The sequence below is a fragment of the Haloarchaeobius salinus genome (genome assembly GCF_024464185.1).
Taxonomy (GTDB): domain Archaea; phylum Halobacteriota; class Halobacteria; order Halobacteriales; family Natrialbaceae; genus Haloarchaeobius; species Haloarchaeobius salinus.
In genome coordinates this window covers 108866-219955 of the sequence record NZ_JANHAU010000002.1, presented here as the reverse complement: position 1 = coordinate 219955, position 111090 = coordinate 108866, and the positions used below count along the sequence as shown (strand labels likewise).

The 111090-nt window shown below is 69.4% G+C and carries 110 protein-coding genes and 3 tRNA genes (2 of these 113 only partly in view); 54 read left to right on the top strand and 59 right to left on the bottom strand.

Annotated elements, in window-relative coordinates; translation table 11 throughout:
* The 3 genes in view from NO345_RS07660 to NO345_RS07650 are tightly spaced (at most 43 nt apart) and all read right to left on the bottom strand, a layout consistent with a single transcriptional unit that may run on beyond the window.
* On the bottom strand, positions 1-309 hold the beginning of the coding sequence (locus tag NO345_RS07660) for a nicotinate phosphoribosyltransferase (RefSeq protein WP_256298018.1). Its footprint begins 837 nt before the window's first position; 309 of the gene's 1146 nt are visible here — the first part of the coding sequence; the start codon lies at positions 307-309; its stop codon lies beyond the left edge, outside the window.
* A 30-nt stretch (positions 310-339) separates the two neighbouring features.
* Positions 340-1782, bottom strand: coding sequence for an Hvo_1808 family surface protein (locus NO345_RS07655; protein ID WP_256298016.1), 1443 nt, complete (start codon positions 1780-1782; stop codon positions 340-342).
* Between the two features lie 43 nt (positions 1783-1825).
* Entirely contained in the window at positions 1826-3373 is a 1548-nt protein-coding gene (locus NO345_RS07650) for an Hvo_1808 family surface protein (RefSeq protein WP_256298014.1), read from the bottom strand.
* Positions 3374-3457: 84 nt separating this feature from the next.
* Between NO345_RS07650 and NO345_RS07645 the strand changes: the two genes are divergently transcribed.
* Positions 3458-4039 carry a cysteine hydrolase family protein gene (locus tag NO345_RS07645; RefSeq protein WP_256298012.1) on the top strand — a complete coding sequence of 194 codons (582 nt, stop codon included), beginning with the start codon at positions 3458-3460 and terminating at the stop codon, positions 4037-4039.
* 191 nt (positions 4040-4230) lie between these two features.
* On the opposite strand, the gene NO345_RS07640 is transcribed toward NO345_RS07645, so the two are convergent.
* Positions 4231-5130 carry a DUF8155 domain-containing protein gene (locus NO345_RS07640; protein WP_256298010.1) on the bottom strand — a complete coding sequence of 300 codons (900 nt, stop codon included), beginning with the start codon at positions 5128-5130 and terminating at the stop codon, positions 4231-4233.
* 54 nt (positions 5131-5184) lie between these two features.
* Between NO345_RS07640 and NO345_RS07635 the strand changes: the two genes are divergently transcribed.
* The 3 genes from NO345_RS07635 to NO345_RS07625 all read left to right on the top strand — a co-directional run bounded on the left by NO345_RS07635 (position 5185) and on the right by NO345_RS07625 (position 7749).
* Positions 5185-5865 (top strand): lipoate--protein ligase family protein, encoded by a 681-nt coding sequence (locus NO345_RS07635; protein ID WP_256298008.1) that lies wholly within the window; start codon positions 5185-5187, stop codon positions 5863-5865.
* Between the two features lie 69 nt (positions 5866-5934).
* Entirely contained in the window at positions 5935-7221 is a 1287-nt protein-coding gene (locus NO345_RS07630; protein WP_256298006.1) for a dihydroorotase, read from the top strand.
* A 48-nt stretch (positions 7222-7269) separates the two neighbouring features.
* The gene (locus tag NO345_RS07625; protein WP_256298004.1) at positions 7270-7749 is read left to right on the top strand and encodes a DUF7529 family protein; all 480 of its coding nucleotides are present in this window, start codon (positions 7270-7272) and stop codon (positions 7747-7749) included.
* Position 7750: 1 nt separating this feature from the next.
* On the opposite strand, the gene NO345_RS07620 is transcribed toward NO345_RS07625, so the two are convergent.
* Genes NO345_RS07620 through NO345_RS07595 form a run of 6 tightly spaced genes read right to left on the bottom strand, consistent with a single transcriptional unit; the run spans position 7751 to position 11846 of the window.
* On the bottom strand, positions 7751-8452 hold the full coding sequence (locus tag NO345_RS07620) for a DUF5806 family protein (protein ID WP_256298002.1): 702 nt from the start codon (positions 8450-8452) through the stop codon (positions 7751-7753).
* A gap of 50 nt (positions 8453-8502) precedes the next feature.
* On the bottom strand, positions 8503-9132 hold the full coding sequence (locus NO345_RS07615; RefSeq protein WP_256298000.1) for a DUF7546 family protein: 630 nt from the start codon (positions 9130-9132) through the stop codon (positions 8503-8505).
* A gap of 1 nt (position 9133) precedes the next feature.
* Positions 9134-9349, bottom strand: a complete 216-nt coding sequence (locus NO345_RS07610) for a hypothetical protein (RefSeq protein ID WP_256297998.1) — start codon at positions 9347-9349, stop codon at positions 9134-9136.
* A complete protein-coding gene (locus tag NO345_RS07605; protein WP_256297996.1) occupies positions 9346-11100 on the bottom strand; it encodes a b(o/a)3-type cytochrome-c oxidase subunit 1 in 1755 nt (584 codons plus the stop codon). The genes NO345_RS07610 and NO345_RS07605 overlap by 4 nt, the downstream gene beginning before the upstream one ends.
* Positions 11097-11606, bottom strand: a complete 510-nt coding sequence (locus NO345_RS07600) for a cytochrome c oxidase subunit II (RefSeq protein ID WP_256297994.1) — start codon at positions 11604-11606, stop codon at positions 11097-11099. Before NO345_RS07600 ends, NO345_RS07605 begins: the two co-directional genes overlap by 4 nt.
* Before the next feature lie 6 nt (positions 11607-11612).
* Entirely contained in the window at positions 11613-11846 is a 234-nt protein-coding gene (locus NO345_RS07595) for a hypothetical protein (protein ID WP_256297992.1), read from the bottom strand.
* Positions 11847-11947: 101 nt separating this feature from the next.
* Here NO345_RS07595 and NO345_RS07590 point away from each other — a divergent pair, with 101 nt between their 5' ends.
* From NO345_RS07590 to NO345_RS07555, 8 genes are all read left to right on the top strand, one after another.
* Positions 11948-12145 carry a DUF8131 family protein gene (locus NO345_RS07590; RefSeq protein ID WP_256297990.1) on the top strand — a complete coding sequence of 66 codons (198 nt, stop codon included), beginning with the start codon at positions 11948-11950 and terminating at the stop codon, positions 12143-12145.
* A gap of 3 nt (positions 12146-12148) precedes the next feature.
* Positions 12149-12973 carry a sulfite exporter TauE/SafE family protein gene (locus NO345_RS07585; RefSeq protein WP_256297988.1) on the top strand — a complete coding sequence of 275 codons (825 nt, stop codon included), beginning with the start codon at positions 12149-12151 and terminating at the stop codon, positions 12971-12973.
* A 7-nt stretch (positions 12974-12980) separates the two neighbouring features.
* Positions 12981-15395, top strand: a complete 2415-nt coding sequence (locus NO345_RS07580; RefSeq protein WP_256297986.1) for a heavy metal translocating P-type ATPase — start codon at positions 12981-12983, stop codon at positions 15393-15395.
* A 44-nt stretch (positions 15396-15439) separates the two neighbouring features.
* The gene (locus tag NO345_RS07575) at positions 15440-15676 is read left to right on the top strand and encodes a hypothetical protein (protein ID WP_256297984.1); all 237 of its coding nucleotides are present in this window, start codon (positions 15440-15442) and stop codon (positions 15674-15676) included.
* 59 nt (positions 15677-15735) lie between these two features.
* On the top strand, positions 15736-16227 hold the full coding sequence (locus tag NO345_RS07570) for a GNAT family N-acetyltransferase (RefSeq protein WP_256297982.1): 492 nt from the start codon (positions 15736-15738) through the stop codon (positions 16225-16227).
* Positions 16228-16340: 113 nt separating this feature from the next.
* On the top strand, positions 16341-17345 hold the full coding sequence (locus tag NO345_RS07565) for a ring-cleaving dioxygenase (RefSeq protein WP_256297980.1): 1005 nt from the start codon (positions 16341-16343) through the stop codon (positions 17343-17345).
* Positions 17346-17347: 2 nt separating this feature from the next.
* The gene (locus tag NO345_RS07560; protein ID WP_256297979.1) at positions 17348-18001 is read left to right on the top strand and encodes an alpha/beta hydrolase; all 654 of its coding nucleotides are present in this window, start codon (positions 17348-17350) and stop codon (positions 17999-18001) included.
* Positions 18002-18060: 59 nt separating this feature from the next.
* Positions 18061-18951, top strand: a complete 891-nt coding sequence (locus NO345_RS07555; protein WP_256297977.1) for a DUF7351 domain-containing protein — start codon at positions 18061-18063, stop codon at positions 18949-18951.
* A 24-nt stretch (positions 18952-18975) separates the two neighbouring features.
* Here the strand turns inward: NO345_RS07555 and NO345_RS07550 are convergent, their stop codons facing one another.
* From NO345_RS07550 to uvrA, 3 genes are all read right to left on the bottom strand, one after another.
* Positions 18976-19932, bottom strand: coding sequence for a WD40/YVTN/BNR-like repeat-containing protein (locus NO345_RS07550; RefSeq protein WP_256297975.1), 957 nt, complete (start codon positions 19930-19932; stop codon positions 18976-18978).
* A gap of 52 nt (positions 19933-19984) precedes the next feature.
* Complete coding sequence (locus NO345_RS07545; RefSeq protein WP_256297973.1) at positions 19985-21406, bottom strand: sulfatase; 1422 nt, start codon at positions 21404-21406, stop codon at positions 19985-19987.
* 235 nt (positions 21407-21641) lie between these two features.
* Positions 21642-24635 carry an excinuclease ABC subunit UvrA gene (gene uvrA / locus NO345_RS07540; protein ID WP_256297971.1) on the bottom strand — a complete coding sequence of 998 codons (2994 nt, stop codon included), beginning with the start codon at positions 24633-24635 and terminating at the stop codon, positions 21642-21644.
* Between the two features lie 114 nt (positions 24636-24749).
* Between uvrA and NO345_RS07535 the strand changes: the two genes are divergently transcribed.
* The gene (locus NO345_RS07535) at positions 24750-25331 is read left to right on the top strand and encodes an LURP-one-related/scramblase family protein (RefSeq protein ID WP_256297969.1); all 582 of its coding nucleotides are present in this window, start codon (positions 24750-24752) and stop codon (positions 25329-25331) included.
* Positions 25332-25370: 39 nt separating this feature from the next.
* Here the strand turns inward: NO345_RS07535 and NO345_RS07530 are convergent, their stop codons facing one another.
* On the bottom strand, positions 25371-27566 hold the full coding sequence (locus NO345_RS07530; protein ID WP_256297967.1) for a PAS domain S-box protein: 2196 nt from the start codon (positions 27564-27566) through the stop codon (positions 25371-25373).
* Positions 27567-27703: 137 nt separating this feature from the next.
* Here NO345_RS07530 and NO345_RS07525 point away from each other — a divergent pair, with 137 nt between their 5' ends.
* The 4 genes from NO345_RS07525 to NO345_RS07510 all read left to right on the top strand — a co-directional run bounded on the left by NO345_RS07525 (position 27704) and on the right by NO345_RS07510 (position 32484).
* Positions 27704-28681, top strand: coding sequence for an ROK family protein (locus tag NO345_RS07525; RefSeq protein WP_256297965.1), 978 nt, complete (start codon positions 27704-27706; stop codon positions 28679-28681).
* Positions 28682-28804: 123 nt separating this feature from the next.
* Complete coding sequence (locus NO345_RS07520; RefSeq protein WP_256297963.1) at positions 28805-30364, top strand: LVIVD repeat-containing protein; 1560 nt, start codon at positions 28805-28807, stop codon at positions 30362-30364.
* 116 nt (positions 30365-30480) lie between these two features.
* On the top strand, positions 30481-32010 hold the full coding sequence (locus tag NO345_RS07515) for an LVIVD repeat-containing protein (RefSeq protein ID WP_256297961.1): 1530 nt from the start codon (positions 30481-30483) through the stop codon (positions 32008-32010).
* 105 nt (positions 32011-32115) lie between these two features.
* Entirely contained in the window at positions 32116-32484 is a 369-nt protein-coding gene (locus tag NO345_RS07510) for a NifU family protein (protein WP_256297959.1), read from the top strand.
* A 148-nt stretch (positions 32485-32632) separates the two neighbouring features.
* On the opposite strand, the gene NO345_RS07505 is transcribed toward NO345_RS07510, so the two are convergent.
* The gene (locus NO345_RS07505) at positions 32633-32992 is read right to left on the bottom strand and encodes a cell division protein SepF (protein WP_256297957.1); all 360 of its coding nucleotides are present in this window, start codon (positions 32990-32992) and stop codon (positions 32633-32635) included.
* 200 nt (positions 32993-33192) lie between these two features.
* Here NO345_RS07505 and NO345_RS07500 point away from each other — a divergent pair, with 200 nt between their 5' ends.
* The gene (locus tag NO345_RS07500; RefSeq protein WP_256297955.1) at positions 33193-35007 is read left to right on the top strand and encodes a S8 family serine peptidase; all 1815 of its coding nucleotides are present in this window, start codon (positions 33193-33195) and stop codon (positions 35005-35007) included.
* 90 nt (positions 35008-35097) lie between these two features.
* Positions 35098-35826, top strand: a complete 729-nt coding sequence (locus NO345_RS07495) for a DUF1028 domain-containing protein (protein WP_256297953.1) — start codon at positions 35098-35100, stop codon at positions 35824-35826.
* On the opposite strand, the gene NO345_RS07490 is transcribed toward NO345_RS07495, so the two are convergent.
* Complete coding sequence (locus tag NO345_RS07490; RefSeq protein ID WP_256297951.1) at positions 35818-36297, bottom strand: RNA-binding protein; 480 nt, start codon at positions 36295-36297, stop codon at positions 35818-35820. The two genes, NO345_RS07495 and NO345_RS07490, sit on opposite strands and share 9 nt — an antisense overlap.
* A gap of 129 nt (positions 36298-36426) precedes the next feature.
* On the opposite strand from NO345_RS07490, the gene NO345_RS07485 reads away from it, so the two are divergent.
* The 3 genes from NO345_RS07485 (at position 36427) to NO345_RS07475 (ending at position 38334) form a co-directional block, all read left to right on the top strand.
* Positions 36427-36717 (top strand): DUF7562 family protein, encoded by a 291-nt coding sequence (locus tag NO345_RS07485; RefSeq protein ID WP_256297949.1) that lies wholly within the window; start codon positions 36427-36429, stop codon positions 36715-36717.
* A 63-nt stretch (positions 36718-36780) separates the two neighbouring features.
* Positions 36781-38079 (top strand): RNB domain-containing ribonuclease, encoded by a 1299-nt coding sequence (locus NO345_RS07480; protein WP_256297947.1) that lies wholly within the window; start codon positions 36781-36783, stop codon positions 38077-38079.
* A gap of 81 nt (positions 38080-38160) precedes the next feature.
* Positions 38161-38334: a hypothetical protein gene (locus NO345_RS07475; protein ID WP_256297945.1), complete on the top strand. Its 174-nt coding sequence runs from the start codon at positions 38161-38163 to the stop codon at positions 38332-38334.
* A gap of 12 nt (positions 38335-38346) precedes the next feature.
* On the opposite strand, the gene NO345_RS07470 is transcribed toward NO345_RS07475, so the two are convergent.
* Positions 38347-38775 carry a DUF8147 domain-containing protein gene (locus tag NO345_RS07470; protein WP_256297943.1) on the bottom strand — a complete coding sequence of 143 codons (429 nt, stop codon included), beginning with the start codon at positions 38773-38775 and terminating at the stop codon, positions 38347-38349.
* 106 nt (positions 38776-38881) lie between these two features.
* Between NO345_RS07470 and NO345_RS07465 the strand changes: the two genes are divergently transcribed.
* Complete coding sequence (locus tag NO345_RS07465) at positions 38882-39106, top strand: DUF2061 domain-containing protein (RefSeq protein ID WP_256297941.1); 225 nt, start codon at positions 38882-38884, stop codon at positions 39104-39106.
* A 370-nt stretch (positions 39107-39476) separates the two neighbouring features.
* Here NO345_RS07465 and NO345_RS07460 read toward each other — a convergent pair.
* The 6 genes from NO345_RS07460 to NO345_RS07435 form a co-directional block, all read right to left on the bottom strand.
* Positions 39477-39548: transfer RNA gene (locus NO345_RS07460), tRNA-Ala, on the bottom strand.
* Positions 39549-39581: 33 nt separating this feature from the next.
* Positions 39582-40199: a rhomboid family intramembrane serine protease gene (locus NO345_RS07455; RefSeq protein ID WP_256297939.1), complete on the bottom strand. Its 618-nt coding sequence runs from the start codon at positions 40197-40199 to the stop codon at positions 39582-39584.
* 95 nt (positions 40200-40294) lie between these two features.
* Positions 40295-40603 (bottom strand): 30S ribosomal protein S10, encoded by a 309-nt coding sequence (gene rpsJ, locus NO345_RS07450; RefSeq protein ID WP_089733751.1) that lies wholly within the window; start codon positions 40601-40603, stop codon positions 40295-40297.
* 4 nt (positions 40604-40607) lie between these two features.
* Positions 40608-41873 carry a translation elongation factor EF-1 subunit alpha gene (tuf, locus tag NO345_RS07445; RefSeq protein WP_256297936.1) on the bottom strand — a complete coding sequence of 422 codons (1266 nt, stop codon included), beginning with the start codon at positions 41871-41873 and terminating at the stop codon, positions 40608-40610.
* Between the two features lie 146 nt (positions 41874-42019).
* On the bottom strand, positions 42020-42964 hold the full coding sequence (locus NO345_RS07440) for a homoserine dehydrogenase (protein ID WP_256297934.1): 945 nt from the start codon (positions 42962-42964) through the stop codon (positions 42020-42022).
* Positions 42961-43491: an amino acid-binding protein gene (locus NO345_RS07435; protein WP_256297932.1), complete on the bottom strand. Its 531-nt coding sequence runs from the start codon at positions 43489-43491 to the stop codon at positions 42961-42963. Before NO345_RS07435 ends, NO345_RS07440 begins: the two co-directional genes overlap by 4 nt.
* A gap of 171 nt (positions 43492-43662) precedes the next feature.
* Here NO345_RS07435 and NO345_RS07430 point away from each other — a divergent pair, with 171 nt between their 5' ends.
* Entirely contained in the window at positions 43663-43884 is a 222-nt protein-coding gene (locus NO345_RS07430; protein ID WP_256297930.1) for a hypothetical protein, read from the top strand.
* Here NO345_RS07430 and NO345_RS07425 read toward each other — a convergent pair.
* Both NO345_RS07425 and NO345_RS07420 read right to left on the bottom strand, forming a co-directional pair.
* Complete coding sequence (locus NO345_RS07425) at positions 43860-44315, bottom strand: hypothetical protein (protein WP_256297928.1); 456 nt, start codon at positions 44313-44315, stop codon at positions 43860-43862. The two genes, NO345_RS07430 and NO345_RS07425, sit on opposite strands and share 25 nt — an antisense overlap.
* Positions 44316-44790: 475 nt before the next feature.
* A complete protein-coding gene (locus NO345_RS07420; RefSeq protein ID WP_256297926.1) occupies positions 44791-46980 on the bottom strand; it encodes an elongation factor EF-2 in 2190 nt (729 codons plus the stop codon).
* A 219-nt stretch (positions 46981-47199) separates the two neighbouring features.
* Here NO345_RS07420 and NO345_RS07415 point away from each other — a divergent pair, with 219 nt between their 5' ends.
* Positions 47200-47952: a DUF5781 family protein gene (locus NO345_RS07415; RefSeq protein ID WP_256297924.1), complete on the top strand. Its 753-nt coding sequence runs from the start codon at positions 47200-47202 to the stop codon at positions 47950-47952.
* A gap of 228 nt (positions 47953-48180) precedes the next feature.
* On the top strand, positions 48181-48822 hold the full coding sequence (fer, locus tag NO345_RS07410) for a ferredoxin Fer (protein ID WP_256297922.1): 642 nt from the start codon (positions 48181-48183) through the stop codon (positions 48820-48822).
* 8 nt (positions 48823-48830) lie between these two features.
* On the opposite strand, the gene NO345_RS07405 is transcribed toward fer, so the two are convergent.
* From NO345_RS07405 to NO345_RS07380, 6 genes are all read right to left on the bottom strand, one after another.
* Positions 48831-49556: an energy-coupling factor transporter transmembrane component T family protein gene (locus NO345_RS07405; protein ID WP_256297920.1), complete on the bottom strand. Its 726-nt coding sequence runs from the start codon at positions 49554-49556 to the stop codon at positions 48831-48833.
* On the bottom strand, positions 49553-50254 hold the full coding sequence (locus NO345_RS07400) for an energy-coupling factor ABC transporter ATP-binding protein (RefSeq protein ID WP_256297918.1): 702 nt from the start codon (positions 50252-50254) through the stop codon (positions 49553-49555). The genes NO345_RS07405 and NO345_RS07400 overlap by 4 nt, the downstream gene beginning before the upstream one ends.
* On the bottom strand, positions 50251-50904 hold the full coding sequence (locus NO345_RS07395) for a biotin transporter BioY (RefSeq protein ID WP_256297916.1): 654 nt from the start codon (positions 50902-50904) through the stop codon (positions 50251-50253). Before NO345_RS07395 ends, NO345_RS07400 begins: the two co-directional genes overlap by 4 nt.
* A 72-nt stretch (positions 50905-50976) precedes the next feature.
* Positions 50977-52302 carry a PQQ-dependent sugar dehydrogenase gene (locus NO345_RS07390; RefSeq protein WP_256297914.1) on the bottom strand — a complete coding sequence of 442 codons (1326 nt, stop codon included), beginning with the start codon at positions 52300-52302 and terminating at the stop codon, positions 50977-50979.
* Positions 52303-52398: 96 nt separating this feature from the next.
* Complete coding sequence (locus tag NO345_RS07385; protein ID WP_256297912.1) at positions 52399-53013, bottom strand: 30S ribosomal protein S7; 615 nt, start codon at positions 53011-53013, stop codon at positions 52399-52401.
* Between the two features lie 2 nt (positions 53014-53015).
* The gene (locus tag NO345_RS07380) at positions 53016-53444 is read right to left on the bottom strand and encodes a 30S ribosomal protein S12 (protein WP_089733776.1); all 429 of its coding nucleotides are present in this window, start codon (positions 53442-53444) and stop codon (positions 53016-53018) included.
* Between the two features lie 851 nt (positions 53445-54295).
* Here NO345_RS07380 and NO345_RS07375 point away from each other — a divergent pair.
* Genes NO345_RS07375 through NO345_RS07360 form a run of 4 tightly spaced genes read left to right on the top strand, consistent with a single transcriptional unit; the run spans position 54296 to position 57377 of the window.
* Positions 54296-54949: an HVO_0476 family zinc finger protein gene (locus tag NO345_RS07375; protein WP_256297909.1), complete on the top strand. Its 654-nt coding sequence runs from the start codon at positions 54296-54298 to the stop codon at positions 54947-54949.
* 1 nt (position 54950) lies between these two features.
* The gene (locus NO345_RS07370; RefSeq protein WP_256297908.1) at positions 54951-55577 is read left to right on the top strand and encodes a protein-L-isoaspartate(D-aspartate) O-methyltransferase; all 627 of its coding nucleotides are present in this window, start codon (positions 54951-54953) and stop codon (positions 55575-55577) included.
* A gap of 52 nt (positions 55578-55629) precedes the next feature.
* Positions 55630-56625 carry a methyltransferase domain-containing protein gene (locus tag NO345_RS07365; RefSeq protein ID WP_256297906.1) on the top strand — a complete coding sequence of 332 codons (996 nt, stop codon included), beginning with the start codon at positions 55630-55632 and terminating at the stop codon, positions 56623-56625.
* Between the two features lie 23 nt (positions 56626-56648).
* Positions 56649-57377 (top strand): protein-L-isoaspartate O-methyltransferase family protein, encoded by a 729-nt coding sequence (locus tag NO345_RS07360; protein ID WP_256297904.1) that lies wholly within the window; start codon positions 56649-56651, stop codon positions 57375-57377.
* On the opposite strand, the gene NO345_RS07355 is transcribed toward NO345_RS07360, so the two are convergent.
* The 3 genes from NO345_RS07355 to NO345_RS07345 form a co-directional block, all read right to left on the bottom strand.
* Positions 57374-57832, bottom strand: coding sequence for a hypothetical protein (locus NO345_RS07355; protein WP_256297902.1), 459 nt, complete (start codon positions 57830-57832; stop codon positions 57374-57376). The genes NO345_RS07360 and NO345_RS07355 overlap by 4 nt on opposite strands.
* Complete coding sequence (locus NO345_RS07350; protein WP_256297901.1) at positions 57832-59085, bottom strand: right-handed parallel beta-helix repeat-containing protein; 1254 nt, start codon at positions 59083-59085, stop codon at positions 57832-57834. The genes NO345_RS07355 and NO345_RS07350 overlap by 1 nt, the downstream gene beginning before the upstream one ends.
* Positions 59086-59211: 126 nt before the next feature.
* Positions 59212-59652 carry a halocyanin domain-containing protein gene (locus tag NO345_RS07345; RefSeq protein ID WP_256297899.1) on the bottom strand — a complete coding sequence of 147 codons (441 nt, stop codon included), beginning with the start codon at positions 59650-59652 and terminating at the stop codon, positions 59212-59214.
* Positions 59653-59740: 88 nt separating this feature from the next.
* Here NO345_RS07345 and NO345_RS07340 point away from each other — a divergent pair, with 88 nt between their 5' ends.
* Positions 59741-60838, top strand: a complete 1098-nt coding sequence (locus NO345_RS07340; RefSeq protein ID WP_256297898.1) for an iron transporter — start codon at positions 59741-59743, stop codon at positions 60836-60838.
* Here NO345_RS07340 and NO345_RS07335 read toward each other — a convergent pair whose 3' ends face one another.
* Positions 60839-61285: a DUF7382 domain-containing protein gene (locus tag NO345_RS07335; RefSeq protein ID WP_256297896.1), complete on the bottom strand. Its 447-nt coding sequence runs from the start codon at positions 61283-61285 to the stop codon at positions 60839-60841.
* Positions 61286-61369: 84 nt separating this feature from the next.
* Here NO345_RS07335 and NO345_RS07330 point away from each other — a divergent pair, with 84 nt between their 5' ends.
* Positions 61370-62404, top strand: a complete 1035-nt coding sequence (locus tag NO345_RS07330) for an ATP-binding protein (RefSeq protein WP_256297894.1) — start codon at positions 61370-61372, stop codon at positions 62402-62404.
* 287 nt (positions 62405-62691) lie between these two features.
* The gene (locus NO345_RS07325) at positions 62692-64566 is read left to right on the top strand and encodes an ABC transporter substrate-binding protein (RefSeq protein ID WP_256297893.1); all 1875 of its coding nucleotides are present in this window, start codon (positions 62692-62694) and stop codon (positions 64564-64566) included.
* A gap of 283 nt (positions 64567-64849) precedes the next feature.
* On the opposite strand, the gene NO345_RS07320 is transcribed toward NO345_RS07325, so the two are convergent.
* Complete coding sequence (locus NO345_RS07320) at positions 64850-67852, bottom strand: bacterio-opsin activator domain-containing protein (protein ID WP_256297891.1); 3003 nt, start codon at positions 67850-67852, stop codon at positions 64850-64852.
* A 133-nt stretch (positions 67853-67985) separates the two neighbouring features.
* Between NO345_RS07320 and NO345_RS07315 the strand changes: the two genes are divergently transcribed.
* Complete coding sequence (locus NO345_RS07315) at positions 67986-68399, top strand: hypothetical protein (protein WP_256297889.1); 414 nt, start codon at positions 67986-67988, stop codon at positions 68397-68399.
* Positions 68400-68676: 277 nt separating this feature from the next.
* On the opposite strand, the gene NO345_RS07310 is transcribed toward NO345_RS07315, so the two are convergent.
* The 3 genes from NO345_RS07310 to NO345_RS07300 all read right to left on the bottom strand — a co-directional run bounded on the left by NO345_RS07310 (position 68677) and on the right by NO345_RS07300 (position 69523).
* A tRNA-Asp gene (locus NO345_RS07310) sits at positions 68677-68749 on the bottom strand.
* 67 nt (positions 68750-68816) lie between these two features.
* Positions 68817-69236, bottom strand: coding sequence for a group I intron-associated PD-(D/E)XK endonuclease (locus tag NO345_RS07305; RefSeq protein ID WP_256297887.1), 420 nt, complete (start codon positions 69234-69236; stop codon positions 68817-68819).
* A 214-nt stretch (positions 69237-69450) separates the two neighbouring features.
* Positions 69451-69523: transfer RNA gene (locus NO345_RS07300), tRNA-Asp, on the bottom strand.
* 277 nt (positions 69524-69800) lie between these two features.
* On the opposite strand from NO345_RS07300, the gene NO345_RS07295 reads away from it, so the two are divergent.
* The 7 genes from NO345_RS07295 to NO345_RS07265 all read left to right on the top strand — a co-directional run bounded on the left by NO345_RS07295 (position 69801) and on the right by NO345_RS07265 (position 79325).
* Positions 69801-70028, top strand: a complete 228-nt coding sequence (locus NO345_RS07295) for a DNA-directed RNA polymerase subunit H (RefSeq protein WP_256297885.1) — start codon at positions 69801-69803, stop codon at positions 70026-70028.
* Between the two features lie 4 nt (positions 70029-70032).
* Positions 70033-71598, top strand: coding sequence for a DNA-directed RNA polymerase subunit B'' (locus NO345_RS07290; protein ID WP_256297883.1), 1566 nt, complete (start codon positions 70033-70035; stop codon positions 71596-71598).
* 3 nt (positions 71599-71601) lie between these two features.
* Positions 71602-73431 (top strand): DNA-directed RNA polymerase subunit B, encoded by a 1830-nt coding sequence (gene rpoB / locus NO345_RS07285; protein ID WP_256297881.1) that lies wholly within the window; start codon positions 71602-71604, stop codon positions 73429-73431.
* Between the two features lies 1 nt (position 73432).
* Positions 73433-76366 (top strand): DNA-directed RNA polymerase subunit A', encoded by a 2934-nt coding sequence (locus NO345_RS07280; protein WP_256297879.1) that lies wholly within the window; start codon positions 73433-73435, stop codon positions 76364-76366.
* Positions 76359-77561, top strand: a complete 1203-nt coding sequence (rpoA2, locus tag NO345_RS07275; protein WP_256297877.1) for a DNA-directed RNA polymerase subunit A'' — start codon at positions 76359-76361, stop codon at positions 77559-77561. The genes NO345_RS07280 and rpoA2 overlap by 8 nt, the downstream gene beginning before the upstream one ends.
* Entirely contained in the window at positions 77561-77980 is a 420-nt protein-coding gene (locus NO345_RS07270) for a NusA-like transcription termination signal-binding factor (RefSeq protein WP_256297875.1), read from the top strand. Before rpoA2 ends, NO345_RS07270 begins: the two co-directional genes overlap by 1 nt.
* 181 nt (positions 77981-78161) lie before the next feature.
* Positions 78162-79325 carry a tubulin/FtsZ family protein gene (locus NO345_RS07265; RefSeq protein ID WP_256297873.1) on the top strand — a complete coding sequence of 388 codons (1164 nt, stop codon included), beginning with the start codon at positions 78162-78164 and terminating at the stop codon, positions 79323-79325.
* Here NO345_RS07265 and NO345_RS07260 read toward each other — a convergent pair.
* The 7 genes from NO345_RS07260 to mutL all read right to left on the bottom strand — a co-directional run bounded on the left by NO345_RS07260 (position 79322) and on the right by mutL (position 85531).
* Positions 79322-79558 carry a hypothetical protein gene (locus tag NO345_RS07260; protein ID WP_256297871.1) on the bottom strand — a complete coding sequence of 79 codons (237 nt, stop codon included), beginning with the start codon at positions 79556-79558 and terminating at the stop codon, positions 79322-79324. The two genes, NO345_RS07265 and NO345_RS07260, sit on opposite strands and share 4 nt — an antisense overlap.
* Before the next feature lie 189 nt (positions 79559-79747).
* On the bottom strand, positions 79748-80194 hold the full coding sequence (locus NO345_RS07255) for an Hsp20/alpha crystallin family protein (protein ID WP_256297869.1): 447 nt from the start codon (positions 80192-80194) through the stop codon (positions 79748-79750).
* A 93-nt stretch (positions 80195-80287) separates the two neighbouring features.
* On the bottom strand, positions 80288-80584 hold the full coding sequence (locus NO345_RS07250) for a hypothetical protein (protein WP_256297868.1): 297 nt from the start codon (positions 80582-80584) through the stop codon (positions 80288-80290).
* A 100-nt stretch (positions 80585-80684) separates the two neighbouring features.
* Positions 80685-81167, bottom strand: a complete 483-nt coding sequence (locus tag NO345_RS07245; RefSeq protein WP_256297866.1) for a universal stress protein — start codon at positions 81165-81167, stop codon at positions 80685-80687.
* 72 nt (positions 81168-81239) lie between these two features.
* Positions 81240-82196 carry a bifunctional 2-dehydro-3-deoxygluconokinase/2-dehydro-3-deoxygalactonokinase gene (gene kdgK1, locus NO345_RS07240; RefSeq protein ID WP_256297864.1) on the bottom strand — a complete coding sequence of 319 codons (957 nt, stop codon included), beginning with the start codon at positions 82194-82196 and terminating at the stop codon, positions 81240-81242.
* A 129-nt stretch (positions 82197-82325) separates the two neighbouring features.
* Positions 82326-83336 carry an RNA 3'-terminal phosphate cyclase gene (gene rtcA, locus NO345_RS07235; RefSeq protein ID WP_256297862.1) on the bottom strand — a complete coding sequence of 337 codons (1011 nt, stop codon included), beginning with the start codon at positions 83334-83336 and terminating at the stop codon, positions 82326-82328.
* 2 nt (positions 83337-83338) lie between these two features.
* A complete protein-coding gene (mutL, locus tag NO345_RS07230) occupies positions 83339-85531 on the bottom strand; it encodes a DNA mismatch repair endonuclease MutL (protein WP_256297860.1) in 2193 nt (730 codons plus the stop codon).
* 80 nt (positions 85532-85611) lie between these two features.
* Between mutL and NO345_RS07225 the strand changes: the two genes are divergently transcribed.
* On the top strand, positions 85612-86862 hold the full coding sequence (locus tag NO345_RS07225) for an outer membrane protein assembly factor BamB family protein (RefSeq protein WP_256297859.1): 1251 nt from the start codon (positions 85612-85614) through the stop codon (positions 86860-86862).
* Between the two features lie 9 nt (positions 86863-86871).
* Here the strand turns inward: NO345_RS07225 and ubaA are convergent, their stop codons facing one another.
* Entirely contained in the window at positions 86872-87684 is an 813-nt protein-coding gene (gene ubaA, locus NO345_RS07220; protein WP_256297858.1) for an SAMP-activating enzyme E1, read from the bottom strand.
* Between the two features lie 137 nt (positions 87685-87821).
* Here ubaA and NO345_RS07215 point away from each other — a divergent pair, with 137 nt between their 5' ends.
* The 4 genes from NO345_RS07215 (at position 87822) to NO345_RS07200 (ending at position 91376) form a co-directional block, all read left to right on the top strand.
* Positions 87822-88007, top strand: coding sequence for an HVO_0416 family zinc finger protein (locus NO345_RS07215; protein ID WP_256297857.1), 186 nt, complete (start codon positions 87822-87824; stop codon positions 88005-88007).
* 153 nt (positions 88008-88160) lie between these two features.
* Complete coding sequence (locus NO345_RS07210) at positions 88161-88319, top strand: DUF7563 family protein (protein ID WP_256297856.1); 159 nt, start codon at positions 88161-88163, stop codon at positions 88317-88319.
* 117 nt (positions 88320-88436) lie between these two features.
* Complete coding sequence (locus tag NO345_RS07205; protein WP_256297855.1) at positions 88437-90278, top strand: UvrD-helicase domain-containing protein; 1842 nt, start codon at positions 88437-88439, stop codon at positions 90276-90278.
* A gap of 3 nt (positions 90279-90281) precedes the next feature.
* Positions 90282-91376, top strand: coding sequence for a M24 family metallopeptidase (locus tag NO345_RS07200; protein WP_256297854.1), 1095 nt, complete (start codon positions 90282-90284; stop codon positions 91374-91376).
* Between the two features lie 18 nt (positions 91377-91394).
* Here NO345_RS07200 and NO345_RS07195 read toward each other — a convergent pair whose 3' ends face one another.
* The 4 genes from NO345_RS07195 to NO345_RS07180 all read right to left on the bottom strand — a co-directional run bounded on the left by NO345_RS07195 (position 91395) and on the right by NO345_RS07180 (position 93538).
* A complete protein-coding gene (locus NO345_RS07195; RefSeq protein ID WP_256297853.1) occupies positions 91395-91649 on the bottom strand; it encodes a DUF7533 family protein in 255 nt (84 codons plus the stop codon).
* A 94-nt stretch (positions 91650-91743) separates the two neighbouring features.
* Entirely contained in the window at positions 91744-92151 is a 408-nt protein-coding gene (locus tag NO345_RS07190) for a hypothetical protein (RefSeq protein ID WP_256297852.1), read from the bottom strand.
* Between the two features lie 54 nt (positions 92152-92205).
* Positions 92206-93075 (bottom strand): TIGR01548 family HAD-type hydrolase, encoded by an 870-nt coding sequence (locus NO345_RS07185; protein ID WP_256297851.1) that lies wholly within the window; start codon positions 93073-93075, stop codon positions 92206-92208.
* Between the two features lie 58 nt (positions 93076-93133).
* Positions 93134-93538: a UPF0146 family protein gene (locus NO345_RS07180; RefSeq protein WP_256297850.1), complete on the bottom strand. Its 405-nt coding sequence runs from the start codon at positions 93536-93538 to the stop codon at positions 93134-93136.
* A gap of 39 nt (positions 93539-93577) precedes the next feature.
* Here NO345_RS07180 and NO345_RS07175 point away from each other — a divergent pair, with 39 nt between their 5' ends.
* Both NO345_RS07175 and NO345_RS07170 read left to right on the top strand, forming a co-directional pair.
* Complete coding sequence (locus NO345_RS07175; RefSeq protein ID WP_256297849.1) at positions 93578-94099, top strand: archaemetzincin family Zn-dependent metalloprotease; 522 nt, start codon at positions 93578-93580, stop codon at positions 94097-94099.
* The gene (locus NO345_RS07170; RefSeq protein WP_256297847.1) at positions 94100-94828 is read left to right on the top strand and encodes a hypothetical protein; all 729 of its coding nucleotides are present in this window, start codon (positions 94100-94102) and stop codon (positions 94826-94828) included.
* Here the strand turns inward: NO345_RS07170 and NO345_RS07165 are convergent.
* Positions 94786-96108: an NHL repeat-containing protein gene (locus NO345_RS07165; protein WP_256297845.1), complete on the bottom strand. Its 1323-nt coding sequence runs from the start codon at positions 96106-96108 to the stop codon at positions 94786-94788. The genes NO345_RS07170 and NO345_RS07165 overlap by 43 nt on opposite strands.
* Before the next feature lie 45 nt (positions 96109-96153).
* The gene (locus NO345_RS07160; protein WP_256297844.1) at positions 96154-97665 is read right to left on the bottom strand and encodes a carboxypeptidase M32; all 1512 of its coding nucleotides are present in this window, start codon (positions 97663-97665) and stop codon (positions 96154-96156) included.
* 84 nt (positions 97666-97749) lie between these two features.
* Between NO345_RS07160 and NO345_RS07155 the strand changes: the two genes are divergently transcribed.
* Positions 97750-98703 carry a CBS domain-containing protein gene (locus NO345_RS07155; RefSeq protein ID WP_256297842.1) on the top strand — a complete coding sequence of 318 codons (954 nt, stop codon included), beginning with the start codon at positions 97750-97752 and terminating at the stop codon, positions 98701-98703.
* 21 nt (positions 98704-98724) lie between these two features.
* Here the strand turns inward: NO345_RS07155 and NO345_RS07150 are convergent, their stop codons facing one another.
* Together NO345_RS07150 and NO345_RS07145 are read right to left on the bottom strand one after the other, a co-directional pair.
* On the bottom strand, positions 98725-99846 hold the full coding sequence (locus NO345_RS07150; protein WP_256297840.1) for a M20 family metallopeptidase: 1122 nt from the start codon (positions 99844-99846) through the stop codon (positions 98725-98727).
* A gap of 77 nt (positions 99847-99923) precedes the next feature.
* Positions 99924-101552: a globin-coupled sensor protein gene (locus NO345_RS07145; protein WP_256297838.1), complete on the bottom strand. Its 1629-nt coding sequence runs from the start codon at positions 101550-101552 to the stop codon at positions 99924-99926.
* A 155-nt stretch (positions 101553-101707) separates the two neighbouring features.
* On the opposite strand from NO345_RS07145, the gene NO345_RS07140 reads away from it, so the two are divergent.
* A complete protein-coding gene (locus tag NO345_RS07140; protein WP_256297836.1) occupies positions 101708-103588 on the top strand; it encodes a PINc/VapC family ATPase in 1881 nt (626 codons plus the stop codon).
* A gap of 198 nt (positions 103589-103786) precedes the next feature.
* Here NO345_RS07140 and thiD read toward each other — a convergent pair whose 3' ends face one another.
* Both thiD and NO345_RS07130 read right to left on the bottom strand, forming a co-directional pair.
* Entirely contained in the window at positions 103787-105151 is a 1365-nt protein-coding gene (gene thiD, locus NO345_RS07135; RefSeq protein WP_256297834.1) for a bifunctional hydroxymethylpyrimidine kinase/phosphomethylpyrimidine kinase, read from the bottom strand.
* Between the two features lie 96 nt (positions 105152-105247).
* Positions 105248-105631, bottom strand: a complete 384-nt coding sequence (locus NO345_RS07130) for a hypothetical protein (protein ID WP_256297832.1) — start codon at positions 105629-105631, stop codon at positions 105248-105250.
* Between the two features lie 113 nt (positions 105632-105744).
* On the opposite strand from NO345_RS07130, the gene NO345_RS07125 reads away from it, so the two are divergent.
* The gene (locus tag NO345_RS07125) at positions 105745-107088 is read left to right on the top strand and encodes an NRAMP family divalent metal transporter (RefSeq protein ID WP_256297831.1); all 1344 of its coding nucleotides are present in this window, start codon (positions 105745-105747) and stop codon (positions 107086-107088) included.
* On the top strand, positions 107088-107660 hold the full coding sequence (locus NO345_RS07120; protein WP_256297830.1) for a hypothetical protein: 573 nt from the start codon (positions 107088-107090) through the stop codon (positions 107658-107660). The genes NO345_RS07125 and NO345_RS07120 overlap by 1 nt, the downstream gene beginning before the upstream one ends.
* Before the next feature lie 20 nt (positions 107661-107680).
* Here the strand turns inward: NO345_RS07120 and NO345_RS07115 are convergent, their stop codons facing one another.
* The gene (locus NO345_RS07115) at positions 107681-108601 is read right to left on the bottom strand and encodes a thiamine-phosphate synthase family protein (RefSeq protein WP_256297828.1); all 921 of its coding nucleotides are present in this window, start codon (positions 108599-108601) and stop codon (positions 107681-107683) included.
* A 180-nt stretch (positions 108602-108781) separates the two neighbouring features.
* Here NO345_RS07115 and NO345_RS07110 point away from each other — a divergent pair, with 180 nt between their 5' ends.
* Positions 108782-109693: a mechanosensitive ion channel family protein gene (locus tag NO345_RS07110; protein WP_256297826.1), complete on the top strand. Its 912-nt coding sequence runs from the start codon at positions 108782-108784 to the stop codon at positions 109691-109693.
* Positions 109694-109770: 77 nt separating this feature from the next.
* Positions 109771-110808: an ATP-binding protein gene (locus NO345_RS07105; RefSeq protein WP_256297824.1), complete on the top strand. Its 1038-nt coding sequence runs from the start codon at positions 109771-109773 to the stop codon at positions 110806-110808.
* Between the two features lie 27 nt (positions 110809-110835).
* Here NO345_RS07105 and NO345_RS07100 read toward each other — a convergent pair whose 3' ends face one another.
* Positions 110836-111090, bottom strand: partial view of an AIR synthase family protein gene (locus NO345_RS07100; RefSeq protein ID WP_256297822.1) — the final stretch only. Its footprint extends 756 nt past the window's final position; 255 of the gene's 1011 nt are visible here — the last part of the coding sequence; the start codon falls outside the window, past its right edge; it ends in the stop codon at positions 110836-110838.

Here is a 111090-nt window from a genome sequence, read left to right as displayed (position 1 = left end):
GGAGGTCTCCAGTCTGGCGAACTCGAGGTACGTCCCCTCGATTCGCATCACCGGCCCGCCGTCGAACAGCCCCCCCTCCGGGACTGCATCGACGTCGACGGGGCGGTCCTCCAGCAGTCCGGCGACACTCCTGACGCCGGCCAGTAGCTCGAACTCGCCGGACGGGAACTGATCGGCGGTCACCTCCGCCACGACACGCGGGTTCACCCCGGCGTGCTCCATCGCCCCTTCCGTGCGCTCGAAGTAGGCGTCCGTCGCGGTACCGTCGCGGATCGCCTCGGCGGGAATCACGTCGAACGGGTCGTCCATACCCGGCGGTTCTCGCCCCCGGGCAAAAACCTAGGCGGCTCCGGTCCGGTTCGCCGTCGTCGTGCCGGGGAGTGGCGACGACGCCGTCGCTCCGGCGTCCGCCGCGACGACGTCGAGTGAACCGGGCGCGTGCACGTCGTCGAGTTCTGCCACCGTCGGCGCGTTCACGACGAGCACCGTGTCCCCGTCCCTGACCACGCGGAACGCGTCGGCGAACCCACCCTCCGGCACGACGTAAACCCCTCCACCGCGGGATTCGGCTCCGTTGGCTGCCAGCAGTTCGCGGTAGGCGTCGGCGAACTCGCGCGCCTCGTCGGCCGACTCCCACTCGGACTGCCAGACGTACGCACCCTGGTCGCCGTCGGTGTAGAACACCAGCCGGTCGCCCTCCCAGCCGGCCGAGTACGGGTGCTCGTACGTGTACCGGTTCACACCCTCGCCGCTGGTGTAGTGCTCGCGGGGGACGACCTCGCCGTACCAGAACATGGAGTACGCCTGGGCCTCGCCGACCGTCTCGCGGACCGACTCGCCGCCGACCGTGATCCGCCGCCAGTCGTCGTTCGACCGGTCCGGCACCGTCACCGTCGCCGGCTGCCCGTCGGGGTACGTCCCGGGGTGGATGAGCTGTTCGGTGCTGACCGGGCGGTTCTCGAAGGCAGCGTCGACGGCGTCCCAGCCGCCGCGTTCGTACAGTGCCGCGACGAACCGCTCGCCCGCCGCGTACGGCGTGTACGTCGCCACCGAGAGCCCGACGTTCACGTTGCTACTGCCGCCGCCACCGTCCTCCTGGGGAACCTCGACGCAGTCCCACGTCCCCGCCGCGCAGCGCTGCTCGTACAGCCCCTCGACGTAGTTCGCGTCGCCCTCGACGACCCCCGACGCGGCCAGCCGGCCGTCCCGCGTCGTCGTGCGCGCGGCGAGCCCGAACTGCTGGTCCTGCAGCGCGTGCTCGAGTTCGTGCACCAGTGTCGCGCGAGAGAGCCGGAGCTGGTCGGACCCGTCGCTCACGATGACGATGTCGCCCGCGGAGTAGTAGCCGAGCACCGACGAGCCGTACAGCTCGCCGAACGCCTCGTCCACCGTCGTGTCCTCGTCGACGACGAACAGCGCCTCCCAGAACTGCTCGCGCCACTCCGGCGAGGAGCCGCCACCCCCGCGCTGCTCACGGTACGTCTCCCGGGAGATTATCTCGACCGAGACCGACTCCTCGAACTCGTGGCCGCGGAGGCGCTCGATGCGGGCCATCGCTCGTGCGGTGACCGCCTCGAGCTCCTGCTTGCTCAGTCCGTCGCTGGCGTCGACCGGTACCGAGTCGTTCCACCAGTAGCCGTCCTCCCAGCCGCGCACGTCGGTGTCCGGGTCGGGCCGGTTCGACTCCGGCTCGGCGAGGCGCGTCTCGCCGAACCCGAGGTCCAGACAGCCCGACAGGAGGAGCAGGCCGACGAGACAGGCGACGGGGAGGATACGTCTCATGGCCGTGGGTTCGGCTCGGGCGGCAAAGGAGTTTGGCCTGCAGTCAGGCCCCGACGACGCTCGCGTTCGTCGTGCCGGCACCGCTGCGGACGCCGCTCAGGTCGTCGACCGTCGGCGCGTTGACGATGGTGACGGTCGTCCCCTGCTGGACGACGTAGTAGGCGTCGCCGTACTCCGCACCGTCGTCGATGCGGTACGTGTTCGGTCGGTCGCTCACTGCCTGCGCGTCGTGGTGGTCGAGCAGGTCGCGGTAGGCGTCGGCGAACTCGGCCGCGTCGCCCTCGCTGTCCCACTCGGTCTGCCAGACGTAGCCCGTCTCGTTCGTCTCCATCGAATCGTCGGTGACGTACGGCAGGAGCCGGTCACCCGCCCAGCCGTCGGTGATGGGGTGGTCGTAGTTGAACGGGTCCGTCTGGTCGAGCTGCTGGCCGTCGTAGTTCAGGTGGTCCTGGTACGGGATGACGACGTCCGTCAGCTGGCCGGTCGCCTGGGTCGTCTCGTACGACGGGTACCAGAACATCACGTACAGCCCGGCCTCGCCGAAGGATGCGTAGTCGACGCCACCCTCGAGGTCGAGCACCTGCCACTCGCCCGAGCTCCGGTCCTCGATGGTCGGGTAGTCCGGTTCCTCGTCGGGGTACCGGTCGGGGTGGATGGTCTGCTCCGTGCTCGCCGGCGGGTTCTCGTACACCGCGTTCACGGCGTCCCAGCCGCCCTGCTCGTACAGCTGCTGGACGAACAGGACGCCGTCGCTGTACGGCTGGAAGGTGACCTGGTACAGCCCGAGGTGGATGTCGCTCGCGCCACCGCCGCCCTGGCCCTGCTGGGGCATCAGGCAGTCCCAGTCGGACTCACAGCGCTCCTGGTACAGCTGGTCCACGAGGTTGCCGTCACCCTCGATGATGCCGTCCCGGGCGTTGTGGAGCTCCTGGGTCGACTGGTTGAACGAGCTGATGTCGAAGCGCTGGTCCTGCAGCCCGTGGAACAGCTCCTGGGAGAGCGTGATCTCGTTCATCTCCGGCGTCTCCGAGTCGGAGATGATGACGATCTGCTCCTGGCTCGGCGAGTAGTAGCCACCGACACCCCCTGCGAAGTTGCGGTTCTGGACTGCGATGGCGTCGGTCGACTCGTCGACCATCAGCATCGCCTCCCACTTCACGTTCTGGTGGAGTCGGTTCTCGGGCGTCGTGTTTCCGGACTCGACCTCCTCGCGGTACTCCTCGCGCGAGATGATCTCGACGGGGACACGCTCCTCGAACTCCAGACCGCGGACCTGCTCCACCCGAGCCATCGAGCGCGCGACGACCGCGTCGAGTTCGGAGTCGTTCAGGCCGTCGCTCCGGTCGACGTCGAGGCTCTCGTTGTACCAGTAGCCGTCCTCCCAGCCCAGGACGTCCTCCTCGGGGTCGGCGGGGGCGGACGACTCACTGGAGCCGTCGCTCGTGGTCGGTTCGTCGGTCGGTTCTGCCGTCGTCTGTATCTCCTCGGTCGGTGCCGTGGTCTCGGTCTCGGGTGCACTCGAACCGGTGAGTGCGCTACAGCCCGCGAGGACCACGAGCAGGGCGACGAGGACGCTCGCCGTTGCTCGCATACGTCGAGCGACGGACCACGCGGAAATAAACCGCCCGGTGCTGCCGGCACAACGGACTTTGTGCTACCGTCCGAAGGAACCGATATGGAGTTCGACTCGACCGACACCGCGCTGGTGGTCGTAGACATGCAGAACGGCTTCTGCAAGCCGGATGGAAGCCTCTACGCGCCCGGGAGCGAGGCGGTCGTCGATCCGGTCGCGTCGCTGGTCGACCGGGCCCACGACGCCGGTGCACGGGTGGTGTTCACCCGAGACGTCCACCCGCCGGGACAGTTCGACGACGCGCACTACTACGACGAGTTCGAGCAGTGGGGCGAGCACGTCGTCGAGGGGTCGTGGGAGGCACAGCTGGTCGCGGAGCTGGAGGTGCGCGAGGGCGACCACGTCGTCGAGAAGCACACCTACGACGCGTTCCACGAGACGGAGCTGGACGGCTGGCTCACGACCCGTGGCATCGACGACCTCGTCATCTGCGGGACGCTCGCGAACGTCTGCGTGCTCCACACCGCCGGGAGCGCCGGGCTGCGGGACTACAGACCGGTGCTCGTGGACGACTGTATCGGTGCAATCGAGGACGACCACCGGGAGTACGCGCTGGACCACGCGGACTGGCTGTTCGGCGAGGTGGCGCGGTCCGACGACGTGACGTTCGTCGGTGGGAAGTGACGACGCTGCGGGGCATCGACGTCGCAGCCGCTGGCGTGACCGGAGTGAGTGGCGAACAGGCGACGCGGCAGGGGACACACGACGGTGCGTCGCACACCGACCTCGGCCGTCGCGTGGCGGTTCGTCAGAACACGCCGCCGTTGGCCCCGGCATCGTACTTGAAGCCACGGTGCGGCTGCCCCGGGCCCGGGCTACGCCGGGTCGACGGTGACCGTGACCGGCTCACCGACCGCGAACTCGTGGTCCGGGCAGACGAGCTTCGCGCCGAAACCCGCGTCGCGGGCGAGGAACAGCGAGAGCCCGTGGACCGGTTGCCCGTTCGCGCGCACGGCCACGTCGTCCCAGCGGACGGTCCGTCCCTCGGCGACGCCGACCCGTTCGCCGAGGAACGTCACGGGGCCGTCGCCGTCGCGTCGGGAGCCGCGCTCGTCGAACAGACCGCCGCAGTCGTAGTGTCTGAACCCACCGTCGAGTACGACCTGCGCCCCCTCGCTATCGGTCGCTTCGAGGCCGACGAACCGACCCGGAGCTGGATGACCGGGTGCGTCGAGCATCGCCCACGTGTCCCCCGTCGCGACGACCTCGCCGACCCCGTCCCAGGGGACCGCCTCGACGGGCACGTCGGCGACGAGCGGGAGCGACCCCGACGCGCGGTGGAGGTGCTGTTCCGGCCGGCGGAAGCCGACGTGGAGGTGCGGATCGACCCACGGGCCGAAGAAGCCGGGGAAGACGAGGTCGCCGAGGTCGTCGCCGACCGCGATTCGGGTCCCTGGGTCGAGCGGGGAGTCCACGTGCATGATGCGGGCGACAAGCTCGGGGGCGGTGGATTCGCCGCCGCCGACGGACAGCGCCGGCGTCGCCTCGACGTCCACGTCCACGAGCAGGAGGTGGTCCTCCTCGTCGGCGTAGTCACGTGGCGGTGCTCTGACCGTGACCGTCCCGCGTACCGTCCCGGCGACGGGGCTCGGGGCGGTGTCGTCGCCGGGGTAGCAGTCGACGGCGTTGCCCGCATCGTGGGCGGGGTACGGCGAGTTGTACAGCGAGAGCCGGTCGTACTGCTCGAGGACGGCCGGGCCGAGCGTGACCTCCATCGGGGACGGCTTCGGACCCGATGGGTTTAGACGCGTCGCCCCCAACCCGGAGCCATGCGCGTGGTTCGCGGCCGCGGGGAGGACCCGACGGCCGACGGCAAGGTGACGGCACGACTGCTCGACGAGGTCGGCGACAGTGGCGAGCCGGCGGTCCGGGTGTGGGCTCCGCATCGCATCGTCGCGTTCGGTCGGCGCGACGCCAACGAGGCTGGGTACGAGACGGCAGCCAGCGCGGCCGGAGAACGGGGCTTCGAGCCGGTCACCCGGAGCGTCGGCGGCCGGGCGGTCGCCTACGACGGCGAGACGACGCTCGCGTTCGCCCGCATCACGCCCGTCGAGGACATCCGCGGTGGGCTCGACGCACGGTACGAGGCGCTCACGGTCGACGTCCAGCGCGCCCTCCGTCGACTCGGGGTGCCGGCCGAACGCGGCGAGCCCTCGGACTCGTTCTGTCCCGGCCAGCACTCGCTCCAGCGCGACGGCAAGCTCGTCGGCATCGCCCAGCGCGTCCGTACCGACGCCGCCATCACCTCCGGTGTCTGCATCGTCCGGAACCACGGGGAGCTCGCGGACGTGCTCTCCGCGGTCTACGGCGCGCTCGACGCGCCGTTCGACCCGGACTCGCTGGGGAGCATCGGGCGCGCCGACGGGACGAGCGATCCCGAGACGGTGCGGGCGACCATCGAGGCGGAGCTGGTCGGCGAGGCGGAGCCGACCGTCGAGCAGCTCGACTGAGTGTCGGTCGAGTCGCTCGGCGCGCCGGAGTTCGAGAGACTTAGGACGCCCGCCGCGGGAGAGGGAGGTATGCTCATCGGCAACGCGACGCTGCCGGACGGGACGACCGCCGACGTGCGGGTCGACGGCGAGGCCATCGACGCCGTCGGCGATCTCGGCGGCGAGGCCGACGTGGACGCGACCGGGAAGCTGCTCATGCCCGGTGCCATCGACGTCCACGTCCACTTCCGCCAGCCCGGCTTCTCGCACAAGGAGACGTGGGCGACCGGCTCGCGGAGCGCCGCCGCGGGTGGCGTGACGACCGTCGTCGACCAGCCCAACACCGACCCGCCGACGGTCTCCGGGGACGCGTTCGACGAGAAGGCCGCCCTCGCCGCCGACTCGCTCGTCGACTGGGGCATCAACGGCGGCGTCACGGAGTCGTGGGACCCCGACTCGCTGTTCGACCGGTCGCTATTCGCGCTCGGCGAGGTGTTCCTCGCGGACTCGACGGGCGACATGGGCATCGAGGCCGACCTGTTCGACGACGCCGTCGACCTGGCCGCCGCGAACGACGTGCCCGTCACCGTCCACGCCGAGGACGCAGGCCTGTTCGACGAGGACGCCCTCGCGAACGCGGGCGACGGCGTCGGTCGGGAGGCCGACGTCGACGCCTGGTCCGCCTACCGGACCCCCGAGGCCGAGGCCGCCGCGGTCGAGCGCGCCTGCGAGGTCGCCGCCGACTCCGGGACCAACCTCCACATCGCCCACACGTCGACGCCGGAGGGCATCGACGCCGCCGCCGAGGCGGGCGCGACCTGCGAGGTCACCCCGCACCACCTGTTCCTCTCGCGCCTCGACTCCGACGAACTCGGCACGTACGGGCGGATGAACCCACCGCTGCGCTCGGCGGAGCGCCGCGAGGCCGTCTTCGAGCGCGTCGCCGACGGCACCGTCGACGTGGTCGCGACCGACCACGCGCCCCACACCGTCGCCGAGAAGGAAGCCACGATCCGGGACGCGCCGTCGGGCGTCCCCGGCGTCGAGACGATGGTCCCGCTCCTGCTCGCCGAGGCCGCCCGCGACGACGGCGCGTTCGGCGTCGAGCGCGTCCGCGACCTCGTCGCATCGAACCCCGCCGACATCTTCGGGCTCGACGCGAAGGGCCAGGTCGCGGCGGGCTACGACGCCGACCTCGCGCTGTACGACCTCGACGACACCCGCGAGGTCCGCGGCGAGGCCCTCCACTCGAACTGCGGGTGGACGCCGTTCGAGGGCTGGCGGGGCATCTTCCCCGAGTGGACGACGGTCCGGGGAACGGTCGTCTGGGACGGGGACGGCTTCGGCGAGCACGCGGGGCAGAACGTCCGGCACTGACCGGACGAACGGGAACCCTTTTCACGGCTCCTGCTCCCACGTACGCCCATGAAACTGCCCGGTGTCAACGACGCAGCCGTCGAAGCCTGGGAGCGCGTCGTCGAGGACCTGGAGGCCACGGCCGCCGAGTACCGCGACGACGGCTGGGAGGTCGTCGAGCTCCACCCCGGCGACGTGACGCCGCTGCCCCCGGACCACGAGCGCTTCGGCCTCGATGTACTCGTCCCCGGCGACGAGTACGAGACCGTCAGCGCGATGGTCACCGACACGGGAGCCGCGTTCGACGAGTTCGAGGTGTTCCGTGCGGTCCACGCCGGCCACGTCTTCCTCGTCGTCGCCGTCGAGGACGGATCGCGCGAGCAGGTGCTCCTCGTGCCCGTCTACTACGGCATCAAGGACGCCAAGGAGACGACCGAGGGCGTGCTGGAGCGGGACACCTTCCCGGTGCACATCCGCCCGCTCACCATCGAGGACGTGGTGACGGTCGAGCCGTCGGAGCCCGAGCTGCTGCTGCCGCCGACGGAGTGAGCTACTCCGTCTCCTCCTCCTCGCGCAGCTCCGCGCTCGCCTCGCGCACCTCCCGCATGACCGAGGAGATGCGCTCCTCGGCCTCCAGCTCCTCCTCGACGGAGAGGTCGACGCCCTCGACCTCCAGCAGGAACTTCGCGACCTCCGTCGACTCGTACATCACGTCGTCCAGCTCCTCGGCGGTGAAGAAGTCGCACATCGCGCCGTAGAGGAACGTCGCGCCCGCGGTCCGTATCTTGTCCTCGAAGGCGGCACGGGCCTGGTTGACCGCCTGCGGCGTGTACGTGTCCGTCATGAACGGCACCAGCTCGGGCAGGTTCTCGCCGATCTTCGTCATCTCGACGCCGGTCTCGGTGCGGAAGTCCGAACAGAGCCGGGCGATGGCCCACTCGCGGGCCGTGATGTAGGTGCGGTCGCGCAGGAACTCGTTGACCCGCTCGTACTGCGCGCCGTCCATCTTCTTGAAGCGGTCGTAGGTGGCCACGTCCTCGGGCACGTCGAGCGTCTCCTCGTCGGGGACGCCCGGCGTGGGCTCGCCGGCGTCCGTCGGCTCGTCTCCCGACGACGCCGGGTCGTCCTCGGCTGGCGATTCGGCCGTGTCGTGCTCCGCCGGTGTCTCCGTCGACGGGGCGGTCTCCCGGCCCGTCTCGCTGGCCGGCGGCTCCGCGTCGTCCCCATCCGTCGCCGGCGACTGCTCGGTCATGCCCTGCTCTACCTCGCTCTCGGCTAAAAAGGTTCGGCGGCGGGACCGGCTCAGTCCGCGCTCCGGCGGAGGACGAAGACGAATCCCCCGACCGACAGCAGGAACGCCGCCGTCGCGACCGGGTACTGTGCGGTGCTGAGGGTGGCGGCCAGCGAGCCGGCCCCGAGCGAGCCGGCGACCGTCGCGACGAGCGGCGCGGTGCAGCTCACGCAGGCGAGGAGGCCGACCGCGCCCGGCATCGACGCGCCCCACGTCCGGTCGACGGCGACCGCCGCGAGCAGGCCGAGCGTCGCGTAGCCGGCGACGAGGAACGGGACGACCGTGAGCGCGACGACCGAGCCGACGTAGTGCACCGCCGGGCCCCAGCCCGGAATCGCCAGATGGACCGAGAGCTCGGGCGCGGACGCTGCCGGCACGAGCAGCCCCGCGGTCCACAGCAGCACGAGTACGTACGCGATGCCGACGACAGCGGGGAGTGGCGAGAGCGACCGCGCGCCTGCGTCGACGGCGACCGCGACCCCGACGGCGCTGACCGCCAGCCACAGCAGCGGGTAGGCGACCTGTGCGGGCGACCGGACGACGGGGTCGACCGCCAGCCAGTAGCCCAGCGTCACGCCGGCGACGACCGCGAGCCCGACCCACGACAGCGGGAGCCGGGGACGCCGTTCGACGACCGACATCTCAGGCCTCCTGCTGTGCCGACGCACGCTGGAAGTCAGCCAGCACGGCGAACAGGGTCAACACGACGGCCAGCGTGCCGAGGTACGGGACCGCCGGCACGTCGATACCCAGGAACAGCCCGAGCGCCGTCCGGAGCTCGAAGCCGAACACGAGCAGGAACGCCCAGGCGACGAGCAGGCCGCCGCGGGTCTGGACGATGGGACCGCGGTCGCTCATCGTCCCACCCCCAGGAGTTCGCGGACGGCGTCGAGTCCGACGCCGGGGTCGAACCGGCCGAGCACCGACACCGGGTAGGCGTCACCGCCGGTGCCGAACAGGCCGCCGTTCTGGACGATGGCCCCGAGCGGCAGCGCGTACGCGAGCAGGACGAGCACCAGCGCGATGCCCGCCCAGAGCTTCATGTTGTCGAGCACGCGCGGGCTGTCGTCCGGACCGGAGAGCGGCTCCGGGAGCGTCTGACCGAGTCCATCGACCTTCGGGTTCCCCAGCGAGAGCGCGAGGTTCCCGAGGAACAGCAGCGTCGAGACGAACAGCAGCGTGCCGCCGACGGCGAGCTGGACGTTCAGCTCCGCGATGCTCCCGAACGCGGTCTGGAAGTCGAAGCCGGCGTACTGGGGTTCGGCGGTCCGGCGCGGCACGCCGTACAGCCCGGCGACGTGCATCGAGTTCGACATCAGCGCCATGCCGCCGAACCACATGACGACCTGCAGCAGGCCGATGGGACGCGAGTAGAGCCGCCGGTTCGTGAGCTGTGGCCACAGCCAGTACGTCCCCGCCATCATCGTCAGCGCGACGGCCGTGCCGACGGTGAGGTGGAAGTGGCCGGGCACCCAGATGGTGTTGTGGACGAGGTAGTTGATGTTCATCCCGGCGTTGATCATGCCGGAGAAGCCACCCGCGGCGAACATCAGGCCGGCGAGCGCCATCCCGGTGAACGCGGGGTCGCGCCACGGGAGCGCGGTGAGCCACCGGAACAGCCCCTCGCCGCCACGCTGGCGCGCCCCGTGCTCCATACTGGCGACGACGGTGAACGCGGTCAGCAGGCTCGGCAGCAGCAGGAACATCGTGTTCGTCATCGCGATGAACTTGAACCCCTCCGCGATGCCGGGGTCGACGTACTGGTGGTGGATGCCGACCGGGGTCGACAGCAGCACGAACAGCACGAAGACGACCCGTGCGAGGGGATCGCTGAACAGCCGCCCGCCGGCGAGCTTCGGCAGCACGGTGTACCAGAGCATGTACGCCGGCAGCAGCCAGAAGTAGACGACCGGGTGACCGAAGAACCAGAACAGCGTCCGGGTCAGCAGCGGGTTCACCGTCTCGATGAGCCCGAGCGACCACGGCAGCAGGAAGAAGAGCACCGCGATGGCGACGCCGATGGTCGCGACGTACCACATGATCATCGTCGTCAGCACCATGAACGTCTGCAGCGGGATGCGCTCGTCCGGGTTGTCCTGCTTCCAGTGCAGCCAGGTGCGGAACCAGTCGACGCCCGCGAGCCACGTCCCGATGATGAACACGACGAGTCCCGTGTAGAACAGCGGGTGGGCCTGCAGTGGCGCGTAGAACGTAAAGAGCACGTCGGCACTGATGCCGATCTGGTCGACGAACCCGAGCAGGATGGTGAGGCCCGTGATGACCGAGCCGATGGTCATCAGGGTGAGCCACGCCCGGGTGAAGTTGATGTTCGTCGGCGACCGGTCCAGGCTGCGGGTGACCGCCCACTGGTACAGCCCCACCAGGTAGAAGATGGTGAAGACGATGACCAGCAGGACGCCGTGGGCCGTCAGCACCGTGTAGTAGTCAGTCGAGGGGATGAACCGCAGGACGTTCGTCCGGTGGAGCGCCTGGATGATACCGAACAGCGCACCGAGCCCGAGCGCGGTGAACGCGACCAGGAACGACCGCCGGACGAGCTCGGCCTCCTCGGGGTACCGGTCCGCGAACGTCTCGCGTTCGACGCTCATTGCTCACCCCCGTCGCTGCTGTTGTACTGGCCCTCCGGCACGACACGGAGGACCCCCTCCATGGTGTGGTGGCCGTCACCGCAGTACTCGTGGCAGACGATGCCGTACTCGCCGGCCTCGTTCACCTCGACGGTGATCTCGGCCACCTCTCCCGGGATGACCATCGTGTTGGCGTTCGTCCCCACGACGGCGAAGCCGTGGATGACGTCGGCGGAGGTCACGTAGAACGTCACCGTGCTGTTGGCGGGCACGACGATGGGGTCGGGCTGGAAGATGAACTGCCGCGCGACGACGTACGCCTCGTACTCGTCCTCACCGACCTGTTCGACACCGGGGTCGCTGAACTCGGGGTGTTCGTCCAGACTGTTCGGGTCCACGTTGCCGCCGCTGTCGTCGACCATCGACACGCCGACGCCGACCGCACCGTAGGTGATGGTCGCGATGAAGCCCACGATGAGCAGCAGCGACATCCCGAGCCAGAGCTTCTCGTACTGGTGGATGTGCACCCGTGCTCACCCCACCACGACGAGATCGTTGCCGAGGAACTCGATGAAGTACATGAACACCCACATGACGACCAGTATTGTGAAGTACATCAGTATCAGCGCAAGTGTTCCTTTCGGGTCGAACTCCTCGTGAGATAGCTCCCGTTCCGGCCCTTCCTGCATCGCCGGGGCCGAGACGCTCTGTTCCGGCCCTTCCGGTTCACCGTCCTCCTCCTCGACTGCTGGTACACCCCTGCTCATGCGAACGTGTTCCAACGGCCCACGACTTAACTCTCGGGTCGGCTACCACACCCCGGGAATCGGACGAGATTTTATACTCACGCGCGAGTACACCCCATAGCATGGACATCACACCGCGTGTGATCGGGCTCATCTCGCTGGCCGCGCTGGTGCCCGCGGTGGTCTTCGTGGCGCTCTCGGGCGAGACCATCGCCGCCGTCACGCTCCTCAACGTGCTCATCATCACCGGCTGTCTGGCGCTCGCGCTCTCGCCGCACGAGGGCGAGCACCACGACGACGCGAGCGCGAACGGGGTGTGATAGGTGGTCGGGTGGGTCGACCCCGTCGCGCAGGCGATGCACACCGGCACCGTCAGCGCGAACGCCGACCTGCTCCTGTTCCTCGTCATCGGCGTGCTCGGCGGCGCGCACTGCCTCGGGATGTGCGGGCCCCTGGTGTCGACGTACGCCGACCGCATCACCGCCAGCCGCGACGACCGCCGGGGCGACCAGCTCACGACGGCCGACGTCCGCCAGCACGGGCTCTTCAACCTCGGCCGCACCGCGGGCTACGCCGTCGTCGGCGCGCTGCTCGGACTCGCCGGGAGCATCGTCGTCGGGGGCGTGAGCACGGTCACGTCGCTCTCGACGGTCGTCCGGGGGAGCGTCGGCATCGTCGTCGGGCTGTTCATCATCGCCGCGGGCGTCGGCTACCTGTTCCGGGGAACCGCGGGCGGCGCGGCGGTCGGGAACTCGATCCCCGGGCTCTCGGCGGTGTCTCGACGCGTCAGTGGCGTGCTGACCGGCCACCTCGACCGCGCGACGAACTCGAGGGGTATCGTCGGCCTCGGCGCGGCCCACGCCGCGCTGCCCTGCCCCATCACCTACCCGGCGTACCTGTACGCGTTCGTCATCGGCGACCCGGTCCGCGGGGCGCTCGCGCTGTCGCTGCTCGGCATCGGTACCATCCCGACGCTGTTCGCGTACGGACTCGCCATCGGGTCGCTGTCCGTCCGGAACCGGACCCTGCTGCACCGGGTGATGGGCGTGGCGTTCCTCGGCCTGGGCTACCTGCCGTTCGCCCACGGCCTCATGCTGTTCGGGGTCCATCTGCCGCACCCACCCGTGCCGTACTACCAGCCGCTGTGAGGGAGCCATGACCGGCTGCACACTCTGTGACCTGGACCTGCCCGCCGACCCGGTGACCGACTCCGAGGTAGAGGGGAAGTTCTGCTGTCGTGGCTGTCTCGCCGTCGCCCGCTCGCTGGACGACGTCGACGATATCGACGAACGCTCGCCCGAGGAGCTGCTCGACGCGGGCGAGGACGACGCCGACGGCGAGGTCTGCTACCTGTCGGTCGACGGGATGCACTGTGCGACCTGCGAGCTGTTCCTCGAGGCGACCGCCACCGACCACCCCGGCGTCGAGGGCGCGTCTGCGAGCTACGCGACGGACACGATGAAGCTCGTCTACGACCCCGCCACCGTCGACGCGGGCGACCTGCCCGACGCTGTCTCGACGGCGGGCTACGAGGCGCGCGAGCGGGGGCTCGACGACGACCGCGAGCCCGACTCCCCGACCGCGACGTTCCTCGTCGGCGGCGGCTTCTTCGGCATGATGACGATGCTGTGGTACGTGCTGTTCATCTACCCGCAGCACTTCGGCTTCGCGCCGGTCGTCGACTTCGGCTCGTTCGGCCGGCTCTACCTGCTCGCACAGATCTGGCTGTTCACGAGCGTCGTGCTGTTCTACAGCGGCTTCACCCTCCTGCGCGGGGCGTACGTGAGCCTGCGGGCGGGCCAGCCGAACATGGACCTGCTCGTCTCGCTCGCGGCGACGAGCGCGTACGTCTACAGCACCGCCGTGATGCTCACCGGCGGCATCGACGTCTACTTCGACGTGACCGTCGCCATCGTGCTCGTCGTCAGCGCCGGCAACTACTACGAGGACCGCGTGAAGCGCTCGGTCGTCTCGCTGCTGTCTGACCTCACCGCGGCGTCGGTCGAGGAGGCCCGCCTCCGCGACGGCCGCACGCTCCCGGTCGAGGACGTGGCCCCCGGCTCCGAGCTACTCGTCCGGCCGGGCGAGCGCGTCCCGCTCGACGGCACCGTCGTCGAGGGCGTCGCCGCCGTCGACGAGGCGCTCGTCACTGGGGAGTCGCTCCCGGTGACGAAGCGCGAGGGCGACGCGGTCGTCGGCGGTTCGGTCGTCACGGACACGCCGCTCGTCGTGGCGGTGAGCGAGGACGCGACGAGCACGCTCGACCGCATCGTCGGCCTGCTCTGGGAGGTCCAGAGCGCCCGCCCGGGTGTCCAGCGACTCGCGGACCGGCTGGCGACGGTGTTCGTGCCGACGGTGACGGCCCTCGCGGTGCTGGTCGCCGCCGGCACGCTCGTCTTCGGCGGCACCCTCACGCGAGCCCTGCTCGTCGGACTGACCGTGCTCGTCGTCGCCTGTCCCTGTGCGCTCGGGCTCGCGACGCCGCTGGCCGTCGCCGCGGGCATCCAGCGCGCCGCCGAGTCGGGCGTCGTCGTCGCCTCGGAGACCGTCTTCGAGGTGCTCCCCGAGGTCGACGTGGTCGCGCTCGACAAGACGGGGACGCTGACCAGCGGCGAGATGACCGTCACCGGCGTCGAGGCCGACGACGACCCTGTCCTCGCCCGCGCCGCCGCGCTGGAGCGCTACTCGAACCACCCCGTCGCCGACGCCGTCGTCGCGTTCGCCGCCGGCGAGGGCGTGCGGTCGGAGCGCGCGGGCGACGACGTCGCGGCGGACGGCGGCGAGCCAGCACCCCCTGCACGGGGCGAGGCCACCGACGACTGGGACGACCCCGCCACGGCCGTCGACGTGCGTCCCACGGGCGTCGTCGGCGAGGTCGATGGCGAGCGGACCGTCGTCGGCAACCGCGACCTGCTGGAAACGGAGGGACTCACCGTCTCCGACCGGTTCCGCGAGCGCGCCGACGCGGTCGCGGCCGACGGCGGTGTCCCGGTGCTCGTCGGCTGGGACGGTCGCTGCCGTGGCGTCCTCGCCGTCACCGACCGGCCGCGCGACGACTGGGACGAGACGGTCCGTACGCTCGCCGCCGACGGCCGCTCCGTGGTGGTCCTGACTGGGGACGACGGTGCCGCCGCCGAACGGTTCCGCGACCACCCGGACGTCGACGAGGTGTTCGCCGGTGTCCCGCCGGACGGGAAGGTCGCCGCAGTCCAGCGACTCCGCTCCCGGGGCACCGTCGCGATGGTCGGCGACGGCGACAACGACGCACCCGCGCTCGCCGCGGCCGACGTCGGCGTCGCCATCGCGGGGAGCGGCGGACTGGCGGCCGAGGCGGCCGACGCGGTCGTGACCGATGGACGCCTCGACGCGGTCCCCGTGCTGTTCGACGTGGCCACCGCGACCAGACGACGCGTCCGCGAGAACCTAACCTGGGCCTTCGGCTACAACGCGGTCGCCATCCCGCTGGCCGCGACCGGACTCCTGAACCCGCTGTTCGCCGCGCTGGCGATGGGGTCCAGCAGCGCCCTCGTGGTGCTGAACTCGGCGCGGTCGCTCGTTCCCACGGAGTGAAAATCTCGGGACCGGGTTTATACGTGGACCGCGTATCTACTGGTATGACTCAGTACCCGAAGCAGACGAACGATGGACTCCCGACCGAAGAGCGCATCCTCTGGATCGCCGGCGCACTCGGGCTCCTCGTGGCGTTCCTGCTGACGGCCGCCGTCGTGTTCGCGACCGTCGGCACCGGCGCGCTCACGACCGGCTACGTCCCGGTCGCGCTGGTGTTCACGGCCCTGCTCGTGCTCGTCGTGGCCGCGATGCGCCACTACGGCAACCTGCGCCCGCGCTGACGGACAGCTGTTTCTGCGGAACCGGTAGGTAATCACATCGGACAGTTCTACGGACAGCCATGCACGTCAGACCGGCGTCGCCGGCCGACGCCGAGGCCGTCCTCTCGGTCCACCGGGCCGCAATCGCCGAGCGTGGCCCGCGTGCGTACGACGACGCGGTCGTCGACACCTGGCACGCCGGCCGGAGCGTCGACGACTACGAGTTCGACGGCGAGGACACGTTCCTCGTCGCGGAGACCGACCACGGCACCGTCGTCGGGTTCGGCACCGCCCTCCCGGAGCGCCGCGACCACCTCGTCGCCGACGTCGACGGCGAGGTGACCGCGCTGTACGTCGACCCGGACCGGGCGGGCGAGGGCGTCGGAACCGCCCTGCTCGACGCACTCCACGAGCGCCTCCGCGAGGCTGGCACGACTGCGGCGGCGTGCTGGGCCTCGGCGAACGCCGCCGGCTTCTACGAGCACCGGGGCTACGAGCGCGTGACCACCCACCGCCACGAGTTCGCCGACGGCGTCGAGGGCGACGTGGTCGAGATGCGGACCAGCCTGTGAGTCCGCCCACGCGCTACGGTCGTCCCGTCGCTCCAGCGCCCACGTGACACGGGTGTAACCTGCCGACGCAGTTGTCCACACGCTATTTCCCCGCCGGACGCCTACGGTTCGGTATGACCGACACGGACAGACTCCACGGCATCCACCACGTGACGGCCGTCGCGGCGGACCCCGCCGAGAACGTCGCGTTCTACACCGACACCCTCGGCCTCCGCATGGTCAAGCAGACGGTCAACTTCGACGACGTGACCACGTACCACCTCTACTACGGCGACGAGACTGGCACGCCGGGCACGGCGATGACGTTCTTCCCCTTCGGTGAGACACGACAGGGCCGCGTCGGGAAGGGCATGACGAGCGCGACGGCGTTCCGCGCCCCCGAGGGCTCGCTGTCGTACTGGCAGGGACGGCTCGCGGAGACCGACGCCGACGTGACCGAGCCCGTCGAACGCTTCGGCGAGACCGTCCTGCCGTTCCGCGACCCGGACGGCCAGCCGCTCGAACTCGTCTTCGGCGAGGACCCGCACGACGACGGCGCGGTCGAGCCGTGGGGCGACGGGCCAGTCCCCGCCGAGCACGCCCTGCGCGGTTTCGCCGGTGTGACGCTGCTCCCGACCGACCCCGAGGCGACCGCCGACGTGCTCGCGACGATGGGCTACGAGGCCACGGACACCGTCGGCGACCGCACCCGCTACGAGGTGCCCGACCGCGCGGGCGTCGTGGACGTGCTCGACCGGCCCGACGCGCCGGCCGCCCGTCCCGGTGCGGGCACCGTCCACCACGTCGCCTTCCGCACGCCCGACTCCGAGACCGAGCTCACGTGGCGGGAGACGCTGCAGGACGCCGGCCAGCGCGTCACCGAGCAGAAGGACCGCCAGTACTTCCAGTCCATCTACTACCGCGAGCCCGGTGGCATCCTGTTCGAGATCGCGACCGACGGCCCCGGCTTCACCGCCGACGAGGACGTCGAGACCCTCGGCAGCGAGCTGAAGCTCCCGCCGTGGCTCGCCGACGACCGCGAGCGCATCGAGGCGAGCCTCCCCCCACTGGACCTCGACGCGGCGACACAGCTGACCGACGGCGGTGTCGGTGGCGACCGAACCCCGGGTGAGCGGTGACGATGGTCGACGGCCCACACGCCGACCCGCAGGTGCTGACGACCGGCGCACCGCTCGAGGATGCCCGCGCCGCCGTCGTCGCGCTCCACGGCCGGGGCGCGATGGCCCGGAGCGTGCTCACCCTCGCGGACGAGCTCGACGTGTCCGACGTGGCGTGGCTCGGCCCGCAGGCCGCCGGCAACACCTGGTACCCGTACTCGTTCATGGCCGACATGGCGAACAACGAGCCACACCTCTCCTCGGCGCTCGAGCTCGTGGACGAGACGGTCGAGCGCGCCGTGGACGCCGGTGTCCCGCGCGAGCGGGTCGTCCTCCTCGGCTTCTCGCAGGGGGCCTGCCTCGCCAGCGAGTACGTCGCCCGGAACGCGACCCGGTTCGGCGGCCTCGTCGCCTTCAGCGGCGGCCTCATCGGACCCGAAGGGACCCCCCGAGACTACGACGGCGACCTCGACGGCACGCCCGTCTACCTCGGCTGTGACTCGAACGACCCGCACATCCCGAAGGAGCGCGTCCACGAGACCCGCGACGTGCTCTCCGACCTCGGCGCGGACGTGACCGAGCAGATCTTCGAGGGGATGGGCCACACCATCATCCCCGAGGAGATCGAGGGCGCACGGGACGTGCTCGCGAGTGCGGTCGGCGACGCCGACGAGTAGCCGTCTCTGAGGCCGGACAGCCACCAACTCTCTTTATCCGGGTCCGTGAACTGGCACACATGAGCGACTCCGACATCGTCGTCGAACGGCTCCCGCCGGACGAGGCGTTCGGGCTGGTGGCCCACGAGGCCAGGGTCCGCACGCTAGAGGCTCTGCTCGAGGCCGACGAACCGCTGTCGTTCAGCGAACTCAACGACCGCGTCGGAATGCGCGACACCGGCCAGTTCAACTACCACCTCGGCAAGCTCACCGACCGGTTCGTCACGGAGCGCGACGACGGCTACGCGCTCACCCGCGAGGGCGCACGGGTCGGCGGTGCCATCCTCTCCGGCGGCTACACGAAGGGCATCGACGCCGACCCGGTCGAGATGGACGCCACCTGCATCGACTGCGGCTCGACGATGACGGCGACGTTCGACGAGACACGGGTCGACATCACCTGCCCCGACTGCGGGGAGGACTTCGCGCAGGTCGAGGTCCCGCCGGGTGCACTCTACGACTGCACACCCGAGGAGGCCGTCGACGTCGCCCACCGCTGGGCGATACGGAACCACAGCACCGCCGAACTCGGCTTCTGTACGCGCTGCGACGGCCGGATGGACCGCTGGGTCATCGACGGCGAGAGCGACGACTCCCCGGACTGGCTCGTCGACGGGCCGTTCGAGGCGTTCGTCCGGTACGACTGCGAGCGCTGTGGCGCGGGCTGGTTCACCGACGTCGGACTCGCGCTCATGTCGCATCCGGCCGTCGTCGCCTTCCACTACGACCACGCCATCGACACGCGAGAGACGCCGCTGTGGGAGCTGGAGTGGGTGAGCGCCGAGGCTTCGACCGTCACCGGGCGCGACCCGCTCCGCGTCTCGGTCTCGGTCACGCTGGACGACGAGACGCTGACGCTCACCGTGGACGACGAACTGACCGTCCTCGACGAGGAGCGGACGACCGTCTGAGTCAGCCGCGCTGGGCGGCCGTGCTCACCGGACCGCGAGTCCGCGCACCGGTCCGGTCTCGTCCCACGATACCGCCTGCCTCCACGAGCGACCAGCGTCCGTACTGCGATAGAGCCCGTCGTCGGCCGCCGCGAGGAACGTCCCCGGACCTGCCGGCGCGAGCACCGGCCGCCGGAACCCCTCGGGCTCTGGCAGTCCGTCCATCGCCACCTCCCACGGGTCGTCGCCCTCCTTCCGGTAGACGTAGCTCTCGGCGGTCCCCGCGCGGTGAGCCTGCGACGCGCCGGTGGCCGCCGAGACCACCCGGAGGTCCGGTCGCTCCGGGTCGACCGCGACGCTCCAGCAGTACCGGTGGTCGAGGCCGGACTGGGGCTGTGTCCACGTCCGGCCGTGGTCGGTGCTCTCGGCGTAGCCGTCGCCGGCCGCGCTGTACACCCGTCCGGCTGCGTCGGGGTGTGTCGCGAGCTGGTGGTTGTCCCGACGACTGCCGCCCGGGCGTTCGGTCCACGTCTCGCCGCCGTCGTCGGTGACGACCAGCGCGCCCGCCTCGATGCCGACGTAGAGACGGTTCTCGCGGTGCGGGTCCGGTTCGAGCCAGCGGACGTGGTGTGTGTCGGGCCGCGGCGGGAAGTACCACTCGTCGGCGGACGGCAGGTCCGTGAGCCCGGGACGCTCGGTCCAGGAATCGCCGCCGTCGCCGGAGTGGAACACCCGGCTCGGCTCCGTGCCGACCCAGACGCCGTCGGGGTCGTGTGGGTCGAGGGCGACCGCCGTCACCGAGTCGGGGAGTGACTCGCCGACGCGATGCCAGCCGGCCTCGTTGTCCCCCACCTCGTGGCGGTACAGGCCGGCATCGAACGTCCCGGCGAAGACGCGGTCCGGGCCGGCGGCCACGCACTCGAACTCGTGGCCGGCGTACCGGGCGGTCACCGTCCCGTCGTCGACGGTCAGGAGCGCATCGTCCAGTGCGACGAACTGCATGGCTCGGGATACGCGCCCCCGGACAAAAACCTCGGGTGCCAGCGGCCGGGGACTAGCGGTACCCCAGCGCGCTGAGGCGGTCCTCCAGCTCCTCGGGGACGGCCTCGTCGTCCTCGGTGTCACGCTCGCCGGCGACGGTCGCCAGCGCGTCGAGCCGCCGCTCGGCGGCCCGGCAGAGCGCGGCGACACCGTCCTCGTCGGACGCCTCGGGCCATCGGTTCTCCTGCTCCTCGGGGTCGACGGTCCGGTCGTACAGCTCGCGCTCGTCGGCCGCCGGGCACTCGATGTACGTCCAGCGGTCGTCGCGGACACTCACGACGGTGTCGCCGTCGCCGAGGTTCCGCGGGATGGGCTGCTGGGTGACCGAGTCGCCACGAACCGTCACGGAGACGATCGGTGCGGCCCCGGGTTCCTCGCCGTCCCGAACGGTCGGGACGAGACTGTCGGCGGTGAACCCCTCGGGACGCTGGACGCCGTGGAGGTCACACAGCGTCGGCGGGATGGCGTCGAGCGCGACCGGCTCGTCGACCCGGCGGCCCGGCGTCTCCGGGGCGTCGACGATGAACGGCACGTGCGTCAGCTCGCGGTAGAGCTTCGGGTAGTGCGAGAGGTGGCCGTGCTCCAGGAACTCCTCGCCGTGGTCGCCCGCGACGACGACCGTCGTCTCGTCGCGGATGCCCTCGCGTTCGAGCGCGTCGAGCACCCGGCCGATGCTCCCGTCGACCTGGTGGGTGGCGGCGCGGTAGAGCGTCCGCAGGTCGGCGAGCGTCTCCGGACCGACCTCCCGACCGAGCCCCGTCCGGAGGTGCGGGCTGAGCATCCGGAGGGTGCCGTAGTCCTCGTCGGTGACCGCCCGGACGTTCACCGGCGCGGGGACGTACGGCGTGTGGGTGTCCATGTAGTGGATCCAGCAGAAGAACTCGCCGTCGGCCTCCTCGATGAACGAGATGGCGGCGTTCTCCACGTCGCGCATCCGGGAGGTGTTCTCGGCGGGATAGCTCTCCTGGCCCCGCAGTCGGCGGTAGGCCGCGCGGAACGGCTGGGTGGCGAACTGCGCCCACGCCTGCCAGGTCGGGTGCGCCGAGAGGAACTTGCTCGCCGGGTTGGACGCCTCCGCGTGGTACGTCTCGAACTCCTCGAAACCGCGGTCGTAGCCCCAGTACGCGGTGAGGAAGCCGTTCGAGGCGTTGAAGCCCCCCGTTGCGAGGCCGGACCGGCCGAGGGTCTCGGCGAGCGTCGGGCCGTTCCCGACGCCGATGCGTGGCCCGTCGGCGAACACCGGTGCGCCGCCGAGGATGCTCGGGAAGGAAAAGGGCGTCCAGTTCCCCTGCGCGAAGGCGTTCTCGAACACGGTCGCCCGTCCGGCGAGGTCCCGCAGTGCCGGGGTGTGCGACGAGTCGGATGTCAGGTCGAGTGCGTCCGCTCGCAGCGAATCGACGGTTATCAGAACGGTGGATCGTGTGTCCCCTGACATGCGTGGCTGGCCGGAACCCCGGCTATTCGCCTATCTGTAGCGGATGGGGTGCAAAATAGCTGTCGGGCCCGGTATATATAGGACGATGTAGCGCCCGCACGGCTCGGATGTGGCGAACAGGCGACACTCGGGGCTGCCCCCGACGACGTGTCGCACACTCGCTCCCCGTCGGAGGACGACGGTCAGGTCACGGCGGGTCTGGCCCCCGCTTCGTACTTGAACCGTCGGGCCGTGCTCAGTCGTCGTCGACCGGCGTCGCCATCTCGCGGGTCTCGGGTTCGACCCGCTGGCCGCGCGGGCCCTCGACGTCCACGCCGGGGAGCAGGTCGCGCAGGTAGCGGCCGGTGTGGGAGGCGTCGACCTGCGCGACCTCCTCGGGCGTGCCGGTGGCGACGACCTCGCCGCCGTGTTCGCCGCCCTCGGGGCCGAGGTCGAGGACGTGGTCGGCGTTCTTCACGAGGTCGAGTTCGTGCTCGATGACGACGACGGTGTTGTCGTTGTCGACGAGGCGGTGCAGCACGTCGATGAGCTTCTTCTCGTCCGCGGAATGCAGGCCGGTCGTGGGCTCGTCGAGCAGATAGAGCGTGTTGCCGGAGTCGCGCTTCCCGAGCTCCTCGGCGAGCTTGATGCGCTGGGCCTCGCCGCCCGAGAGCGTCGTCGACGGCTGGCCGAGTGTCATGTAGTCCAGTCCGACGTCCTTCAGGAGCTTCAGCCGACGGCGCAGGCGCGAGGAGGACTCGAAGAAGTCGTGGGCCTCCTCGACGCTCATGTCGAGTACGTCCGCGATGGTCTTGCCCTTGTAGGTGACATCGAGGGTGGCGTCGTTGTAGCGCGCGCCCTCGCACTCCTCACAGGGGACGTACACGTCCGAGAGGAAGTTCATCTCGATCTTGACGGTGCCCTGCCCGCCGCACTCCTCGCAGCGGCCGCCCTTGACGTTGAACGAGAAGCGCCCCTTCTCGTAGCCGCGCTGCTTCGAGAGCTTCGTCTCGGCGAACAGCTCGCGGACGTAGTCGAAGATGCCGGTGTAGGTGGCGGGGTTCGAGCGCGGTGTGCGGCCGATGGGGCTCTGGTCGATGAGCCGCACCGTCTCGATACCCTCGATGCCCTCGATGTCGTCGTGGTCGCCCGGGTTGACGGAGGTGTTGTCGTTCATCCGGCGGGCCAGTCCCTTGTAGAGCACGTCGTGCATCAGCGTGGACTTCCCGGAGCCGGAGACGCCGGTGATGGCGGTGAAACAGCCCAGCGGGAGGTCGACGTCGACGTCCTTGAGGTTGTGCTGGCGCGCACCCAGCACGGAGAGGTACTCGTCCGCGGTGCGGCGCGTGTCCGGCACCGGGATCTGCCTGCGCCCGGCGAGGAAGTCGCCGGTGACGCTCTCGTCGCTGGCGACGATGTCGTCGAAGTCGCCCTGCGCGACGACCTCGCCGCCGCGCTTGCCGGGGCCGGGGCCCATGTCGATGACGTTGTCCGCCCGGCGCATCGTCTCCTCGTCGTGCTCGACGACGATGAGGGTGTTCCCGAGGTCCCTGAGTCCTTCGAGCGTGTCGAGCAGCTTGTCGTTGTCGCGCTGGTGGAGGCCGATGGAGGGCTCGTCCAGCACGTACAGCACGCCGACGAGGCCGGAGCCGACCTGCGTCGCGAGCCGGATGCGCTGTGATTCGCCGCCGGAGAGAGTGGAGGCCTCGCGGTCGAGCGTGAGGTACTCCAGTCCGACCTCGGTCATGAAGCCGAGGCGGGCGCGTATCTCCTTCAGAATCTCCTCGGCGATGGTCGTCTGTCGCTCGTCGAGCTCGGCCTCCATGCCCTCGAAGTGTGCGAGCGCGTCGCCGATGCTCATCCGGTTGACCTCGCTGATTGCGGTGCCGGCGACGTAGACCGAGCGCGAGGCGGGCTTGAGGCGAGTTCCCTCACAGGCGGGGCACTCCGTGACGGACATGTAGTCCTCGATGTGGTCGCGGGTGCCCTGCGAGTCCGTCTCGACGTAGCGGCGCTCGAGGTTCGGGATGATGCCCTCGAACTTCTTCTGCTTGCGTCGGGTGCCGTTCTTCGTCTGGCGCTCGAACACCACCTCGTCGTCCGTGCCGTAGAGGAACTGCCGCTGGATATCCTCGTCGACCTCCTCGAACGGCGTGTCGAGGCTCACGTCGAAGTGCGCGGCGACCGCGTCGAGGCGGGTCTGGTAGTACGAGCGGTTGTAGCTCCAGGGCTCGAACACGTGCTTCAGCGGCTTCGACTCGTCGACGACGACGCGCTTCTCGCTGACCTCCTTCGTCTCGCCGATGCCCTCGCACTCGGGGCAGGCCCCGTGGGGCGAGTTGAACGAGAACGAGCGCGTCTCGATCTCGGTGAAGTCGATGCCGCAGTGGGTGCAGGCGAGCTCCTCGGAGAACTCGAGGACGAGCCTGTCCTCCGATTCTGCCCCCTCGTCGTCCTCGCCGGCCACGTCCGCGAGGTCGCCCGTCGAGCGCGCCTCGCTGCCGCCGATGTCCACGTCTGCGGGCGGGTCCGGGAGGATCAGCTTCATGACGCCGTCGGCCTCCGTCAGCGCCGTCTCCACGGAGTCCGTGATGCGCGGGCGGGCCTCCGACGAGAGCTTCACGCGGTCGACGACCACGTCGATGGTGTGGTCGTAGTTCTCGTCCAGTTCGGGGCGGTCGACGGTCAGGTCGTACTCCTCGCCGTCGACCTCGACGCGGGCGTACCCCTCGCTCACGAGCTCGTCGAAGCGGTCCTCGAACGCGCCCTTCTGGTCGCGGACGACCGGCGCGGCGATCTTCGCGCGGGTCCCCTCGGGCAGGTCGAGGATACGCGAGACCATCGTGTCCGCGGACTGCTCGCCGACCTCGCGGCCGCACTCCGGGCAGTGCGGCGTGCCGACGCGGGCGTACAGCAGGCGGAGGTAGTCGTGCAGTTCCGTGACCGTCCCGACGGTCGAGCGCGGGTTGTTCGCCGCGTTCTTCTGGTCGATGGAGATCGCCGGAGACAGGCCCTCGACCGTCTCGACCTGCGGCTTGTCCATCTGCCCCAGGAAGTTCCGGGCGTACGCCGACAGCGACTCGATGTAGCGTCGCTGGCCCTCGGCGTACACCGTCTCGAACGCGAGCGAGGACTTGCCCGACCCGGACAGCCCCGTCACCACGTTGAACTGCTCGCGTGGGATGCGAACGTCGAGGTCTTTCAGGTTGTGCTCCTCGGCACCCTTGACCTCGATGAAGTCCTTGCTCATCTGGTCATAGCCTGGGGCGGGACGACCCTTAGGGTGTCGGTTCCGGGTGGACTCGCGTCGAGTCGGCGGCGACGATGTGAGGTTTTAAATACGGGACCGGGCACAGTGAGAGTAATGAGCACGCCAGCGCAGTACGACATCTCCGGCATCGAGCTCACGGACGACCGCTACACCGTGGTCCAGAGCCTCATCCGGAACAAGTACAGGGCGGAGGACGCCGCGGGCAACGTCGTCCTGCGGGGGAAACAGAAGATGTTCAAGATGAAAGAGGAGTTCCCGTTCGTCGACGGGAACGGCGAGGACGTGTTCACGGTCAAGGCCGGGAGCATCATCGACGTGGCGGGCAACTACATGCTGTCCGACGCCCGGACCGGCGAGGACATCGTCGTCCTCGACAACGACTTCTCCCTGCTGCAGGACACGTGGCGCATCCGGGACGCCCGCACCGAGGAGGTCCTCGCCCGCATCGACTCGCGCGGCGCGATGGTCACGCTCGCCCGGAACTTCATCCCGTTCGGCGAGCTCATCCCGCACAAGTACGAGATAACCGACGCGAACGGGAACCACGTCGGCAGGATCGACGGCCAGTTCTCGTTCAAGGACAAGTACGACATCGTCATCGACGACGCGAGCGCCGTACCGAAAGAACCCATCGTCGCGGCCGCAATGGTCATCGACGCCATCCAGGGCAACTGAGCGCCGTCGCGGGGAGCCGGCCCGCCGCCGACACCGGCGTCACGCCGGTCGCAGGTGGACGACGACCTCGGTGCCGACCTCCGGGTCGCCGAAGCTGACTTCGCCGCCCAGCGACCGCACCACCCAGTTGACGACCCACAGGCCGAGCCCGTCGCCGTGTTCGACCTGCGAGACGTCGCGGTCACCCGTGAGGAACGCCCGCTCGTGGGCCGGGATACCCGGCCCGTCGTCCGTGACGTGGACGTGGACGCCGTCGGCGTCGGTCTCGACCCGGACCCCGACCGCTGGAGCCGGCGCGTGGGTGTGCTGGATGCCGTTCTCGACGAGGTTCTCGACGGCGAGGTCGAGGCGCTCGTCGGCGTGGGCCATCGCGGTCCCGGGTGCGTCGACGTCGATGGTCGCCCGCGGGTAGCGGTCGCGGAGCCCGTCGACGAGCGGTTCGAGCCGCTCGACCACGTCCGTCGGTCCGGGCGTCAGGTCGGTGTCCTGCTGGATGACCTGCTCGAGCTGGTGGACCTTGTCCGCGAGGCGCGCCACGTCCTCGGCCCGGCCCGTGACCCGTTCGATGAGCGCGTGGTCGTCCCCGTCGTCGAGTCGGTCGTCGAGCTGGTCGAGGTAGCCGATGACGACGCCCATGTCGGTGCGCAGGTTGTGCCGGAGCACGCGGTGGAGCACCTGCAGGTGGCGCTCCCGGTCGCGCTGGTCGGAGATGTCCGTGTAGATGCCGAAGGCGTGGGTGCCCCGGTCGTCGGTGCGGTACGGGATCCCCCGGAACAGGAAGTAGCGGTCGCCGTCGGCCGTCTCGCGGCGAACCTCGGCCGAGACGGGGTCGTCGTCCTCGGCGAGCGTCCGCCGGTCGAGTTCACGCCCGCTATCCTCGTCCTCGGCCGGGACGAGCACGTCGTTGACCGACTTGCCGACGACCTCGCCGGTCTCGTGGCCGAAGACGCGCTCGAACGCCGGGTTCACGGTGTCGACCACTGGCTCGTCGCCCTCGAACCGCGTGTCCACGACGGGGTCGGGCAGGTGCTCGAACAGCGACCGGAAGCGGTCCCGCTCGTGGGCGAGGCGCTCCTCCGTCTCGACGAGGTCGGAGATGTCCCGGACCGCACCGATGGTGCCCCGGAACTCGCCGTCGTCGCTCGGCAGCAGCGAGAGCTCGATCTCGATGGGGACGTTCGTGCCGTCGGCCTGGATACCCGTCGTCCGGTAGGTCCGGCTCCCGTCGTCCTCGGCCGCGAACAGTTCGGCGACGAGTTCGCCGCCGCGGTGGAACCCCTCCTCGTCGACGAACTTCGAGACGTGCTCGCCGACCAGCTCGTCGCGGTCGTAGCCGGTCGCCTCGACGATCTGTCGACTGACGAGGACGATGCGTCCGCTCTCGTCGAGGACGTACACCATCTCGCGGACGTTGTCGACCACGGTCCGGTACAGCTCCAGGGTCTCCTCGCGGGCGGCGCGTTCGAACGCGGCCGAGGCGTTCGCCGTGAGTATCTCCGCGAGCTGGACGTCCGACTCCTCGATGTCGGTGACGCTGTCGGTGCCGACGGCGAGGACGCCGTGCTCGCCGAGCGGGAAGTAGAGCGCGGCGTCCTCGTCCCGGCGCTGCACGGTCGGCTGGCCCGTCTCGAACACGCGCCCGACGGGCGGCTCGCCAGCGTCGTACGCGGGGTCGTCACCGCCCGCCGCGGGCGTGAGCCGCTCCTCGTGGTCGTCGACGAGCCAGACCGTCGTCCACTCGAAGTCGAGGGTGTCGACGGCTGTGTCGACGACCACGTCGGCGATCTCGTCCGGCGAGTGGATGGTGAGCAGCTGCCGGGCGGTCGCCAGCAGGCCGCTGAGCGTGCGCTCGTCGGGCCGGGTGGGATCCTGCGCCCGCGAGAGCAGCGCGACCCGCTCGGCGAGCCGACTCGCCGGGTCGTCCCAGATGGCGAGTGGGAGGTACTCCGACGCGGTACCGTCGGCGACTGCAGCAGCGACCTCGTCGCTGGGCTCGTCGGTGACGAGGATGCCCGGGACGTGCGGATACGCGCCGCGCAGGCGGTCGAGGAGTTCGAGCCCGGACAGCCCGTCGCGCTCGTTCGGGCAGACGACACAGTCCACGGGGGTGGTCGCGAGGTGATCGGCCGCGTCGGCGTGGTCCTCGGCGACGGTGACGGCGACGTCCGGGTGGTTCGACAGGAGCGGCTCCTCGTGGGAACCACGGACTGACAGGACCACCGGACGCGAGCTCATGCGGGGGAAGTCACTCGGACGATGGGCAGGTGGCTACATGAAACTGTCTCCCCTTCTCCATCGACGGGGGGTCAGCGGTACTCGAACGCGAGTAAATCTAACCGCTTAAGTGCCAGCCCGCCCGTGTCACTCGTAGCATGGCCACCTACGCGGGCGTCGACCTCGGTGCGACGAACGTCCGGGCGGTCGTCGGCGACGGCGACGCCCGCATCCTGGGGTCGCACCGAACGAGCACGCCACAGGGTCCGACCGGCATCTCGGTGACCGAGGCGGTGCTCGACACGCTCAAGAACGCCTGTGCGGACGCCGGGGTCGACCCGACCGCCGTCCGTGCCTGCGGCATCGGCTCCATCGGCCCCCTCGACCTCGCCGAAGGTGCCGTCGAGGACCCGGCGAACCTCCCCGACACCGTCGAGCGCATCCCGCTCACCGGCCCCATCGGGCAGCTCATCGACAGCGACCGGGTGTACCTGCACAACGACACCGCCGCCGGCGTCATCGGCGAGCGCTACCACGCCGACCGCAACCCCGACGACATGGCGTACATCACCATCTCCTCGGGCATCGGGGCCGGCGTCTGCGTCGATGGCAACGTCATCGCGGGCTGGGACGGCAACGCCGGCGAGGTCGGTCACTACGTCGTCGACCCGCAGGGCCGGCTCACCTGCGGCTGCGGGAAGGACGGGCACTGGGAGGCGTACTGCTCGGGCAACAACATCCCGAACTACGCCCGCCTGCTCGCCGAGGACGACCCCGAGGTCGAGACCAGCCTCCCGCTCGCGAACCCCGAGTTCACCGCGAAGGACGTGTTCGACGCCGTCGGCGAGGACGAGTTCGCCGACCACGTCGTCGACCAGCTCGCCCACTGGAACACCATCGGCGTGAGCAACGTCGTCCACTCGTTCGCCCCCATCGTCATCTACATCGGCGGCGCGGTCGCGCTCAACAACGCCGAACTCGTGCTCGACCCGATCCGGGAGCGCATCGACGAGATGGTGATGACGAACATCCCCGACATCCAGCTCACCACGCTCGGCGACGACGTGGTGGTAAAGGGCGCGCTCGCGAGCGCCCTCACCGGCGGCACCGGTGACAGGACCCGGACACGTCGCTGACCCGAGCCGGGATCTCCCCGGTCGGTCCGACACCCGTCTGCCGTTTCGACGCGCGAACCAGTAACAAAAAGACATCTTTGAGCTACCTGAAGCTTTAGTTGGAGACGCCCGTTCCATCGCAGTATGGAACGAAGAGATGTGCTCCGTGCGGGTGCAGGCGCGCTCGCACTGGGTGCAGTTGGAGGGACAGCCTCCGCAACACGAGCACAGGAAGCCTACGAGCCACTCGGTAGCGTCGACATCGAGGGTACCATGGAGGTCGCCCCGACCGAGGACGGGAACTTCGCGTTCGTCGCGGCCAGCGACGGCTTCGTCTCGGTCGACATCTCGGACGAGGCGAACCCCAGCATCGCCTTCGAAGACCGCGACCTGCTCGCCGACCGCGACGCCGGCCCGATGCAGGCCGTCGCGGACGTGAAGGTCGACGGCGACCGCCTGCTCGTGGTCGGCCCCAACCAGGCCGGCGAGGTCATCAAGGCGGCACTGCTCTACGACATCTCCGACCCCGCGAACCCAGAGCAGCTGGCTGTCCAGACGGTCGACCACTCCATCCACAACAGCTTCTTCGAGGACGGCTACGCCTACCTGACCAAGGGCGACCGGTTCCGCATCATGGACACGTCGGGCGACGAGTTCAGTGCGGTCTCGGAGTGGGGAATCCACCAGACCGCCGACATCTGGAGCGAGGTCAACCCCAACTTCCGGAACGTCCACGACCTGTGGGTGCAGGGCGACTACGCCTACCTCGCGAACTGGGACGCCGGCACCGTCATCGTCGACATCTCCGACAGGGCGAACCCGTCGATGGTCAGTCGACTCGGCGGCGCGGACCCGCAGAAGCTCGCACAGGTCCAGCAGCAGGACCTCGTCGACATCTTCTACCAGCCGCCCGGCAACGACCACTACGTCACCGTCGACGAGAACGCGGAGACGCTGTACGTCGGCGCGGAGTCGTGGGACACCAACCCCGACGACGACCGCCGTGGCGCGAGCGGCATCGACATCTGGGACATCTCCGACAAGACCAGCCCCGAGAAGCTCACCACCATCCGCGCGCCCGGCGCGGAGAACGAGGGCTTCCAGGGCCAGTTCACCACCTCGCACAACTTCTCACTCAACCGAGACCGCCTCTACACCTCCTGGTACTACGGGGGCGTGATGATCCACGACGTCTCGGACCCCGCCAATCCGGAGCGCATCGCCTGGTGGCGCGACCCCGACACCACGCAGTTCTGGGGCGCGAAGTACGCCCGGTACAACGGTCCGGACGCCGTCGGCGTCTTCGTCGCCGGCAACATGGGTCCCGGTCAGAGCAACACCGGCGGGCTCTACGTCTTCCCCGATACCGATGGGGAGATGGCCGAGCCCCCGGGCGTGTTCACCCCGCCGGAGGAGACCAGCCTGATCACGAGCGTCGACTGGCCGGACTACGTCGAGAGCGAGAGCCCGAACACGCAGACGCCGACCCAGACCCCCACCGCGACGCCGACCGAGACACCGACGGCGACGGAGACGCCCACCGCGACGCCGACGGAGACCGGCACGAGCACGGTGGACGGCACCACCGCGACGCCGACCGAGAGCGGCGACGACGGCGGCTCGCCCGGCTTCGGCGCGCTCACCGCCCTCGCCGGCCTCGGTCTCGGCGCGGCTCGGTTCCTCCGAGCTGACGACGGGGAGTAGGGAGAGCCGGACCGGGACCCTCCAGGTCGGCGAGCGCGGCAGGTCGTGTCAGTGCAGATAGGTAGCCGGGGTAACATTCCGGCAGTCTTTTTTCGATTCTCCCCCTCGAGCAACGTATGCAACGGAGAACCCTCCTTCGCGCCGGTGCTGGCGCGTTCACACTCGCCACACTCGGCCGGCCCGCCGCCGCCAGCGGGACGACAGCGTACGACCCGACCAGCGAACTCCGGATCGACGGCGCTGCCGAGGTCGTCCTCGCCGCCGACGGGGCGACGGCGTACGTCGCCGCGAGCACCGGCTTCGCGACCGTCGACGTCTCCGACCCCGCAAACCCGACCGTGTTGGCCGAGGAACGCGCCATCGAGACGGGCGGTGGGAGTTCCGCCCGACAGATCCTCGACATCAAGGTCGACGGGGACACGCTCCTCGTCCCGACCGCTGCACAGGGCGGCGGCCCGCTGGGCTTTTTCCTCTACGACGTCTCCGACCCCGCAAACCCGACCCGGATCGGCGACTTCTACGACACGCCCCACGGCAACCACAACTCGTTCATCCTCGACGACGTGGTGTACCTGACCGGCAACGCGGGTCGCTCGACGTACCTCAACATGATCGACGTCTCCGGCGGGGAGTTCGAGCAGCTCGGTCGCTGGTCACCGAGCCAGGACCTCGACGCAGGCTGGGGCGACGTGCTCGGGAAGGTCCTCCACGACATCTACGTGCAGGACGGGATCGCCTACTGTGCGTACTGGGACGCCGGCACCTTCCTGGTCGACGTCTCCGACCCGACGGAACCCGAGTTCGTGGTCCGCATCGGCGACTACGCGTTCGAGGACCTGCGCGAGTGGAGCGACGCCCGTGCCAGCACCGACTACACGGAACCACGGGGGAACGCGCACTACGTCGCGGTCGACGACGACGCGAGCGTCCTCGGCGTCGGGCGCGAGACGTGGGACACGCAGACCGGTGACGGCCAGGGTGGACCGGCCGGCATCTCCCTGTACGACATCTCCGACCCGACCAGCCCGACGCACCTGTCGACGATCGAGCCGCCGATGCCCGCGGACGGCGATACCACTCGCCAGGGGACGTGGACCACCTCGCACAACTTCCAGTTCGTCGGCGACCGCCTCTACACCTCCTGGTACCAGGGCGGCGTGAAGGTGTTCGACGTCGCCGACCCCTCGAACCCGGAACAGCTCTCGTGGTGGCGTGACCCGTCGTACGCCTTCTGGACGGCGGTGACGACCCCCGACCTCGACTTCTACGCCGCGACGAGCTACAGCAGCGTCCCCGGCGCGGAGAACGACGCACTGGTGCTGTTCCCGGACGAGGCCGGGCAGCAGTCCGCAGCCCCGTCGAGTCTCGTCGACGCGGACCCGCTGGTCCGCGCGGAGAACGAGCACTACGTCGACCTGCCGAGCGCGTTCGGCGGGAGCGACGACGGCACGGCGACGCCGACGGCCACACCGGAGCCGACTCCGACGGCGACGTCGACACCCACACCAACGTCGGAGCCGACCGACACCCCGACGGCGACCGAGAGCGCTGGCGACGGCGGCTCGCCCGGCTTCGGTGCGCTCACCGCCCTCGCCGGCCTCGGCCTCGGCGCGGCTCGGTTCCTCCGCGACCGGGACGACGAGTAGGGACGTTCCGAGCGAGCAGCAGCGCGGTTCCTCACGGTCGTTCCTGTCGAACCGTGCGACACGGACCCAAAGCTTTCTCACCGTCGGAGTGCCTACTCCCGAGTGATGAGTACCGACGCCGCCGAGACGGACGACGCGCTCGCCGAACGGGTAGAGCAGTGGCTGGCGCGCGAGATGCCGATCATCCAGATGCACGGCGGGACCAGTTCCGTCCGGCGGGCAGACCCGGAGACCGGCGAGGTCGTCGTCGAACTCGGCGGCGGCTGTTCGGGCTGTGGCGTCGCCGACATCACCACGGGCAACATCGAGGCGGAGCTGCTGAAGTGGCCCGAGATCGAGGACGTGACCGTTCGGGTGCCCGAGAGCGGCGAGTCACTCGGCGTCGAGCAGGCGGAGTCCATCATGGGGGTCGACCGGACCGAGGGCGGCCGCGGCGACTGGGGCTCCTCGAACCCCGGGAAGGACCACCTCTGAACGAGGGCATCGCTGGCGGTTCAGGCGGACAGGCGGTGCGTCGGCTCCCGCGCGGGGGCGCACCGCACACCCGCCCAGACCACCGCGCGGCCGAGTCGTGGCTGACGCTGGCTCTGGGCGCGGCTTCGGAGATAAACGCTGGTTCCGCTCAGTCGCGGCCGAGCTTCTCGCGGCTGATCTTCACGCCGGTCGGCGTGACGATGAGCTGGTCGTCGCCCTTCTGGACGATGTCGCCGTCGACCTCCTGGGCGACCTGTCTGAGCTCGTCGACGATGTGCTCGACCGTCCTGTCCTCCGTTCGCAGGCGGGTGATGTCGGCGATGACGAGGTCGCCGTCGTAGACGGCGTCTTTGATGTCGATAGCGTCGGCCTGTCCAGCGACCTCGGCGATGTGTACCTCCATCGCCGCGTCGCCCGAGACCGTATCGAAGTCGTCGAGGTCGAGTTCGAGATAGTCCTCGGTGCTGTGAGAGTTGTTCCCGCCGAGGATCTTGCTCATGAGGCCCATGGGTGTCTACCTACGGTGGCGAGCGTTTAGTTCTTACGTCAGACGGGGTGACGAGCCGCGGCGACGGTTCCGAGACGTTCGGACGCTGAGCCGAGTTCACTTGCGAGCACCCCGGCATCGTGGACGAATCACCAAAGATATCTAAAATTGTGTCCAGGAACAGTTAATTATATAACCCATGATGCATGACATCTGTCCGCATGGTCAGAGACACCAATGGAGTTTCCCGACGGCGATTGCTGAAAGGAGCAGGTGCAGGACTGGCGGCGACGACGATGGCGGGCGAGGTCGTCGCCGGCGAGGGTGCACAGGACGTGATCGTGGGCGTGTCGGACGATCACGGGCTCCAGACGGCGAAAGAGCAGGCGTCGTCGGTCAGACACGAGTTCGACTTCGACGACATCGGGCAGGCCGTCGCGGGACGGTTCCCCGCCGAAGCCATCGAGGGGCTCCGGAACAACCCGCACGTCCGGTACGTCGAGGACGACGGCGAGTACCACGCGCTCGCTCAGACGCTTCCGTGGGGCGTCGACCGGGTCGACGCCGACGCACTACACAGCAACGGTGACACCGGCGACGGAGTCGACGTCGCCATCCTCGACACGGGCATCGACAGCGACCATCCAGACCTGGCCGACAACGTCCAGGGCGGGAAGTGCTTCACCGACAACTGCTGTGGCGAGGCCGGCGGTGGCGGTGGCCCGTTCGGCTGTGACACGAACAGCAACGACTGTCCCAACGCCTGGGACGACGACAACGACCACGGGACACACTGCGCCGGCATCGCCGACGCGGTGAACAACACCGAGGGCGTCATCGGCGTCTCGACACAGGCGAACCTCTGGGCCGGGAAGGTGCTCGACGGCTGTGGCTCGGGGTCGCTCTCGGCCATCGCGGCCGGCATCGAGTGGGCCGCCGACCAGGGCTTCGACGTGGCTTCGATGTCGCTCGGGGCGTCCTCGGGCGACCAGACGCTCCAGGACGCGGTACAGTACGCCGCGAACCAGGGTCTGCTTATGGTCGCCGCGGCGGGCAACGACGGCCCCTGTTCGGACTGCGTTGGCTACCCCGCGGCGTACCCCGAGGTCGTCGCGGTCTCCTCGACGGCCGACGACGACAGCCTCTCGGACTTCTCGTCGACCGGTCCGGAGGTCGAGCTCGCCGCACCGGGCACCGACATATACTCGTCGGTCCCGAGCGGCTACGCGACGTTCTCGGGCACCTCGATGGCGTGTCCGCACGTCTCCGGCGCGGCCGCACAGGTGATGGCGACGGGCGCGACCGCCTCCGAGGCCCGCACGATTCTCCAGGACAGCGCCGAGGACATCGGGCTCGGCGACAACGAGCAGGGCTACGGGCTTCTCGACGCCGAGAACGCCGTCGCTGCCGCCGGCGGTGGGGGCGGGGGCGACGACACCGCACCCAGCGTCTCCTGGGCGACCCCGACGGACGGCGACACGGTCAGCGACACGGTGACGGTCCAGATCAGCGCGTCCGATAGCGAGGACGCCGACGACTCGCTGAACGTGACCTACACCGTCGACGGCGGCACGGCACGGAGCGCCGCCTACAACGCCGATACCGGCTACTACGAGGACTCGTGGGACACCACCGGCGTCTCCGACGGCGACAACACGCTGGCGGCGTCGGCGACCGACTCGGCGGGCAACACGAGCACGTCGAGCATCACGGTTACCACGGACAACGGCGGCGACGGCGGCGACACCGCACCCGCCATCGACGGGTTCTCCGTCGCGAACAACAGCAACGGCGGCTGGGCGCGCTTCGACGTGGACTGGGCGGTCTCCGACGCCGACGGCGACCTCGCGTCGGTCGACCTCACCCTCGACCAGAACGGCACCGCCGACTCGGCGAGCATCGGCGTGAGCGGCTCCAGTGCCTCCGGTTCGGCCCGTCTGGAGGACAAGAAGGGCTCGGGCGACTACGACATCACGCTGACCGTGACCGACGCGGCCGGCAACACGACGAGCCAGACGAAGACCGTCACGGCCTGACGGCTCCGTAACGGGTGCGGTCACGGACGCGACCGCGCATCGACTTCCGGCACACCGGCTTTTTTGCTCGGCTCGACCCTGCACCCTGCTATGACGTTCAGCATCTGCGTCCACGAGACGTACACCGACGACGAGGGGGACCAGCAGGACCGCTTCGGCGTCGCCGTGACGACTCGACTCCCGGGCGTCGGGACGCTCTGTCCGTTCGCCAGCGAGTCCGGCGCGGTCGCGACACAGAGCCTCGTCAACGTCGAACTCGGCCGGAAGGGCATCGAGTACCTCGACGACGGACTGGCGGTCGAAGACGCCCTGCAGTCGCTCCTGAACGCCGACGAGGGGGCAGAGAGCCGCCAGCTCCACGGCGTCGACGCCGAGGGGACGTTCGTCTTCTCCGGCGGGGAGTGCAAGGACTGGTACGGCCACGTCGAGGGCGAGAACTACACCGTCGCGGGCAACCTGCTGACCGGCGAGGCGGTCGTCGAGTCGGTCGCCGAGGAGTACGAGTCGAGCCGGGACGAGGACCGCCCGCTCGCCGAGCGGCTCGTCGACGCGCTCGCGGCGGGCCACGAGCAGGGCGGCGACAAACGGGAGGAGCTGCACGTCCAGAGCGCGGCGCTCCTCGTCGAGTCGACCGAGGAGCGCGTCGTCGACCCGTACTACGAGGACCTGCGTGTGGACGCGACGGAGACGCCCATCGCGGACCTACGCGAGACGTACGAGCACGCCGTCGAGGGCTACGAGATGGCGATGGAGCTGTACGAGGACGCCTACGACGAGGACGGGATGGACCCGGTGGACGGGGACGACGAGTCAGCCTGAGAACTCGAAGAGGTCGTCGCCGACGTGGTGGATGGACTCGACGACCTTGCCGGAGTCGCCGACCATGTCGTCGCCGTCGGCCCTCGCGCGGCCGACCGCGAGCACCTTGCCGTGGGTCTCCTCGGCGATGACGACGAGGTCGCCCGGCGCGATGTCGGGGTCTGCCTCGACGATACCGGGGCGCATCACGTCCGCGCCGTCGGAGACGAACGAGATAGCGCCGGCGTCGACGGTGACGACGCGGCGGGTCGGCTCGGTCGCGTTCGCACCCACGACGGTGAGGAACGGTTCGTCGTCGACGTAGAAGACGTGGGGCTCGCCGTCGACGAGGACGACGTCGAACTCGCTGTCCTCGAACTCGACCAGTTCGTACGTGTCGCCATCGAGGTCGACGCCCAGTGCGTCCGCCACGGCGGTCTCGACGTCCCTGACGTCGTCGCTGCGGAGATGGTGTCGGGACTTCACCTGCATACCCGAACCGTCCACGGGGAACCGCATAAACCGGTCGTTCTCCCGGAGCCGTCCCGACAGCCGCCCGCACTTAAACTGGGTGAGAAACTCGCGGCAACGTCTTTATACGGGCCCACCGTTGGCCAAACCATGTGGGGTGCCCGGCGAGACGGCGACGATGGCCCCGTGACGTGCATCGCGTGCGGCGACGAGGTCCCTCGCGACGACGCCCGCGAGTACGACAAACACGGAAACAGGTGGGAGCGCACGGACAAGGAGTTCGAGTACCTCTGCAAGCCCTGCGACCGGACGTGCTGTCACCAGCCACGGAAGGGGCTGGAGTCCATGCTCGTCGACCTCGGTGCCGGCGAGGTCCCACGGGAGGAGTTCCTCGCCCGCTTCCACGACGCCACCGTCGAGGCACGGGAGCACTCGGACTGAGAGACCGGCCCGCGACGCGGACGCCCCGATACGTTTTCCCGTCCCCCCCTCGTAGCCCGGCCCATGACCGACGACGCCAGCGCGCAGGCCGCCGCGGGCACCGCCGAAGGCCAGGGCCCCGTCGAGATCGACGAGGAGCTCGCGCGCCATCTGGAGAACAAACGAGAGGAGCTGTTCGAGAAGTTCGAGATCGCCGACGCGTTCCCGCCCGAGGTGCTGGAGGAAGCAGAAGAACGCACCGAAGGCGTCCAGCAGGAGATACAGGACGAACTGGACGAACGCGAGGACCTCCGTGACCTGACGACGTGGACCACCGACCCGGTCGACGCACAGGACTTCGACGACGCCATCTCCATCCGGGAGAACGAGGAGACGTTCACGCTATGGGTCCACATCGCCGACGTGACCCACTACGTCCACCCCGAGAGCGCGATGTGGGCGGAGGCCGTCGAGCGCGGCAACACCGTCTACCTCCCGGCGTACACCATCCACATGCTGCCGCCGACGCTCGCGGAGACCGTCTGCTCGCTCGTCCCCGAGGAGGACCGGCTGGCCCACACCGTCGAGATGGAGCTCGACAAGGAGCACCTGAGCTACGAGTCCATCGACATCTACAAGTCCGTCATCCACTCGAACGAACGCCTCACCTACACCCAGACCGAGGACCGACTCGACGACGAGGACGCCGATCTGCACGACGAGATCTCGCTTGTGTTCGAGGTGGCCGACCGGATGCACGAGCAGCGCAAGGAGGACGGCTCGCTCGTGCTCAACCCGCGCCGCGACCGCGCCCACACCATCATCGAGGAGTGCATGCTGAAGGCGAACAAGGCGGTGACCCACGAGCTGATGTGGAACCGCGGCGTCGAGGCGATGTACCGCGTCCACCCGCAGCCGACCCCGGACGAGTGGGACAAGGCCCTCGTCGAGATCCAGGAGTTGGACGGCGTCTCGATCCCGGGCGACTCCTGGGACGACCCCCGGAAGGCCGTCAACGCGACGCTCGAACAGGCACCCGGCCGCCAGCTCGGCAAGATCCAGTGGGCCGTGATGAAGGTGATGCCCCGTGCGAAGTACATGTCCGACCCCTTCGGCGGTCACCACGCCCTCAACTTCGACATCTACGGCCACTTCACGAGCCCCATCCGGCGGCTCTCCGACCTCATCAACCACTGGATCGTCTACACGAACGACGTGCCGGAGGACCTCGCGGCGCTCTGTTCGCGCGCCTCGGACAAGCAGAAGGCCGCCGAGCAGTGCGAGCGCGAGTACAAGGGGTTCCTCCAGGAGGTCGGCCTCGACCCCGACGCCGTCAACAACCGCGGCATCGAGGTCGTCGACGACCCCGACGACGAGGAGTGAACACCGCCCCCAGCACCGACGGGACAACGTGGTGACAGCATCGGCGTCATTTCTATCCTCGCTGCCGTCGTACCTGCCCGTATGTACCGCATCGTACTCCCCGAAGGTGTCATCGAGTGCGACGACTACGAGCACGTCGACCACGGTATCGAGTGCTACATCGACGGCACGTTCGCCGCGTTCGTCCCCTACGAGAACTGCTACGCGCTCGTCGACGAGGATATCGTCGACCAGGACGAGCGCTCCGTCTGGTAGCCGGCACGCTCCTCAGGCGGTCGGTGGCTGACCGGCGAGCACCGTCCGCCGGACCGTGACGTACGCGACCCCGGCCGCGACGAGAACACACGCCGGCAGCCCGAACACGAGCACCGCGATCCCGAGCTCGCCCACACCGAACACGACGGCTGCGGTCCCGAGCAGCACGACGGCACCGGAGGTAGCGACGGCCACGACCGCCGCCCGGTACGCCGCCACGACGCCGATGTCGAGGTCGCCCGCCCGACGGTGGTCACGGTAGCGTAGCATCGCCACCGTCGCGAGGAAGGCGGTCAGGCCGACGGTGATGGCGACGGGGACGCCGACGATCAACGACGGCCAGATGTGCGGGTCGAGGACAGCGGTGACCGCGACCCCGGCGACGAGGAAGGCGAGCAGTCCGACGGCGAGACCGACGAGAGTCTTCGAGAGTGTTCTCATACCCATAGATACGCGCTCTCGGGCGATATACCCGTATTCTGCTTCCCGGCGGGCGGGAACGAACCCACCACAACCATCATGCGAACGACTACCGTAGCTGTCCGGTATGGGTGCGTTCTCCTCGCTGTTCGCCCGGACGCCGAACCAGCTCCGCTCGCGGGCCATCGTCAAGACGCTGCTGTACCGCGTGCTCATGGTCGCCATCACCGTCGTCGTCGCCTTCGCCGTCACCGACGACGTGCTGGCCTCGGTGAACATCGGACTGGTGACCAACGTCGTCAAGACCGGGACGTACTACGGGTACGAGCGCCTCTGGGACCGCATCGCCTAGGGTGTCTGAACCGGCAGACGCACGGCTCGACGGGTGTGCAGCGTCCCCGAGAATGCTTCACTACGAGCCCTTGTCGCGAGAAGTACTTAAAGAGACGAGCACGCCTCTCCGGCGACGACGCCGTCGTCGAACTGCCGCTGGACGGGCCCGCCGGCATCCACCCGTGCGGCGACACCGACCTGTGGGGGACTGAACGGGCTTCGTCGGGGACACCAGCATCCACACGTCCCAGCCTCGCTTTAAGTGCTTCTCGCGACAAGGGCTCGTAGTGAGGCATTCTACAGGGACCTGGACCCACGAGCGACAGCGTTCTCACGGGGTGAACTCGCGGAGCTGCGTGGCTCGCTGTGTAGTCCGTCGAGAATCGCAGTGGACTTGCTGGGATTTGAACCCAGGGCCTCTTCCTTGCGAAGGAAGCGATCTACCGCTGATCTACAAGCCCGCGAACGCATCCAATGCTTGCCCGTGGTGCGTATTAGTACCTTTCCTTTCGGGTGCCGGACGGGGCAGAGCGTGACACGGCGAGCAGGTTGACGCGGCCGGCGGCGACGCCGACGAGGAAGCCGGTGAAGTGCGCGAGCAGCGCGACGCCGGGAGCGCCGGTCGCGACGGTGACCACGAGCGCGACGACGAGGAAGACGCCGTACTCGGCCCACGTCGGGATGTCGAGGTTCCGGAGCAGACCGTCGGTCAGTCGGTTCCCGCCGAGGACGTAGCCGTACAGTGCGAACACGGCACCGCTCGCGCCGAGGACGCCGGGGGCGTCGGTCAGGAGAACCTGAACGAAGCCGGCGAACGCGCCGGTACAGACGAAAAAGAGGTGGAACCGCAACCGGGTCGTGTACCGTTCGAGGATGAACCCGACGAGCACGAGCGCGACGGCGTTCGACAGGAGGTGACCGAGGCCGGCATGCGCGTAGACGCTCGTGACGAACGTCCACGGCTGCGAGACGGGTGAGTCGAGGACGAACAGGAAGGCGTAGACGGGTCGCCACGCGCCGAAAATCCCGAAGAGACCCACCACGAGCTGCTGGAAGGCGAAGACCACCGCGAAGACGACGAGCGTGTCGAGGGTCGGGCTCCCGCGGGACATAAATTCAGTGGAGTCCTGTAGCCACTAAACTGAGGGGGTCGACCGCGCGTCGACCGACGGCGCTGCGCGAGAGAGAGAAGCCGTCGGCAGCGTCCTCAGTCCTCGAGGACGATCTCGATGCTGACGTCGTTCGGCACCTGAATCCGCATCAGCTGACGAAGCGCACGTTCGTCGGCGTCGAGGTCGATCAGGCGCTTGTGGACGCGCATCTCCCAGTGCTCCCAGGTCGCGGTCCCCTCGCCGTCGGGGGACTTGCGAGTCGGGATCTCCAGCGTCTTGGTCGGGAGCGGAATCGGTCCCGACAGCGAGACGCCGGTCTTGTTCGCGATCTCGCGAACGTCGTCGCAGATGTTGTCGAGGTCGTCGGGGCTGGTGCCCGCGAGACGGACGCGTGCCTGTTGCATCTGTTTACTTCTCGTTGACGCTCAGGACCTGACCGGCGGCGATGGTCTGGCCCATGTCACGCACCGCGAAGCTGCCGAGCTCGGAGATCTCGCCGGCCGGCTCGATGCTGAGGGGCTTCTGCGGGCGGACGGTGACCTTCGCCGCGTCGCCGGACTGGATGAAGTCGGGGTTCTCCTCCGCGACCTCGCCCGATGCCGGGTCGATCTTGGCGTCGAGGCTCTCGATGGTACACGCGACCTGTGCGGTGTGGGCGTGGAAGACCGGCGTGTAACCGGCCGTGATGACGCTCGGGTGCTGCATCACGACGATCTGTGCCTTGAACGTCTCGGCGACCGTCGGCGGGTCGTCGGCGGGGCCACAGACGTCGCCACGGCGGATGTCGTCCTTGCCGATGCCGCGGACGTTGAACCCGACGTTGTCGCCGGGCTCGGCCTTGGGGACCTCCTCGTGGTGCATCTCGATGGTCTTGACCTCGCCGCCCACGTCGCTGGGCTGGAAGGAGACCATGTCGCCCGTGTTCATCACGCCGGTCTCGATACGTCCGACGGGGACGGTACCGATACCGGAGATGGTGTAGACGTCCTGGATCGGCAGGCGGAGCGGCGCGTCCGTCGGCGGCTCCGGCTCCGGCAGGCTGTTGAGTGCCTCGAGGAGGATCTCGCCGTCGTACCAGTCCGTGTTCTCGGACCGCTCGGCGATGTTGTCGCCCTCGAAGGCGGAGATCGGGATGTACGTGGCGTCGTCGGACCGGAACTGGACCTGCTTGAGGAGCTTGTTGACCTCCTCCTTGACACCCTTGTACTTGTCCTCGTCGTAGTCGACGAGGTCCATCTTGTTGACGCCGATGATGAGCTCGCCGATACCCAGCGTGCGTGCCAGGAAGACGTGCTCTCGGGTCTGGGGCGCGACACCGTCGTCTGCGGCGACGACGAGCACCGCGTTGTCGGCCTGCGAGGCACCCGTGATCATGTTCTTGACGAAGTCACGGTGGCCCGGACAGTCGACGATGGTGAAGTAGTACTCGTCGGTGTCGAACTCCTGATGGGCGATGTCGATGGTGACACCACGCTCTCGCTCCTCGGCGAGGTTGTCCATGACGTAGGCGAACTCGAAGCCGCCCTTGCCCTTCTCTTCTGCTTCCTCTCGGTACTGCTCGATTACGTGCTCCGGGACGCTCCCCGTCTCGAAGAGGAGGCGTCCGACAAGTGTGCTCTTGCCGTGGTCGACGTGGCCGATGATGGCCAGGTTCTGGTGTGGTTTGTCGCTCATTGTTTTATCTCACGCGCAGAGGCGCTGTGTGGGAATCTTTCGGCAGAAACGGTTAAAACCATTTCGATACGGACTCCTGCCGACCGCGTCGCCGTCTTGCGGTTTGTGTCACACCGACACACGGTCCCCCGCTCACCGACGGCGATTCAACGGTCCAGCCGCGCGACGTCCGCGAGTACCGCACTCGCGGTCTCGTCGCCGCCAGCGCCGCGCCCGCGCAACGCGAGCGTGCCCGCGTGGTTCGTCTCCAGTTGGACGATGTTCTCGGTGCCACCCACGGCGAGTGGGCTCTCCATTGGGACGAGGCGTGGCCCGACGCGGATGCCGTCGGGCGTCGCCTCGCCGACGAGCCGGACCGTCCGGCCGTCCGCCTGTGCGAGCGAGAGCGCACTCGGCGGGATGTCGACGATACCGGACACCTCGGCGTCGGCGAGCGTGTACTCCTCGTCGCCGAGGACGTTCGCGAGGATGACGCACTTGAGGGCGGCGTCGGTCCCCTCGACGTCGAACGCCGGGTCCGCCTCGGCGACGCCGAGGTCCTGTGCCTCCGCGAGCACGTGCTCGTAGTCGAGTCCCTCGGCGGCCATCCGCGAGAGGATGAAGTTCGCCGTCCCGTTGAGCACGCCCCGGGCCGCCGTCACCTGGTCGGAGCCGTAGTCCGCGATGGTGCCGAGCACCGGGATCGCGCCGGCGACGGTCGCCTCGAACAGCACCTCGCCCTCGCTCTCGGCTTCGAGCCGGCGCACCTCGCCGTAGCGCTCCGCGACCGGTCCCTTGTTCGCGAGCACGACGTGTCGGTCCCGGTCGAGTGCCCCCCTGACGTGCGAGAACCCCGGCTCCGCGTCGTCGAGCGTCGTCGGCGTCGCCTCGACGAGTGCGTCGTACTCGGCCGCGAGCGCGTCCTCGGGGTCCGCGCCGCCGACGCTCCCCCGGGTCGACTTCCGCGAGAGCACCGCCTCCGGGTCGAGTCCGTCGGGGTCGATAGCTGCACCCGTGGAATCGGCGACCGCGGTGACCGTGTGACCGTACTCGCCAGCCAGGTCGACGACCGAGCGCCCGACAGCGCCGGCACCGACGACGGCCAGTCTCATCGCCCACCCTCCACGAGCGGCTCCACGACCTGCAGCCCCTTCCGGTCGGCCACGTCGCGGACGACCGACAGCACCTCGTCGACCTGTGGCGGGTCGACCGCGAGCCGGAGACGCGCGCTCGACTGCTCGTCCGTGCCGGCCGGCGCGTCGAGCGAGAAGTCCGTCACCGACGCGCCGCTGCAGCCCTCGACCGTCTCCAGCGTGTCCGAGAGGTCGGTCTCGACGAGGTGGCCGACGAGCAGCAGCGTCACCTCCTCGGCGTAGCCGTCCTCGCCCGCCTGTATCACCGTCACGCCCGCGTCGCGCAGCCCCGCCACGACGTCGTCGAACCGGCCCGGCGAACACTCCAGGTCCACCTCGACCGGGATGTTCCCCCGCGGTGTCAGGTTGCCGCGCTCGTGGAACACCGACAGGAGGTTGCCGCCGTTCTCCGCGATGGGCCGGAGGGCACGCATCAGCTCGCCGGGCTCGTCGACGAGCTCCAGACGGACCGTGTACGCGCGCCGCGTCTCGGCGACATCAGCCATCGCTCTCACCCGACACCGGGCGTCGTCGCTTCATGTCTACGCTGTTCGCCGGGGCGGACATAAGCCTTCAGCCACGTGCAAGTCTCACCACTGTCCCGCCGTCGTGACACGGTCACACCCCGCGACGGCCGGGTCCGGTGGCTTCTTGACCCGTCGCCCGAACCCTCGCGTATGTCCGTCGCTCGCCAGATGGTCGAGGTCGTGGTCGCGAGCGTGCTCGCCATCGCCGGCATCCTGCTAATCGCGCCCGTCGCGTCCGCCTCGTTGGCCCAGACCGTCGGTATCATCATCGCCTGTGGCTACTACTTCTCCCGGTACCCGTGGGGCTCGCGCCAGCCCGACCCCATCAACGACCGCATCGACGCCCTCTACGACCGCATCCTGCCGTTCTGAGTCGTCGCGCACTCGTACCCGGTCGTGGCGAACGTCGAGACGTCGCCGGCGTCCCCGATTCGAATCAGCAGCACGTAACACGACTCCTCGCCGAGTTCGGCCGTCCGAACCCGTTCCCTCTCGCCGCCGTCGACCGCGTACTCGACGGTGAGCCCGCCCGCGACCGCGTCGAACCCGCCCGTCAGCACTCGTCCCGTCACCTCGCCGTCCGACGCGGCATCGAGCGAAACCGTGCGTTCGTACACCGTCTCGCCGTCGTCGAGCACCGTCACCCGCACATCGTGGGCGCGGTCGTGGCTGTTGCGGAGCTCGACCGCGCCGAGGTTCGGAGGACTGTCGTCCTCGTCCGAACCGCCGAGACAGCCGCCGAGCAGCACGACGCTGGCCGGGACCGACCCGAGCAGTCGTCGCCTGGAGGGCAGACGTTCCATTGGTGACAGCACCGGGTCGTGCCTGATAAGCATCCGGCCTGAGTGAGCCTGCCGGGGTCGTTCTGGCCGTTGGTTTCCGAACCAGCCGGGTGGCGCGCGGCTGGCGGGTGTGCCGAGCGCCAGCGAGGCCACGAGCCATCCGCGCGAGGGATGAGCGAGGGAGCCTGCGACCGAGCGAAGAGGCTGGGGAGGCGTGAGGTGCGGTACGGTCGCGGCGGGCGGGACTGAAAGGGGCGAGCGTCTCGACGAACTTCGGCGAAGTAAGGACCGCAGGAACGAGGACCGCAACGAGCCGCAGGAGTCGAGACGCTCGGGGCTTTCTGGCTGTTCGTGGTTCAACCAGTTCCCGTGGCAAAATGCACTTTCTGGCTGTTGCGGTCTCCAGCGACACCAGTACCCCAGAAACCGACACCCAGTCTCGCCACTCCCGAACGGGTCGAAAGAACCGCAGAAGAAACTGAAAGAACGCGAAGCCTCAGTTCAGGTAGTCCGCGCCCTCGGGCAGCTCCAGCTTCATGCCCTTGCGCTCGCGGATCTCCATGATCTTGTCCTTCTGGAGCGAGTCGGACATGAACTCGAAGCCGGCGTTCTCGGTGTTCCACGAGGCGCGGCCCTCGGTCGCGGAGCGGATGTCCGAGGAGAAGCCGATCATCTCGTCGACGGGCGCGATGCCCTCGACGACCATGAGGTCGCCCTCCTGGTACATGTCGTCGACGCGGCCACGGCGGCCCTGGATCTCGCCGGAGGCCGCACCCATGTGCTCGTTGGGCACGTCGATGCGGACGTCCTGCATCGGCTCCAGCAGCGCGACGCCGGAGTGGATGAGGGCACGGTGGACGGCGTTCCGGACCGCCGGGATGACCTGTGCCGGACCGCGGTGGATGGTGTCCTCGTGCAGGCGGGCGTCCTTCAGGCGCAGGAGTGCGCCCTGGACGGGCTCCGCGGCGAGCGGGCCGTCCTCGAGGGCCTCCTCGAGCCCCTCGATGACGAGCTCCATCGTCTCGTTGAGGTGCTGGATACCCTTCGTGTCGTCGAGCAGGATGTTGGTGCCGTAGATGTGCTCGACGTTCTGGGAGGAGTCCTTGTCCATGCCGGCCTCCTGGAGGGCCTCGCGGCGCTCCTGCTCGGGCATGTCCATCGAGACCTCGCCGAGGCGGATCTTCTCGACGATATCCTCGCTCATCGGCTCGAGGGTGAGGTAGAACCGGTTGTGGCGGTTCGGCGAGATGCCCTCGACCTCCTCGGTCGCCTGGCGCGGTGCCTCGCGGTAGACGACGATGGGCTCACCGGTCGTGACCGGGATGCCCTGGTTACGCTCGATGCGCTGGGTGATGACCTCCAGGTGGAGCTCGCCCTGCCCGGAGATGAGGTGCTCGCCGGTGTCCTCGTTGATCTCGATCTGGATCGTCGGGTCCTCCTTGGAGACCTGACGCAGCGTCTCGATGAGCTTCGGCAGGTCGTCCATGCTCTTCGCCTCGACGGACTTCGTGATGACCGGCTCGGAGATGTGCTCGATGGACTCGAACGGGGTCATCTCCACGGAGGAGACGGTGGAGCCGGCGATGGCGTCGCGCAGACCGGTGACGGCCGCGATGTTGCCTGCCGGGACGTGTTCGACCTCCTCGCGCTCGCCGCCCATGTAGATACCGACGGACTGGACGCGGTTCTTGCCCGCGGTCCCGGAGACGTAGAGCTCCTGGCCCTTCTCGACGGTCCCGGAGAAGACGCGGCCGGTCGCGATCTCGCCGGCGTGGGGGTCCATCCCGATGTCGGTGACCATCAGGACGACCTCACCCTCGTCGTCGACGAGGCGCATCTGCTCTGCGATGTCGAGGTCGTCGTCGCCGCGCCAGATGCGCGGGACACGCCGGGGCTGGGCGTCGACGGGGTTCGGGAAGTGCTCGACGACCATGTCGAGGACGACGTTCGAGAGCGGCGTCTTCTCGTGGAGCTCCTGGCGCTGGTCGTTGCGCTCCATGTCGATGATGTCGCCGAAGTCGAGCCCGGTGCGCTGCATCGAGGTGACGGAGACGCCCCACATGTAGAGGGCGGAGCCGAACGCGACGGTGCCGTCCTCGACGGAGACGGTCCAGTCGTCGACGTCGTCCATGTCCTCGGTCATCCCGCGGATGAGCTCGTTCACGTCGGCGATGACCTTCTGGAGGCGCTCCTGCATCTCCTGGGGCCCCTCCTGAAGCTCGCTGATGAGGCGGTCGACCTTGTTGATGAACAGCGCCGGCTTCACGCCCTCGCGGAGGGCCTGCCGGACGACGGTCTCCGTCTGGGGCATCGCGCCCTCGACGGCGTCGACGACGACGAGCGCACCGTCGACCGCACGCATCGCGCGGGTGACGTCGCCACCGAAGTCGACGTGGCCGGGGGTGTCGATGAGGTTGATGAGGTGGTTCTGGTCGTCGTACTCGTGGGTCATCGAGACGTTCGCCGCGTCGATGGTGATCCCACGCTCCTGCTCGTCCTCCTCGGTGTCCATCATGAGCTTGGTCGCCTCGCCTTCGTCGGCGATCATGCCCGTGCCCGCGAGGAGGTTGTCTGTGAGCGTTGTCTTGCCGTGGTCGACGTGTGCGGCGATGGCGATGTTCCGGATCTGCTCCGGCTCGTCCATCAGTCGCTCGCACTCGTCGACGATCTTCTTGCGTCTACCCATTGATGCCTGATACCGGCACAAGGTTCAAAAGGGTAGTGTTTTCCGTCGGGGCGGAACCCCACGAATAGCCGGTCGTTGGCCCACGATTCGGACGTTCGTGCGACAACTGTACACACGGTCCACGACGGTGAAACGAACGGGCACCGGAACGGGACGGTCACGGCAACTCGTAACACAGCCGCAACGCTCATGCCCCTGAGAAACGTGATACTGGTGTACATGGAGGTTCGCGTGCAGGACGGCGGACCGACCGCCCCGTTTCTCAGCGCCAGGGACGTCTTCGAGACCGAGTGCGACCTCGACCTGCCGGTCCGGGTCCACGTCAGGGAGAACCCCGACGAGCGAACGTGGACGGGTCACTACGACGACCACCACGTCCTCAACATCTCGAAGCGGGCGGCCACGAGCGCGATGGCCCGCGAGCTCGCGCTCCACGAGTTCGCCCACATGGTCCGCTACGAGGAATCCCACCCGTCGCACACCCAGTCGACCGAGGAGGCGCTGTTCCTCGGACTCGCCGGCAACAGCGTCGAGCGCCACAAGGTCGCGCAGTGCTACCAGATCGCCAACCACATGAAGGACATCTACGCCGACGACATCACGATGCGCGTCGCCTCGGCCGACAAGCTGGTGTCCTTCCTCGAGTCCGGGCTCGCCGCCGCGGTCGCCGACCAGCCCAGGCCCTTCCGCGGCGGTCTCGTCCCCGCGAACCCCGGTTCCGACCCGGACATCACCGCGGTCAACGCCGCCTTCGCGCTCGCGCTCGTCGAGCGGCACGACCTCGCCGGCCCCGACCACCGGCTGTACGACCTCGCCGCCGCCGCCGCCAGTGATGCCCCCGACGTGGGCCTCGACCAGTTCAAGGAGCGGTTCGTCTCGCTCGTCGACGACCCGACCGAGAGCGAGTACCGCAAGGCGCTCGTCGACGTCACCCGCGCGTTCGCGCTGGGCGGACAGCAGGCCGCGGACTGAGGACCGCAGCGACCCGCGGGAGTCGAGCCGACGGGGGCGTCCTGGCTGTGTGTGGTCCCAGAGTGTCTCACTACCATCGGGGCTTCCTGGCTACCCGTGACAGAAGCGGTTCCCACGGCTGACGGTGCTTCCAGACCGTCCGATTCACCGAGTCGCAGACCCACCGACCAGTCAGCAGACCTTGCTGAGTGGGAGAGACTTATTACGCTGATATCGCTAGCGGTACGCGTGCCCTCGCCCTTCGACGTGTTGCAGGTCGACCGCGACGCCGACGAGGAGACGGTGCATCAGGCGTACCGGCGTCGGGTGAAGGAGGTCCACCCGGACCAGGGTGGGTCCGCGCGCGAGTTCCAGCTGGTGCAGTCGGCCTACGAGACCATCGTCGAGGGGACCGCGGAGAGCTGGTACGAGACGAACGGGACCGACGAGCCGGCGACCGCGGCGGAGTCCGCCCCGGAGCCGGACCCGAACGTGCACGTCGAGTACCTCGACTACGAGGCCGTCGTGGCGAACGGCTGGGAGCTCGGCGACGACGAGCTGTTCCGGAAGGCGCGGCGGGCGGGCCTCGACGACGACGCGTACGGGGAACTGACGGTCGAGCCCGGCGACTACCTGCTCGAGGCCGCCGAGGGCGCGGGGTTCGACTGGCCGTTCTCCTGTCGCGGCGGGGCGTGTGCGAACTGCGCGGTGCTGGTCGTCGGCGGCGAGCTGGAGATGACCGTCGACAACGTCCTCTCCGACGAGCTCGTCGCGCAGGGCATCCAGCTCTCCTGCATCGGGACGCCGGTGAGCGACGACCTGCAGGTGGTCTACAACGTGAAGGACCTGCCGGGGCTGGAGGAGCTCCAGCTGCCGTCGCGGACGAGCTGACTCGCTTCTCAGGGCCACAGGCCGAGCGTGACCGCCAGCCCCGCCGCCGCCAGCCCGACGCCGGCGAGCGAGACGACCGCGTCGGCAGGGGTGAACCGGAACGTCGGTGGCGTCGGCTGCCACGAGAAACAGCGTGCACGGAGCGCCAGCGTCAGGTGGTCGGCGCGCTCGAACGCCCGCGCGAGCCCGACGCGGCCGAGGCGTCCCAGCCGGTCGGTCACCGGGCGCTGGCCGCCGAGGCGGGCACGCATCGCGGTCCGGGTCGCGAGCAGGTCCCGGCGGAGCACCGGCAGGAACCGGGCGGTGAGCGCGACGCCGACGCCGAGCAGGCGACCGGGCTTCCCGGGGACGTACCGCTGGATGGTCGCCCGCGTCTCGCGGATTGGCGTCGTGCGGACGTACGCCGCGCCGACGAACAGCACGAGGGCGACCCGACCAACGTCGAGCGTCGGGGCGACCGCCCGCCCGGGGGTGAGTCGGGGTGGCGAGAGCGCGACGAGGTCGAGCGCCGGACCGCTGAACAGGAGCACGAACACGAACCAGTAGGTGCGGACGACGGTGACGGGCGAGGTGCGCGACGCGACGAGCGTGAGCCCCGCGACGACCGCCGTCGCGGCGAGCCAGCGCGGCGTCGGGCTCGCGAACGCGGCGAGGGCGAAGCCGAACTGGAACAGGAGCTTCGAGCGCGCGTCGAGGCGGTGGGCGAGCGTCCCGCCGGGCGTGTAGCGGATCATTCCGGGACGTCCACGGCCACGTCCGCCAGCGCATCGCGCACGGTCTCGGGTGGGCCGTCCGCGACGATGCGCCCGTCGTCGAGTGCGACGACGCGGTCCGCGATGGTGAACCACTCGCGCAGGTCGTGCGTGACGACGACGACACTCGCCCCGTCGGCGTGCAGGGCCTCGAGCCGGGATCGGACGGACTCGCGGCCGGTCGCGTCCAGCCCGGCGAGCGGTTCGTCGAGTATCAGGTGCGCAGGCTCCATGGCCAGCGCGCCGGCGATTGCGACCCGGGCCTCCTCGCCGCCGGAGAGCTCGTCGACGCGTTCGTCCTCGCGGCCGGCCATCCCGACGGCGTCGAGGGCGTCCGCGACCCGGGCGTCGACCGTCTCGCGGTCCAGACCGAGGTTCTCCGGCCCGAACGCCACGTCCGCGCCGACGGTCGCGGCGACGAGCTGGTCGCGGGGGTGCTGGAACACCATCCCGACGCGGGTCCGGGCGCGCACGAGGTCCTCGTGGACGGGCGTGCCGTCGACGAGCACCCGGCCGGCGTCGGGTTCGAGCAGGCCGTTGCACTGCCGGACGAGCGTCGTCTTCCCGCTGCCGTTCGCGCCGACGAGGAGGACGAACGCGCCGTCGTCGACGGTCGTCGACACGCCGTCGAGCACCTGCGTGTCGCCGTAGCTGTGCGAGAGGTTCTCGACGCGGATCATTCGGCGAGCGCGTCGAGTTGGCCGGACCGGACGACGCCCAGCGTCGCCGCGATCTTCAGCACGTCACCGGGCAGGAAGACGGCCGCCCCGACGACGACCGCCTCCGGCATCGTCACCGTCGGCCCCGACAGCCCGACGAACGGCACGTCGAGCGGGACCGCCATCGACGCCGACAGCGAGTACTCCGTCGTCTCCGCGAGCCAGGGCACCCCCAGCGCGTAGATGACGGCGATGCCGACGAACAGCGCGAGGGACTGCCGCCACGTCGGCACCGCCGACGGCCGCTCCGCGTCGAGCCCACCGTGGGCGACCAGCCCGATGACCACTGCCGCGACGACGTAGCCGACGAGGTAGCCGCCCGTCGGGCCGAGGGCGTAGCCGAGCCCCGCACCGCCGTCCGAGAACACCGGCACGCCGGCCGCGCCGGTGAGCAGGTACAGCAGCATCGAGAACCCGCCCCAGCGCGCGCCGAGCAACAGCCCGGCGGCGTACACCCCGAACGGCTGGAAGGACACCGGCGCGGGCAGCCCCGGCACGGGGATCGACACCTGTGCGAGCGCGGCGGTCAGCGCCGCGACGACCGCCGCCAGTGCGAGCCGCTCGACGGTCTCGTCGGCGACGAGGTCGACCGATTCGTGCGAGTCGGACATACGCCTCGAATGCCCGTCAACCGGTAATAGCGTACCGGTTTACGAACGGTGGAGAACCAGCGAACCGACAGCTCAGACCTGCCGCACGCGAACGAGTCGGTCGCCGTTCTCCTTGGGGAAGTCCCCCTCGGCGCGGCCGTCGCGGTTGCAGGTGATGAAGTAGAGGTCGCCGTCCGGCCCCTGCTCGACGTGACGGATGCGGCCGAACTCGTCCTCGAACAGGTGGTGCGAGGTGGCCACGTAGCCGTTGTCCATCCAGTCCGCATCGTGCCGCCGTCCGTTCGCCGCGGGCGGCAGGTCGGCGTCCGGCGGCGAGAGCGTGACGACGTTGATGCGCTGGCTGTGGAGCCCGCCGAGGAGCAGGCGGTTCTGCAGACCGGGGACGCTGTCGCCGGTGTAGAAGACGCCGCCGCTCGGGGCCCACGTGGACGTCCCCGTATGGGCGACAGGCCGGTTGTAGTCGCTGCCGGGGTACTCGTCGGCGGTCCGGGCCTCGGGCCAGCCGCCGTTCCAGCCGGGCGAGAGCAGGTTCACCTCGTCCTGGGCGGTCTGGCCGTGCTCGGCCGCGACCGGCGTCGCGTCCGGCAGCCACGTGATCGTCTGGGGGTTGCGGTGGCCCAGCGAGAAGATCCGCGCGTCGCCGCCCTCGGCGTTGCCGTCGACCGGGTCGCCCGAGGCCGTGACGCGGAGCACCTTCCCGCCGAGCGAGTCCATGTTCTGGCTGCGCGAGGCCGTCCCCGCGTCACCGGTCGTGATCCAGAGGTTCCCCTCCGGTCCGAACGCGATGCGGCCGCCGTCGTGGTACGTCTCACCCGGGATGCCCTCGACGATGGGCGTCACCGTCGACTGCGGGTCCTCGGCCGAGGCGTCGAACGACGAAACCTTGTTCTTGGCGGTGCCGTCCTCCTGATACGTGTAGTACGCGTACACCAGCGGCGGCTCCGGGTAGTCCGGGTGCGCCGCGACGCCGAGCAGGCCACCCTCCCCGCCCTCGACCCACCAGGTCTGCTCGCTCGGGTCGTCGATGGCCCCCGCGTCGATGGCCTCCTCGGGCTCGACCACGTCGACCACGTCGCCCGACTCGAACCGCCGGATGGTGCCGGTGCGTTCGGTCAGGAACAGCTCGTCCTCGCCCGTGAAGGAGATGTCCCACGGGATCTCGAGGTTCTCGACCAGTACCTCCGTCTCGTACTCGTAGTCGAGCGGCGAGTCCGTCGGCGCGTCCCAGTCCTCGTCGTACCGGGGCCACTCGGCGTCGTCGACCGTCGGGTCGTACGCCGACGTGGGTGGGTCGGTGGGTGTACCGTCGGTGCCGGTGACGTCCGAGAGACAGCCGGCCAGCCCGGCCGCCGCGGCCGCCGCGAGGAACTGGCGGCGGGATGGAGGGTTCGATGCCATACCACGTGCTATCGACAGGACAGGTAAATACTTCGTGCTATCCGACCGGCGAGCCGACGGCTCCGGACAGGTTGAGAACGGGAGATAGAGAGAACGTTAGCGTGCCGCGGCCGCGACGCGTTCCTTCTCTTCCTTCTGGCTGATGGCGTACGTCTGGACGTCGTAGTTCGCCGCGCCGACGAGCTGGTTGGCCAGCGCCTCGGCGGCGGACGTCGGCGTCTTGAACGAGTCCTTGTAGGTGCCGTCGGCCAGGAACAGCAGGGCCTGGTCGACGCGACGCTGCGGCGCGACGTCGACGGCCTTCGGGACCGAGATGCCACCGTACTTCAGGCGGACGGTCTCCTCGCGCGGGGCCGCGTTCTCGACGGCGGTGACGAGCACCTGGATGGGGTTCTCGTCGGTGCGCTCGTGGATCTGTTCGAAGCCCTCGCGGACGATCTGGATCGCCTTCTGCTTCTTGCCCGTGTTCTCCTCGGTCTGCATCAGGCGGTTGATGAGCCGCTCGACGATGGAGATCTCGGACTTCTTGAACTGCTTCGAGGAGTGCCGACCCATCGTGTGCGCGACCGGCGTCACCGAGATGTAGCGCTCGGTGGAGGGGTCGTTGTACTCGATATCGGTCACGTCCCACGTGCCGAACAGCTGGGCGCGTGCGCCCTCGTCGTCCGTGCCCGCCGGCTTGTCCGGCTCGGGTGTGTCTTCGGCAGACATGGTTAGCGCACCGGCTTCTCCGCGTTCCCGCGGACGAGTTCGAGCATCGCGACGCCGTTGACCTTCTCGACCTTGTAGTTCACGCCGGAGAGGTCGCCCATCGCGCGACCCTTCGCCCCACCGATGCCGGCGATGGTGACCTCGTCGTGCTCGTCGATGAACGAGATGGCACCGTCGCCCGGGCAGAACGCCGTGACCTGCTTGCCGTTCTTGATCAGCTGGACACGGACGCACTTCCGAATCGCGGAGTTCGGCTGCTTCGCCTCGATGCCGACCTTCTCCAGCACGATACCTCGACCCTGGGGCGCGCCCTCGAGCGGGTCGGACTTCTTGCGGAGTCCGCGCTCGCGTCGAGCGTACTCGGAGTCGGACCACCGGTGGTTCTGGCGGTCCTTCTTGAGCTTGCGCGCGGCGTATTTGCCGTTCGCCATAGTACCAGTCGGTATCTTACGGAGGCACTTAAGCGCACCCTTTTGCACCCGCGAGTTACGGCCCCAGCGAGCGCGAGAGGGGTCGAAGGAGGAATCTGAGGCCGTTTCGGGGGTTCGAGTTACGCGCTCTGCGCGCTCCTTATCTCGAAAGCTGTTCGCAGACCCGTTCGTTTGGCGTTTTGGTGTGTTCGGGTGTGCTGGTTGGTGTGCTGTCTGTATTCTCGTGATGTGGTCGGTACTCTGTTGGTGGCTGCACTGGTGATTCGAGAACTCTGAACGCCCCCTCGGTCGTGGGACTCGCTTGTGTCAAGAACAGCCAGAAAGCCCCCGGCCGCTCGCCTCCTGCGACTCGCTGTGCTCCTCGCTCCGCTGCGGTGCTTGCGTTGTCTCGGTTGGCGAGCGCCCGGCCCCTTTCAATCCCGCCACGGCTCCGCACCGCACCTCCCGCCTCCGCAGCCGATTGCGATGCTCGGTTCGCTGCGCTTCTCATCCCTCGCACGGGTGGCGGCTCGCGGCCTCCGGCACGCTCGCAAGCCGCCCGCCACCCGGCCGACCGGGCTCAGACGCACCCGCCTGACAGGTGCGCCGCTCCGGGAATCAACCGGTTGCGGGGTGGGACTGAAAGGGGCGAGGCTGTCGGCGAAGGCGGCTGACGCAAGCACCGCAACGGAGTGAGGAGCGCAGCGAAGCCCCCAAGCCGACAGCCTCGGGGCTTTCTGGCTGTTCCCAGTTCCGGTGTACCCCTCGAAAACTGCGGCAGACTCAGCCGAACAGACGCCCGTCCGAGACAATCACCAGCACGCACACGAGAGGTCCGACGGCTTTTACCGCGTCGCCCTGTAGAAACGGGTATGAGCGAAGTCGCCGACAGGCTCGCGCTCCCCTGTCCCTCGTGTTCGCCCGAGTTCGAACGGGCGCACGAGGTGCTGAAGGAGCGCGGGCAGATGTACACGGTCCGCTGTACGGAGTGCGGGCACGTCCACAAGGAGCGGGTCGAACCGGACGAGACGGTCGAGGTCGACGTCGTCGTCAGTCAGGACGGGGACTCCTTCACCGCGACGGTGGAGGCCCCGGTCGACGAGACGGTCGCGACGGGCGAGGAGTTCATCCTCGACACCGACGAGGCCATCATGACGGTCCGCATCACGAGCCTCGAGCTCGACGGCGAGCGCCGGGTCGAGGAGGCGGAGGCGGGCGACGTGGAGACGTTCTGGACCCGTGCAGTCGGGAACGTCGGGGTCAACGTGACCATCCACCCGCGCGACGGCCGCAACAACGAGACGCGCTCGGAGCGCGTGTACGTCCCCGGCGACTACGAGTTCGTCGTCGGCGAGACGGAGACGTTCGACAACGACGAGTTCACCATCAGCGGGATCGCGGTGCGCGCCGACGCGGAGGGCTACTATCACGACAAGCTCGACCACGACGGCGACACGGTCATCGCGAAGGACACGAAGCGCGTCTACGCGTGGGACGAGGAGACCACCGCCTGGTCCGCCTGGTGAGATGAGCTTCGAGGCCGCCCGGGAGTCGCTGGTCGACCGGCTCGCCCGCCGGAGCGACATCGAGCGGGAGTCCACGCTCGACGCGATGCGGGCGGTCCCGAGACACGAGTTCGTCCCCGAATCACGCCGGAGCGAGGCGTACGCCGACCGCCCGTTGCCCATCGGCGACGGCGCGACCATCAGCGCACCGCACATGGTCGCCATCATGGTCGATGCGCTCGGCCTCTCGCCCGGCGAGCGGGTGCTCGAGGTCGGCACCGGCTGTGGCTACCACGCCGCCGTCACCGCGGAGGTCGTCGGCCCGGAGAACGTCTTCTCCGTCGAGTACAGCGACCGACTCGCCAGCGAGGCCCGCGAGCGGCTGGACCGGCTGGGCTACGACGACATCGGAATCAGAGCGGGCGACGGTCGCGAGGGCTGGGCCGAGCACGCGCCCTACGACGCCGCGTACCTGACCTGCGCTGCACCGGAGCTCCCCGAATCCGTCGTCGAGCAGGTACGGCCGGGCGGGGTCGTCCTCGCCCCCATCGGCACCGACCGCCAGACGCTCGTCCACGCGACCCGGCGGGCAGACGGCTCGCTCGACCGCGAGGACCGGGGCGGCGTGCGGTTCGTCCGGATGCAGTGACCGACCGCGGGCAGTAGCCGGAGTTATTCCCCTCCGGGGCGTCGCCCCGACCATGACCGACGACCGGGAGACGCTGTTCCTGCTGTGGGCCGCCCGCGAGACGGGCGTACTCGACGCGCTGCTCTCCGACGCCGACACGCCGAGCGAGGTCGCCGAACGGACGGACGTGACCGAGCGCGCGGCCCGCCTCGCCGTCGAGGGGCTCGCCGACGCCGGCTTCTTCCGCGACGTGGGCGGCGTCTACGAGCCGACGAACCGCGCGCTGGGCTTCCTCGCGGCGGCGGACCTCCGCTCGGTGGGGCGCTTCCCGGCCGAACTCGACGACCTCGACGCGCTCGGTCAACTTCCCGAGACGATGCGCGGCGGGGGCCCACCGGTCGGCGACGACGACGCCACCGAGCAGGCACCCGACGGCACCACGACCGCGTGGACCCGAAACCGCCTCGGCCGCGTGCAGGCAACCGACGAGGCCACCGTCCGGGCGTGCGTCACCGCCGCCCAGCACGTCGCGCCCGACGGCCGGGTCGTCGATATCGGCGGCGCACCGGGCACCTACGCCGTCGAGTTCGCCCGCCGGGGCTACGACGTGACGCTGCTCGACAGCACCGACCGGCTCGACGCGTCGGCGTCGCTGCTCGCCCGGGAGCCCGTCGAGTCGGTGACGTGGGAGCTCCCCGACGACGAGGGGAGCAACACCGAGACGAGCGACGAAGGGGGTTCCACCGCACTCCCCGTCGACGGCGTCGACTGCGCGTTCGTCCCGCTCCGGACCAGCGACCGCTCGGCGGCGGCGAACCGGCGGCTCGTCGCGGCGGCGGCCGACGCGCTCGCGCCGGGCGGCTGGCTCGTGGTCGTGGATTACCTTCGCGGGCGCTCGCCCGCCGCGCGTGCGAGGACAGTCCACCGGCTCGCGCTCGGCTCCGGCGAGGCACACGAGCCCGCGAACTACCGCGACTGGTTCGAAGCCGCGGGACTGCGGGCGGTACAGGTGCGCGACGTGCCGGGGACGGACCGGCAGGCGGTGCTGGGGCAGGCGCGAGATTCTTAACGGCGCATCACGGAGCTTCGAGCATGGAGCAGGCGGCGCTGCGGGACGACATGGTCGACAGCCTCGAACACGACGCGAAGGCCGTCGTGGAGAGCGACGCGGTCGGCCTCGCACTGCGGGAGGTCCCCCGCCACGAGTTCGTCCCCGAGGAGAAACGCGCGTACAGCGACCAGTCGCACGAGCACGCCGGCACCCGCATCCTCTCGCCGAGCTCGGTCGCACGGCTGTTCGAGGCGCTCCGCGTCGAGGACGGCGACGCGGTGCTCGTCGTCGGCGCGGGCGTCGGCTACACGAGCGCGGTCGCCGCCGAACTCGCCGGGGCGCGCAACGTCCACGCGGTGGACATCACCCGCCGCGTCGTCTACGACGCCCGCTCGAACCTCGCGGACGCCGGCTACGGCGAGGTACTCGTCGACTGCCGCGACGGCACCCACGGCCTCGCCGAGTACGCACCGTTCGACCGGGTGCTCGTGGAGGCCGCGGCCGTCGAACCCCCGCGTGCGCTCGTCTCCCAGCTGGCCGACGACGGGCGGCTCGTCATGCCCCGCGGCGCGGCCGGACAGACGCTCGTCTCCGTCGACGCAGACGGCGAGGTCGTCGACGAGCACGGCCCCGTCGCGTTCGCGCCGCTGCTCGTCGAGGGCGAGCAGGCGGGTGCGCTCGAACGCAACCGGACCGACCGCGAGGATAGGGAGCGCGCCCAGACCGCACTCGGGAACGGCTGGGAGCACGAGTGGATCGACTGGGACTAGGACCGAATCCCCGCGAGCCGACCCCGGACCGCCGTCCAGTTCCCCACCAGGAAGCCCAGCAGCGCCGGCACCGCCGCGACCGCGAGGAACAGCACGAACAGCAGCAGGTCGCTGACCGTGAGCACGTGCGTCCACGGGCTGTCGACGCCGGCCATCCCGGTGACGGTGAAGACGTGGAGCTCGTACGCGACCGGGAACAGCGCGACCAGCGCGGCGAGCATGTACAGCCCGCCCGCGACGATATCCCGGGGCGTCTCCCGCCCGTACAGGAGGATTCCGGCCGCCAGCGCGACGACGACGGTCGTGAGCTGCCGAACCTCGAAGTCCGCGACGACCCAGCCCGCGACGAGGCCGAGCACGAGCGCCCAGCCGGCGACGAGCGCCGTGGTCGCCGCATCGTGGCGCTGCTCGAAGGGCGAGCGGACGCGCTCTCTGAGGGAGTCGACGGTCGACATCAGCGACGCACCGCCTCCCTCGGCGCTCGTTCCGGGTCCGGCATCGACTCCAGCTCGTCGAACGGCGGCTCCGGCGCGTCCTGCCAGTCGCCCATCGGCGCGTCGCCGTTCTCCAGCTGGAGGTACTGTTCGACCAGCGCCGCCGTGACGGCGGGGTCGCCACCGAGCAGGCGGAGGCCGCCGGTGAGGTGTCCCGGACGGCTGCTGTTCGCCTCGTTGTCGACGAAGCGGTTGCCGCCGGCCTGTGGCGCGCCGAGGGCGAGGTCGACCCGGCCCGACTCGGAGACGGTGTTCCCGCGGACGAGGTTGTTCCGTGGCTGGTAGAGGTTCTCGTCGATCATCGGGAGCACCGCGATGCCGTAGTTGGCGTGCCCGCGTACCTCGTTGTCGAACACCTCGTTGTTGATGCCGCCGGCGACGGAGATGCCGACGCCGCTGGTCGCGTAGCCGAACGCGGCGTCGGGTGCATCGTCGTTGCTGTTGTGCTCGACGAGGTTGCCCTCGATACGGGCGGCGTCCTGCGGCGGGTCGGCCTCCGAGTCGAGCGTGTTCGGGACGACGCCGGCCTTGTTGTGCCGCCAGACCGAGTTCGCGACCGTGAGGTAGCCGCCCGCGTTGGTGCCGGAGTAGCCGATGGCGTTGTGCTCCGAGCGGACGTCCTCGATGCGGGCGTAGCAGGGCTTGCACTGGCCGATGTAGAACCCCGAGTCGGTGTGGCCCGACGCGTAGCAGTTGTCGTAGCGACCGTGGGTCGAGTCGATGTTGTAGATGCCGTAGACGCGGTTGTTGTACGCGGTGAGGTACGACCCCCGCCAGCCGGTCACGCTCGACCAGAAGAAGCCGTTGCGCTGGTAGTTGCGGGCGGTCATGTTCTCGACGACCACGTCGTCGACCGTCGACAGAATCCCGTCCTCCCGGCGGAACTCGCCGTCGAGGATGACCTCGTTGCGGTCCGTGCCGCGGATGGTGAGCCGCGGCGTGTCCGTCACGCGAACCGCCTCCCGATAGATGCCCGGCCCGACGAGCACGAGGTCGCGCGGTTCGGCGGCCTCGACGGCGGCCTGGATGCTGTCGTACGCCCCGGGGACGCGGTGGACGGTGTAGTCGTCGTACTCGCGTGGCGGCTCGCGTCGTGGCTGGTCCGCCGGATAGCGTCCGCCGTCGCCCCCCTGTGCCAGTGCAGCTCCCCCGATGCTCCCCGCGACGCCGACCGTGCCGGCGAGTCGCAGCAGCCGACGGCGGCTCAGCGCCATCGCCTCCCCCCTGATGTGATGCGTTCGATCATCCGTGTCCTAGCAGACAACGACGCATTCCGACATAATTGTTACCAGACACCACGCCCGCGGTGACCGACCCAGACACCCCGGTCGCCCGCGGCCTCACTCCTCGACGACACGCACCCCACCGCGCATCCCGAGGTCGCGGTGCGGGTCGCAGACGTACCGGACGAGCGACGGCTCCGAGAAGGTGTGCTCGAACGTGTGGCCCTCGTCGTCGACGAGGTCGCTCTCGAACCCGCCGGCTTCGGCCTGCACGTTGTGCGCGCCGCCGTCGCCGGTCCACTCCCAGACCACCGTCGTCCCGGGCGAGAGACGCACGGCCGCCGGCTCGAACGCGAGCCCGTCGTCGGCACCGACCAGTACGGTCGTCTCGGACTCGCCGGTCCGGTCGACCTCGCCGTCGTAGTTGTCCACGCCGTCGAACCAGTCGCCGTAGGAGTCGTTGGGGCCGCCAGTCCCGCCCGCACGACCGCCGCCGAGACAGCCGGCCAGCGAGCCCGTCACCGCCGCCAGTCCCGCGAGGACGCGTCGTCGCTGCATGCTCGGTCCGACGGTCAACCCGTACAAATAGCTTGGTGCGCGGTAGCGTGGCACAACTGCTATCCCGTCGCGCGTCGAAGCCGGGACGATGCGTCGCAGGACGTTCCTCGCCGCGATGGCCGGCACGACGACGGTGGGGGTCGCCGGCTGTGCGGTGCTGGGGGACGACGACGCGTGGCCGCCGCCGGTGCTCGACGACCCGCCGAGCGGTGTCTACCGCCCGACGAGTTCGGGCGGTGTCCGGGTCGTCGGCACCCGCGACGCCGGCGACTATCGCTTCGGTCTGCTCTACAGCTACCCGAGCCGGTTCTGGGAGGTCGTCGGCCGGGAGCGGTACCGCCGCTCGGTGGCGTCCGCGGACTCGGTCCACCTCATGACGCTCGTCTGGGACAGAGAGACGGGTGTCGTCCTCCCCGACGTGGGGCTGACCGTCGAGGTGCTCCGGGACGGCGAGCCGGTCGTCCAGGAGGCGGTGTACGCGATGCTCTCCCAGCGACTCGGCTTCCACTACGGGGACAACGTCTCGCTCCCCGGCGATGGGAACTACACCGTTCGCGTGCGCGTGGGCGGCCTCGCCATCCGCCGGACCGGCGCGTTCACCGGGCGCTTCGAGGGGTCGGCGAGCACCGACTTCGAACTGGCGTACGCCCGCGACGAACGGGACGCGATCGACCGCCGACGGCTCGGCGACGCCGGGAACGACGGGGCGCTGCCGACGGCCGACGCTCCGGGCGTCCCCGCGGCCGTCGCGCCGACCATCGACGCGCTCCCGGGCCAGCACCTCGGCCGGGCGACGACCGACGGCGCGGTCCTCGACGTTCTCCAGCTCACCGGTGACGCAGTGGCGCGGCTGGAGATCGGTCGCGAGGACCGTGGAGACGACGCCAGCGACGGTGACGCCTACCTCGCGGTGCTCGCACGGACGCCCCACAACGAGCTCGTGCTCCCGGGGATGGGGCTCCGGGCGCGTGTCGAGCCCGACCGGCGTGGCGGGCCGGCCGTCGAGCGCACGCTGTCGCGGACGGTCGACCCGGTGCTCGGTCCCCACTACGGGACGCCGATACCGACCCTCGAATCCGGCGACAGGCTCGCCGTCCCGGTGCTGACACCGCCACAGGTCGCCAGACACGAGGGGTACGAGACTGCGTTCTTCGAGATGGAGTCGGTCGCGTTCACCGTGGAGTGACTACTCCTCGACCACGAGGATGACCGTGTTCGCGCGCTGGTCGGCGTACTCGCTGCCTGCGGGCGGTTTGATGTCTATCTCGAGCGTCCCCTCCGCCTGGTTCGGCCCGAGCGACGGGTCGATCTCGATCTCGGCGGTGCCGTTCTCGCCGGTGCTCGCGGTCTCGATACCGTCGAGCCGGGCACTCGCGCCCTTCACGACGACGGTCGCGCCCTCGACGGGGGTGCCGTCGCTGTCGACGACACGGATGTCGACGGTCTGCTCGCCCGGCGTGATGACGTCGGGCGTCGGCTGGGCGTCGACCTCGGTGACCGCGAGGCCGCCGATGCCGGAGATCATGTTCATCATCACGGAGAGGCTGGCGACGCCGACGACGAGGGCGATGACGAGTCGGATGGGCAGTCCTTCGATGGCGCGGTCGTCGCGCCGGAGTGGTGTGAGTCGCACGCCGTGGTTGGGCCCGCGATGGTATTTGAACGCTCGCCGGCCCCGGTCCGACCGTTCAAGTACCATCCCGGGGCCAGAGGGGGCATGGTGGTCATCGGACGCGACGGCGGGTCGGGTGCGACGGTCGAGTTCGGACGCTACCGCGCGCCGGACGGGAGCGCGGGCGCGTCGGTGGGACTCGACTGCGAGTCCCCGCACGCCGCGCTCGTCGTCGGCAAGCGGGGTTACGGCAAGTCCTACACGCTCGGGGTGCTGGCAGAGGGGCTGGCGGCGGCCCGGGGCGTCGCGCCGGTCGTCGTCGATCCGATGGGTGTGTTCGGGACGCTGGCGGCCGACGGGTCCGCAACAGTCGTGGCCGAGCCACGGGTCGACCCGGACGCACTCCCGCCGACGGCGTGGTGCGAACTCGTCGGACTCGGCACCGAATCGCCCGGCGGGGCCGTACTCTGGCGGGCGGCGGCGACGGGAACGACCATCGACGAGATCGGGGCGACGCTGACCGACCTCGACTGCGACAGGGCGGCCCGGCGCGCGGCCCGGAACCACCTCGACCTCGCGGCGTCGTGGGACGTGTTCGACCCGGACGGGCTCGACGCGAGCGCGCTCTCGTCGGGGACCGCGACGGTGCTCGACGTGTCGGGACTGCCGACGGCGGCGGCGAACGCGGTGGTCCGGGCGACGGCGACGGCGCTCTACCGGGCACGGGTGCAGGGGACGGTCGCCCGGCTCCCGTGGCTGCTGGTCGACGAGGCACACGCGTTCTTCGACGGCGTCGCAGCACCGGCGCTGCGGACGCTGCTCACGCGCGGTCGACAGCCCGGCGTGAGCCTCGTCGCGGCGACCCAGCGACCGAGCGCGCTGCCAGCTGTGGCCGCGTCGCAGGCCGATATCCTCGTCGCCCACCGACTCACCGACCGACGGGACCGGGAGGCACTGGCACGGGCGCGCCCCTCGTACGTCGACGCGGACCTGACCGAGCGGATGCCGACCGAACCGGGCGAGGTCAGGGTGGTCGACGACGCTACCGAGCGGCTCCACGCCGTGCAGGTCCGCGAACGACGCACACCCCACGACGGCGGGAGCCCGACGGCCAGCGCGACGGGTCGAAGTCTCAAGTGATGTTTTGACCCTTCACCGGCCTTAATACCCGTCCCGTCTATGATTCTACTGTCGACAGGAACGCCGCCTGCTGTCATCCCCACCTCGATTCGGCCTCCGCGACTGCGCTTCAGACCAGCTCGCTCCTGTCGACAGCTGCCGCTTCGTCTTTTCCGGAGAAGGTAAAATGATATTTTAACTTTTGTCTATTTCCTGCTTCTATTTCCACTTATAAGATTTTCTTTTGGACTAGAACCCACTAGTGCTTACGGTCGCTTTTTGACACGAAAGACCGAACCGGTGGGTGTATGTCAGACGACCAGTCCCTCCAGCGCCGGAAGTTCCTGAAGGCGACCGGCGGCGCAGCGACGGCCCTGGCCCTCGCGGGCTGTACGGGCGACAACAACGAAGACCCGGGCGGAACCGAGACCCAGGGCACCGACGACCCCGGGACCGGAACCGGGACCGAGGAGGACGACGGCTTCGAGGAGAGCGACCGGACCCTCCAGCTCACAAACGCGACGATGAGTACGCTGGACCCCATCGCCTCGACCGACACCGCGAACGGGCGGGTCATCCAGCAGGTGTTCGACGGGCTGATGAACTATCCGAACGGCGAGATCGAGGTCGAGCCGCTCCTGTCGACGGACTACGAGGTATCCGAGGACTACACCACGTACACGTTCACCCTCAAGGAGGACGCGACGTTCCACAACGGCGACACCGTCACGGCCTCGGACTTCGTCTACTCGTTCGAGCGACTCACCGCCTCGCCGAACTCGCGCCGGGCGTACTTCGTCACGTCCGCGATGGGTATCGAGCACGAGATGGAGACCGTCACGAACGACGAGGGCGAGGAGGTCGAGCAGTACGCGCCCGGCAGCCTCGGCGTCACGGCCGTCGACGAGACGACGCTCGAGATCCAGCTCGCCGCGCCGTTCCACTCGACGCTCGAGATGCTCGCGTACACCGCCTTCGGTGCGATTCCCGAGGGGCTCGTCGACGACACCCCCGGCTACGACGGCGAGATTGGCTACGACGAGTTCGCGCGGAACAACCCCATCAGCGCCGGCCCGTTCACGTTCGAGAACTGGGAGACGAACACCATGGCCGAGGTCAGCCGGTTCGACGACTACCACGGTGACGGGCCGCTCATCGGTGGCGTCCACTGGCAGATCATCACCGACACCGACGCGCTGTACAACTACGGCCAGAACAAGAACGCGGACCTTCCACCGATGCCGACCTCGAAGTACGACCCCAGCCTCGTCTCCATCGAGGACGAGGACGAGGCCGGACGACAGCTCGGTACCTACGGCCCCATGCAGAACGGCGAGACGGTCGAGTACGCCGCCGTACCAACCATCAACACGTTCTACATCGGTCTGAACGCCAAGAACGTCCCCAAGCCCGTGCGGCAGGCCATCGCGTACGCGATGGACCAGCACGAGGGCGTCGACCAGGTGTTCAAGGGCCGGGGCGAGCCCGCGTACCACTTCAGCCCGCCGCGCATCTACCCCGGCGGCACCAGCGCGTACGACGAACACGCCGAGCAGAACTACCCCTACGGCTACGGCGAGACGCGTCTCGAGGACGCCCGGCAGGTGATGGAGGATGCCGGCTACGGCTCGAACAACCAGTACGAGATCACGTTCACGACCTACGAGTCGCCGACGTGGCAGGGTCTTGGTACCCTCCTCCGCGACAAGCTGGTGAACGCCCACATCAACATGAACCTCGAGGAGGCCCCGTTCGCGACGCTGCTCAACCGCGGTCGCAACGGGAACCTCGCCGCCTACTCGCTGGGCTGGTCGATGGACTGGCCCGCCCCGGACAACTTCTGGGGCCAGCTCGTCCCCGACCTCACCGACACCGACCGCGAGGGCGGTGCCCGCGGGGCGTACGTCGACTGGGACGACGTGGAGGGCGGCGCGGTCGACCAGATGAACAGCGCCTGGGAGACCGTCCAGAACAACCAGGCACCGAACGAGCAGGCCGCCTCGACCCGTGGCGACGCCTACGTCCAGATGGAGGAGGCGAACTGGGAAGATATGGTGCTCCTGCCGTGCTACCATCGTACGGACGAGCGCTTCGTGTACGACTGGGTCGACATCGACCCGTACGGGGCCAGCGGTGGCAGCCGTCAGAAGTACACCCAGGCCACCATCGGCGAGCGGAGCTGACCACCCGCACCGAACGGAGCTGACGCCCGCCGACCTCGACACCGCCACCGCCGGTCACACCGGTGACGGCGGTTTGGTCGCTCTTTCTGCGACAGTCCACGCGCCCGGCTCGAGCATCGCCACAGTGACGCCTCTCGTCGGGTAGTGCTTCAGGAAGGGGGGGTTGGGGGGAGTATGGGGGTGGCGACAGCGGTTCGCTGCTGTTTCGCCGACTGATAGTAGGGATGGTATCGGATTAACACTTTATTCTATCCTGTTAGTGCTCAGTGCTGGCCGACACTAATCAGTTAGAGCCGGACTCGAACACCCCACTCACGAGCTTCCGCTCGGCCGCACGCAGATGGTAGTGGTACGTCGGTGGCGTGACGTCGAGCGCGTCGGCGAGCACCTCCCCCGTCACCTCCCGTGGCCAGGCGTAGAAACCGGCGTAGTACGCGGTCTGGAGCGCCTCGAACTGCCGCTCGGTCAGCTCGCTCTCGACCCACGACCGCTGGTCGCGGTGCTGGCGGTTGCTCTGGCTCGTCTCCCGCCGGGCCGCGAGCTCCGTCGTCGGGTAGGATTCGCTCAGGTCGTTCCACAGCCCGCGCGTGTCACCTCCCTGTGGGAGCTCGACCACGAGCGTCACCACACCGTCCGTGGCCGACAGCGACCGGATGGTGCCGTCGTACTCCCGGAGCAGCTCGAACAGCCGCGGCTCGGTCAGCCGGATCTCGAACAGCGCCGTGTCGCCGTCCTCGTTGATGCAGGTCACCGAGGGCACCGACGACCAGTCCGCGAGCGTCGTCTCGACGAGCTCCGCATCGATACCCTCCGTCCGGACGAAACAGAGGTGCGTCCCGTCGGGGCGGGCGACCGCGCCGTCGAGGCGGATCGACCCGCCGACAGCCGCCGACAGCCGCGAGAACGTGAACCGCTCGTCGGCCACCTCGAACTCCAGTTCGACCACACTGTCGGTGACGAGTGCACGGGTCCGCTCGACGGCGTGGATGGCGTAGCCGATGGTCTCGCCCAGCTCGCCGAGCACCGCCAGCTCCTGTTCGGTCACCGTCTCGGGCGTCGCGACGTGCAACACGAGAACGCTGTAGACGCGCTCGTTGTCCACCAGCGGCACGGCCACCACCGTCTGGAAGCCGTACGTGAGCGCCTCCGTCCGGCGCTCGCTCCACTCGTCCGTCAGCACGTCCTCGACGACGACGACCTCCTGTTCGTCGGCAGCCTGCCGGACGAGGTTCCCCTCGGGTGTCGGTCCGTCCAGGTCGTCTGCGATCCGGTCGACGTAGTCCGTGTCGGTGTCCGCCCACGCGAGCGGTGTCATCGCCCCGTTCGGCCCCTCCGCCTCGGCCACCCAGACGGCGACGTACGGCTCCGCCTCGGCCAGCCGTTCACACACCGCCTGCTCGATCTCGCGTCTCGTCGACGCCTGCGCGACCGCGCGGTTCACGTCGCGGACGATCTTGTTCGTGTGGTTCAGCTTCCGGAGCTCCTCGTTCTGCCGGGTCAGCCGGCTGTCGTGGTCCCGCAGCAGCTGCTCGCGCTCGGCCCGGTCCATCGCCGCCTCGGTGTTCGCCGCCAGGATGTGCAACAGCTCGATGGTCGACTCCTCGAACCCCTCGACGGCGTCCGAGACCGCCACCAGCGCCCCGTGGGTACCGAGCGGGATCACCAGCTGGCTCTCGACCACGTCGTCGAGCGCCCCCGGCTCGTCCGCGACGTCCGGGAAGTACCGCGACTCCCCCGTGCTGAACGTCTCCCAGACGTAGCCCGCCCCGCGCTCGACCGTCGGCGGCGACCCCAGCAGGTCGCTCGTGCTCGGGGTCGTCGCCGCGGGTTCGAGGGTGCCGGTGTCGCTCTCGAACGTGTAGACGACGAGCGCGCTCAGCCCCAGCAGGTCCGCCGCGGTCTCCGCCGCCGTCTCGCAGATGTCCGCCTGCGTCTCCGCCCGCATCAGGTCCCGCGAGGTCTCGTGCAGCGTATCGAGCGTCTGCTCGTAGCGCTTGCGCTCGGTCACGTCGGTCGCCACCGTCAGCACCGCCCGCTCGCCCTCGTACTCGATGGCCCGGGAGGTCATCTCGACGTGGACGACCGACCCGTCGTGGCCGACGATCCGTCGCTCCCGGCGCGTCGGCTCGGCCTCGCCCGCCATGGTCCGCGACATCGCGGTCGTGACGGTATCCTCGTCCTCCGGATGCACCAGCGACGCCAGCTCGGAGCCCAGCAGCTCCGTCTCGTCGTCGGCCCCGACGAGCGAGACGAACGCCGGGTTCGTGTAGACGAGGTCGCCGTCTCTGTGCACGACGACCGCGCTCGGCGACACCTCGACCAGCGTCCGGTACCGTTCGCTGCTCTCCCGACGCTCCCCCTCGATGACGTTGCGCTCGATGGCGCTCGCGAGCACCGTCGCCACGTTCTGGAGGAACGTCACGTCGTCCTGCGTGAACCGCCGATGGCTCCGGGCGTGCGCCTCGAGCACGCCCCAGTCGAAGCCGCGCAGGCCGACCGTCGCGCACGCTCCGCTCCGGAGCTCCTCCACCCCGGCCGCGTCGCTCGTGTCGAACCGCTCCTCGGACGACAGGTCGTCGACGACGACGACCGGGTTCCCGTCGGTGACCGCGTACCGGGCCTGCCCCGACGGCGGCGCGTCCGGCCGCCATCCGACCGCCGCCTCCGTTCGGAGGTCCTCGTCCGACTCCGGGAGCGAGAGGATGCGGACGTGGCTCACGTCGAGCGCCCGTGCGACCCGGCGGACCGTCGTCTCGAACAGCACGTCCAACTGTGGCTCGTTCAGCGCCTGCTGGCCGATGGTCGCCACCGCCTCCTGCTGGCGGACCCGGTCCTGGAGGGCGCTCTGGGTCCGGTACTGCGACACCGCGTTCCGGATCTGGTTGCCCAGCAGCGCGTACCGCTCGCGACCCGGCTTCTTCTGCAGGTACTGGGTCACGCCCGCCGCGATGGCGTCGCTCGCGATCTCCTCGCTCCCCTTCCCGGTGAACAGCACGAACGGCAGCCGGTCGTCCCGCTCGCGGACCGCCTCCAGCAGCGCCAGCCCGTCCATCTCCGGCATGTCGTAGTCGCTGACGATGCAGTCGACCTGCCGACCCGGGTCCTCGACCACCTCGATGGCCGCCGCCCCGTTCGGGACGACCGTCACCGAGATGCTCTCGTCCGACCGCTCCAGCATCGTCTTCGAGACCGCAGCGAAGTCGGCGTCGTTGTCCACGAACAGCACCGACACCTCCTCGACGGTCGGCGACCCCGTCACCGTCTCGCCGAACCCGTCCATTGCCATGCCCCCCGTTACGTCGCAGGGGTACTAAAGGATTAGAGTCAACCCGGCCGGCGGGCACTGGCGCTCGGTATCGGTGACCGGCGAACAGGATAGAATACGTACACTTTTGTCACTCCCTGCCGACCGAATCCACATGCGACGACGGACCTACCTGACCGCGAGTACACTCTCACTGACCGCACTCGCCGGCTGTACCGGACTCCTCGGCGGCGGTGACGGGGCCGGCGACGACCCCGAGGCGACAACGGTCGCCTTCATCGAGGCACTCGACGCCGGCAACCACGAACGCGCGAACGAACTCCTCCATCCCGAGACACCCGGCCAGGAGGTGACCGAGGGGTCCACCTCCGAGAGTGCCGAGGTCGACATCAGTATCGACGACACCGAGGTGCTCACCTCGGACGACGACGTGGCCGAGGTCCGCGTCGACCTCACCGTCACCGGACCGGACGGCGAGCGGTCGGATTCGTACTCCCTCGTCTACGAGCTCCGCACCGACGGTGGCGACTGGCGTATCTGGGCGGAGCGAAGCGCCGACCAGCAGTGATTCCCTGACGCGTTCGCGCGCCCGACGCGAACTCCCTCCGTACGTGCCCCGACCAGCGCCCGCTCGCTGTTTCAGATTCCTGTGATTTGCTGGCGCAGACACACCTCGCTGGCGCTCCACGTTCAGTCGCGCCAGCAGAAGCCGCCCGAGGCGGGATCTGAACTTCACTCGCACGGTCATCGCTGCGTGCTCGCTAGTTCAAATCCCTTCGTGGCGTTTCTCAGCAGACGGTTCGTTCGTCGCTAGCGCTCCTCACTCACGTTGTCCGCTGAGAAAGCGCCCGAGGCGGGATTTGAACCCGCGTCACGACCGTGACAGGGTCGTATGATGGGCCACTACACCACCCGGGCCTTCGAACGCATCTCCTCGTTCCGGCTGGACTTATTAATCGGTGTCGATTCGGACCGATACCCCTCGTCAATCGAATCGTTCGGACAGCAGGTACTCGCTCGCCCAGTTCAGACGTGACCGCGGTGCCTTCGCCTCCGGTTCCTCGACGCGCAATCGCATCTCGCCGCTCCCGGTTTCCGAGAGGGGCACCCAGTACGCCGTATCGGTCTCCGAGGAGTACACAGCGTACGCGTCCACCTCGTCAGCGGTGTAAACGGTGTCGACGCGCTCTCCGTCAGCCACTGTCGAACTGTACAATTTGAACCGTACCGTCCCGTTCACCCAGCTCCCGGTCTTGCACTGCACCCGGAACAGGTCGCCGTCGTCGTCGACGAGCAGGTCGTACCGGTCGCTGTCGCCGAACGGGACAGCGACGGAACAACCACGGTCGAGAAGTCGCGCGAGGAGAACTGCTTCGGTCTCGTCGCCACGTCGGGAGGGATTCACGCCGGCGTTGGGTCGGCATTCGATTTGAACTGTTGGCCGTCGATGAGAGCGACGTCTCGCTCGAAGAGGAGAAAGCGAAGCGCCCGAGGCGGGATCTGAACTTCACTCGCACGGTCCTCGCTGCGTGCTCGCTAGTTCAAATCCCTTCGCGGCGATTCGCTGGCGCGGACTCACTCGTCGCTAGCGCCCCTCGTTCGGTTGCGCCAGCAGAATACGCCCGAGGCGGGATTTGAACCCGCGTCACGACCGTGACAGGGTCGTATGATGGGCCACTACACCACCCGGGCTTCACCCTATCGTACCCGGGTTGTACGCTTAAGGCTTTCCAATCGGCGGACGTGTGCGTGTGTCCACCGCGGCACAAACGCTTTAGGGTCGTAGCGCAATCGTCAGGACGAAACTGAGATCGTTCGCGTCGTCCCGACCGCGGGTTCGCACCCGCCGCCGAGGCGGGCACCGATAGCGGAAGCTCGCGCGCGTACTTGGCAAACGTTAAATGCCTCCCGCCGGTAGTGCCCTGTAGTATCTCGTGACAGCAGCTTCTCTCTCCGGTCAGACACAACCATGGTAGACGTAAGCCAACACGAACTCGTGCCGGAGCACGTCGTCCTCGACGAGGACGAGCTCGGCGACGTGCTCGACGAGTACGACATCGACAGGACGGACCTTCCGAAGATCAAGCGCACCGACCCGGCGCTCCCAGACGAGGCGGAGATGGGTGACGTGGTGAAGATCATCCGAGAATCGCGAACGACAGACACAGCGGTCGTGTACCGACTCGTGGTGGACTGACAGAATGGACAGAGCAAACCGACGCGCGATTTCGCGTGAGTACTTCTCGAAGGACAGACTCGCAGAACACCACTTCCGCTCGTTCAACGCGTTCCTCAACCGGGGGATGCAACGCGTCGTGGACGAGAAGGAGACCATCGACACGGACATCGGCGACAAGGAGGGCGAGGAGCCCGTCCACGTCGAGCTGGGCGACGTCCGCGTCGTGACCCCACGCGTGCGGGAGGCCGACGGCTCCGAGGAACTGCTCTACCCGCAGGAGGCACGCCTCCGGAACATCACGTACTCCGCGCCCGTCTTCATGGAGATGTCCATCGTGAAGGGCGAGGAGGGCGAGGAGCGGGTCGTCGACTCCACCGAGACCAAGATCGGCCGGATGCCCATCATGGTCGGCTCGGAGAAGTGCAACATCGCGGGCTTCTCGGACGAGGAGCTCATCGAGATCGGCGAGGACCCCGCCGACCCCGGTGGCTACTTCATCGTCAACGGCTCCGAGCGCGTGCTGATGACGAGCGAGGACCTCGCACCGAACAAGATCCTCGCCGAGTACGACACGAAGTACGGCGACGAGATTCAGGTCGCGAAGACCTTCTCGCAGCGCCGGGGCTACCGCGCACTGGTGCTCTGTGAGCGCAACCGCGAGGGCCTGCTCGAGGTGTCGTTCCCGTCCGTGTCGGGGAGCATCAACTTCGTCACGCTCGTGCGCGCACTCGGGCTGGAGTCGGACGAGGAGATCGTCCACCGCGTCAGCGACGACCCGGAGGTCGTCAAGTACATGCTGGAGAACCTGGAGGCCGCGGAGGTCCAGAGCCAGGAGGAGGCCATCGAGACGCTGGGCAAGCGCGTCGCCTCCGGCCAGGGGAAGAACTACCAGCTCAAGCGGGCGAACTACGTCATCGACCGGTACCTCCTGCCGCACCTCCACGAGGAGGGCGTCGAGGAGGAGGACGTCCGCATCAACAAGTCGTACTACCTCTGCCGGATGGCGGAGGCCTGCTTCGAACTCGCGCTCGGACGGCGCGAGTCCGACGACAAGGACCACTACGCGAACAAGCGTCTGAAGGTCTCCGGCGACCTGATGAAGGACCTGTTCCGGACGGCGCTGAACAAGCTGGCACGCGACGTGAAGTACCAGCTCGAGCGCGCCAACATGCGCAACCGGCAGCTCTCGGTCAGTACGGTCGTTCGTTCGGACGTGCTCACCGAGCGCCTGGAGCACCCCATCGCGACGGGGAACTGGGTCGGCGGCCGCTCCGGCGTGAGCCAGCTGGTCGACCGGACCGACTTCATGGGCGTGCTGTCGCACCTGCGCCGGCTGCGCTCGCCGCTGTCGCGCAGCCAGCCCCACTTCGAGGCGCGTGACCTGCACGCGACCCAGTGGGGTCGCATCTGTCCCTCCGAGACGCCCGAGGGGCCGAACTGTGGGCTGGTGAAGAACTTCGCCCAGGCGATGGAGCTGTCACAGAACATCGAGGACGAACAGGGACTCAAACGAGAACTGGCGTCGATGGGGGTCAAGGGTATCCCCGGGCTCGAAGGACAGGGCCAGGAAACACCCGCGGACGACTAACACATGGCAAGTCAACAGCGCGAAGCGAAGGTATACGTCAACGGTAGTCTGGTCGGGACACACCCCGAGCCGCACGAGCTCGCGGAGCAGATCCGCGAGGCCCGCCGGCTCGGCGAGGTGAGCGAGATGGTGAACGTCTCCGTGAAGGACCGCACCCGCGAGGTCATCGTCAACGCGGACGCCGGCCGGGCACGTCGCCCGCTGCTGGTCGTCGAGAACGGCGAGACCCGCATCTCCGAGGAGGAGATCGAGGCGGTCCGCAACGGCGAACTGCAGTTCGACGACCTCGTCGAGCACGGCCACGTCGAGTTCATCGACGCCGAGGAGGAGGAGGACATCTACGTCGCCGTCGACCGCGAGGACCTCACCGAGGACCACACGCACCTCGAGGTCGACCCGCAGCTCATCTTCGGCATCGGTGCGGGCATGATCCCGTACCCGGAGCACAACGCGTCGCCGCGCATCACGATGGGTGCGGGGATGATCAAGCAGTCGCTCGGGCTGCCGAGCGCGAACTACCGCATCCGGCCGGACACGCGCCAGCACCTGCTGCACTACCCGCAGCTCTCGATGGTCAAGACCCAGACCACCGAGCAGATCGGCTACGACGAGCGACCCGCGGCACAGAACTTCGTCGTCGCCGTGATGAGCTACGAGGGGTTCAACATCGAGGACGCGCTCGTGCTCAACCAGGGGTCGGTCGACCGCGCACTCGCCCGGTCGCACTTCTTCCGCACCTACGAGGGCGAGGAACGGCGCTACCCCGGCGGGCAGGAGGACCGGTTCGAGATCCCGAGCCAGGACGTGCGCGGTGCACGCGGCGAGGACGCGTACACGCACCTCGACGAGGACGGCCTGGTCAACCCGGAGACGCGCGTCGGCGAGAACGACGTGCTGCTCGGGAAGACCTCGCCGCCGCGGTTCCTGGAGGAGCCCGACGACATGGGCGGCCTCTCCCCGCAGAAGCGACGTGAGACGAGCGTGACGATGCGTTCCGGTGAATCCGGCGTCGTCGACACGGTCACGCTGATGGAGGGCGAGGACGGCTCGAAGCTCTCGAAGGTGTCCGTGCGCGACGAGCGCATCCCGGAGATGGGCGACAAGTTCGCGTCCCGGCACGGACAGAAGGGTGTCGTCGGCCACATCGCACCCCAGGAGGACATGCCCTTCACGCAGGAGGGCGTCGTCCCGGACCTCATCGTCAACCCGCACGCGCTGCCGTCGCGGATGACGGTCGGCCACGTGCTGGAGATGCTGGGCGGCAAGATCGGCGCGCTGGAGGGCCGCCGTGTCGACGGGACCCCCTTCACCGGTGAGGACGAGCACGAGCTCCGCGACGGGCTCGAGGAGGCCGGCTTCAAGTCCTCGGGCAAGGAGACCCTCTACTCCGGCGTCACCGGCGAGAAGATCGACGCCGAGATCTTCGTCGGGGTCATCTTCTACCAGAAGCTGTACCACATGGTCTCGAACAAGCTGCACGCCCGTTCGCGCGGGCCGGTGCAGGTGCTCACCCGGCAGCCGACCGAGGGCCGTGCCCGCGAGGGTGGCCTGCGCGTCGGGGAGATGGAGCGCGACGTGCTCATCGGGCATGGCGCGGCGATGGCGCTCAAGGAGCGCCTGCTCGACGAGTCCGACCGCGAGTTCATCCACGTCTGCGGGCAGTGTGGGATGAGCGCGGTCGAGAACGTCGACCAGCGTCGGGTGTACTGCCCGAACTGCGGCGAGGAGACCGACATCCACGAGATAGAGATGAGCTACGCCTTCAAGCTCCTGCTGGACGAGATGAAGGCACTCGGCATCGCCCCGCGACTCGAACTGGAGGACGCAGTCTAACATGGCAAGCTCACAGACACCAAAGGAGATCGGCGAGATCGACTTCGGGCTGATGGACCCGGAGGAGTACCGGGACATGTCCGCCACGAAGATCATCACGGCGGACACGTACGACGACGACGGCTTCCCCATCGACATGGGGCTGATGGACCCGCGCCTGGGCGTCATCGACCCCGGGCTGGAGTGCAAGACCTGCGGCCAGCACTCGGGGTCGTGCAACGGGCACTTCGGCCACATCGAGCTGGCCGCGCCCGTCATCCACGTCGGCTTCACGAAGCTCATCCGGCGACTGCTCCGTGGCACCTGCCGCGAGTGCGCCCGGCTCTGTCTCACCGAGGACGAGCGCGATGAGTTCCGCGGCCAGCTCGACCAGACGCGCAAGCTGGGTCGCGACCTCAACGACGTGACGAAGGCGGCCATCCGGCAGGCCCGGAAGAAGGACCGCTGTCCGTTCTGCGGCGAGATCCAGTTCGACATCCAGCACGAGAAGCCGACGACGTACTACGAGGTCCAGCAGGTGCTGACCTCGGAGTACTCCCAGCGCATCGCCGCGGCGATGCAGCCCGGCGAGGACGACGACGAGCCGATGGGCCGCGAGGCGCTCGCGAACGAGACCGGCATCGAGCTCTCCCGGGTCAACCAGATCCTCTCGGGCGAGTTCCGCCCGCGCGAGTCGGACCGGAAGGCGCTGGAGAAGGCGCTCGACATCGACCTCACCGAGGAGGACATGAACAAGCTGATGCCCTCGGACATCCGCGACTGGTTCGAGGACATCCCGGACGAGGACATCGAGGTGCTCGGCATCAGCTCCGAGAAGTCACGGCCGGAGTGGATGATCCTGACCGTGCTGCCGGTGCCGCCGGTGACCGCACGGCCCTCGATCACGCTGGACAACGGCCAGCGCTCCGAGGACGACCTGACCCACAAGCTGGTCGACATCATCCGCATCAACCAGCGGTTCATGGAGAACCGCGAGGCGGGTGCGCCCCAGCTCATCATCGAGGACCTCTGGGAGCTGCTCCAGTACCACGTCACGACGTTCATGGACAACGAGATATCGGGGACGCCGCCGGCGCGGCATCGCTCCGGTCGGCCCCTGAAGACGCTGTCCCAGCGCCTGAAGGGCAAGGAGGGCCGCTTCCGTGGCTCCCTGTCCGGCAAGCGCGTGAACTTCTCCGCCCGGACCGTCATCAGCCCGGACCCGACGCTCTCGCTGAACGAGGTCGGCGTGCCGGACCGGGTCGCGACGGAGATGACCCAGACGATGAACGTCACCGAGCGGAACTTAGAGGACGCCCGGCGCTACGTCAGCAACGGGCCCGAGAGCCACCCGGGCGCGAACTACGTCCGACGGCCGGACGGTCGCCGCCTGAAGGTGACCGAGAAGAACTGCGAGGAGCTCTCGGAGAAGGTAGAGCCCGGCTGGGAGGTCAACCGACACCTCATCGACGGCGACATCGTCGTGTTCAACCGGCAGCCCTCGCTGCACCGGATGTCCATCATGGCCCACGAGGTCGTGGTGATGCCGTACAAGACGTTCCGCCTGAACACCGTCGTCTGTCCGCCGTACAACGCCGACTTCGACGGCGACGAGATGAACATGCACGCGCTGCAGAACGAGGAGGCCCGCGCCGAGGCGCGCGTCCTCATGCGCGTGCAGGAGCAGATCCTCAGCCCGCGCTTCGGCGAGAACATCATCGGGGCCATCCAGGACCACATCTCCGGGACGTACCTGCTCACCCACACGAACCCGCAGTTCAACGAGACGCAGGCGCTCGACCTGCTGCGTGCGACCCGCATCGACGAGCTGCCCGAGGAGGCAGGCGTCGACGATGACGACCGTCCGTACTGGACCGGTCGCCAGCTGTTCTCCGAGCTGCTGCCCGACGACCTCAACCTGGAGTTCCAGTCGAACACCGGCGACGAGGTCGTCATCGAGGACGGCCAGCTGGTCTCCGGCACCATCGACGAGGACGGCGTCGGCGCGTTCGGCGGCGAGGTCGTCGACACCATCGCGAAGGTGTACGGCCTCACCCGCGCCCGACAGTTCATCAACGAGGTCGCCACGCTGGCGATGCGCTCGATCATGCACTTCGGGTTCTCCATCGGGATCGACGACGAGACCATCCCGGGCGAGGCCCAGGCGCGCATCGACGAGACCATCGAGGACGCCTACGACCGCGTCCAGGAGCTCATCGAGACGTACGACGCCGGCGAGCTGGAGTCGCTACCCGGCCGGACCGTCGACGAGACGCTGGAGATGAAGATCATGCAGACGCTCGGCAAGGCGCGTGACAACGCCGGCGACATCGCCGAGGAGCACTTCGAGGACGACAACCCCGCCGTCGTCATGGCCAACTCCGGTGCGCGTGGGTCGATGCTCAACCTGACCCAGATGGCCGGCTGTGTCGGTCAGCAGGCAGTCCGTGGCTCGCGCATCAGCCGCGGCTACGAGGACCGCACGCTGAGCCACTACAAGCCGAACGACCTCTCCGCGGAGGCACACGGCTTCGTCGAGCACTCCTACACCGGCGGCCTGACCCCGCGGGAGTTCTTCTTCCACGCGATGGGCGGCCGCGAGGGCCTGGTCGACACGGCGGTCCGGACCTCGAAGTCCGGCTACCTCCAGCGCCGGCTCATCAACGCCCTGTCCGAGCTGGAGACGCAGTACGACGGCACCGTGCGTGACACCAGCGACAACATCGTCCAGTTCGAGTTCGGCGAGGACGGCACCTCGCCGACGAAGGTCGCCTACGACGACGAACACGGCATCGACGTCGAGCAGATCGCCGACCGCGTGCTCGAGGCGGAGTTCGAGAGCGAGGACTCCAAGGCGGAGTTCCTCGGCGACAAGGCGCTGCCGACGAACCTCTCCGAGCACGGCGAGTCACGTCGCAACCCCGACCTCCTCACGGAGGTGGAGTCCGATGACTGAGTTCGACGTCTCCGCCGACGTCGAGGCCGTCGTCGAGGACACCGAGCTGCCCGAGGAGCTGAAGGCAGAGGTGTACCAGGCGGTCGAGGCGCGTGACGCCTCCGTCGAGCAGGCGGACGAGATCGCCCGCGCCGTCGAACACCGCTACCTCGACACGCGGGTCGACGCGCTCGACCCCGTCGGCACCGTCAGCGCCCAGTCCATCGGGGAGCCGGGCACGCAGCTGACGATGAACACGTTCCACTACGCGGGCGTCGCGGAGATCGACGTCACCCAGGGCCTGCCCCGGCTCATCGAGCTGGTCGACGCCCGGAAGACGCCCGACACGCCGACCATGACGGTCCACCTCGAGGACGAGTACGCGACGGACCGCGAGAAGGCCCACGAGGTCGTCTGGAAGATCGAGGCGACGAAGATACTCGCGCTCGGCGACATCTCCACGAACGTCGCCGACATGCGCGTCCACATCGACCTCAACCCGGACACGCTCCAGGAGCGCTGGCCGACCGTCGACAGCGTCGACGAGATCGCCGGCGAGGTCGCCGACATCATCGAGGACTCCCTCGGTGTCAAGACGGTCCAGCAGGGCACGAGCGTCGAGTTCGGCCCCGAGGAGCCGTCGTACCGCGACCTGCTCCAGCTCGTCGAGGAGCTGCGCGACGTGACGTTCAAGGGCATCGAGGAGATCGCCCGCGTCGTCATCCGCAAGGAGGAGAAGGAAGACGGCGAGGAGTTCGTCCTCTACACCGAGGGCTCCGCGTTCGGGGACGTGCTCTCCATCGAGGGCGTCGACGCCTCGCGGACCACCTGCAACAACATCCACGAGATCCACTCCGAGCTCGGCATCGAGGCGGCCCGCGAGACCATCATCGAGGAGACGAAGACCACCCTCGAGGAGCAGGGGCTGGACGACGTGAACGTCCGACACCTGATGCTCGTCGCGGACATCATGACCAACCGCGGCGAGATCGAGTCCATCGGCCGCCACGGCATCTCCGGCTCGAAGGAGTCCGTCCTCGCGCGTGCGGCGTTCGAGGTCACGGTCAACCACCTGCTCGACGCCGCCATCCACGGCGAGGTCGACGACCTCAACGGCGTCACCGAGAACGTCATCGTCGGCAAGCCCATCAAGCTCGGCACCGGCGACGTGAACCTCAAGATGGGGTCGGTCAACCGGTCCTCGCAAGCTGACTGATGGCGGTCACGCTGACGGACGAGGCGCTGCGTATCCTCGGACTGTTCGAGGAGGTCACCGGCGCGAGCGGTCGGGACTGCCTGGTCGAGGACGACCGCGTCGTCGTCCTCGTCGCCGCCGGCGATATGGGTACCGCCATCGGTCCGGGCGGCCAGCACGTCGCCGAGGTCGAGGAACGCCTCGGCCGCGACGTGAAACTCGTCGAGGACGCCGACACCGCGGCGGACTTCGTCGCGAACGCGCTCGCCCCGGCGGCGGTGTACCACGTCACCATCAGCGAGAACGGCGACACCGTCGCCTACGCCGAGGTCGACGAGGCCGACACCGGCGTCGCCATCGGCGCGGACGGCCGGAACATCGACACCGCACGCGAGCTGGCGAAACGGCACTTCGACGTGGACGACATCCAGCTGGCGTAGATTCGGGCTGATTTTCTCCAGGGGTCAGATCGCGTCGTGACCTGTCGTGGGACAGGGTGACATCGCAGCTACCACCCGGTTCAATCAGTACCTTCAGTCGGCGTCTGTATTTATCTGCACGGGGGACGTAACTGGTCACCATGAGTACAGTATCGAGGCGGTTCCCGGGGGTGGCCCGACGGTGAAGCTCGCGATGATCGGCTTCGGGCAGGCGGGCGGGAAGGTCGTCGACCGCTTCCTCGAGTTCGACCGGCAGACCCGTGGGAAGACCGTCCGGGCGGCCATCGCGGTGAACACCGCCGAGGCCGACCTTCGCGGGGTGAAGCACGTCCCGAAGGACCGGCAGGTGCTCATCGGGCAGACCAGGGTGAAGGGCCACGGCGTCGGCGCGGACAACGAGCTCGGCGCGGAGATCGCCGAGGAGGACATCGAGGAGATACAGGCGGCGCTCGACGACGTGCCGGTCCACGAGATCGACGCGTTCATGATCGTCGCCGGGCTCGGCGGCGGGACGGGGTCGGGCGGCGCGCCGGTGCTGGCGAAGCACCTGAAGCGACTGTACGCCGAACCCGTCTACGGGCTGGGTATCCTCCCGGGCTCGGACGAGGGCGGGCTGTACACGCTGAACGCGGCGCGGTCGTTCCAGACGTTCGTCCGCGAGGTGGACAACCTCATCGTCTTCGACAACGAGTCCTGGCGACACACGGGCGAGTCACTGGGGGAGGGGTACGCCGACATCAACGAGGAGCTGGTACGTCGGCTCGCGGTGCTGTTCGGCGCGGGCGAGGTCGACGAGGGTGGTGCGGTCGGCGAATCGGTCGTCGACGCCTCCGAGATCATCAACACGCTCGGCAGCGGCGGCGTCTCCACCATCGGCTACGCGGTCGACCACATAGAGCGCGGGAAGGGCGGGCTGTTCTCGCGGTTCTCGAAGAAGGAACTGGACGAGACGGACACGACGAACCGCATCACGTCGCTGGTCCGGAAGGCGGCGCTCGGGCGGCTCACGCTGCCCTGCGAGCTCAACGGCGTGGAGCGCGGGCTGCTCGTGATGGCCGGGCCGCCGGCGTACCTCAACCGGAAGGGTATCGAGCACGGCCGGCGGTGGCTGGAGGAGCAGACCGGCTCGATGGAGATCCGCGGCGGCGACTACCCGTTGCCGGACGAGCACTCGGTCGCCTGCGTGGTGCTGCTGTCGGGCGTGACCGACGTGCCCCGCATCAAGGGGCTCCAGCAGGTCGCCATCGAGGCGATGGAGAACTTGGATGAGATCCGCTCGCAGTCGGACGCGAACCTGGAGGCGCTGCTGGACGACGGTGACGAGGAGCTGACGCCGCTGTTCTAGACCTTCTCGTTGCTCGGGACGACGCGCTCGGTGCCACGTCCGGCGTCGATGCGACTGCTCAGCCCCCAGCCGAAGACGATGATGCCGAAGACGAAGACGCCGGTCGCGCCGAGAACGGCGGGCAGCGAAGGCGTCGCGAAGCCGAAGAAGGGCCCCTTGGCGATGTACCAGCCGGAGCCGACGGTCACGACGAGCCCGAGGAGCATCACGGCAGTACTCAGATGTGCGCGCATACCTCTCGCTCATCGGCCAATAGAGTAAAGTTAACTAATGATTCCATTCCGAGAAAGATAGTTTGAATATACGAAGGGGCAGAAACCAAAATCCGCGTCAAAGAGATCACCGAAGAGCGAACCGTGGCGTCCATCAGCGGCGACGGCCCCGTCGTGCACGCTCGGGGCGGTTACGCCGTACTGGGGCGCTCAGTCCTGGATGGAGATGTGGTAGTCGTCCTCGCTCTCGAGCATGGGGAGGTGGACCTCGAGGACGCCGTTGCGGTAGGTCGCCTCGATCTCCTCGCCGACGATCTCGCCGGGGATGCGGACGTGCTCGCTGCTGCGGCGCGACTGGTGCATCGACACGAACTCCGAGTCGTGGTCGATCTCGGTGACAGCGTCGATGTGGAGGAGACCATCGCGGAAGGTGAGCTCGATGTCCTCGCGTTCGAAGCCGGGCAGGTCCATCACGAACACGTAGCTGCCGTCGCGCTCGGTGAGGCTGGTCGCGCTCGCGTCGGCGGTCACGAGGTCGGAGCCGTTGCCGGACTCGAGCTGGGGTGTCATGCCCATCCAGCTCGCTCGCATGTCGTCGAACATCTGGTCCATCTGGTCGAACATGCTGTCCATGTCGTCGAAGGTTCTGAATGCCATACCAGATAGACGACTTATATCTATATAAACACGTATGGACACGAGCTAACACGCATTAACGGCCTATAAACCTGGGCCTCGGGAACACAGTGTCTATCCTTCGACCTGTTCTGCGGCGTCCCGGAACAGTCCGTCGAGGATCCCGCGGCTCACGCCCGCCCGACTCTCGTAGTTCGACCGGGACTCGACGTGCATCGACTCCACCATCGTCTCGTTGTCGACGGTGTAGTCGACGACCGCGTCGCCCTGCACGTCGTAGCTGACGTGTGCGCCAGCGTGGCCTTCTGCGTGCGTCTCGGGTCGATCGGCCGTGACTGCGGCTGCTGTGGGTTGCGGCGGAGGCGACGACCAGCAGCGCGGCCAGCAGCGGTGCCATCCGATCCATCGCACCGGCCACAAGACCGGACCGGTGGGAATAACGGTCGCCTAATCGGGGTTGGAACCACCCGATGGAAGTACGACTGCTACCAACTGGTTCGGCCGGACGTGGTCACTCCTCGAACAGGTTCGAGTACTCGTCGAGCGCCGGCACGCCGGTCGCCCGGTCGTGTCGGACGATGTGGACGTCGTAGGTGTCGTCGGCCGCGACGCTGTGGCCGACGCTCCGGAGCGTGGTCAGCATCCGACCGGCGTTCTCGCTCCCGACGAAGACGACGGTCGCGTCCATGTTCCGGGCCCTGCGGCGGATCTTCGAGGAGATGGTCCCCGGCGACGCGTACCGGTCCGCGAGGACGTACTCGAACTCGGCTTCGGGTGCGATGCTGTCGACCTTCTCCGCGAGTCGGTCGAGCACCAGCCGCACGTCGAAGCTCTCGTCGGGGGCGAGCCAGCCGCGCTCCGTGGCGTAGCCGGGGTTTCTCGGGACGACCGAGACGGCGACGACGCGCTCGTCGGTCAGGCTCGCGTACGACTGCGCACGGTCGAGCGCGACACGAGAGAGGCGCTGGTCGTCGAACGGGACGACGTAGGTCATACGCGATGCTACGCACGGGAACACATTAAACAGACGACACCGGTCTCAGGTTCCGAGGAACGCGGGCCGGCGTCAGCGCGAGATGTCCTCGGTGCGGTCGCCGACGATGGCCTCGACCTCGGACTTGGTGACGGTGGCCACGTCGCCGGGGATGGTCCGCTTGAGCGCGGCGGTCGCGGTGGCGTACTTCAGCGAGCGAGCGACGTCGTCGCCCGAGAGCCGGCGGGCGAGGAACGCACCCGTGAAGGCGTCACCGGAGCCGATGGGGTCGTGCGTGTCGGTCTCGAAGGCGTCCTGCTCGTGGACGACGTTGTCGTGGATGGCGACCGCGCCGTGTTCGCCACGGGTGACGACGACGGTGCGGAACTCGTACTCCGAGGCGAGGTGGTGGGCGAGCTGGGTCGGCTCGCCGTCGTAGTCGAGCACCGCCTCGGCGTCCTTCGCCGCGATGACGAGCACGTCGATGGCCGGGAACAGCCGCGTGATGGTGTTCCGGGCCGCCTCGGGCGACCAGAGCTTGCGCCGGTAGTTCACGTCGAAGGCGACCATCGTGCCGGCGTTGCGGGCGACGCTCAGCATGTTGACGGTCGTCTCGCGCATCTGCTCGGAGAGCGCGGGCGTGATGCCGGTCGTGTAGAAGGCGGTCGCGTCGCGCACCCGGTCGAGGTTGAACTCCTCGGCGGCGGCCGTCGAGAACTCGGAGTCGGCGCGGTCGTAGACGACGTTCGTCCCGCGGGGCTTGCCCGCGTGTTCGAGGTAGTACGCCCCCGGGCGGCCGTCCTCGGACCAGACCACGTCCGTCGTGATGTCGTGCTTGCGGATGCCGTTCGCGATGCGACGACCCGGCGGCGTGTCGGGGAGCTTCGACATCCAGGCCGCCTTCGCGCCGAGTCGCTCGGCCGCGATGGCCGTGTTCGACTCGGCACCGGCGGCGTGGACGTCCAGCTGCCCGGTCGTCTCCACCCGCTCGTTCCCCGGCGGCGAGAGCCGCAGCATGGACTCGCCGAACGTGACGAGGTCGTCGCTCATCGGTACCCTCCCGGCGTCGCCGCCGACTGGCTCACAGCACTCATGTGCGGCCGAACGGACGGCACCGGTATAAGTGTCCCCTCCAGCCGCCGTCGTCGGCGTATCGGATCGAAAGCCGGGGTGGAGGTGTCAGCCCGACAGACGCACGCCACCGTCGCGCTCGTCGAGGGAGACGTCGTAGCCGAACCCCTGCGCGACGGCGACGTTCGTCTCGACGTGGTCGGTAACTCGCGGGAGCCGGCCCCTCCCACCACCGAGTGCGAGGGGGAGGACGAGCTGGTCCCCGGCGTGGGCGTCGACGGTCCCCCGTCCACGGTGGAACGCCACGGCGTCGTCGACGGCCGCCTCCGCCACGTCCTCGGCCGGGCGACCGGGCTCCCCGAGCGCATCGAACCCGGCGACGGTGTCCTCGTAGTCCAACACGACCAGGACGGCCGAGCCCGTCGACCGGGCGTCGACGGTCGTGACGGTGCGCTCCCGGACCGGTGCGGCGACGGCTCCCCGCAGCGCATCTGTCGCCGCGGTCGCCTGTCGCGCCGCCACGTCGGCGTCGGCGAGGTCGGCGGAGGCGACCGAGCGCACGCGGACACAGCGGAGTTCGCCGCGACCCGTGAGCGAGAGCGGTCGCGGGTCGCCCGGCGCGACGTGCAGCGTCGCCTCGCCGCCGCCCTCCGGGTAGAACCCCCGTCGGTCGGTTTCGAGGGCGGCGTGGAGGCCGGCCCGACGCGCGAGCGGCAGCCGGACCCGCTCGTAGTAGTCGAGCGCCGGCGACCACGCCACGTCGGTCCCGCCGGTCGCGGTCACCGACAGCGGGCCGTCGAGGGTCGCCGAGAGCGGGAGCAGGGTCTCGAAGACGAGCGTGACGGCCCCCGCAGTGCCCACGTCGACGGCGTAGCACCCGGGCTCGGGCTCGCCGGGGTCGAAGACGACCGTCTCGCTGCCGAGGTCGTCGCCCTCGACCGTGGCGTCACAGACCGTCGCGATGGCGGAGAGTCCGGCGAGATGCTGGTGTTTGAGTCCGGGGTTCGGACGGTCCCCGCGAACGTTCTCGACCCGGACCGGCTCGCCACGGACGGCCGCGAGCGAGAGGGCCGACCGGAGGACCTGCCCCCCGCCGTCGCCGCCGTCGATGGTCCGCATCGCTACCCACCGTGGCCCGGGTAGTCGCGCTCGAAGCGCGCCTCGATCTCGTCGTCGGGGAACGAGACGAGCGTCGGGCGGCCGTGCGGGCAGGCCCACGGGTTCTCGCAGTCGTCGAGCGCCGCGAGCAGGCCGACCACGGAGCCCTCGGTCAGCGACGTGTTGCCCGTGATCGAGGGGTAGCAGGCGAGGTCGGCGACGAACTCGTCGGCCAGCTCGTCCACGGTCGCCTCGCCGTCGGCCCCCTCGGCGACGAAGCCGGCGAGCACGTCCCGCAGGTCCTCGGGGTCGAGCGTCTTCCGGAAGACGGCGGGGACCGCGGTCACGGCCACCGTCCGGTCGCCCGTCCGCTCGGCGCGGAAGCCGAGTGCGGAGAGCGCCTCGCGGTAGTCCGGGAACGCCGCGGCCTCCCCGGCGGTGAGCTCGAGTTCGACCGGCTCGGCCAGGGTCTGGGCGGTCGCGCCCTCCTCGAACTGCGCCCGGAGCCGCTCGTAGTTGACCCGCTCGTCGGCGGCGTGCTGGTCGACGAGGACGAGGCCGTCGGGCGAGGTGGCGACGAAGTACGTGTCGCGGTACTGTCCGAGCACCTCCAGCCGGGGGAGCGCGTCGTAGTCGGTCCGTTCGGTGGCGTCCTCGCCGGTCAACGTCGTCTGGGTGCGCTCGCCGCCGAACTTGCGGTCGTCCGCCGATTCCGGTGTGGCCGGTCCCGCGTGCTCGCTCGACGACGGCGGGTCCGGCCAGCCGCCCGACGACTGGGAGTCACCGGGACCGAACTCGCCGAGGTCGGTCGGCCGCTCGCGCGTCTCGGTGGTCCCCCAGTCCGGCGCGTCGGTCGTTTCGTCGGTCGATTCGGTGGGCTCGGTCGACGTGGTCGGCTCCGCCGTCGATGCGGGCTCCGTGTCGGCGGCCGGCGTCGACGACCCGGCATCGGCTGCGGGCGTCGATGGCGACGAGGACTCGCCGGCCGGCCGCGACTGGGCCGGGTGCTCCGTCGACGACACGCGGTTCCGGGTGTCCCGAGACGCGGTATCCCCGGCGCTGGCCGCCGTCTCGTCCGTCCCGGTGGTCGGTTCCGCGGTATCGGCGGTTTCCGTCACGTCGGTCGCCGCCTCGGGCCGCACGTCCGCCTCCGGAGCCTTCGACTTCCCGCGCGGGGCCGACGACCGGAGGAGGCCGGCGTCGAGCAGCGCGTCCTCGACGGCGGCGTGGACCTGCCGGCGCACGCCCGCCTCATCGGAGAACCGCACCTCCATCTTGCGCGGGTGGACGTTCACGTCGACCTCGCCGGGGTCGACCGAGAGGTCGAGCACGACGAACGGGTAGCGGTCGCCGGCGAGCTGACCGTCGTACGCCGAGAGCACCGCGTCCCGGACGGGCTTCGAGGTGACGAACCGGCCGTTGACGAACGTCGAGACGTACTCGCGGGTGCTCCGGGTCGTCTCCGGGTGCGAGACCAGTCCCGAGACGGCGTCGAGCGGGCCGTCGTCGAGGTCCGGGGCGTCGACGGACTCCATCGCCTGCGCGACCTCCTTGCCGTAGACGGCGAGGACCGCCGAGCGCAGGTCGCCCTGCCCGGTCGTCCCGAACACCTCCCGGCCGTCGTGCTCTAGCGAGACGGCCACGTCGGGGTTCGCCAGCGCGTAGCGCGTCACGACGCGGTTGACGTGGCTGAACTCCGTCGCGCGGGTCTTCAGGTACTTCTTCCGTGCCGGCGTGTTGAAGAACAGCTCCGCGACCTCGATGGTCGTCCCGGCCGGTCTGCCGACCGGTCCGACGGACTGCACCTCGCCGCCCTCGTAGACGAGTTCGGTTCCCTCCGCCGGGCCGTCGTCGGTGTCCCGCGGCTTCGTTCGGATCGTCGTTCTGGAGACCGCCCCGATGGTGTGCAGCGCCTCCCCCCGGAAGCCGAGCGTACCCACCCCACCTTCGAGGTCGTCGATGTCGCGTATCTTGCTCGTCGTGTGTTCGCGGACCGCGGCGCGCACGTCGGCCTCCGTCATCCCCACGCCGTCGTCCGCGACCGTCACGCCGTCGACCCCGCCGTTCTCCACGGCGACGTCGACCCGGGTCGCGTCGGCGTCGAGGCTGTTCTCGACGAGCTCCTTCACCACCGACGCCGGGCGCTCGACGACCTCGCCGGCGGCGATGCGCTCGACCGTCGCCTGGTCGAGCTTCCGGATGTCCGTGTCGGGCATGTGCGTCGGGTCGGGTGCGAACGCAATACGTGCTGTGGTCCGGGGAAAGACACTTGCCGTTACCAATGGTTTTCCATCGTGTGCCGTCCGACACACCCTCCACTCCGAGTTCCCTCCGTCGCACGTTCCTCGCCTCGGCCTCGACCGTCGGTATCGGTGCCCTCGCGGGCTGTTCGACCGTCGACACGCTGCTCGGCGACGGGGTCGAGCCGCCGGAGCGTCAGGTGCCCGCCAACTGGACGCCGAATCCGGACGACTGGCCGACCGAACAGTACGGCTTCGCACGGACCGGTCACAACCCGTTCGCGTCGCCGCCCCGGGAGGAGCCGTCGGCCGTCTGGACCGAGGACGTGAGCACCCTCGGCGGCAACTTCGACAACCTGATCGTGGCAGGCGGGTGGGTGCTGGCGGACCTCTCGGGGACGGTCGTCGCCTTGGACCCCGAGACCGGCGAGCAGGGCTGGCGATGGTCCACCCGGGGGAACGGGGGAAACCTGGAGTACGTCATGGGAAGGGTCTACGCCGGGAACGGGGACGGGATCGTCGCGCTAGACTCCTTCGACGGGGAACTGGTCTGGTCGACCAGACTCGGTAACTTCGACGTGTGGGACTACGACCTCGTGGAGCGCGAGGGCTGGGTGTTCCTGTTCGGCCCGGACGAGGTGCGGTGCCTCCACGCCGACACCGGGGAGGTGGTCGACCGACTGGAGCGTGAGGGGCTACACCGTGTCGCGACCGACGGCAGCGTGCTGTACGGTGGGGACCGAGTCTTCTCTGCCCTGGCCGTCGACGACCGCCGTCTCGAACGACGGTGGGAGAACGACTACCTGGGCTACGAGACGACTGACAGTCCGGTCGTCGACGACGGTCTCGTCTACCGCGGCGAATATCGGGTTTTCGAGGACGATGACCTGCCCCAGAGTCGACTGACCGTGTACGACACGAACCCCGAACACGGTGTCCAGACGGTGACGGTCCCGTTCGATCAGGGACTCCGGACACCCGCCGTCGCCGACGGGACCGCATACGTCGCCACGGCCGACGTGCGGACGGGCACGCTGAGACAGGACGGCGTCGTCGCCGCGGTGACACACGACGGCGAGGTGCAATGGCGGTTCCAGCCCGATGCCGACCCACGGTCGCCGGTCGTCGCAGACGGCACCGTCTACACGGGACCGTACCGGAATCTGGCGAACTCACTCGTCGCGCTCGACGCCGAGACAGGTGAGGAGCTCTGGCGACGGCCCGTCAACGAGCGGCCCGAACTCGCCGTCGCTGGCGAGACGCTGTACGTCGCGACCGACGGAGAGGTGCGGGCACTCCGAGCCTGAGCCGCCCCCTCACTCCACCGCACACGTCCCCGAGTAGCTCACGTCACCCAGCGACCGCACGGTCGGTTCGTCGCCACACACCGGGCAGTCGGGGTTCTTCGCGACGGGCACCTCGTCGGTGGTCATGTCGGCGGCGTCGTAGACGAGCATCCGGTCGTCCAGCGGGTCGCCGACCGGCACGAAGTGCTTGACGACCTCGGTGGCCATGATGCCGCCGACGACGCCCGGGAGCACACCGAGGACGCCGGTCGTCGCGCAGTCCGGGACCGTGCCGGGTTCGGGGGCCTCGGGGAAGACGCAGCGGTAGCAGGGGCCGTCCGGCAGGTACGTCGTCGCCTGCCCCTCGAACCGGTAGATTGCGCCGTGGACGAACGGTTTTCCAGCGAGGACGCAGGCGTCGTTGATCACGTACCGGGTCGGGAAGTTGTCCGAGCCGTCGACGACGAGGTCGTAGTCGGCGACGAGGTCCCCGACGGTGTCCGCGTCGACCCGGAGCTCGTGGCGGTCGACGGTGATGTCGGGGTTCAGGTTCTCGACGAACTCGGCCGCGCTGTCGACCTTCGGGCGGCCGACGTCGTCGTCGCCGTGGACGACCTGCCGCTGGAGGTTCGAGCGCTCGACGGTGTCGTCGTCGACGATGCCGATGCGGCCGACGCCGGCGGCGGCGAGGTAGGCGAGGACGGGCGAGCCGAGCCCGCCGGCACCGACACAGCAGACCGAGGCGTCGAGCAGGTTCGCCTGGCCGTCGGGACCGACCTCGTCCATGATGACGTGCCGGGAGTAGCGGTCCAGCTGGGTCGGCGAGAGCGAGAGGTCGGTCATGGGGTCGGGTTCGTGCCCCGAGTGAAAAACTCTCACGCTCGGATGGCCGGGCTGGGAGCCAGTGGAACGCAACGGCTATGTTTGGCAACGAGTGTCTCACCACAACGAATTTAACGTGGTGTGCTGTACCATAGCACATGGCGTCCGCACCCGACTCCGGTGACGACGTGTTCGACGAATTCCTCTCGGACCGCGGTCACGAAACAGAGCGAGTAGGGTGGGAACGGAACTACAACAAGCTACAGTGTCCCGACTGCATGGCGCTGCACGACGAGTCCGCCGACGACTGCACGGTCTGTGGCTGGGAGCCGACCCCGGCGTGACCGTCGGTTAGCGCCCCTCCTCTTGTGAGCGAGCGACGTGCGAGTGGACCGCTGGCGTGCGGTGTGTTGTCAGATACGTGAGACGCGGCAACACGGGCGGTTTGGCGGTAACGTTATTAAACATAATTCCATCAGACAGTCTTGGAGATTCAAATGCCGGAATGTCAGAACTGCGGGTCCTTCGTCACCGAGGCGTACGCGCGAGTGTTCACACCACGCGGCATCGACGATCCGCGCGTCTGCCCCAACTGCAAGGACAAGATCCGCGACGGCAGCGACGTTCGAGAGGCGCGGTCCCCCCGGAACAACTAGGTTTCCTCGCGATAGCTCGACTCCCCACAGCGCCGCCACACAGGGTCGCTGGCGTACGGTTCTGGCCGTCGGACGAACCCACGGCTCTTATACGTATCGGCCTCCAGTATATCTGCAATGAGCGACGCCGACACGAAACTCACCCGCCTGTTCGGTGGGCCGGGGAGTGGGAAGACGACAGCCCTCCTCGACCGCGTCGAGGAACTGCTCGAACGAGAGGACGTCACCCACCGCGACATCCTCGTCGTCTCCTACACCCGCGCCGCCGCCGCCGAGGTCCGCGAGCGACTCGCCGAGCGACTCGATATCAACCCCCGCTCTCTGCAGGGCAACGTCTGTACGATGCACGCGAAGGCGTACGAGCTGCTGAACCTCTCCCGCGGCGACGTCGTCAGCGAGTCCGACAAGGAGGAGTTCTGCGAGGAGTACGGCATCGAGTACGAGGACGAGTACGGCGGCGCGGGCCGCCGGACCGCCCGCTCGACCACCATCGGGAACAAGATTATCGCCACCTCGCAGTGGCTCCAGCGGACCGAGCGCGACGTCGCCGACTGGTACGACGTGCCCTTCCAGTGGAACGTCGAGGAGGTCCGCCTCCCGCCGGATATCGACCCGAACGCACAGGACGGCAACAAGTACACGCCGACGTGGCCCTCGGACGACGACCGCATCGACGTCCCCGAGGTCATCCGCGCCTGGCGGAACTACAAGGGCGAGCACGACCTCACCGGCTTCGCGGACATGCTCGAACGCGTGAAGCAGCGTTCGCTGCTGCCCAGCGTCGACCACCTCGTCATCGACGAGTTCCAGGACATCACGACCCTCCAGCACGAGGTGTACGAGGAGTGGAAACCCCACATGGACAGCGTGCTCATCGCCGGTGACGACGACCAGGTCGTCTACGCCTGGCAGGGCGCGGACCCCGACCTCCTGCTCGAGGCCGACCCCGACGAGGACGTCATCCTCCCGAACTCCTACCGGCTGCCCTCGCGCATCCTGAACGTCGTCAACCGCGAGATCCGCCACATCGACAAGCGTCAGGACAAGGACCTCAAGCCGCGCAAGGAGGGCGGCACCGTCGAGGCCATCGAGAACCCCTCGATGCTCGACCTGGTCCGGAACGTCCGCCGCACCGTCCAGAACGACGACGGCACCGTGATGGTGCTGTTCCGGGCGCGCTACCAGATGTTCCAGTTCATCGACGAGTTCATCAGCGAGGGCATCCCGTTCAAGTCCCTGACCGACCAGCGCATGTGGACCGACCGGCTCGACGACTACGTCACCGCGGTCGAGGCGCTCGACGAGGACGACGACATCAACGGCCTGCAGGCCCGCCGCCTCGCCGACATGCTCGCCGACTCCGCGTTCGGCACGAACGAGCGCGACGACCTGTTCGACGCCATCGACGCCGAACAGGAGGACGCGGGCGTCGAGGACCTCACCGAACTCGACGTCGACCCGAGCCTCGTCACCGACTTCGTCCCGTTCATGCCCGGTCCCGCCTCCGCGTCGGACATGGTCCGGAAGGTCACGTCCTTCCAGCGCAAGTCGATGAAGGCGTACTTCGCGACCCAGGAGTACCGCGGCATGGAGCGCGACGCCGTCCGCGTCGGCACCATCCACTCCGCGAAGGGTCGCGAGGCCGACCACGTGTTCGTCGGCACCGACCTCACCGAGAAGGTCGTCGAACAGATGGTCGCCACCGTCGACGAGGACGCCCTCTCCGACGACATCGAGTTCACGAAGACCACCTCGCCCGTGCCGGTGCTGACCGACAACGAGCGCCGGGTGTTCTACGTCGGGATGTCCCGCGCCCGCGAACGGCTCGTACTGCTCGAGAACCTCGTCAGCGGTGCCCCCACGCTCCCCATCGACGTGCTGTTGAACAACGAGCTCACCGGGGCCACCACGGACGAACTCGCCGAGCTGGCGAGCGAGCCCCTCGAGGCCGCCGACTGACACATGACGCTTCCCGTTCCGTTCGAGCACGTCCGCGAGGAGCTCCGCGACCGCGACGCCGCCGCGTTCGTCCACGTCGGCCGCGAGGACGACCCGACGCTCCGGTACCTCGGCCGCGCCGGCCGCGTCGACGGCGAACTCGCCGTCGTCGTCACCGCCGAGTCCGCGATGCTGCTCGCCGCCGACGCTCCGGCCGCCGCCCGCGAGTCGTTCCCCGGCGACAGCGTGCTCCCCGCCGGCGGGGAGATCCCGACGGGCGAGCGCGTCGCCGCCGTGCTCGACGACCTCGGGCTGTCGGGCACCGTGCTCACCCCGAGAACCGTCCCGCACGACGCCGCGCTCTACCTCGAGCAATCGGGGTACGAGGTCGCGTCCACGGCCGTCGTCGAGGACGCACGGGTCGCAAAGACCGACGCCGAGCGCCTCCGCCAGTCGACGGTGCAGTCCGCGGCCTGCGCCGGGATGCGCCGGGCCGCCGCCGTGCTCGATGCGACCCACGTCCACGAGGGTCGCCTCGACTGGGAGGACGCCCCCCTGACCGCGCTCCGACTCCGCCGCGAGGTCGACGCCGCCGTCGCCGCCGAGGGGATGCTGTCCGGCTACACCGCCATCGGCGTCGACGGCGAGCCCGCGACGCCCCGCTCCGAGACCACCATCGAACCCGGACAGACGGTCGTCGTCGACCTCGCACCGCAGGGCCCCGACGGCTACCACGGCCGGCTCGTCCGCACGTTCGTCGTCGACGGCGACGGCGGCTGGACCCGCCGCGCACAGCTCGCCGCCGAGGGTGCACTCGACGCCGCCATCCCCCAGCTCTCACCCGACGGGGGCGATTCCGTGGTGACCGAGCTCGACGCCGAGGTGACCGCCTACGGCTTCGAACCGTCGCCCGACTCGGGTGGGTACGGCGTCGGCCTCGAACGCCACGAACGGCCCACGCTCGACGCGACCGACGAGCTCCCCGTCGGCGCGGTGCTCGCGCTCGACGTGCGTGTCTCCGACCCCGCAGAAGGCACCGTCCGTCTCGCCGACCTCGTCGCCGTCACCGAAGATGGCGGGGAGTTGCTGGGTGCGTTCCCCCGCTCGCTCTCGCCCTGAGTCGACCGCCCGCGCCGTCTACTCCGCGTCCTCGCCCTCGTCGGGCTCCTTCACCGCCGCCTCGACGACCGTCTCGCCGACGATGCTGCCCGCGTCGAACGGGTTGTCGACGTACCTCTCCATCAGGATCATCAGGATACCGATGCCGATGAGCGCCCCGCCCCAGGTGGTGTTCCCCTGGACGAAGAAGAGGTCGACGCCCGCCGCCATCGCCGGCAGCGCGAACGCGAGCGTCACCAGCAGCGAGAACTGCCCGAAGATGGTCTGGCCCATACTGACGGGACGTACGTCGCCAGCGGAGAAAAAAGATGCTGCTCGGGATTCGTAGCGTCCTCGAACCAGTCGGGAGGCTCTCTGAAACAGTCAGTCACCGGAACACGTCGTACAGCCGGTCGTACGGGCCGTAGTAGATGAACAGTTCGGCGAGCAGGAACAGGCCGCCGACGATACCGGCGACGGCGGCGAGCTGCTGGCCCTGCGGCAGGTCCCAGAGCAGGCCGGCCTCGACGCGGGTGAAGACCGCACCGGCGACGATGAGGAACACGAGGAGCGTGCCGGCGAACAGCCAGAGGCGGTCGGGGTCCGGCGACGCCTCGTCGGCGGGGGTCTCGATGGTCGCGACGTGGTAGCCGAGCAGGAGCGTGACGGCGAAGGCCGCAGCGACGTAGGCGATGTTCGTGAACGGGTCGGGGGGACTGAGCGTCGCCCCGCCGACCGCGGCGGGAGCGATGCCGATCGGGAGCGCCCATCCGAGTCGTCGAAGTCGGGTACCCATCAGGTGGGGCTGGGCGACGGTGATACAAAAGGCTGGCTAGCCGTCGGCGGGCGATTACGTCTCCAGCAGGTCGGGCAGGAGCGTCACGTCGTCGAGGATGGCCTCCGCACCGTAGGCGACGAACTTCTCCTTGCCGGAGACGCCGGAGAGGCCGCCGCTGAGCACGCCGACGGCGTGGTACTCGCGGCTGCCGTCCTCGGCGGCGGCGTTGCGTGCGGTCTGGACGTCGTCGATGGTGTCGCCGACGAAGACGAGCGAGTCCGACTCGAAGCGCTCGGCGAGCGTGACGAGCGCGTGGGGGTCGGGCTTGCCGGCCTCCCAGTCGTCCATCGTGAAGCGGTGCTCGTCGGGGACGTCGAGGCCCACACGCTCCAGCGCGATGTCGGCCTCGGCGGCGGGGCGGCCGGTGACGATACCGACGTTCCAGTTCGCCGTCAGCGTCTCGACTGTCTCGGGAGTGGCGATGATGGGCTCGTCCTCGATGTAGCCCGCGTGGTCCATGTCCGGCTCGCCGCCCTCGAGCTCGCGGTAGCGGTCGCTGCCGAGGTAGAGCTGCTGGAACACGTCCCGCAGGCGCTCGGTGTCCCACGCCCCGTGGACGGCGTCGAGCGCCTTCGCGCCGACCTCGCTGCCGACGACGAGCTCGGCCGCCTCGAGCCCGCCGCCGTGTTCGCGTATCTCGCCGGTGAACTCCTCGAGGGTGAGTTCGAGTCCCTCCCGTTTCGCGAGGACGAACAGCGCGGCCGCGTACGTCAGCTCCCAGTCGTTGTTGAACCCCTCGGCGTCCTTGAACGCCTGCACGTCCGCACGGTCGATTGTCTCGCCGTAGACGTGCTCGACGGCGTCCACGATGGCACGCCGGTAGGAGTCGGAGACATCGACGAGCACGCCGTCGACGTCGAGGACGACCGTGTCCACCTGCATGCCTCGCCATCTGTGCCCCCGGGTAATGGACCTACCGGACGCCCGTCACGGGCGGTCATCACCGTCGTCCGGGTCCGTCGTCGACGACGAACAGGGTGTCGCCCGGAAGCATCTCGGGCGTCGCCGGAACCGCCGTGGGGTCGCCGCCGAGCGTGGTGAGAAAGCAGGCGGCCCCGGCCTCGCGGGCGACCGCGGCGACAGCGCGCTGCAGCTCGGGCGGGCAGTTCAGCGCGTAGACGGCCTCGGCGTCGGCGTACACCGACGGGTCGGGGTCGGTGACGTCGTCGCGGACGAAGCGTACGCCGGGGGGAACCGGTCGGTCGTGGACGTCCGTCGCGGTGACGGAGACACCCCGTTCGGCGAGTCCGCTGGCCACGTCGGCCCGGTTGCCCACACCCACCTCGACGACCCGCTCGAAGCGGGCGAGTCGATCGACCAGCGCGGGGGTCGAGTCGGGGACCACGGCGGGATATTTATAGCCCGGGCAGTCTTACGGTTTTCCATGCTCGTCGACATCGTCCCCGTCGGGGACGTCTCCGCCGCCGTCAAGCGTGCGGCTTCGGAGGGACTCAGGTCGGTGTACGACTGTGACGTGACGATCCACGAGCCACAGCCGCTCCCGAGCGACGCGTACGACCAGAACAGGAAGCAGTACTCCGCCGAGGAGTTCATCCAGCTCGCGGAGCAGGTCGGGACGGGCGAGAAGAACATCGGCATCACGCCGAAGGACCTGTTCTATCGCCGGCGGAACTACGTGTTCGGCCTCGCCTACCTCGACGGGAGCGGGAGCGTCGTCTCGACGTACCGGCTCCAGACCTCCAGCGACGGCGGCTTCTCGAACCGCAGCTCCGAGGACATCTTCGAGGACCGTATCCGCAAGGAGATCGTCCACGAGATCGGCCACACGATGGGCCTCGAACACTGCGACAACAAGCGCTGTGTGATGAACTTCTCCCCGACGGTCCGCGAGGTCGACGTGAAGGAGGAGAACCTCTGTGGGACCTGCCAGCGGAAGGTCCTGTAGATGGACGCGGACCTGCCGCCGGGCTGGGTCCGCGAGTACGAGGGGCGGAACGGTGCCGAGTACTTCCACGAGCCACGCGAGCTGGCACTGAGCATCCTCCCGCGGTACGACTCCCACAGCGGCCGCGCCAGCGAGATGACCGCGAGTGGCTACCTCGTCCGCGTCCACCGGCTGTTCGGCGACGACTACTGGACGCCGCTGACGCTGGGCCGCACGGAGACCCTCGCGGAGGCCAAGGACCTCGCGCTGGCGTACATGCAGCGCCTCCACCGCCAGGGCGGTACCCGCACCGAGGAGCTTGCCGCTATCGCGGGCGTCGCCCCGTACACGGACGACCTGCTCGTCCGGCTCGTCCGCACCCGGAGCGAGTTCGGCCTCCGGACCGTCGCCCACCGCGTGGACGACGCGGTGACCGTGGTCTACGAGCGGGACGGGTCGGACGAGCCGTCGGCGGGCGACGCACGAGCCCGGTGTCGGCGGCTCGGCCGTGCGCTCGACGTGGACGGCACGGAGCCGGCGAGCGTGGTCGTCGCGACCGACGACGAGACGCTCGTCTACGTCGCCCCCGGTGGTGACCCGGCGGACGGGACGCTGTTCGCGTTCGACCCCGACGCACGGCTGGTGCTGCCGGACCTGCTGGACGACCTCGAGGCGCTGCTCGTCCGTCGGGAGCGCGACGGGGACGGTCAGCGCGACGGCAGCGACAGCGAGCGCGACGACGCCCGGTAGCGCTCGACGCCCGCGAGCAGCAGCGAGAAGACAGCGCCGAGCAGCCAGTACAGCTGTTCGGCGACGGCGTAGGGCAGGACGTACTTCGAGACGGCGATGCCGAACGCGAGGTACTCCGAGACGACGTTCGCGTCGTTCATCGAGGACTCGAAGTCGCCCTGGGTGGCCGACGGCCGCGGGTTGCTCCCGTCGCTCGCGGTCGCCGGCGTGGTGACGCGGTCGGCCTCGTAGACCAGGTTGCCGACGTGCACCGCCCAGACGACCTCACCGTCGGGGGTCACCTCCACGACGCGGTCGTTGTAGGAGTCGGTGACGAGCGTGTCGCCGTCCGGGAGCCGGTCGCCGTCGCGCGGCCAGTCGAACTTGGCGCTGCCGCCGACCTCCCAGACGATCTCGCCGTCGGGGCCGAACTCGACGATGCGGTCGTGCTCGCTGTCGGCGACGATGAGCGAGCCGTCCGCGAGCCGGTCGGGGTTGTGCTGCTCGTACAGCGGCCCCTCGTCGTCGGCGTGGAAGTCGTTCGGGCCGACCACGGGCTCGACAGAGACGGAGCCGTTGTCGTCGACGTGCAGGTTGGCGACCGTGTCGAAGTTCCGCAGGCTGATCTGGAACACGCCCGGCTCGACCCGGTCCACGTCGTTCACGTGCGTCCAGTCGCCCTCCGGGCCCATCCCGTCGGGCATCTCGTAGTCGTCCGTGGCGTACCACTCCCAGAGCACGTTCCCGTCGTGGTCGACGGCGAACACGCGGTCGTTGCCCATGTCGGCCATCACGTAGCGCGCCTCGCCATCGACGACGTACCGGTCGGCGTCGTGCAGCTCGTGCTCGTGCTTCTCCACGTCGTACCAGGCGTACTCCCAGACCACGTCGTTCGTGCCGCGGTCGACGTGCTGGAGCGCGTTCCGCACGCAGCCGTCGTAGCCGTCACTGGCGTACGGCTCGGGACATTCCGAGTCGGGGACCGTGGACGCCGTCGACACCTGCACCGTCGACTCGTTCACCAGCTCGAGGTCGAACACGTCGTCGGGCTCGGTGTACTCCCACGCCACCTCGCCGTCGGGCGTGACCTCCAGGGCCTTCCCGCCGTCCTGGTAGCCCTGGACGGCGACGAGCGTGTTGTTCTCGGGCGGCTCCTCGTCGACGGTCAGCACTGGCTGTGTCGGCGTCGTCACGTAGCCGGCGACGGCGACCGCGAGAAAGACGAGCGACAGCACGGCGAACAGACGAGCGCGTCCGCCGGGCGTCCTGAGCTCGGCGGCCGCGGAACGGAGTCGTTGCACGCTCGCGGGGTGGGAGGCAGGGGACGTTAGCGCTTCGGTTCGGTGTCAGTTCAGGTCGTAGAGCGCGCCGTACTTCTCCGTGACGTAGTCGAGGAAGTAGTCGGCGGTGAATCCCTCACCCGTCGCCTCGCGGACGAGGTCGTCAGTGGTGTACAGGCAGCCGTGCTGGTGGACCTGTTCGGTGAGCCACCCGTGGAGGTCCTCGAACTCGCCGTCGCGGGTGCGCTCGTCCAGATTGCCGAGGTCGTCCTCGGCGGCCTCGTAGAGCTGTGCGGCGAGCACCGAGCCGAGGGAGTACGTCGGGAAGTAGCCGAAGGAGCCGTGGCTCCAGTGGATGTCCTGCAGGCAGCCCTCGGCGTCGGTGTCGGGCCGGATGCCGAGGTACTGCTCGTACTTGTCGTTCCAGACCTCGGGGACGTCCTCGACGTCGAGTTCGCCCGAGATGAGCTCGCGCTCGATCTCGAAGCGGACGACGATGTGCATGTGGTAGGTCAGCTCGTCGGCCTCGACGCGGACGAGGTTGTCCTCCTTGACGGTGTTGGCGGCCTCGTACACGTCACGCGGCGTGGCGTCGTCGACCCCCGGGAAGCGCTCCTGCATGGCGGGGAGGAACCGGTCCCAGAACGGCTCGGAGCGGCCGACGTGGTTCTCCCAGAGGCGGCTCTGGCTCTCGTGGACGGTCAGGTCGCGGGACTCGCCCAGCGGCGTGCCGTAGTGTTCGTCGGGCAGGCCGAGGGTGTACGTCGCGTGGCCGAACTCGTGGATGGTCGAGGTGAGCGCGCCGAGCGGGTCCGACTCGTCGAACCGGGTCGTCACGCGGGCGTCGAACTGGTTGCCCGTCGAGAACGGGTGCGGCGCGACGTCGAGGCGGCCGCGGTCCCAGTCGTAGCCGAGCGTGTCGAGTACGTCGCGGGCCAGCTCTTCCTGCGTGTCGGCGTCGAACTCGCCCTCGAACGGCGTCGCGAGGTCGGCGTCGGACGCGCGGATGTCCTCGACGAGCGGGACGAGCTCGTCGCGGAGCTCGGTCAGCGTCTCCTCGGCGGTGTCGAGGCCGAGGTACGGCTCGTAGTCCTCGAACAGCACCGCGTACGGGTCGCGGTCGGGGTCGATGTGTGCGGCGTACTCCCGTTTCAGCTCGACCAGCTCCTCCAGCTTCGGCGCGAAGATGGAGAAGTCGTCCTCCTCCTTGGCCTCCTTCCAGAGCGGGTGGGCCTCGGCGGCGGTCTGGGAGATCGTCTCGACGAGGTCCGTCGGCACGCGGGCGGCGCGCTCGTACTTCCGGCGCACTTCGCGGACGACGGCCTGCTGTTCGGCGTCGAGATCTGCCTCCGCCAGTTCGTCGAGGTAGCCCGCCATCTCCGCGCCGGTGAGCAGCTCGTGGCTCACCGCCGAGAGCGCCGAGAGCTGCTTCGACCGGGCCGGTGTGCCCTCCTCGGGCATCATGACCTCCTGGTCCCAGTTGAGCACCGACTGTGCGCCACCGACGTTCGAGATCCGCTGGACGAGCGTGATGAACTCCTCGTAGGTATCGGAGTGCTGGGCGGCTTCCGTTGCCATGGGTGGCTGTTTCGATTCGGAACCTATGAACTTCCTCATTCCGCGGCGGTGGGTACATACAACGACGCCACGATACGTCCAACCATGCTCGTTCCACTCTCGGTCGCGGACTGCATGACCCGCGAGGTCTTGACGACGAGACCCGAGACGACGGTCCGGGCGGCCGCCCGCGAGCTGTCGGCCGCGGACGTGGGCTCGCTCGTCGTTATCGAAGCCGACGAACCCGTCGGGATCGTCACGGAGACGGATCTGGTCGACGTGCTCGCGGACGCGCTGGACCCGGACGAGGTGACGGTGGGCACCGTCATGGCTGCCGACCTGATCACCATCCACCCCGATGCGACGCTCGAACGGGCGGCGGCGCTGTTCGAGCAGCACGACGTGGAGCGGTTCCCGGTCGTCGACGACGGCGAGCTGGTCGGGATCGTCGCGGTGAGCGATCTCGCGGACTACCTGCCGCACCTGACCGAGCGGCGACGGCGGGTGGACGCGGCGTTCGAGTTCGACCCACACCCGCATCTGCCCGCCGACAGCCCGGAGATGGCGTACGACCACCCGGACTGGGAGTTCGCGGGCGAGGGCACCGCGGACGGGCTGGACGTCGGCGACGTGGTGCGGTTCCGCAAGCGGCTGACGGACGAGGACGTGCAGTCGTTCGCGGCGGCCAGCGGCGACACGAACCGGCTCCATCTCGACGGCGAGTTCGCGGCGCAGACGCGCTTCGGCGAGCGCATCGTCCACGGGGTACTCACGACCGGAGTCGTCTCGGCGGCGCTGGCGCGACTGCCGGGGCTGGTCATCTACCTCTCGCAGGACCTCCGGTTCATGGGCCCCATCGGCGTCGGCGACGTGGCGACGGCGGTCGGCCGGGTGACCGAGGACATGGCGGGCGCGAAGTACCGGCTGGACGTGGCGGTGTACGACGAGGACGGCGAGGCCGCAGTCGAGGGCGAGTCGGTCGTGCTCGTCGACGAACTCCCGGCGGGCACCGACTCGGCGGCGGTGCCGGTCGAGGAGGCCGCCGCGACCGACGACTGAGTCGACGACCGACCTCGTCGCCTACCCGGTCCAGTCAGCCGCGAGCCGCCGGTAGCTCTCGTAGCAGCGTTCGAGCATGTCGAGGGAGACGCTCTCCTCGGCGGTGTGGGCCTCGCCGGGTTCGGCGGGGCCACAGACGACGCAGGCGGTCCCTTCCTGGGCGAGCCAGCCGGCGTCGGTCGCGTGCGGTTTCGTGACGAGTTCGCCCGCGCCGTCCTGCACCTCTCGGACCGAATCGAGCACGGCGTCGGCGAAGGCGTCGTCCGAGCAGCGCATCGGCGGGAGGTCCTGGTCGACGGTCCACTCGACGCCCGCCAGCTCCTCGACCCGGCCGAGGTCGGCACGCTCGCCGGGCACGGTGCGCTCGTCGACGGTCACCTCGCAGGACTCGGGGACGACGTTCCACGCCGATCCCCCGTCGATGCCGGTGACGACGACGCTACCCGAGAGCTCCTCGCCGGCGACGGTGACCGTCGGCCAGTCGAGCTCGCGGACGACGTCCACCGCGTCGCAGGCCCGGTACACCGCGTTCTCGCCCGACTCGGGGACGCTGGCGTGGGCGGCCTCCCCCCGCGCCGTCACGGTGCTCCCCCGCCGACCCTTGTGCGCGACCGCCACGTCGAGGACGCCGGGGTCGGAGTAGCCCGTCGAGCCCTCGGCGACGAGCGCCCAGTCGGGGGCGAATCCGGCGTCGATGGCGTGTCGGGCACCGATGCCGCCGACCTCCTCGCCGACGAAGGAGGCGAAGACGAGCTCGTGGTCGGGCTCCGGCCCCAGCTCGGCGTCGCGGAACGCGAGCAGCATCGCCGCGTCGGCCCCCTTCATGTCGGCGGTGCCGCGTCCGTAGAGCCGGCCGTCGCGCTCCCTGACGACGTAGCTGCCGTCGGTGTCGACCTGGGTCTCGTCCGGCGGCACCACGTCGTGGTGGCCGACGAGCGCGAGCGTGGGTGCGTCGGGGTCGTCGGTCGCGCCGCGCCGGGCGAGCACGTTCCCGCCGCGGTCCGCGTCGCCGGCGTCGTCGCGGGTCACCTCGGCGTCGGTCTCCGTCCGGAGCCACTCCTCGACGAAGTCGCCCGCCGCGGCCTCGCCGTCGTGGCTCGGGATGGCGACGAGGTCGCGGGTGAGTGCGGTGAGTTCGTCCATGGCTCACCTGTGGTCGCCCGGGACAAGAGCGTTGTCGCGGCGGGACGACGCGCCGACGGACCCGACCGGACGACGACTCAGACCCGCTCGTACACGGGCACCTGTTCCTCGATGGGGTCGGTCGAGAGCCGCTCGACCGACTCGGCGACGTGTCTCGCGCTGGCGGCCTGCTCCTCGCTCGCGCTCGCGACCGACTGCGCCTCCGAGGCCACCGACTCGGCCGCGTTCGCGAGCGACTCCACGGTCTCCGAGATCTCGACGACGCTCCGGGCCTGCTGGTCGGCGGCGGCCGCCACCTCCTCCATCCCGTGCGCCGCGTCGTCGACGACGCCCTCCAGGTCGTCGAGGGTGTCGACCGCCGCGGCGACCTCGGCCCGGCCCGCCCGGACGCTGTCGTTCGCGTCGGCGACCGCCTCGCGGGTCGTCGCCGCCTCGTGCTGGAGGGCGTCGGCGGCCGCCGCGACCTCCTCGATGTCGTCGCGGGTCCGGCGCACGAACGTCTCCAGCTCGGACGCGATGGTCTCGGCCGGGCCACCGCCGCCGCCCCGCTTCGCCTCGACCTTCGCGTTCGTCGCCAGCACGGCGGTCCGGTCGACCAGGTTCTCGACGCGGTCGACGACGTCCTCGATGTCGTCGGCGCGGGCCTCGACCGTCTCGGCGGCGGCGAGCAGGTCCTCGGTCGTCCCCTCGACGGATTCGAGCGCGTCGAGGGCGCGTTCGCCCGCGTCGACCCCCTCGCTCGCCTCGGCGGCCGCGCGCTCGCTCGTCTCCCGGACGTCGTCGGCGACCGAGGCGACCTCCTGGGCGGCCGCGCTGACCTCCTCGACGTCGGCGGCCGCTGCAGCCGCACCCTCGGCCTGCCCCTCGGCGTGGTCCCGAATCGTCGTCGCGCTCTCGGCGACGGCGGCGGAGGACTGCTTCAGCTGGACGACGGGGGGTTGGACGTCCCGTTCGACCTCCGTCGCGAGCTCGCGCTGGGCGTCGATGGCGCGCTCCAGGCGCTGGCTGTAGGAGTCGACGTACGTGTCGCTGGCGACCTGCAGGTCGAGGTTGAGGATGCGCAGTACCGCGAGCACGTCCTGCATCCCGTCGTGGATGGCGTCCCGGACGGTGGCCTCCAGCGACTCGTCCAGCCCGTCGTCCCCGTCGTCGCCCCCGAGCCCCCGGAGCGCGCCGACGACGCGGTCGAGGCCGCCGTCGGTCGCCTCGCGTTCCTCGACCCAGTCCTCGATGGCGTCGACCACCTGGGTCTGGACTCGCTCGTCGACCCGCGAGAGGATGAGGTCGTAGTAGAGCCCGTACTGACCCACGTACTGCTTCAGCGGCATGTCGAGTATCTCGTGCAGCTTCCCGATGCGTGCCCGGTTCGTGAAGTAGTCCTCGTCGTAGTCGCCGGTCGCGAGCGAGACGAGGTACGCCTTCTGCGTGCGCTTGAGCTGGTCGACACCCTTCGGCGAGCGCTCGATGACCCGGGTCGTCTGCTCGTACTGCGTGAGGTTGTCGTAGAACGCGTCGGCGATGGCGTCCTGGTTCGCCCGGAGCAACGGTTCGAGGTCGTCGAGGCGGCGTTCGTCCTCGGCGTCGAAGCCGACGAACTCCTTCCGCCACGCGATCTCGTCGTCGTCGAGTCCGATCTCGCCGGTGAGCGAGGCCGCCTCCACGAACCGGTTCAGTCCACCCAACCCGAACTCCTTCGAGGGGTCCATGTCGTGGCCGAACGGGTTCGGGGGAAGAATCAGGAGGGGGTCGTTCCCAGCGCGCTGGAATCGGCCCCCTCGTGCGGGCCGGGTCGCCGGCGGTGACCGTCGTCGTGCAGCCACGGACCCGGCCCCTTATCAACCGCGACGGCCCTACTGCACGTATGAACGTCGTACCGGACACGAGCGTGGTCATCGACGGCCGCGTGTCCGCCAAGGTCGACGACGGCGAGTACGAGGGGGCCACCATTCAGGTCCCCGAAGCCGTCGTCGCGGAGCTGGAATCGCAGGCCAACGAGGGGTTCGACACGGGCTGGGACGGGCTCGAGGAGCTCCAGCGCCTCGCCGACCTCGCCGACGAGGGGCGCATCGAACTCGAATACGTCGGCGAGCGCCCGGACGCGGTCGAGCGCGGCCACGCCGCCGAGGGCGAGATCGACGCGCTCATCCGCGACCTCGCCGCCGAACTGGGGGCCACGTTCCTCACCAGCGACGTCGTCCAGGCCGAGGTCGCGAAGGCGAAGGGCCTCGACGTGGCGTTCGTCTCCGCGGAGGTGCGCGGGAAGACGGAGATCGACCGCCTGCAGGTGCAGAACTACTTCGACGACGAGACGATGAGCGTCCACCTGAAGGCGGGCGCGGTCCCGATGGCGAAACGCGGCGCGCTCGGCGAGATGCACTACGTGGAGGTCGCCGACGAGCCGCTCTCCGACGAGACGATGGACGAGTACGCCACCGAGGTCGTCAACGCCGCCAAGGAGTCCCGCGACGGCTTCCTCGAGCTCTCCCGGAACGGCATGGACATCGTCCAGTTCCGCGACTACCGCATCGCGGTCGCCCGCCCGCCCTTTTCCGACGGCATCGAGATCACCGCCGTCCGACCCATCGCCCAGACGGACATGGAGGACTACGAGCACGCCGACGAGCTCAAGGAGCGACTGCTCGAACGCCAGCGCGGCGTCCTCATCTCCGGCGCACCCGGCGCGGGGAAGTCCACGTTCGCGCAGGCCGTCGCCCGGTTCATCGCCGACCACGACTACTCCGTCAAGACGATGGAGAAACCGCGCGACCTCCAGGTCGGCCCGGAGATCACACAGTACACCGAGCTCGACGGCGAGATGGCCAACACCGCCGACGCCCTGCTGATGGTCCGGCCCGACTACACCATCTACGACGAGGTCCGGAAGACGAACGACTTCGAGGTGTTCGCGGACATGCGCCTCGCCGGCGTCGGCATGATCGGCGTCGTCCACGCCACCCGCGCCATCGACGCACTCCAGCGCCTCGTCGGCCGTGTCGAGCTCGGCATGATCCCGCAGGTCGTCGACACCGTCGTCTACATCGAGGCCGGCCAGATCGCGAAGGTGTACGACGTCCGGACCGAGGTGAAGGTGCCCTCCGGCCTCACCGCCGAGGACCTCGCCCGCCCGGTCATCCAGATCACCGACTTCGAGACGGGCAAGCCGGAGTACGAGATCTACACGTTCAACCGGCAGGTCGTCACCGTCCCCCTCACCGACGACGAGGGCGGCAGCGACTCCGGCGTCGACCGCATCGCCAAACAGGAGATCGAACGGGAGATCCGCTCCATCGCCCGCGGCCACGTCTCGGTCGAGCTGAAGGGACAGAACACCGCCGTCGTCTACGTCGAGGACGACGACATCTCCGCCGTCATCGGCAAGGGCGGCGGCCGCATCACCGACGTCGAGGACCGCCTCGGCATCGACATCGACGTGCGCACCCACGACGAGAACCCGAACTACCGGACCGGTTCGAGTGGGTCCGGTGGGTCGGGTGGAGCCGGTGCGTCCGGTACAGATGAGAAGGGCCAGCTCGTCACGCCGGAAATCACGTCGCGGCACGTCATCGTGCCGGTCGACGGACATACCGGCGAGACCGTGGAAGTGCGTGCCGGCGGCGAGTACCTGTTCACCGCGACCGTCGGCCGTGGCGGCGAGGTGCAGGTCTCGCGTGGGTCTGCTATCGCCGAGGAGTTGGAGCAGGCCATCGACCGGAAGCGGACCATCACCGTTCACACGGCCTGAGATCGGTCGTTTTTATCGCTGTTGGCTCGTGATCCGCCGGTGACTGGAACAGCCAGAAAGCCCCGGCGGGCGCGGAGCGCCCGTGAACGCCCCTTTCAGTCCCGCCCCGCACAGCACCTCACGCCTCCCCAGCCGATTCGCTCGAGTGCGGCGAGACGCGCGCCAGCTAAAAATCCAGTCGTCGGTTCGACCCGAAACTCACCCCTCGACGGCGTCCAGCAGTTCGAGCACGCGCTCCGAGAGCGCCCCGGCATCCGGCGCCACCAGCTTGCACATCGGCTCCTTCCCGTGGGCCCCGTGGTCGAGGACGGCGACGGGGGTCTCGTCGGCCGCGCCGAACGTCGACCGGCCGGCCCAGTCCATCGTGCTCGCGTCGGCTGGTTCCTCCGCGCGGTCGTAGGTGGCGCTGGGCCAGCCGAGGTCCGCCACCGCATCGGCGACAGACTCGTCGAACCGGCAGTTGCAGGCGAAGCGGAGGGTCGGGTCGTACTCGCGGGCGGAGAGCAGGAACCGGGCGACGTGGCTGGACGCGCCGAAGCGCACGCCGCCGGTCGCGCGGACGCCGTCGTGGACGCTGGCGAGGCGGCCGTCCACGGCGACGGTCTCGGCGACGGATTCGGCGGCGGGGAGCGCGCCGACGACGTTCGTGCCGACCTCCGGAATCAGGGGGCTGGCGTCGGCGGCGACGAGGTCGTCGACGACCGATTCGACGCCGGCGATGGTCTCCCGGGCGGCGGCCTCGTTCCGGACCGCGACGTGGTGGTTCACCGCGCCGTTCTCGCCCACGTCGGCGTGGTAGCGGATGGCCCGCGTGACGAAGTCGACGGCCGACTCGACGGCCTCGGTGAGTTCGTCACCGCGGGCGAGGTTCGCGGCGATGGCGGCCGAGAGCGTACAGCCGGAGCCGTGGGTCGCGGCGTCGCCGACACGGGGCCGTTCGAAGACGGTCACGCCGTCCGCTGTCGCGAGCACGTCGACGACGCCGTCGGTGTCGAGGTGGCCGCCCGTCACGAGTGCGGCGTCGGCACCCCGCGCGAGCAGGCCGGCGGCGGCGTCCCGGGCGCTCTCGACGTCGGTCGGTTCGACCCCGGTGAGGACGGCCGCCTCGTCGGCGTTCGGCGTGACCAGCGTCGCGTCGGCGACGAGGTCCTCGTAGGCCGATTCGGCCTCGCGGTCGAGCAATCGGTCGCCGGAGGTGGCGACCATCACGGGGTCGACGACGACCGGGACGTCCCGCGCGGCGAGTCGCTCGTGGACGGTCTCGACGACCGGGGCGGTGGCGAGCATCCCGGTCTTGACCGCCCGCACGTCGAAGTCGTCGAAGACCGCGTCGACCTGTGCGGCGACCTCGTCCGGTGGGAGGACGTGCGTGGATTCGACGCCGCGGGTGTGCTGGGCCGTGACGCTCGTCACCGCGCTGGTGCCCCAGGCTCCGTGTGCGCCCATCGTCGCCAGGTCGGCCTGGATGCCCGCACCGCCGCCCGAGTCGCTGCCGGCGACGGTCAGCGCGACGGGTCGCGTGTCGGGTGCCGGTCGTCGCTCGTGTGTCGTGTCGTGGTCCATACCGGGAAGTATTATCCGGTAGTACAAATCGGTGATGGACGGCCGCGGGACGCCGCTGTCGCTCGTCACCCGACGGACGAGGACGCGAGAACGGTCTCAGCGCGACCCTTCGGCGGTTCCGGCGCGGTAGCCCGCACGGAACTCGCGGACGACGCTGCCGATGATGCTCCCGAAGACGATGGCCATGAGCAGGCTCGCGAAGCCGACCGACCAGGGGTCGTTGATGCCGCCGCGGGCGTAGCCAGCCATGATGGCGGTCAGTGCACCCATGCCGGCGAGTCCGGCGAAGCCGAGTCGGACCTCCGACCCGGTCTGCATCGCGACGACGTGCTGGGGGACCGCGACGCCGACGAAGGCGTAGATGGCGACGCCGAGCGGTGTCCGGGCGAACACCGTCGGCTGGCCCGTCGCGAGCGTCGTGCCGGCGGCGATGGCGACAGCGGCCGCGAGGCTCGCGACGACGATGCGACGCTCGTTCATGCGCGCCGGTTCGATACGTTCTGTTATAGGTTTTTCCCGGGCCGTGGCGGCTATATCCGAGTGGTACCACCGGGTAGAAACACTCTTGCCCGTGCGGTAGCGACTTCGAGCACATGGAACTCGGGGCGCGGATTCGTTCGATGGGACCGACGTGGCTGGCCGGGGCGATCGCCGCCGGGCCGGCCACGATGGCGAGCCTGCTCGGGGCGGGCGCGGGCTACGGCTACGAGCTGCTGTGGGTGGTCGTGCTCTCGGCGGTGCTCGGCGCGACCGCGCAGTACCTCGCTGCGCGACTGGGCGTACTGACCGGCGACGGCCTCGTCTCGACGGTCGAGGCGAACCTCGGGAGCTGGTGGGCGTGGCTGCTCGTCGTCGACGTGGTCGCCGCGGCGGGACTGGCACAGCTGGTCATCATGAAGACCGTCGCCGACGTGACCGAGCTGGCGACCGGCATCGACGCGGCGGTCTGGGGCGTCGTCTGGGCGGTCGTCCTCGCGGTCGGCCTCGTCGGTGGGGGCTACCGCGTCGCCGAGTTCGGCGCGAAGCTCGTCGTCTCGCTGGTCGTGCTCGCCTTCCTCGGCTCCCTGGCCGTCGTGCCGGTCGACCTCGGCGCGGCGGCGGCTGGCACGGTCCCCTCGTTGCCGACCGCCGACGCCGCCCTCGTCGCCGCGGGCATCCTCGGCGGCGCGGTCCACGTCACGCTCGTCACGATGCAGAGCTACACGATGCGCGAGCGGGACTGGACCCGCGAGGACTGGGGGCTCGCCCGCTTCGACGTGGTCGCCTCGATGGGCGTCGCCTTCGGCGGCTACTCGCTGGCAATCTTCCTCGTCGCAGCCAGTGTCTTCCACGAGGGGCCGGTCCCGCTCGCAGAGCTGACGACGACCCGGGCCGCGACCGCGCTCGGCCCGGCCGTCGGCGGGCTCGCCGAATCGCTGTTCCTCGCCGGCCTGCTCGGGGCGGCCGTGTCGACCCTCGGCGGGAACACCACGGTTCCACCGTACGCCCTCGCCGACAGGCTGGGCTGGGACCGCGACGACGACCGCTACCGGGCCGCACTCGCCGTCACCGCGCTGGCGGCCGCGCTCGGTCCGGTACTGGGCGGGAACGTCCTCGAACTGCTCGTGCTCGTGCTCGCGTTCGGCCTCGTCGGCACGCCGTTCGCCATCGCGCTCGTGCTCTACCTGCTGCACGACCCCGGCACCGTCCCGGAGCGACCGCCGGTCCTGGCGAGCCTCGGCGGTCTCGTCCTCCTCGCGGTGACGAGCGTCACCGCCGGCTCGTGGCTGCGCTCGGAGCTCTCGCCGTACGCGAGCGACCCGGTCGGGCTGCTCGGCGACCCCGGGACGCTGCTCGCCGCCGTCTTCGCGTCGGTGCTGGCCGTGGCGACGCTCGCGCTCGGGGGCCGGTTCGTCCACGAGCGCGCGACCGACCGGACGCCGGCGAGCGACGCGTGATGCCGCCCGACCCCTTCGCCGCCACGGACGCCCTCCCCGTCGACGCCGGGCGGCACCTCGTCGTCGGGCCGTCCAACGTCGGCAAGACCCGGACGACCGCCGCGACGCTCGCGCGGTGGGTCGAATCCCGCGGCACCGACGGCGTCGTCGTCCTCGACTTCGCGCCCGAGGTCGAGCGTGACGGTGACCTGCTCGGCGGTCGCATCGACCGCTTCTACCGTCCACCCGACGGCTGCTGGTACGGAGTCCTCGACGCGCACGCACCGCGGAGCGACGGCAGGGACGACGAGGACGCCCTCGAACTCGCCCGGTCGAACGCCGAGCGCGCTCGCCGGCTGCTCGACGCCGCGCCGTCGCCGCGGGCCGTCTTCGTCAACGACGCGACCATCCCGGCGCAGGCCGACGGCGACCCGACGCCGCTGCTGGCGGCCTGCTCGGGGGCCGAACTCGCCGTCTGCAACGCCTTCGAGAGCGACGAGCTCGGGACCGACGACGAGGTGTCGAAGAACGAACGCGCGGCACTCGACGCGCTGGCGGCGTGGGCCGACGGGCGTCACCGGCTCGGACGCTGACTACTCGCCCCGGACGCTGACTACTCGCCGGCAGCCTCGCAGAGCGAGACGGCGAGCGAGACGGCATCGGCCGCGTCCGCACCGAGCACGTACAGGATGGGTTCGACGCCGTAGTCGCCGTCGTGGTAGGCGACCCTCGGAACACCGTCCTCGGCGAACCGCTCGCGGAGCCGTTCGCCGCGGTCCTCGTACCCCGCGTCGAACTCGAGTGGCTCGTAGCCCGCCGCTCGCGCCGCCGCGAGCAGTTCCTCGGAGGTCCGCAGGTTCACCGCACCGCGCAGTTCGCTGTCGACCGCGGTCGCCGCGAGCACCAGCCCGGCGACGTGCTGGGACGCCCCGAACTCCGGGTTCCCGGGGACGTTGAGCCGGCCCTGGATGGCGTGGAGTCGCCCCGGTATCGCGGCCACGTCACCCACCTCGTCGGCGTCGGGCAGCGCCATCGCGACGTTCGTCCCGACGTTCGGTACGTGGTCGACGACGGCCGGCGCACCCCCCAGTCGCCGGACCGCCTCGCGCACGTTGTCGAGCACCGCCCGCTCGTCGAGCACGTCGCTGTCCGGCCCCCGCACGCAGAGGTCACAGCCCATCCCGCGGAGTGCCGGCATCACGTCCTCGTGGACCGCACAGATCGGCCCCCGGTCCTCGAACTCCTCGACGAGCGCCAGGAGTTCGGAGAGCGCCTCGTAGTGGTCCATCTCCCCCGCAGCGAGTCCCGCGCCGATGCGCTCGACGGTCGCGACCATGCGGGCGTCCCCGCTGAACCGCTCCTCGACGGCCACCTCGCCGCTCCGGTACTTGCTCACCGCTGCCTGCGTGACCCCCAGGTGGTCGGCGATCTCCCGCTGTGTCAGCCCCCTGTCGGCGAGGTCGTCGACGAGCATCGCCCGCGCCGTCGGCAGGAACCGCTCGACGACGATCTCGCTCGGCAGCACCACTGGCATGGACCCCGGTTCGACCCCCGCCGTGTTAAGTTGTGCCCGTCCCGCTACCGACGGAGCCGTCGAAACGGTCACCAGCGGCGCACAGCAGGCGAGCAGCGGTTCCCGCGAACACGAGAACCGGGCGGAGGCCGGGGCGGATGCTAGCCCGGACTTTAGTGCCTGACCCGCGTTGTCCCGGCCATGCTTCCGGACGCGATATCGCTACTGCTCCAGGGCGCACCGCCGGAGTTCTGGCCGTCGCAGCTCGCGAACGACTGGGCGTTCGTGGTGCGGCTCGGCTGGGGCGTGCTGGCCTTTGCGCTCGTGACTCTCTTCGGCTGGTACCTCCTCGACCCGGCGGTGAGCCGCATCGTCACGGCACGGAACCGCAACAACCCGACGCTCGAGGAGGCCGTGTCGCGGTACCTCCGGCTGTCGGTCGTCGTCGTCGGCTTCCTCGTCGGCGCACTCATCACGGGCTACGGCGCGTTCCTGCAGTCGTCGGCGCTCATCGTCGCCGCCGCGACGCTGGCGCTCGGCGTGGCGGGCCAGACGGTCATCGGCTCGCTGGTCAGCGGGATGGTGCTCGTGCTGGACCCCGAGTTCAACGTCGGCGACTACATCGAGTGGGAGGGTGGCGAGGGGACGGTGCGCTCGATCACGCTCCGGGTGACGCGGGTGCAGACGCCCGACGGCGGGCTGGTGACGCTGCCGAACACGAAGCTGACGAGCCAGCCGGTCACCCGGCCGTACGGCTACAACCGGATCCGGATCGTCGAACACGTCGGCATCGCCTACGAGGACGACGTGGACGACGCGCTGGCACTGCTGGAGGAGGCCGCGCGCAACGTCGACGGGGTGGTCGAGGGGCCGAGCCCGACGGCGTACGTCGACGAGTTCTCGGGCGACGCGGTCGTCCTGCGGAGCGAGTTCTGGGTGACCACACCGGAGCGGCGGACCCTCTTTCGCATCCGGTCGAACTACGCCCGGCGGGTGAAACAGCAACTCGACGGGGCGGACATCACCATCGCGCCGCCGTCGAAGCGGGAGCTGCTGGGGCGTATCGACGTCGAATCGCCGGAGGGCGCTGACGCTGCCGATAGTTATTCGTAGTCGAACCGCCTTCGAACTGGTATGTGTGGAGTGACCGGTAGAGATGGGGAACGGGCGAGAGGACCGGCACCCGTTCGATGAGCGGGGCAGTTCGTCTTCCCGAGGAGTTCAGTGCACTGACGACCGGCGTGACCCTCCACGACGCCGAGACGGGAACGGTCCTCGACGGCAACGACGCACTGGAGCGGCTGTACGGGTACTCCGTGTCCGAGCTCCGGGAGATGGAGATCTCGGACTACACGGCCCCGTCGACGAAGTTCACCCAGTCCGAGGCGCTCCGACGGATCCGTGCAGCGGCCGGCGGCGACCCGCAGTCGTTCGACTGGCAGGTCGAACGGGCGAACAACACGATCATCTGGGTGGCAGTCGAGCTCACCGACATCGAGATCGACGGCGTCCAGTGCGTCCTCGCCGAGATCCGCGACATCACCGAGTACAAGACACGGGAGCGGCGGCTCCGGCTGCTCAACCGCGTCGTCCGGCACAACCTCCGGAACGAGACGACGGTCCTCATGGGCTACGCCGACCGGCTCAAGGACGCCATCGAGTCGGAGCGACTCGAGGAGGAGATACAGACCGTCCTCGATATCGCGGAGGAGATCGGCTCGCTGAGTAGCTCCATCCAGGAGTTCGAGGAGATCGCCGACCCCAACGGGACGACCCGCTCGCGCACGTCGATGAACGAGGTCGTCCGCGAGCACGTCGTCGCGAAGCAGGAGGAGCACCCGGCCGCCGACGTCCGGCTCGACGAACGCGACGCCGTCTGGGTGCTGGCGGACGACGGCATCGACTACGCCGTCGACCACGCCATCGAGAACGCCATCGTGCACAACGACCACGAGCACCCGTCGGTCGAGGTGACCGTGCGGAAGGACCCCGAGAGCGACCGTGGGGAGATACGGGTCATCGACGACGGGCCGCCCATCCCCGAGATCGAGATCGAGGTCCTCGACGCCTCGGAGACGAAGACGGACACGTACCACGGCTCGGGACTGGGGCTCTGGGTGATGCAGTGGTGCATCGACTCGCTCGGCGGCGAGCTGGTCTTCGAGGGGAACGAGCCGCGCGGGAACGTCGTCCGGATACTGCTCCCCCTCGACGACGGTGTGCGGTGAACGGCGCGCCGCGGCGGCGCGCTCGGGTCACTCCGGGCCGGACAGCTCGGCCCAGACGCGCCAGGCGGGGTCCTCCGCTGGATGTTCGATCCGCTCGCCGTCGACGTAGACGCCCTCGCCCGCGCTGATGCGGCCGGCGTCGGCGACGGGCGTGCCGCGTGATCCGAGCGCCTCGACGACGGCGTCGACACCCTCGGGCCGGACCGCGACGAGCAGGCTCCCGCTGGTCGTCGCCGCCCACGGCTCCATGTCGAAGTACTCGCAGATGGCAGCGGCCTCGTC

Excerpts from the sequence above, each read along its gene's own strand:
- NO345_RS07655 (WP_256298016.1), bottom strand. The coding sequence starts at position 1,782 with ATGAGACGTATCCTCCCCGTCGCCTGTCTCGTCGGCCTGCTCCTCCTG.
- NO345_RS07650 (WP_256298014.1), bottom strand. The coding sequence starts at position 3,373 with ATGCGAGCAACGGCGAGCGTCCTCGTCGCCCTGCTCGTGGTCCTCGCG.
- NO345_RS07645 (WP_256298012.1), top strand. The coding sequence starts at position 3,458 with ATGGAGTTCGACTCGACCGACACCGCGCTGGTGGTCGTAGACATGCAG.
- NO345_RS07640 (WP_256298010.1), bottom strand. The coding sequence starts at position 5,130 with ATGGAGGTCACGCTCGGCCCGGCCGTCCTCGAGCAGTACGACCGGCTC.
- NO345_RS07635 (WP_256298008.1), top strand. The coding sequence starts at position 5,185 with ATGCGCGTGGTTCGCGGCCGCGGGGAGGACCCGACGGCCGACGGCAAG.
- NO345_RS07630 (WP_256298006.1), top strand. The coding sequence starts at position 5,935 with ATGCTCATCGGCAACGCGACGCTGCCGGACGGGACGACCGCCGACGTG.
- NO345_RS07625 (WP_256298004.1), top strand. The coding sequence starts at position 7,270 with ATGAAACTGCCCGGTGTCAACGACGCAGCCGTCGAAGCCTGGGAGCGC.
- NO345_RS07620 (WP_256298002.1), bottom strand. The coding sequence starts at position 8,452 with ATGACCGAGCAGTCGCCGGCGACGGATGGGGACGACGCGGAGCCGCCG.
- NO345_RS07615 (WP_256298000.1), bottom strand. The coding sequence starts at position 9,132 with ATGTCGGTCGTCGAACGGCGTCCCCGGCTCCCGCTGTCGTGGGTCGGG.
- NO345_RS07610 (WP_256297998.1), bottom strand. The coding sequence starts at position 9,349 with ATGAGCGACCGCGGTCCCATCGTCCAGACCCGCGGCGGCCTGCTCGTC.
- NO345_RS07605 (WP_256297996.1), bottom strand. The coding sequence starts at position 11,100 with ATGAGCGTCGAACGCGAGACGTTCGCGGACCGGTACCCCGAGGAGGCC.
- NO345_RS07595 (WP_256297992.1), bottom strand. The coding sequence starts at position 11,846 with ATGAGCAGGGGTGTACCAGCAGTCGAGGAGGAGGACGGTGAACCGGAA.
- NO345_RS07590 (WP_256297990.1), top strand. The coding sequence starts at position 11,948 with ATGGACATCACACCGCGTGTGATCGGGCTCATCTCGCTGGCCGCGCTG.
- NO345_RS07580 (WP_256297986.1), top strand. The coding sequence starts at position 12,981 with ATGACCGGCTGCACACTCTGTGACCTGGACCTGCCCGCCGACCCGGTG.
- NO345_RS07575 (WP_256297984.1), top strand. The coding sequence starts at position 15,440 with ATGACTCAGTACCCGAAGCAGACGAACGATGGACTCCCGACCGAAGAG.
- NO345_RS07570 (WP_256297982.1), top strand. The coding sequence starts at position 15,736 with ATGCACGTCAGACCGGCGTCGCCGGCCGACGCCGAGGCCGTCCTCTCG.
- NO345_RS07565 (WP_256297980.1), top strand. The coding sequence starts at position 16,341 with ATGACCGACACGGACAGACTCCACGGCATCCACCACGTGACGGCCGTC.
- NO345_RS07560 (WP_256297979.1), top strand. The coding sequence starts at position 17,348 with ATGGTCGACGGCCCACACGCCGACCCGCAGGTGCTGACGACCGGCGCA.
- NO345_RS07555 (WP_256297977.1), top strand. The coding sequence starts at position 18,061 with ATGAGCGACTCCGACATCGTCGTCGAACGGCTCCCGCCGGACGAGGCG.
- NO345_RS07550 (WP_256297975.1), bottom strand. The coding sequence starts at position 19,932 with ATGCAGTTCGTCGCACTGGACGATGCGCTCCTGACCGTCGACGACGGG.
- NO345_RS07545 (WP_256297973.1), bottom strand. The coding sequence starts at position 21,406 with ATGTCAGGGGACACACGATCCACCGTTCTGATAACCGTCGATTCGCTG.
- uvrA (WP_256297971.1), bottom strand. The coding sequence starts at position 24,635 with ATGAGCAAGGACTTCATCGAGGTCAAGGGTGCCGAGGAGCACAACCTG.
- NO345_RS07535 (WP_256297969.1), top strand. The coding sequence starts at position 24,750 with ATGAGCACGCCAGCGCAGTACGACATCTCCGGCATCGAGCTCACGGAC.
- NO345_RS07530 (WP_256297967.1), bottom strand. The coding sequence starts at position 27,566 with ATGAGCTCGCGTCCGGTGGTCCTGTCAGTCCGTGGTTCCCACGAGGAG.
- NO345_RS07525 (WP_256297965.1), top strand. The coding sequence starts at position 27,704 with ATGGCCACCTACGCGGGCGTCGACCTCGGTGCGACGAACGTCCGGGCG.
- NO345_RS07520 (WP_256297963.1), top strand. The coding sequence starts at position 28,805 with ATGGAACGAAGAGATGTGCTCCGTGCGGGTGCAGGCGCGCTCGCACTG.
- NO345_RS07515 (WP_256297961.1), top strand. The coding sequence starts at position 30,481 with ATGCAACGGAGAACCCTCCTTCGCGCCGGTGCTGGCGCGTTCACACTC.
- NO345_RS07510 (WP_256297959.1), top strand. The coding sequence starts at position 32,116 with ATGAGTACCGACGCCGCCGAGACGGACGACGCGCTCGCCGAACGGGTA.
- NO345_RS07505 (WP_256297957.1), bottom strand. The coding sequence starts at position 32,992 with ATGGGCCTCATGAGCAAGATCCTCGGCGGGAACAACTCTCACAGCACC.
- NO345_RS07500 (WP_256297955.1), top strand. The coding sequence starts at position 33,193 with ATGGTCAGAGACACCAATGGAGTTTCCCGACGGCGATTGCTGAAAGGA.
- NO345_RS07495 (WP_256297953.1), top strand. The coding sequence starts at position 35,098 with ATGACGTTCAGCATCTGCGTCCACGAGACGTACACCGACGACGAGGGG.
- NO345_RS07490 (WP_256297951.1), bottom strand. The coding sequence starts at position 36,297 with ATGCAGGTGAAGTCCCGACACCATCTCCGCAGCGACGACGTCAGGGAC.
- NO345_RS07485 (WP_256297949.1), top strand. The coding sequence starts at position 36,427 with ATGTGGGGTGCCCGGCGAGACGGCGACGATGGCCCCGTGACGTGCATC.
- NO345_RS07480 (WP_256297947.1), top strand. The coding sequence starts at position 36,781 with ATGACCGACGACGCCAGCGCGCAGGCCGCCGCGGGCACCGCCGAAGGC.
- NO345_RS07475 (WP_256297945.1), top strand. The coding sequence starts at position 38,161 with ATGTACCGCATCGTACTCCCCGAAGGTGTCATCGAGTGCGACGACTAC.
- NO345_RS07470 (WP_256297943.1), bottom strand. The coding sequence starts at position 38,775 with ATGAGAACACTCTCGAAGACTCTCGTCGGTCTCGCCGTCGGACTGCTC.
- NO345_RS07465 (WP_256297941.1), top strand. The coding sequence starts at position 38,882 with ATGGGTGCGTTCTCCTCGCTGTTCGCCCGGACGCCGAACCAGCTCCGC.
- NO345_RS07455 (WP_256297939.1), bottom strand. The coding sequence starts at position 40,199 with ATGTCCCGCGGGAGCCCGACCCTCGACACGCTCGTCGTCTTCGCGGTG.
- rpsJ (WP_089733751.1), bottom strand. The coding sequence starts at position 40,603 with ATGCAACAGGCACGCGTCCGTCTCGCGGGCACCAGCCCCGACGACCTC.
- tuf (WP_256297936.1), bottom strand. The coding sequence starts at position 41,873 with ATGAGCGACAAACCACACCAGAACCTGGCCATCATCGGCCACGTCGAC.
- NO345_RS07440 (WP_256297934.1), bottom strand. The coding sequence starts at position 42,964 with ATGAGACTGGCCGTCGTCGGTGCCGGCGCTGTCGGGCGCTCGGTCGTC.
- NO345_RS07435 (WP_256297932.1), bottom strand. The coding sequence starts at position 43,491 with ATGGCTGATGTCGCCGAGACGCGGCGCGCGTACACGGTCCGTCTGGAG.
- NO345_RS07430 (WP_256297930.1), top strand. The coding sequence starts at position 43,663 with ATGTCCGTCGCTCGCCAGATGGTCGAGGTCGTGGTCGCGAGCGTGCTC.
- NO345_RS07425 (WP_256297928.1), bottom strand. The coding sequence starts at position 44,315 with ATGGAACGTCTGCCCTCCAGGCGACGACTGCTCGGGTCGGTCCCGGCC.
- NO345_RS07420 (WP_256297926.1), bottom strand. The coding sequence starts at position 46,980 with ATGGGTAGACGCAAGAAGATCGTCGACGAGTGCGAGCGACTGATGGAC.
- NO345_RS07415 (WP_256297924.1), top strand. The coding sequence starts at position 47,200 with ATGGAGGTTCGCGTGCAGGACGGCGGACCGACCGCCCCGTTTCTCAGC.
- NO345_RS07405 (WP_256297920.1), bottom strand. The coding sequence starts at position 49,556 with ATGATCCGCTACACGCCCGGCGGGACGCTCGCCCACCGCCTCGACGCG.
- NO345_RS07400 (WP_256297918.1), bottom strand. The coding sequence starts at position 50,254 with ATGATCCGCGTCGAGAACCTCTCGCACAGCTACGGCGACACGCAGGTG.
- NO345_RS07395 (WP_256297916.1), bottom strand. The coding sequence starts at position 50,904 with ATGTCCGACTCGCACGAATCGGTCGACCTCGTCGCCGACGAGACCGTC.
- NO345_RS07390 (WP_256297914.1), bottom strand. The coding sequence starts at position 52,302 with ATGGCATCGAACCCTCCATCCCGCCGCCAGTTCCTCGCGGCGGCCGCG.
- NO345_RS07385 (WP_256297912.1), bottom strand. The coding sequence starts at position 53,013 with ATGTCTGCCGAAGACACACCCGAGCCGGACAAGCCGGCGGGCACGGAC.
- NO345_RS07380 (WP_089733776.1), bottom strand. The coding sequence starts at position 53,444 with ATGGCGAACGGCAAATACGCCGCGCGCAAGCTCAAGAAGGACCGCCAG.
- NO345_RS07375 (WP_256297909.1), top strand. The coding sequence starts at position 54,296 with ATGAGCGAAGTCGCCGACAGGCTCGCGCTCCCCTGTCCCTCGTGTTCG.
- NO345_RS07370 (WP_256297908.1), top strand. The coding sequence starts at position 54,951 with ATGAGCTTCGAGGCCGCCCGGGAGTCGCTGGTCGACCGGCTCGCCCGC.
- NO345_RS07365 (WP_256297906.1), top strand. The coding sequence starts at position 55,630 with ATGACCGACGACCGGGAGACGCTGTTCCTGCTGTGGGCCGCCCGCGAG.
- NO345_RS07360 (WP_256297904.1), top strand. The coding sequence starts at position 56,649 with ATGGAGCAGGCGGCGCTGCGGGACGACATGGTCGACAGCCTCGAACAC.
- NO345_RS07355 (WP_256297902.1), bottom strand. The coding sequence starts at position 57,832 with ATGTCGACCGTCGACTCCCTCAGAGAGCGCGTCCGCTCGCCCTTCGAG.
- NO345_RS07350 (WP_256297901.1), bottom strand. The coding sequence starts at position 59,085 with ATGGCGCTGAGCCGCCGTCGGCTGCTGCGACTCGCCGGCACGGTCGGC.
- NO345_RS07345 (WP_256297899.1), bottom strand. The coding sequence starts at position 59,652 with ATGCAGCGACGACGCGTCCTCGCGGGACTGGCGGCGGTGACGGGCTCG.
- NO345_RS07340 (WP_256297898.1), top strand. The coding sequence starts at position 59,741 with ATGCGTCGCAGGACGTTCCTCGCCGCGATGGCCGGCACGACGACGGTG.
- NO345_RS07330 (WP_256297894.1), top strand. The coding sequence starts at position 61,370 with ATGGTGGTCATCGGACGCGACGGCGGGTCGGGTGCGACGGTCGAGTTC.
- NO345_RS07325 (WP_256297893.1), top strand. The coding sequence starts at position 62,692 with ATGTCAGACGACCAGTCCCTCCAGCGCCGGAAGTTCCTGAAGGCGACC.
- NO345_RS07320 (WP_256297891.1), bottom strand. The coding sequence starts at position 67,852 with ATGGCAATGGACGGGTTCGGCGAGACGGTGACGGGGTCGCCGACCGTC.
- NO345_RS07315 (WP_256297889.1), top strand. The coding sequence starts at position 67,986 with ATGCGACGACGGACCTACCTGACCGCGAGTACACTCTCACTGACCGCA.
- NO345_RS07295 (WP_256297885.1), top strand. The coding sequence starts at position 69,801 with ATGGTAGACGTAAGCCAACACGAACTCGTGCCGGAGCACGTCGTCCTC.
- NO345_RS07290 (WP_256297883.1), top strand. The coding sequence starts at position 70,033 with ATGGACAGAGCAAACCGACGCGCGATTTCGCGTGAGTACTTCTCGAAG.
- rpoB (WP_256297881.1), top strand. The coding sequence starts at position 71,602 with ATGGCAAGTCAACAGCGCGAAGCGAAGGTATACGTCAACGGTAGTCTG.
- NO345_RS07280 (WP_256297879.1), top strand. The coding sequence starts at position 73,433 with ATGGCAAGCTCACAGACACCAAAGGAGATCGGCGAGATCGACTTCGGG.
- rpoA2 (WP_256297877.1), top strand. The coding sequence starts at position 76,359 with ATGACTGAGTTCGACGTCTCCGCCGACGTCGAGGCCGTCGTCGAGGAC.
- NO345_RS07270 (WP_256297875.1), top strand. The coding sequence starts at position 77,561 with ATGGCGGTCACGCTGACGGACGAGGCGCTGCGTATCCTCGGACTGTTC.
- NO345_RS07260 (WP_256297871.1), bottom strand. The coding sequence starts at position 79,558 with ATGCGCGCACATCTGAGTACTGCCGTGATGCTCCTCGGGCTCGTCGTG.
- NO345_RS07255 (WP_256297869.1), bottom strand. The coding sequence starts at position 80,194 with ATGGCATTCAGAACCTTCGACGACATGGACAGCATGTTCGACCAGATG.
- NO345_RS07245 (WP_256297866.1), bottom strand. The coding sequence starts at position 81,167 with ATGACCTACGTCGTCCCGTTCGACGACCAGCGCCTCTCTCGTGTCGCG.
- kdgK1 (WP_256297864.1), bottom strand. The coding sequence starts at position 82,196 with ATGAGCGACGACCTCGTCACGTTCGGCGAGTCCATGCTGCGGCTCTCG.
- rtcA (WP_256297862.1), bottom strand. The coding sequence starts at position 83,336 with ATGCGGACCATCGACGGCGGCGACGGCGGGGGGCAGGTCCTCCGGTCG.
- mutL (WP_256297860.1), bottom strand. The coding sequence starts at position 85,531 with ATGCCCGACACGGACATCCGGAAGCTCGACCAGGCGACGGTCGAGCGC.
- ubaA (WP_256297858.1), bottom strand. The coding sequence starts at position 87,684 with ATGACCGACCTCTCGCTCTCGCCGACCCAGCTGGACCGCTACTCCCGG.
- NO345_RS07215 (WP_256297857.1), top strand. The coding sequence starts at position 87,822 with ATGGCGTCCGCACCCGACTCCGGTGACGACGTGTTCGACGAATTCCTC.
- NO345_RS07210 (WP_256297856.1), top strand. The coding sequence starts at position 88,161 with ATGCCGGAATGTCAGAACTGCGGGTCCTTCGTCACCGAGGCGTACGCG.
- NO345_RS07205 (WP_256297855.1), top strand. The coding sequence starts at position 88,437 with ATGAGCGACGCCGACACGAAACTCACCCGCCTGTTCGGTGGGCCGGGG.
- NO345_RS07200 (WP_256297854.1), top strand. The coding sequence starts at position 90,282 with ATGACGCTTCCCGTTCCGTTCGAGCACGTCCGCGAGGAGCTCCGCGAC.
- NO345_RS07195 (WP_256297853.1), bottom strand. The coding sequence starts at position 91,649 with ATGGGCCAGACCATCTTCGGGCAGTTCTCGCTGCTGGTGACGCTCGCG.
- NO345_RS07190 (WP_256297852.1), bottom strand. The coding sequence starts at position 92,151 with ATGGGTACCCGACTTCGACGACTCGGATGGGCGCTCCCGATCGGCATC.
- NO345_RS07185 (WP_256297851.1), bottom strand. The coding sequence starts at position 93,075 with ATGCAGGTGGACACGGTCGTCCTCGACGTCGACGGCGTGCTCGTCGAT.
- NO345_RS07175 (WP_256297849.1), top strand. The coding sequence starts at position 93,578 with ATGCTCGTCGACATCGTCCCCGTCGGGGACGTCTCCGCCGCCGTCAAG.
- NO345_RS07170 (WP_256297847.1), top strand. The coding sequence starts at position 94,100 with ATGGACGCGGACCTGCCGCCGGGCTGGGTCCGCGAGTACGAGGGGCGG.
- NO345_RS07160 (WP_256297844.1), bottom strand. The coding sequence starts at position 97,665 with ATGGCAACGGAAGCCGCCCAGCACTCCGATACCTACGAGGAGTTCATC.
- NO345_RS07155 (WP_256297842.1), top strand. The coding sequence starts at position 97,750 with ATGCTCGTTCCACTCTCGGTCGCGGACTGCATGACCCGCGAGGTCTTG.
- NO345_RS07150 (WP_256297840.1), bottom strand. The coding sequence starts at position 99,846 with ATGGACGAACTCACCGCACTCACCCGCGACCTCGTCGCCATCCCGAGC.
- NO345_RS07145 (WP_256297838.1), bottom strand. The coding sequence starts at position 101,552 with ATGGACCCCTCGAAGGAGTTCGGGTTGGGTGGACTGAACCGGTTCGTG.
- NO345_RS07140 (WP_256297836.1), top strand. The coding sequence starts at position 101,708 with ATGAACGTCGTACCGGACACGAGCGTGGTCATCGACGGCCGCGTGTCC.
- thiD (WP_256297834.1), bottom strand. The coding sequence starts at position 105,151 with ATGGACCACGACACGACACACGAGCGACGACCGGCACCCGACACGCGA.
- NO345_RS07130 (WP_256297832.1), bottom strand. The coding sequence starts at position 105,631 with ATGAACGAGCGTCGCATCGTCGTCGCGAGCCTCGCGGCCGCTGTCGCC.
- NO345_RS07125 (WP_256297831.1), top strand. The coding sequence starts at position 105,745 with ATGGAACTCGGGGCGCGGATTCGTTCGATGGGACCGACGTGGCTGGCC.
- NO345_RS07120 (WP_256297830.1), top strand. The coding sequence starts at position 107,088 with ATGCCGCCCGACCCCTTCGCCGCCACGGACGCCCTCCCCGTCGACGCC.
- NO345_RS07115 (WP_256297828.1), bottom strand. The coding sequence starts at position 108,601 with ATGCCAGTGGTGCTGCCGAGCGAGATCGTCGTCGAGCGGTTCCTGCCG.
- NO345_RS07110 (WP_256297826.1), top strand. The coding sequence starts at position 108,782 with ATGCTTCCGGACGCGATATCGCTACTGCTCCAGGGCGCACCGCCGGAG.
- NO345_RS07105 (WP_256297824.1), top strand. The coding sequence starts at position 109,771 with ATGAGCGGGGCAGTTCGTCTTCCCGAGGAGTTCAGTGCACTGACGACC.